This window comes from Rhizobium sp. LARHSG275, from assembly GCF_052871115.1.
Window position 1 is genome coordinate 169,014 of sequence record NZ_JBIXJN010000003.1, and the last position, 109,108, is coordinate 278,121.

The window sequence follows — 109,108 nt, forward strand, 5'->3', positions numbered from 1 at the left end:
CGGACATGGTGCCCGGCGTTCTGGCAAAAGGCGGCCCTTGCGATCGTCCTGTCGAGACCGCGCCGCTCTTCGTGGTCGGCGAGACGGTGAAGACCAAGAATTTCAATCCGGTCACACATACGCGCCTGCCGCGTTATGCACGCGCCAGGACCGGAATGGTCGAGGCGGTGCAAGGCTCTTTCGTCTTTCCCGACGATAATGCCCATGGCAAAGGCGAGAACCCGCAATGGCTTTACACGGTGGTCTTCAGCGGCGGCGAGCTCTGGGGCGAGGGTGCCGATCCATCACTGACGGTATCGATCGATGCCTGGGAGAGCTATCTTGAGCCGGCATGAGATATCGCAGCTCTCGCAATCACCCGGGCTGCCGAGGTCGCCGGAGGGCGAGCCGGTTTTTCCCGAGCCATGGGCTGCCGAAGCTTTTGCCATGACCGTGCACCTGCATGCAAACGGCCTGTTCAGCTGGAGCGAATGGGCTGAGGTGCTTTCCGCGCAATTGCACAAGCCTGGCCGGGCCGAAGATGGCAGCGACTATTTTGATTGCTGGGTGGCGGCACTCTCCAAACTCATCGTCGACAACGGCATCGCCGATACGGAAACGATCCTGGCCCTGCAGCAGAGCTGGCAGCGGGCGGCAGAAGCGACGCCGCACGGCCGGCCGATCGAGCTCAGCAACGATCCCTCGCGCTGATCCTCACGACGGGAATTGTCGGTAGCACTCCTCAGCTACCTCCCGCAGCGTCTCGCGGGAGATTTCGCCGGTGACGGCGTAGCCGAGTTCGCCGTCGATCCAGTAGAAGGTCTCGAGATTGTCGGATGAGGCGAAGCGGAAACTGGTCGTGCGATTTTCCGTGTTGCGGCCGACCAGGACGGTCAGTCGCTCGCCGGCTTGGTTTTCATACATGAACATGGCGCCCGGCCTGCCATCGACCGGCAACAAGCGGCCGCCGACCAGCTTGAAGCCGAGCGACTGCAAATTCGGGATCTTGAGATTCTCTATCGCCAGGCGTTTGCCGAGCCAAGTGGCGAGATGGGCCTCCTCGTTGGCGAAGACTTCGACGGGGTGGCGAACCTCGGTGGCATAGACCATGAAGGCGGTCTCAGCCTGTTTCGGCAGGGTTTCGGAGGCGGCAAGCTGCAACTCCGGTTTTTCCAGAAGGGCCGGACCATAATGACCGCTGACGGCGCCGAGCGCGAAGACGAGGAGGGCGGCTGCGGCGATCGCCGCGCGTTTCCGCCCGGAAGAGATGCCACGCGGCGGCGAAACCAAGAGAGCGTCGGTTTCCTTTGTTTTTTCATAACCTGCAAATAGCGATCGGATGCCTGTATTCTGCGCCTGCCATTCGGCGACCATCGCCGCCTCGTCGGGATTGTCGGCCAGGAAGGCCTCGATGCGGGCGCGCGCCGTTTCCGGCAACTGGCCGTCGGCATAGGCGTGAAGGTCGGCTTCGGTGACGCTCGGATTGGTCTCGTTCATTTCGGTCTCCGAAGCGTAATGATGTTGTCGGCCTTCAATCGCTCGGCGACGCGCCGGCGGGCGCGCGACAGGCGGGACATGACGGTGCCGATGGGGATATCGAGCGCGTCTGCGACCTCGCCATACGTGTATCCCTCAATAACGACAAGCATCAGCACGGCGCGGTGTTCCTCCGAAAGGCTGTTCAGCGCATCGTCCAGCCGGGCGCGCTCCTGCGGATCGGCCGACACTTCAGGCGCGGCCAACTCAACTGCGGCGTCGAGTTCGACGAGGCTGTCGCGCGCCTTGCCGCGCCGGCCGTTGCGATAGAGATTGGTCATGATGGTCAGGACCCAGCCGCGCAGGTTGAGGCCGCGCCACTGGCCGCGGCGCGTGAGAACCTTCTCGACGCAATCCTGGAGCAGATCCTCGCCATCGGCATCCGAGCGCGTCAGGCTGCGCGAATAGCGCCTGAGCGAGGGCAGAAGGGCCAGGATCTGGCCCTCGAAGGTTTCGGGTACGGGTGTTTTCACGCCGGCAACTCGCTTGAGATCGAGATCTTGGCGATCAAGGCTTGGCGAGATCCCAGTTGCCGCCGACGCCATCGCCGGTGATGTCGCCCATCTTCTTGTCTTTGACCCAGAAATAGAGCGGCATGCCGTCCTTGGCCCATTGCTTCTTGCCATCCTTGCGCTCGATGATCGAATATGCACCATCTGCCTTGGCATCGGAAGCCGCCATCAGCGGAGGCCAGTTCTTGGCGCAATCGCCGTTGCAATTGGAAACGCCCTTCACGTCCTTCTTGAAGGTGTAGAGCGTCATGCCGTTTTCGCCTGCAAGCACCTTGCCCTTTTCGGATTCGACGGTCTTGACAGGAGGGGCGGCGAAAGCAGCGGTCGCGGCAAAGGCGGCGGCAGCCACGACGGACAGGAATTTCACGGATTTCATGATATCTCTCCTCAGATTGGGCACGCAATCTTGCGATACCTGAGATGAGACACGAGGCGCGGTGGTTTTATTCCAGACGCAGCAAAAGTTTTCACGGCGGGCGAGGTGGGCCGAAGCCGTTTCACCCGCGTATGTCCGGTCGGCGTTCGACACGGAGCCGATGGCGATCCTGGGCGGGCCTTCCGGCTGTCGAACCTGGTGCGTCCCAGTATCGAGGCGACACTTGCGATTTTGGCCTCGACCGCGGCGAATTCGACGTGATCGCAACGCTTGCCGTTCCGGACCGCCTTACCTGATGACCCCGACGGAGATGTATTCGGCGCTGATGATCTCGTCGAGTGTCATCGTTCAAGCAGCAAGACGCTGCTTTTGCAGGTCATTTACATCGGGCCGGTTTTCGGATATGATATGTCCTTAATTCTATTGGCAGAGCCAGCCATCACACGAGTTGCTGAATGATCCTGAAAAGCCAGGTCGAGTGGGCGCTTCACTGCTGCGCCATTCTCGCGGGCCTGCCAGAGGGCAGGTATCTTTCCACCAAGGCGCTCGCCGAGCTTCATGGCCTGCCGAAGGAATATCTCTCCAAGGCGCTGCAGAGCCTTTCGCAGGCGTCGCTGGTCGAGACCACGCTCGGGCCGAGCGGCGGCTACCGGCTTGCCCAGGCTTCGTCGGAGATCAATTTTCTTGAGATCGTTGAGGCGGTCGAGGGGAAGGCGCGCAGCTTCACCTGCACGAACATCCGGGAAAACAATCCCTGCCGGCCGGCCGGTTATTGCGACAGCAAGCCCTGCGCGGTCGCCCGCATCATGTGGGAAGCCGACGAAGCCTGGCGCGATACTCTGAGGCGCGTGCGGCTTTCCGATCTGGTCGGCACCTTGTCCGAGGAAGTGCCGGCCGACATTTGGCGGAGCACGTTCGAATGGGTGCTCAAGCGCGCCGGCTGAGCGGGGTACCGGTCTCTATGCCTTGAAGATAGTTCTGATGGCTTTCAGGATGGCATGGGCCCTGCGGGCATGTTCCGGGGGCAAGGAGGCGCTATTGCGGAATCGCTCGGCGCGGCTGGCGAGGTGGTCGGCGATTTCTTCCGCCAGCGCCGGACGTTCGCTTAGTAGCGGCGCGAAGGCCTCCTGATTGATCTCATAGGCGGTAACGGGGATCAGAGCCTCCAGGGTGCACACTTCCTGCATGCCGGCGAGCAGTCCGGTCTCGCCAAAAAAGTCGCCCGGCGCGAGCCGTCCGCGTTCCTCGCCTGCGTTCCTCGCCGCGATGATGCCGGCGCGCACCATCATCAGTGAGGGCAGCATTTCGCCCTCGCGCACGATGACGTCACCCTTGCGGAACTGTCGGACAGCCGTGATATCGGCGAGTTTTGCCTTTTCATCCGATGTCAGCATCGTAAAGACCGGAATGGCCTCGATCAGTTCGCGTGGTGTCACGCTGGGTGGGCGCGCGTCCTCTTCCGTCGGCAGGCCGGTCGTCACGATTGCGGCGCTGGCCGGAGCGGCGAGCAGCAGGCCGGCGGATTTGCAATGGCGGTAAACGAGATCGAGCACCTCGCTTCGCGCAATGGCGCGCCGGTTCGGGCTCGTCACCCTGAAATAGAGATCGATTTCCAGCGCAGCGGCATCAAGTCCCTTGAGCGCGACCACCGGCGGCGGCTCGCGCAAGATCGAATTGCAGCTTGCCAACGCCGCTTCCATAACGCGCTGGATCGCTTCGGGCATGCGCGTCGGTGCAACGCGGACGGTGAGAGTCAGCAGATGGGTTTCGTCTGGCCGGCTGATGTTGGTCAGTCCGAGCTTCGCCAAAAAACTGTTCGGCAGAACGACGACATTGTTGGCGCCGGTCAGGATGTGTGTGGCACGCCAATTGCTTTCGACGACGCGTCCCTCCGTGCCGTCGCTGAGAAGGATCCAGTCGCCGATGACATATGGCCGGCCGAGTGTCAGGGCGATGCCGGAGAACACGTCGGCGAGCGTATTCTGAAGCGCCAGACCGAGAATGATGGCGACCACGCCCGAGGTGGCAACGAGGGTTCCGATCGGCACGCCAAAGACGAAGGCCAGAACCGACAGAGCCATGCCGATATAGACGACGCCGATGACGAGATCCTGGAGCAGGCGGGCCTCCCGCGGATTGCCCTCCAGCACCAGATACAGCCTGATGAAACCGATGACGGCCCATGCCAGATGGATCCACCAGAGCGATTTTGCAATAATGACGAGCAAAGCCTGCGGATCTTCGGACTCATATCCTTGAAACCGGTGGGGTTCGATGCCGCTGACGACGAGGATCAGCGTCATCACCGCAAAGAAGAGGATCTGCACCACCAGCCGGGTCGTCGGCCGTTGGCGGGAAAGGAAGTACCAGACGGCGATACCGGCAAAGCCGACTGTTATCAGGGATATCAAAGGCTTGCCGAAGAGCACGTCGTGAATCATCTCTCAGTCTCCGGAATGGCGGGCGGCACATGATTCAGTATGTCGGCCGCCCGCGCAAGCATCGGCCGGCGCGAATGACCAGCGCATCGGCCCGAAAATCGGAATCAATTTTCGGGCCGATGCGGGGATTGAAAGTGTTACAGCCTTCTTTGCTCGTCTGGTAAGAGGCGCGGCGCTGCAAGACGGATCGTCAGTTCTTCAGCGGGTAGGTCAGCTCTTTCTGGCTGGTGTCGACGACGAAGACGGCGAGCAGGCGGGCGGGCTTGGTGTCGCTGCCGTTGGCGCTGACACCATGGCGGTCGCCCGGCATTTCGGAGAAGCTCTCTCCGGCCTGATAGACCTTGACCGGCCCATCATTGACCTGGCTGCGGATCGAGCCTTCGAGCACGGTGGCGTAGATGAAGGCCGTATCGGGATGGGTGTGGCCTTCGGAGAAGCCGCCCGGGCCATATTCGACCAACACACCCTTGATGCTTTTACCCGGTACGTTCGGAAGTTCGTGCTCATAGACGAGCGTGACCTTGGCAGCCTTGTTACCGTCCTCGGCGGCAGCGCCGGTGAACGCCAGGCAAGCAAGAGCGGCGGCGAGGAAATGTGATCTGATCATTGGAATCTCCACGGTTGATAGGGTTGAGCCGGGCGCAGCCGCGTGGCCGCGTCCTCAGGGCAAGTCGGATCACTTCGGCTGGGCGGACTTCGCAAACCACTGCTCGAAGGTGATCGAGCCGAGCCGCGGGTCGTTGTCGGAAACGAGCGACTGGTCGTTGAGTCTCGCGCCGAAATATTTCGCCTCGGCATCGGCCTCGACGGTGCGCGGGTCCTTCATGGCCTTCAAATACCGGGCGACGAGTTCGCTGAGGCGCGCCCGTTCCGGACCTGATATCTCGATCGTCGCATTAGCGGGCGATGCCAGAGCCACATCCGCCATGACGTCGGCGACGTCGTCGGAAACGATCGGCTGAATGTAGGCGGGCGACAGGCGGACAGTCTGGCCGACCGTGCCCGATTGCACGATGCCGGCAAGGAATTCCATGAACTGCGTCGAATGGACGATGGTGTAGGGAATTCCCGATGCCTTGATCAGTTTTTCCTGGGCGAGTTTGCCGCGGAAATAGCCGCTTTCCTGCAGACGCTCGGTGCCGACGACGGAGAGAGCGATATGATGCTTGACGCCGGCGAGTTTTTCGGCGGCGAGAAGATTGTGGCCCGAGGTCTCGAAGAATTCGAGCACGGCCTTGTCCTCGAAGGACGGCGAATTGGCGAGGTCGAGCACGACTTCGGCGCCTGAGAGCGCCTCCGCCAGTCCTTCTCCGGTGATCGTGTTGACGCCGGAGTTCGGTGAGGCGGCGATCACTTCGTGGCCGCGCTTGCGCAGGCGTTCGACAGTTTTCGAACCGATAAGGCCGGTTCCGCCGATGACAACGATTTTCATAACAGATCTCCGTTCGCTGCCGCGGCGCGGCAGCGTCAAAGGTGAATCTTCTCAATGAATTGCGCGGTTTAGTTCAGGCCGGCCTTATCGAGACCGTAGGCCTTGTCGGCCGAACCGGGTACGGTCTTGAAGCCGACATTGACGCGGTTCCAGGCGTTGATCGCCATGACGGCGAAAGTCAGGTCCGAGATTTCTTTCTCGGAAAGCTGGCCGCGCACCCGTTCGTAAATTTCGTCGGGAACGCCGCCTTCGGGCAGCTTGGTCAGTGCTTCGGTCCAGGCAAGGGCTGCGCGCTCGCGGGGGATGAACAGGTTCGATTCCCGCCAGATGGCGACGTGGTAGAGCCGCAGTTCCGTCTCGCCGTGGATCTTGGCCTGCTTCACATGCATGTCGAGGCAAAAGCCGCATCCATTGATCTGCGAGGCGCGGATCTCGACGAGGGCCTGCAGCTTCTCGTCGATCACGCTGCCCTTCAGCGCCATGCTGAATTCCATGAATTTCTTGAAAAGCTCGGGGGACTGCTGGGCGTAGTTCAGTCGCTGGGTCATGTAACTTCTCCTCTAATTAAGGATATTAAATATCCTTATGGATAGAGGATATCCTTAATTGCTGGACTGTAAAGCCATTCTCGCTTAGTCTGGCTGCATAAAGCCTATGCGCAAAAGTATGAGGGGCAGGGGATGGATATCGTTTCGGCATTGCGGACCTTTCAGCGCGTCGTGGAGACGGGGTCGTTCTCGGCGGCGGCGCACGATCTCGACGTGACGCAGCCGGCGGTCTCGCGACAGGTCGCAGCCCTCGAAGGCCATTTCGCCACCCGCCTCCTGCATCGCACGACGAGCGGCCTGTCGCTGACGGCAGAGGGGGAGCGGATGTTGCCGATGGCGCTGCGGATTCTCGAAGCGATTGAGGAGCTTGGCGATGCGGCCGGATCGGACGGCGCCATGGCCTCGGGAAAGGTCAGGCTCAGCGTTCCAGCACCACTCGGCCTCTATCTCAGCGAGCGGCTCGGCGATCTTCTCGCCGCCTATCCGAAGCTCTCGGTCGAACTCATCTTCAGGGAGCAGGGCTCGGATATGATCGAGGAGCGCCTGGATCTCGAAGTGCGCTTGGGCCAGGTCGCCGACAGCAGCCTCGTCTGCCGGCGGATCGGCTGGACGACCGCTTTCCTCGTTGCAGCTCCCGCCTATCTCGCGCGCAGGGCGGCTCCCCGCGCACCGAAGGAGATCAAGGACCATGAATGCCTGTGTTACAACAGGGCAGGCGAGGCCAATAGCTGGTCCTTCTCGAATGGCTCGGAAGACATATCGGTGCGGATCTCACCGCGGCTGACCGCCTGCAATGCCGTCGCCATTCACCGGGCAGCCCTTGCTGGAGCGGGTCTTGCGGTACTTTCGCACATCATCGCTATGCCCGATATCGCTGCCGGCCGGCTGGTCCCCGTAATGAAGGATTTCCAGCCGAGCCGGCTGCCGGTTACCGTCGTTTTTCCCTCGCGGCGCAACATGCCGCTGCGCGTCAAGACGGTTCTGAATTTTCTCACCGAGGCTATGGGGCAGGACCCGTCGATGTGCGCCAGTGGCGCGGACCGGCAGTGGAACTGATGATCGTCCGGCCGGGCGATTTGCCGTTTTCCGCCTTGCCTAAAGCCTGCGAATCCTGCCAAGTCCTGCGATCATGCAATTTGCGCCGCAACAAGATGAAGCCCTGAAGGCTGTTTCGAAATGGCTGAAGGAAGGGCGCTCGCCGCTCTTTCGCCTGTTCGGCTATGCCGGCACGGGAAAGACGACGCTTGCCAAGCATTTTGCCGAAAATGTCGATGGCGACGTGCTGTTTGCCGCCTTCACCGGCAAGGCGGCGCAGGTGCTGCGCTCGCGCGGCGCCTCGAACGCCCGGACGATCCATTCGCTGATCTACCGGCCGCGCGGCGAGGAGGCGGTGGAAGACGAGGAAACAGGCAAGACCTCGATCGCGCCGATGTTTTCGATCAACCGGCAAAGCCCGGTCGCCAAGGCGGCGCTGATCATCGTCGACGAATGCTCGATGGTGGACGAGGCGCTCGGCAAGGATCTGATGAGCTTCGGCACGCCAATCCTGGTGCTCGGCGATCCTGGCCAGCTGCCGCCGGTCACAGGCGGCGGCTACTTTACCAATCAGGAGCCGGACTACCTGCTCACCGATATCCACCGGCAGGCGCGCGACAATCCGATCATCAAGCTCGCCATGCAGGTGCGCGAAGGCAATGAAGTGATGTACGGCGATTACGGTACGGCCAAGGTGATCTCGAAAAACGAGGTGACGCAGCAACTGGTCCTCGATGCTGATCAGGTGCTCGTCGGCACCAATCGCACGCGGCGGCGCTACAATCAGCGCCTGCGCGAACTGAAAGGCTTCAATGCCGATTATCCCCAGACCGGCGACAAGCTCGTCTGCCTGCGGAACGATCCGGCCAAGGGCCTGCTCAACGGCTCGCTCTGGCAGGTGATGACCTCATCCAAGGAAACGACGAAGCCCGGCATCAATCTGCTTGTCCGTCCTGAAGACGATGACATGGACCGGGGGGCTGCCAAGATCAAGCTGCTGAAACAGGCCTTCGAGGATGTCGAGGGTGAGATCCCCTGGAACACTCGCAAGCGCTATGACGAGTTCGACTACGGCTATGCGCTGACCGTTCACAAGGCGCAGGGTTCGCAATGGAATGATGTCGTGCTCTTCGACGAGAGCTGGGCGTTTCGCGATACCCGGGAACGCTGGCTTTACACTGCGATCACGCGCGCGGCGGAGACGCTGACGATCGTTCGCTGACCCGATCTCGCCCGTGATCTCGATCACATCCGTGATCCCGGTCGCACCCGCGACCAGATCGCATCTGCTGATCGGACAGAGGAAAGAGGAGACGGTGGCGGCCGTCGGGGCGTGATTCAGGCCTGCACGATGCCGAGCAGAACTGCCTTGGCGATGGCCTGGAAGCGGTTGTTGGCGCGGAATTTCAGGATGATTCCGGCTTCCAGGTCACGGGTTTCGTCATGTTTCAGGTCGAGCGCCCGGGCGATGCGCTGGGTGGAGTAGCCTTCTGCCATCAGTTCCAGGCAACGCCGCTCCTGCGCGGTCAGGCTTGCGCTGTCCTGGTTGTCGTTCAGCGGCGGATCCTCGATGCTGCCGTCGAAATCAAGGAGGTCACCGACCTGCTGGAGCTGGCGGTGCAGCGTCGACATCTCGGCCGTCAGCTCGCGCTTGCGCACCTGCAGGGCCTCGCGGAACATCGCTTCGGCCGTTTCCTGCGAATCGGCGTTGCGGAGTTCGTCCATCAGTTCCTGGATGACGGCGATCGGCATGCCGGTTTCGCGGCAGACTGTAATGACGGCCATGCGCATCACGTCGTCCTGGCCGTAGACCCGCATCAGGCCGATGCGATTGGCTGAAATCAACCCTTTCTCTTCATAGAAATGCAGTGTCCTGTGTGTGACGCCGAATGCGTTTGCCATGTCGGCAATGGGCACGGGACCGTCCGGTAGATCCGGCGGTAGCGCGGCCGAAGGCAGGAACCGGTATTTCGACCGGGCCTCCGAAGCGATACCGGCGGTGGCAAACAGGCGTTTGGAACCGTCTGGCATGAACCCTCCTGGGGCATGTTGTTGCACCTCATGCGGCTTTGCCAGTTGCTTCCCATGCGCGGCGAGTGGGGTTTCCTCTAGGCGTTCTTCTCAGTGGGAAAGAAGCAGTACGCGGCGTACTCTACGCGATACGATGTCCACGTTATGCGTGAACGATCTCTTTTATAAGTGCTAAAAATAATCTCTTTTAAATGGGATAGCAACTTTACCGGCATATTTTGCCGGGTTCTTGGGTGTGTTGCACAAAAACATGTGCTGCGCTGCGGGATCTCGCCATCCTCTTCAAAGGTGACGGGATTTACTGTCTGCGGTAAGCGTGCGGCAAATGCTCAGCGTAATTTCGATGCCCATCAGCGATCGGCATCGCATCCATTTGTGAATCTCGTTGGCCATCGCGGAGCACTTGGCTTAAAAGCAGGTCTCCCATTTCCGTGACCGATGGATCTCGCCATGCCCGCCAAGCTCTCCGTGAACCTCAACGCCGTCGCCATGCTGCGCAACCGGCGCGATCTGCCCTGGCCGAGCGTCGAAGCGCTCGGGCGCATCGCACTCGCGTCCGGCGCCAGCGGCCTGACGGTGCATCCGCGCCCCGACCAGCGGCACGTCCGCTTCTCCGACCTGCCTGTCATCCGCAACCTGATAGACGACGAATTCCCCAAGGCCGAGTTCAATATCGAGGGTTATCCCACAGAGGATTTTTTCGAACTCTGCGCAGGCGCGGCACCCGAGCAGGTGACGCTGGTGCCTGACGATCCCGCGCAGGCGACCTCCGATCACGGCTGGGATTTCCGCAAGCACCGGGCGTTCCTGACCGATGCCGTCGCGCGGCTGAAGACGATGGGATGCCGGGTGTCGTTGTTTGCCGACGGTGACGGGGACGCACAGGCGGTTGAGATCGCCAAGGCCGTCGGCGCCGATCGGATCGAACTCTATACCGGCCCCTACGGCGGTTGCTTCGACGCGCCGGAGCGGGCGGCCCCGATCCTGGAAGCGCTTGGACGGACGGCGGATGCAGCCCTCACAATCGGCCTTGCCGTCAATGCTGGTCACGATCTGACGGTCGAAAACCTGCCGGCGCTGGTCAGGCGCATTCCCCGGCTTGCCGAGGTCTCGATCGGCCATGGTCTGACCGCCGATGCGCTGGAATATGGCATGGCGGAAACGGTACGGCGCTTCTGCCGGGCCTGCGGGCAGGCGGTTTGAGAGAGGCGAAGAGTCTCCAGGCTCAACAACTTAGGTGTGGTAGATTCCTATGACAGGTGCAGAAGAAAGCGGTCACTCACCTGGTTCAATCTCTCCGCGTCCGACCCAAGAGATGGCAAGGCGCCGCTACACGTCTCTTCTCCCCGGCGGGGAGAAGGTGCTGGCAGGCGGTTGAGGGGGTGAGCGGCGAAGGCCGCGAATGCGCTGAGCGCCAGCGAAGGGCGATAGATAGGGCGTGCCGTGCGGCCCCCTCATCCGACCCTTCGGGCCACCTTCTCCCCGCTGGGGAGAAGAGGGAGCCAAGCAAGGACTTCAATCATTCTATAGGATAGCCCCTCTCAAGTCTGCCCGCTTTGACGCAAGTGGCACGGCGCGTCTGCTCTAAACGACTCATCTGAAATGAAGAAGTTTTCGAGTCCAAAGTTCGGTCGCTCTGCGTCCCTGCGCCAAGCGCAGGGACGCAGCAGACTCAATGCGCGCTTGAAGCCGTCAGCGCCGCCTTGTGTTCCACGAAGAAATCTTTCAGCGGCTGCGGCTGTTTGCCGGTCAGCTTGGTGAAGTCTTCGGTGACGATGTCGAAATTGCCGGCGCGGGTGTTGGCGTCGGCAGAAACCAGCATGTCGGCGACAAAACCGGGGAGGCCGGCGCCGCGCATGCCCTGGCCGAGTTGTTCGTCATTGACGTCGATCACTTCGAGCGGCTTGCCGGCGACGTCGGAAACGATGGCGGCGATCTGCCGGCTGTCCAGCGACTGCGTGCCGGTCACCGTATAGGTGGCGCTCTCGGATGTGCCGGAGGCAAGGGCCGCGGCGATCGCCAGGGCGCAGTCGTCACGCGAGATGGTCGAGATCTTGCCGTCGCCCGTGGCGCTGTACCATTTGCCGCCCTGCAGGTTGTGCGGCATGCCGTGCAGGTAGTTGTCGTGATACCAGGCGTCGCGGATGATCGTATGGGCGACACCGCTTGCCTTGATGGCGTTTTCGCTGCCGAGATGATCGGGCGCGAAGGTGACGAGCGAATTGTCCGGCGCCGGCATCGAGGTATAGGCGATGTGCTTGACGCCTGATTTGACTGCTGCCGCGACGGCACCCTTGTGCTGGGCGAGACGCTTGCCGGGGGTGTCGAGCGCATCGGTGCTGATAATCAACAGTCGATCGACGCCGGCGAAAGCCGTCTCCAGGCTTGCCGCATCGTCGAAATCGGCCTTGCGGATAACGACGCCCTTGTTTTCCAGATCGGAAAGCTTTTCCGGCTGGCGCGTTGCCGCGACGATGTTGCCTGGAGCGACCTTGTAGGTCTCGATGAGGTGATGGATGACACGCTGGCCGAGCTGTCCGGCGGCGCCGGTGACCAGGATGGTTTCGCTCATACGTCGGGTTCCTTCTATGTTTCAGAGGCGGTCTCAAAAAGAGAGTAACACTAGAATAGGAATTGACTTCGCGGTGTAAAGGAGGCAGTTTTTCGGCTGTACGTTACTAAAAGGGAACCAGCAGATGAGTGGCGCAGTCCTCAGTCTGAAGAACAGGATGCCGGGGACGCGGCGCGAGATCGATCTTGCCGGTCTTGATTTCGGCAATTGCCCGGTCAGGGACATGATGCAGCAGATCGGCGGCAAATGGTCGACTCTGCTGCTCGATGTGCTGGCGGATCGGCCTTATCGATTCGGCGAGTTGCGGCGGATGATACCCGATATTTCGCAACGCATGCTGACGCAGACGCTGCGCGACCTGCAGAGAGACGGTTACATCCACCGCGAGGTTTTCCCGACCAAGCCGCCGAGTGTGGAATATTCGATGACCGAACTCGGCCGCTCGCTGTACCAGACGCTGGCGCAACTGTTGAACTGGGCGGAAGCGAACCATGATGCCGTTCGCGCCGCCCGTTCTCAGTTCGATTCCGTCGACAAATAGGCCGGCTTCTTACTCGCCGCGTCCTTCCGTCAGGAACAGCAGGAAGGCCAGCGCCGGGAAGCAGAAGCCGATCCAGGCCGTCATCGTCCAGCCGCCGGTCGCATAGGCCCAGCCGCCGAGTGCTGAGCCCAGGGCGCCGCCGGCAAAGAAGGTCGCCATGAACAAGCCGTTGAGCCGGCTGCGGTGTTCCGGGTTCAGCGCATAGATGGCGCGCTGGCCGCAGACGAGATTGGTGGTCACGCCGAAATCGAGGAGGATCGCCGCTGCCGTCAAAAGCAGCAGAGCGGTGAGCGAGCCGTCTGCGGCGAAATGGCTGATCAGGAAGGCGGCCATGCCGAGCAGCATGGCGAGCGTCGAGGCGATCTTTGTCATGCCGCGGTCGGCAAGCCTGCCGGCGATCGGCGAGGCGACGGCGCCGGCAGCACCTGCGAGGGCGAAGAGGGCAATGCCGTTCTGCGTCAGGCCGAAGGCCGGGCTTGCAAGCAGCAGCGGCGTCGTCGTCCAGAACAGGCTGAAGGCACCGAACATGCCGGCCTGATAGAGCGCCCGGCGCTGCAGCACGCGCGAGGTGAGCGCCAGATGGCCCATAGAAGCGAGCAACTCGCCATAACGCAGCTTCGTCTTCGGCACGCGAACCGGCAGGTTGATGCGCAAGACGACGGCGAGCACGAGCATGAGCGCTGCGGTGACGTAGTAGACCATGTGCCAGGAGGAGGCCTCGGCGACGAAGCTTGCGAAGGGGCGGGCGAGCATGATGCCGCAGAGCAGGCCGCTCATGACATTGCCGACGACCTGGCCGCGCGTGGCATCCGGCGCCATGTTGGCAGCGAAAGGAACCAGGACCTGAACTGCGACAGATGAAAGACCGATAGAGAGCGAAGCGACGAGGAAGGCCGCGGGCGTCGACGACAGCGCCGCGCCGATGAGCGCGACAGCGGAGACGGCGATCAGCATCAACACCAGACGGCGGTTTTCGGTGAGATCGCCGAGCGGCACGATCAGCAGCAGGCCGAGGCCGTAGCCGATCTGCGTTAACGTGACGATCAGGCCGGTGGCGGCAGGCGTGAAGCCGAGATCGGCACTGATCGGGCCGGCCAGCGGCTGGCCGTAATAGAGATTGGCGGCCACCAGCCCGCAGGCGGCGGCGAAAAGGAAGGTTAGCCAAGGGGATAGCGCCCTGGGAATGGCCCTATCCGGCGTGGTGGCTGAAATGCTCATCAGAAACTCCGGTATTCAAAGATTGAAAGGATTGAATGCAAAAATGCTGGCTGCGGCCACCCGATCCTTGACCGAATACCGGTATTTCTCTCGTCCACGATGTGGACTGTTCAGGTCACGAGCTTCATCGCGGCCTCGGCCGCGGACAGCATCTCTTCCCTGCTGCGTCCTGTTTTGCCGATGACGCGCAGGCCCTTGGTAAAGCAGAGGAAGGCGAGGGCGGCGGCATCGGGGTCTACCGTCTTCGGAATGCTGCCGTCTGTCTGGCCGATGCGGATGAGATCGGCCATCAGCTTTTCGTCCGCGGTAAAGGCAGTCACGACGTGGGCAGCGGCTTCCTCGTCAAGCAGGGCGAAGTCGTTGGCGCCGCCGACAACGAGACAGCCTTTGCGGCCGGCCTCGCCATAGGAGACCTCGGCATAATACATCACCATCTGGAAGACCTTCTCGCGACCGGTCTTCGCAGACGCGATCATCGCTTCCAGGCGCCGTCGGCCAAGTTTTCGATAATGGGCGAAAGCAGCCAGAAAGATGCCGCGCTTATCCTTGAATGCCTTGTAGATGCTCCCCGAAGCAAGGCCCATTGCTTCGGTCAACTCGCTGATGGAGGCGGCGTGATAGCCGCGTTCGGAAAAGACGCGGAGCGCCGCATCCAGTGCTGCGTCCATATCGAACTCGCGCGGACGGCCACGGCTGCGGGTCTTTGCTTCTGGTGTGAGATTGGCAACGGTCATGGCGCCTAATTAGGGAATGAACATTTCCAAATCAAGTGAAATTTCTGCGACGCAGCAAATTCAGAGATCGAGCACCCAGTTCTGGCCGTTCGCTTCAGGGCCGAACATGCGATGTCTCTCCTCGGAGACAAGACGGAATCCCGCCTTGACGTAGATGGCGCGGGCGGTCTCCAGCATATCGTTGGTCCAGAGCGAAAGCTCGCGGTAGCCCTTCTGTTTTGAGAAGCGGATGCATTCGTCGACCAGCAGCTTGCCGAGACCGAGGCCGCGGGCTGATTTGTCGACGTAGAGCAGGCGGAGCTTGGCGACGCCGTCGCCGCCATTGGTGACGAGGACCGAACCGGCATTGACGCCGCCGCGCTCGGCGATCCAGCAATATTCTTTGACCGGATCGAAATTGGCGAGGAATTTGCCGGCGACCTCGGCGACCAGCGCCTCGAAGCGCAGATCCCAGCCATATTCCTCGGCATAGAAGCGGCCCTGGCTCTGGACGATCCAGCCGATATCGCCGGACCGGTGAGCGCGGATGATTGCCGGCGCAGGTTTTGCCGCCGGGTCGAGCAGGGCGCGAATCGTGCACATGGCGGAGACGGCCGCCTCCGGCTCGCCGCTCGCCAGGCGGTCGAAACGGGCGGCGATCTGCGCATTGGAGCGCCGGCCGAGTTCCTCGAACGTCTCGCGTCCCTGGTCGGTGACAATGATGACCTGGCTGCGAAGATCGGCCGGATCGGGGCTGGTCTCGATCAACCCCTCGGCGCGGAAACGCTTGAGAATGCGGCTGAGATAGGCCGGGTCGAGCTGCAGGTCGCGGACAAGTGCGGCGGCGCTGACGCCATCATGCGAGCCGAGCTCGAAGAGGATGCGGGCATCGGTCAGCGTGAAGGGGGTGTCGAGATAGGCCTTGTTCAAGAGGCCGAGGAAGTTCGTATAGAACCGGTTGAAATCGCGAGCGGTTTCGATGAGCGATAGGCTAGACATGATGATCTCCAAATGGAGATCCTGGTCAGACTGCTGACGAACCGTGTGCTCTTCACTCGGCGTCATCCTCGGCCTTGTGCCGAGGATCTGCTGCACCGGCTGCAGATGCTCGGGACAAGCCCGAGCATGACGAAAGAGCAGTTGGTCGACTTTGTCAGCGGCCCGGCAAAGATCTCCAGACGAAGATCTTGTCTGACATTTATTGGACTGAGTCAACTAATTTGACGATATCAGGCGGCTTCCTCTTCTGTTGTCTCGTCCATTCCCAGCGCGAAATCGACAGCCGCCCGCGCATGGATCGCTGTGGTGTCGAAGCCCGGCAGCGGCAAATGGTCGGGGTCGAGGATCAGGCAGATCTCGGTGCAGCCGAGGATGATGCTGTCGGCGCCGTTATCAACGGCGCGAGCGATGACATCGAACAGTTTTTGACGCGAACTGTCGAGCACCTTGCCGGCGCAGAGTTCGTTGAAGATAATATCGTGCACGGTCGTACGGTCGCTGGCATCAGGCACCATGATATCAACACCAAGGCTCTTCATGCGATCGCTGTAGAAGCCGTGCTCCATCGTGTAGCGGGTGGCAAGCAGCAGCGGGCGCTTGCGGCCGCTCGCATGCAGCGATTTTGCCGTCTCGTCGATGATGTGGATCAGCGGCACGGAGATCTTGGCTGCGACCTTGTCGGCGATCAGGTGCATGGTGTTGGTGCAGATGAGGATGCAGCGGGCCCCAGCGATCTGCAGGCGCAACGCCACGTCGCCGAGGCGCGAGGAGGCCATATCCCAGTCGCCGGCCTTCTGGAGCGCGACGATCTCTTCGAAATTGACCGAATGCAGGATGAGTTCAGCCGAGGCGAGGCCACCCTTGCGGTCGCGCACCATCTCGTTGACGAGGCGGTAATAGACCGCCGAACTTTCGAAACTCATGCCACCGATCAGTCCGATCATTTCCATTTCTTCACGCTCCCATGCTTCTCAACTGTCGGGAATGATGCCGCGATTCCGGCGCGACGTGTTTGCGTTGTTTGTCATCTCAGTGAAATACGTGATACCATTTTGCGTGGATTTACGAGTTTATGCAAAAATTCGGCGAGAGGTTCAGTCTAGACACATGCTTGACGATCGCGATAGGCGCATTCTCGACATGCTGCAGAAGGATGCAGGCATATCCGTGACCGATCTTGCCGAGCGTGTGGCGCTTTCGGTTTCGGCCTGCTCCCGGCGCATCCAGCGGCTGGAGGAGAGCGGCCATATCGCCCGGCGCATCGTCGTGCTCGATCGGGAAAAGATGGGCGTGCCGACGACGCTCTTCGCACTGGTCAAGACGGCGCACCATTCCGATGAATGGACGGAGACCTTCCGCCGGATCATCGGCGACATCCCCGAAATCGTCGAAGCGCACCGCCTGACCGGCAACCATGATTACATCCTGAAGATCGTGCTGCCGCGCGTCGAGCATTACGACGTGATCTATAAGCAGATCGTGCGTAAGCTCGAACTCTTCGATGTCTCGGCGTCGATCTCGATGGAAGAATTGAAACATGGAATGGCGATACCCGTAGGGTATGCCGATTGAGTCGGCTCCACCGACCGGGATGCAGGGCAGGCATGCCGAAACGGCAGTTGCAACCATCGCGGCGAAGGCCACATTGGCTTTGAGCGAAAATGGCGCAAAGGGGTAGGTCATGAGCGATCATCATGTCGTCGTTGTCGGCGGTGGTTTCGGCGGGTTGCAGCTCGTCAACGGGTTGAAGAGTGCCGGCGTCAAGATTACGCTGGTCGACCGGCGCAATCACCATCTCTTCCAGCCGCTGCTCTATCAGGTGGCGACCACCATTCTCTCCACCTCGGAGATCGCCTGGCCGATCCGCCGCCTCTATGCCGACCGGCCTGACGTGACGGTGCTGCTCGGAGAGGTCACCGACGTGGACAGCGGTGCGAAGACGGTTTCCTTACGCAACGGCATAACTCTTGGTTACGATACGCTGGTGCTGGCGACCGGGGCGACGCATGCCTATTTCGGCCATGACGAATGGGAGCCGGTGGCGCCCGGCCTGAAGACGCTGGAGGATGCGACGACGATCCGCCGGCGCGTGCTGCTCGCCTTCGAGCGAGCGGAGATGGAGAGCGATCCCGCTGCACGCGACGCGCTGCTGACCTTCACCATCGTCGGGGCCGGGCCGACCGGCGTCGAGTTGGCCGGCATCATTGCCGAGCTCGCGCATTTCACGTTGCCCAAGGAGTTCCGCAACATCGACACGCGCAAGACCCGCGTCGTGCTGGTCGAGGCCGGCCCGCGGGTGCTGCCGACCTTCGCCGAGGAGCTTTCGGCCTATGCGCAGAAGGCGCTGGAAAAACTCGGGGTCGAGATCCATCTCGGCAAGCCGGTGACCGAATGCAACGCCCACGGCGTGAAGATCAGCGAGACCTTCGTTGCCAGCCGGACGATCGTCTGGGCAGCCGGCGTCACCGCCTCGCCGGCGGCAAGGTGGCTCGACGTTGCGGCCGACCGGGCGGGCCGCGTCGTGGTCGAGAAGGATCTGAGCGCGCCGGGGCTGCCCGACGTCTTCGTCGTCGGCGATACCGCATCGGTCATGCGCGAGGACGGCAAACCGGTGCCGGGCATTGCGCCGGCCGCCAAACAGCAGGGCGGATACGTCGCCAAGGTGATCCGCGCCCGCATATCCGGCAAACCGGCGCCGGCGCCCTTCCGCTACTGGCATCAGGGCAGCCTGGCGACGATCGGCAAGAGTGCTGCGATCATCGATTTCGGCCGGATCAAGCTGAAGGGCTGGCTCGCCTGGTGGATCTGGGGCCTTGCCCATATCTACTTCCTGATTGGCACTCGCTCGCGCTTCTCCGTCGCCTGGAGCTGGCTGTGGATCTATCTGAGCGGCCAGCACAGCGCCCGGCTGATCACCCAGCGGGAGACGATGCGGGAGGAGGGATAAAGCCCTTCTTCGGGTCATGTTCGGGACAGCAGGAGAAGGCGTGCCGCGGGGCACCCCCCTCTGCCCTGCCGGGCATCTCCCCCACAAGTGGGGAGATCACAAGTGGCGAAACCGTCCCGTCTCTCTAACGTTTCACCCAGCTTTGACGTCAGTTGTTTGGGGAAGCCGGCGACCCTAGCTAATCTCCCCACCTGTGGGGAGATGCCCGGCAGGGCAGAGGGGGGCGGTCACGGCACGCCGTTCCATGAAACCAGCCACGAGCGCGCCCACGCGTGAACGTGATACGCCCAAGCTTGACATATCTCCGCACACGCCCTTAGCATTCCGCCCGCGTCTCCCCACCGCTGGGGGTTACGCATCCAGCCGTCGCCATCAGCAGGTAGAGGTTCCAATGCGCCGATTCACTTCTCACGAAAATCACATTCGAAATTCTGAGAAGTTGGTGGTTCATGCGCACTTTGAATCTGGGCATCCTCGCCCACGTGGATGCAGGCAAGACTAGCCTTACCGAAAGACTGCTTTTTGACGCCGGCGTCATCGACAAGCTTGGCAGCGTTGATGCCGGCAATACACAGACGGACACTCTCGAGCTCGAACGGCAACGCGGCATCACGATCAGGGCCGCGGTGGTGTCGTTCACGGTCGGCGACAGAATCGTCAATCTCATCGACACGCCCGGTCACCCGGATTTCGTCGCCGAGGTCGAGCGGGTGCTCGGGTTGCTGGATGCCGCGGTCGTCGTTGTTTCGGCGGTCGAAGGCGTGCAGGCCCAGACGCGGGTGCTGGTGCGGGCGTTGCGGCGGCTTGGCGTTCCCTTCATCTTCTTCGTCAACAAGGTCGATCGTCTCGGCGCGCGATATCAAGAGGTTGTCGAGGCCCTTGCCGTGCAGCTGGCGGTCCGCCCCATCGCCATGTCTTCGGTCATCGATGCGGGAGCCAAGCTTGTCCGGGTGGAGACGCTTGCTCTGGCAGACGAGCCACTCCTTTCGGTGCTCTGCGAGACCCTCGGGGACAACGACGAGGCGCTGCTCGATGACTATGTACTCGCTGCCGATTGGCTGACGGAGGAAAGGCTCGGGCGCGGCTTAGCCGATCAGGTGGCGAGCGGCCTAGTGCATCCCGTCTTCGCGGGAGCCGCGATGACCGGCGTCGGCATCCCCGCCCTGGCATCGGCCATTGCGACGATCCTGCCCGGGCGTCGCCCCAATCCGGATGGTCCGGTTGCGGGCAAGATCTTCAAGATCGAACGCGGCTGGGGCGGGGAAAAGCTCTCCTACATCTACCTGGCCTCAGGCACGGTGCGGCTACGGCAATATCTGGACCTGCCCAGAGGCCCGGAACGGGTGACCGCGATCGAGGTTTTCGAGGCCGGCCGGGTTCATGGCGCCGAGAGCCTCCGCGCCGGGCAGATCGCGCGCATCAGCGGCCTTGCCGGTGCCCGCATCGGGGATGCGGTGGGCGGAGATCTCACGGGCGGGCGGGCTCATTTCGCGTCGCCTACGCTCGAAACCCGGGTTCTGGCCCGCCGGCCTTCCGCCAAGGCGGCGCTCTGGCTGGCGCTGAACCAGATGGCCGAACAGGATCCCTTGATCAATCTGCGCCGGAACGAAGAGACCGACGAAGTCTTCGTGTCGCTCTACGGCGAGGTGCAGAAGGAGGTTATCCAATCGACCCTGCTGACGGATTTCGGCCTTGAGGCAAGGTTCGAGGAAAGCACTGTCATCCTGGTCGAGAGGCCAGTCGGCACCGGGGCCGGCCTGCAGGTCCTCTTCAAGGAGCCCAATCCCTTCCTGGCAACCGTCGGCCTGCGCGTCGAGCCGCGCCTCGCGGGGCGGGCAACAGCTTTGCGCTCGAAGTGGATGTCGGCCAGATGCCTGTAGCCTTCTATCGAGCGGTCGAGGAGACCGTGTTCGAAACCCTGAAACAGGGAATTTTCGGCTGGCAGGTCATCGATTGCCACGTGGCGATGACGGCAGCTCGGCACAGCTCGCCTGCAAGCACTGCCGCCGATTTCCGGCAGCTCACGCCTTGGGTGCTGGCAGATGCACTGTCGGCTGCGCAAACTGTCCTCTGCGAGCCGATCGACCGCTTTCATCTTGAAGCGCCCGCGGAGAGCTTGAGCGGTGTGCTCACTTTGCTTGCGAAATCGGCAGCGGCGATGATGGATTCGGCGATCGCCGATGGCGTCGCCCGGCTCGAGGGCACCGTGGCGTCTCAGGTGATCCAAAGCGTTCAGCAGCAATTGCCGGGCCTGACGAGCGGGGCGGGGATAATGGAAACCTCTTTTGATCACTACGCTCCGGTTACCGGCCAGCCTCGTTTACGTGTGCGCTCCGGCCCCGATCCGTTTAACGGTGCCGAATATCTGCTGCGTCTGCGGGGTGTCCCCATTTGAGTACAGCCCTGATCTGGAGGTGGTTCGGCAGTGTATAGTGAGCGTTGATGCAGGGTTATTCCCTCGCCAAATGTCTTCGTATCGAATAATGGTAGCTCGCTGGCTTCGAATAGAGCGTGAGATTTTTGCATGACAAGTGACGTAGCAGCTGAGGGAAAGCATCGTTTCTGGATGCTCGATCTGTTGCGTGGGGCATCTGCAATACTCGTACTCGTTTATCATTCCAGCAATGCGTTTCCCGTTGCTTATGCTGCTGTCGATCTTTTCTTCATGTTAAGCGGATTCGTTTTGTCGGAAAAGTACGGCGAGAGCCTGTTACAGACGGGCGGCCGCCGAGATTTCATCAGTCACCGCATTGCCCGGCTGTATCCCGTCTACCTCGCCTGCACATTGCTGGGCGCTGTTTCGGTTTTCCCATTGATTGGCCATCTCGAAAACTGGAGCATCAACGCTTTTGCCGTTTCCTCCGTTACCAGCCTGCTCATGCTTCCGGCGCCGTCTGACACCGTCCTCGGCATCCTGCCCTTAAACGGACCGGCATGGTCGTTGTTTTTTGAAGTCGTGGCCAACGTGGTCTTTCTTTTTACTGCGGCGCGTCTCCGAGTGGCTGTTTTCATCGTCGCGATGTCAGCGCCAGCCTTCGTCGTTGCTTTATGGCACTTTCGGTACCCGCCGGGCTCCGTCTGGGGCGATATTCTCGGAGGCTTTCCACGGGTGCTGGTATCTTTTTACGGCGGCGTACTTATCAGTCATCTTTGGCGACGAGGCTTCCGCATCAGGCTTGCCGCCTCGGCCAGTTTGATTCTGGTGGCCGCGCTCACGGCGCTTTATTCGGGGTTCATCCTCACCGAGAGGAAATACTATCTGCTCCTGGTATTTATCGCTCACCCCATGATCATCTGGTTCGGCTTGGGGCTGGCGAGAAACGCGCGGCTCGAACGCTTCGCCACCTGGATGGGTGAAATTTCCTACCCGCTCTACCTCGCGCACGTACCGCTACTGATCTTGCTCGCAACGTTCGGAGTGGATGATTGTTTTGCGCTGCGCAATTATCTCGGGCTCGGAAATACCTCGTGGGGTGGCGAATGCAGCCGAGACGCTATTTCCTTGGCCGTGTTCCTCTTGCCGCTGTCATTATTGACGGCGCACCTCATCGCCATCTCGATCCAGTCGCCCGGCCGCAAGTTTTGGCTTCGCTGGAGGCCGATCTAGTCGCCTGTCCGGCGGCGGCTCCCGAAGGAGCCGCCGCCCATTCTTCAGGCCGCCAGCGAGGCGATGTCGATGACGAAGCGGTAGCGGACGTCGCTTTTCAGGACGCGTTCATAGGCTTCGTTGACCTGCTGGATGTTGATCTTCTCGATCTCGGAGACAATGTTGTGCTCGCCGCAGAAGTCGAGCATTTCCTGGGTTTCCTTGATCGAACCGATCATCGAGCCTGATATGCTCTTGCGGCCGGGGATGATCGAGAAGGCATGCACGGGGATCGGGTTTTCCGGGGCGCCGACCACCACGAAGGAACCATCCACCTTCAGCAGGCCGAGATAGGCATTCCAGTCGATCTCGGCGCTGACGGTGCAGATGATCAAGTCGAAAGTCCCGGCGAGCTTCGTGAATGTTTCCGGGTCGTTGGTGGCGTAATATTCCTTGGCGCCGAGCTTCAGCCCATCTTCCTTCTTGGAAAGGCTCTGGGAGAGAACGGTGATATCAGCGCCCATGGCGGCGCCGAGCTTGACGCCCATGTGGCCGAGGCCGCCCATGCCGACGATCGCAACCTTCTTGCCGGGGCCGGCATTCCAGTGGCGCAACGGCGAGTAGAGCGTGATGCCGGCGCAGAGCAGGGGCGCGGAGGCATCGAGGGGCAGATTGTCCGGAATGGACATGACATAGCCTTCCCGAACGACGATCGAGTCGGAATAGCCGCCCTGGGTGCGTGTCTTCCGGTCGGCTTCGAAGTCATTGTAGGTGCCGGCGAGCCCCGGCATATACTGTTCCCGATCAAGGTCGCGCTCGGCGCAGCCGATGCAGGAATCAACGAAGCAGCCGACGCCGACGCGATCGCCGACCTTGAATTTGGTCACATCGGAACCGACGGCCGAGACGATGCCGGCGATCTCATGGCCCGGCACGATCGGATAGACGGCGTTCTTCCATTCGTTGCGGACAGTGTGGATGTCCGAGTGGCAGATGCCGGCAAACTTGATGTCGATAACGACGTCGTCGGGGTTCGGGTTGCGGCGTTCGAAGGTGAAAGGGGTCAGCGGCTTGGAAGCGTCGGTCGCGGCGTAGCCTCTTGCAATAGGCATGGGAACCATCCTTTTCGATTGTGGTGGGGGTTGAAAGAGATGGTGGACTATTGCCCGGAACGGCGGCAGAGAGTTAGAGCGATCCTCTCAGCTTTTTGCACGATCCTGCAAAAGTGAGGCGCCGGCCTGTTTGTGAAATGGCGAAGGCACTCTAGATAAGAGCGGTATCGCCGGCGTCAGACAATTGACAGAAAGAGTTGCCGCATGACTTTGCCCTTCAGCCCCTATCAGGAAATTGTCGATATCGCGATGCGCTTCGCGGCTGGTGACGGCGAGTTTGCGACTGATATCGGCAATCTTCACATCAGCCGTCGGTCCAAGCCCAGCGATCCGCTGCACAGCAGCTACCGGCCCTGTTTTGCCTTTGTCCTGCAGGGCGCCAAGAGCTTGCGCCTCGGCACGGAACTTATCAGCTACGGGACTGGTGACTATCTGCTGACCTCGCTCGACCTGCCGGTCGCCTGGCGCGTCACGGAGGCAAGCCCTGAGGTTCCGCATCTCTGCCTGGGACTGGCAATCGACTCGGAAAAACTGCTGGAATTGCTCAGCCGGATCGATATTCCGCGCCCAGCCGCCGATACTGACGGACAGCGCGGGATGGCGGTGAACGTCGCTCCACCGGAGCTCCTGGATGCTGCCGTCCGCTTGCTGCGCTTGCTCGATCGTCCAGGCGACATTCCTGCCATGGCGCCGCTGATCGAGCAGGAAATCCTCTACCGGGTGCTGACCGGGCCGGATGGCGCGCGGCTGATCAATATTGCCACTGCAGACAGCCACAGCAACAGGGTCGCGCGCGCCGTCGCATGGCTGAAGGAGAATTTCGCGCGGCCACTGCGCATCGAAGACCTTGCCGACCGCGTCAGCATGAGCGTGTCGTCCTTCCATCATCACTTTAAATCGGTCACGGCGATGACGCCGGTGCAGTATCAGAAGCAGCTTCGCCTGCACGAGGCACGCCGGCTGATGCTGGTGGAGCGCCTCGATGCGGGCACGGCCGGCCACCGCGTCGGTTATCAAAGCCCGTCGCAGTTCAGCCGCGAATACAGCCGCCTCTACGGCGCCTCGCCGGCCCGCGATGTCGACGGCGCCCGCGAGGTCATGGCGGCGGAATAGCGCGCCGCGCGGCCGACAGCGTCCGGTCGGGAGAACCGACGGCCCGCTGGCTGCGGGGAGGTCGGCCTGTGACTTGGCATCGTTAAAAGATGTTTGACCTTTCCACGCTAGTCTGGCGCCAAACATCCAGCAGGCCCCGATGTCCGCATGACGCCAGTACCATTTCTTTCCATCGTCGCGCCTTGTTATAACGAGGAAGAGGGCCTGCGTGAATTCTGCCGCCGCGCCGCCGCCGCGGCTTATAGCGTTGCCGGCGATGCCTTCGAGCTCATTCTCGTCGATGACGGCTCGTCCGACCGCACCTGGGAGATCATTTCCGACCTGGCGGCTGATGTGCCGCAGGTGCTCGGTATTCGTCTTCTGCGCAATCATGGCCACCAGCTGGCATCGACGGCGGGTCTTGCCGTGTCGCGGGGCGAGCGCGTGCTTTTGATCGATGCCGATCTTCAGGATCCGCCAGAGCTGCTTTTGATGATGATGCCGATCATGGAGCGCGGCGCCGACGTTGTTTACGGCCAGCGTACGCGCCGCCAGGGCGAAAGCTGGTTCAAACTCGCCTCCGCTTCGCTTTTCTATCGCGCCCTTTCCAGGCTCGCTTCCGTGACTATCCCACGCGATACCGGTGATTTCCGGCTGATGCGCCGGCGTGTCGTCGATATCCTGCTGGCGATGCCGGAGCGCGATCGCTTTATCCGTGGCATGGTTAGCTGGATCGGCGGCAAGCAGGTCGCGCTCCCCTACGAGCGTGACGCCCGTTTTGCCGGCACGACGAAATATCCGTTGCGCAAGATGATCAATTTTGCCCTGGATGCGATCACCAGCTTTTCAACGACACCACTGCGCATCAGCACATGGCTTGGCATGATCAGCGCCGGCGTCGCGATCGCGTTGCTCGTCTACACCTTCATTCGCTGGCTGCAGGGCGAGACGGTGACCGGCTGGTCGTCGATCATGGCCGCGGTCAGCGCGTTCAGCGCTATCCAGCTGATCTGTATCGGCATCATCGGCGAGTATCTCGGCCGACTGGTTCAGGAGAGCAAGAAGCGGCCGATGTTCATGGTCGAGACGATCGTGCGCGGCGGTGAACATGCAGAACTGTCGGTCGCTTTCTCGGAGATGAGCGCCAGCGACAGGCGCACGGCGCTGGATGCGGCCTTTGCATCCGAAGAGCCGCCGCGCTCGCAAAAGAACAGCCGGATCGGATAATGGACCGGATTGCCGCTCCTGCCTTGGCCGCAGCCGGGCCTGAGAAATTGATTGCCAGACAGGACTCCACCGTTGCGATCGTCGCTTTCGTCGGACTTGCCGCGGCTTTGGTTCTCCTTTTTCCCTTTCCGCCAATTCTCGATTACCCCAATCATTACGCCCGTATCTGGCTCTTTTCGGGCGGGATCGGCGAGCAGCCGTTTCCTGAGATCTATGCGGTCGACTGGAACCGCACCTTCACCAATGTCGGGATCGATCTTTTGGCCACTTGGCTGGGGCCGCTTGTCGGTGCCGACAGGCTTGCGCGGGCTTTGCTTTTCCTGGCGATCGTGCTGCCGCCACTGGGCGCGATCTGTCTGCACCGCACGCTTTTCGGCGGCCGGCACCACTGGCAGACCGCCATGCTATCGCTTAGCTGGTGCGCCACCATGATCGGCGGCTTCATCAATTTCCAGGTCGGCCTCGGCATGGCGCTCGCCTTCGCATGCGTCGACCTCCGGCTGCAGGGCAAAAATCCCGCCCTGGTCCTTGCCTGGCGGCTCGCCGCCGCACTGCTGCTCACGGTGATGCACCTCTTCTCGCTCGGCTTCTATATGGCGATCGTCTGCGGCCTCGAATTTTCCTGGCGCATAGACATAGTGCGATCGAAGGCGGGTCTGCTCAGGCTCGCCAGCCGGTTGGCGCTGGCGCTTGGCGCCTGCGTCCTGCCGCTGCTGGCGCTCTATCTCCGTGCACCAGCCTTGCCCAACGCCGGTGGCAATGGCCTTGCCCTTGCCTGGAACGACGGCGTCGTCCTGATCGTCATGAATCTGCTCTCCGCCATTACCACCTATGTCCCGACGGTGGATGTCGTGCTGGTTCTGCCGCTGATGCTGATCTGCACGCGTGCCGCACGCGCGGGCGACATTCGCATGCATGCCGGGCTTGCCGTCGCCGCCGGCGGCCTGCTGCTTCTGTCCTGTGTTTCGCCTCGCCACATGCTCGGCACCGGGTGGATCAGTTGGCGCTTTCCGATCATGACGGCGCTCGTCGCCATGGCGATGGTGTGCCCCTTCGCCAATCTCGAGCGCCGGCAGGCACTGTTACTGGCGCTCATCATCAATCTCGCGGTCTTCGGCCGTACCGGCTGGATCGGCTGGAACTGGTGGCTGGCACAGAAGGACGTCGCTGCCGTCGAGACTGTGCTGAAAAAGCTGCCGGCCGGTGCAGCCGTTCTGCCTCTGGAGCATGACTCCGAGACGGTGAGCGGCTTTGCCTACTCCAGCCGGTATTTTTTCATGAGAGAGGAAACTTTCTGGCACCTGCCGACGCTTGCTGTGCCCTTCTCGCATGCCTTCGTGCCGACGCTCTTCACCGCAAAAGGCAAGCAGCCGCTATCGGTTCTGCCGCCATGGTCTGAGATCGCGGTTCCCGAGGGTAATCTGCTGTCGATCGGCGTGCTTTCATGCCCGGCAATGATGCAGGAATACAAGGGTTTTACGCCCTATCTGTCGGATTGGCGCAGTCGTTTCGATTTCATCCTCGTCGCCAATGCCGATCTCTCCGACCGCTACGTCGGCACCTTCATGCCTGCGGGCCTGACGCTGATCGAGGATGCGGGTTTCGCGAAGCTTTACGCGATCGACAAGGCGATTCCGGCAGAGCCTCCCTCGATTCCCACCGGTTGCGCCGGGGCTTCATAGGTCGGGGCTCTTCGGGGACCGATTGCCTCCGGCGATTGGCGCATGATCGCGGCCGCCATCTGGTCTTCGGGTGATGGGATTGGTCAGCCGGGGAATTTCAGGGCCCTGTCGGCACGGCATTTGGCGAGCTTTAGCTGGCGGAAGGAGAGGATGCGCGTGATGCGGTCCTTGCCATCCGTTTCCACACTCACGCAGGCGCAGGCATAGCCGTAAGTACCGTTGGTTCTGATATAATCATGTTCGGAGATGTCGGGGATCAGCTCCATGCCTTCGACCTCGCCGGCATCGTCGCCCTGGGTCATGATCGTCCAGGTGTTTTCCGCGTCCTCCAGCCACCAGTTGGCGGGCGTCGGATTCTCGATCCAGCCGCAGCGGGTCTCGGCGGCCCGCGCATTGGCTGCGACGACAAGAGCTGCAATCATGACCGCGGCGGCTATTTGGTATTTCATCGGCTTTTCCTCATCGCCGGATTTTAATTGTTGATCGCGATGATCGCCCAATGGCTCGCCTCGCAGCTGTTGTCCTCACAGACCGCGCCCATCCAGACGGCGCCGCCGGCCAGCATGACGCCGTCGCTATTGACGAAGAGATCCTCGTATTGCTGGCGCCCGACGGCGCGGCGCGTTCCCGGCGTCACGAGATCGTCGAAATTGTCGATGAAATCCTCAGCGTTCTCGACATCGTAGGTCTCGCCGTTGGCCTTGACCGTCAGCGGGTATTCGGCAAGGCCGGCGATGGTCTCGGCGTCGCCTGAGCGCATCGCCTTGACAAGCTGGCGCAGCGGCCGGTCGAAGCCCGCGGCATCGCCGTGCAGTTCCTCGATGCGGTTATAGACGTCGCTGTCGGACTGCGCGAAAGCGCCTGAGCCGCCAAGGAGAATTGCTCCGAGTAGGAGAAGAGCTGCAGACAGGCGTGACATCGAAGGCTCCGGGCAAATGGTATAGCGCGACATTATGCGATCGCCGAGGATTCGCGCCTATCCAATTCTGGTGTTTCATCGCGGTTTCCCCTATTAAAAAATCCATCAGGACTTCTTGACGAGCTGATCGGTTTATCGCATAAGTCTCACGAACCGTACCGTACGGTACGTATATGGGAGCCATGATCGTGTCCGTCGATACCGCAGAGCCGAGCGAATTTTCGCCGCGCCAGAACGCCGTTCTGGAGCAGGCGTTGCAGTTGCTCGTCGATGGCGGCGAGAAGGCGCTGACGACTTCGGGTGTGGCGCGCGCCGCCAATTGTTCGAAGGAAAGCCTCTATAAATGGTTCGGTGATCGCGACGGGCTGCTGTCTGCGATGATCGCCTACCAGGCGAGCAAGGTGCGCACCTTCGAGCGCAACGGCGAGCGGCTGACGGCGGCGAGCCTGCACGACCATGTCGTCATTTTTGCGCGTGACTTGCTGGAAGTGCTCGCCGGCGACGTCTCGCTGGCGCTGAACCGGCTGGCGATCGGCCAGTCGAACCGCGACGGCTCGAAACTCGGCAAGCTGCTGCTCGAGCGCGGCCGCCGCCAGATCGACCGGCGCGCCATGGCGCTGATCGATGCCGGGAAGCGGGCAGGGCTCCTGCGTTTTTCCGATGCCGACGAGGCTTATCACACGCTTTACGGCCTTGTTGTTTCCGACCTGCATGTGCGCATGCTGCTCGGCGAACCGGGCCTCAAGGATACCGCACGCCAGGCGGAGAGGGCGGTCACCGCCTTCCTCAGGCTCTATGGCACGGACAAGGTTCTGGCGGAGATGCCGGTTCTCGGCTGATTCCGCTTTAATGACAGTCAACAAGACAAGCAAAGGGAAGGAACTTCAAATGCGCGTCTATTACGATCGTGATGCCGATCTCAACCTCATCAAGGCCAAGAAGGTCGCCATCATCGGCTACGGTTCGCAGGGCCGTGCCCATGCGCTGAACCTCAAGGACAGCGGCGCCCAGAACGTCGTTATCGCACTCAAGGCCGGTTCGCCCACAGTCAAGAAGGCCGAAGCCGACGGCTTCAAGGTCATGACGGTTGCCGAAGCTGCCGCCTGGGCAGACCTGATGATGATGGCCACCCCGGACGAACTGCAGGCCGACATCTATAAGGCTGACATCGCCGGCAACATCCGTGACGGTGCGGCAATCGCCTTCGCTCACGGCCTCAACGTTCATTTCGGCCTCATCGAGCCGAAGGCTTCGGTCGACGTCGTCATGATCGCACCGAAGGGCCCGGGCCACACGGTCCGCGGCGAATACCAGAAGGGCGGCGGCGTTCCTTGCCTCGTTGCCGTTCACCAGAACGCGTCCGGCAATGCGCTTGAACTGGCGCTCTCCTACGCCTGCGGTGTCGGCGGCGGCCGTTCCGGCATCATCGAAACCAACTTCCGCGAAGAGTGCGAAACCGACCTCTTCGGCGAACAGGTCGTTCTCTGCGGCGGTCTGGTCGAGCTCATCCGCGCTGGTTTCGAAACGCTAGTTGAAGCCGGTTACGCGCCTGAGATGGCCTATTTCGAGTGCCTGCACGAAGTGAAGCTCATCGTCGACCTGATCTATGAAGGCGGCATCGCCAACATGAACTACTCGATCTCCAACACGGCCGAATGGGGCGAATACGTCTCCGGTCCGCGCATCATCACCGCCGAGACCAAGGCCGAGATGAAGCGTGTCCTCAAGGACATCCAGACCGGCAAGTTCACGTCCGATTGGATGCAGGAATACCGCGCCGGCGGCTCGCGCTTCAAGGGCATCCGCCGCCTGAACGACAGCCACCAGATCGAGGAAGTCGGCGCCAAGCTGCGCGGCATGATGCCTTGGATCGGTAAGAACAAACTGGTCGACAAGTCGGTCAACTAAGCGGTCCTGTGACATAAAATAGGAAGGTCGGAGTGAAAGCTCCGGCCTCCAGACTGCTGATAACCCACGGCTGAGCTGGGGGTTATCTACTTCATCGCGACATGCAGAAGAAACGGCTCCCGAACAGGCGGCAATCGCGCACCGGCTGGTCACGTCACGCCGCGAGAGGTTCCGCTGACGGTTCGATGCGAATTGGCGCTCTCAGGAGAACTTCTCGTCGCGGACCAAGAGGCGAGCGTCGGTTTGTTGGGAACGGAACTGGAACTGAACGGTTATCGGAGGGTATTCGATCTGCTTCAGGGACCAAATGCTTAAGGTCGGGATTCTTACCTTTCATCGCTGCATAAACTACGGCTCCTATTGGCAGGCACGCTGTCTAGCCGAAGGCCTCGCGTCCATGGGAGTCGAAGCCGTTCTCCTGGAACACATGTCCGATCGCGTGAACCGCGCCGAATGGCAATGCGCGCTGCAACCGCTGCTTCCTGTTGCAACGCCGAAGGAAGACCACCCGCTCTACAAAGCGAAGATCCGGAAATTCTTTCACTCCTTTGCCAGCTTACCTCTTTCATCGCCTTTTCCCTTGGAGAATCCGGCCGCAATGGACGAGTTTTCGCTCGTCGTCGTCGGCAGCGACGAGGTGTGGAACCTTCGCCATCCCTGGTATGGCGGGTATGCAGTGTTTTATGGTGAGGGCCTGCGATGCGGGCGCACTATCTCCTATGCCGCGACATTTGGAAGTCTGGCATCGTCGGAGCGGCTGGAGGGTTGGGCGGAAAAGTTGCGAAAGTTTTCTCATATTTCAGTCCGGGATCTCCATTCGGAGCGGATCATCCGCGAGACGTTGGGACGGGAGCCAGAACTCGTTCTCGACCCGTGTCTGCAATTTCCGCAGATGAAGACTGCGAGCAGAGATGACGGGGATGCGGCATCTTATATAGCCGTTTACGGGCACAGTTTTCCAACCTGGTTCCAAAATGCGGTGCGCCGGTGGGCAGGAGATCGGGGCTATCCGCTCGTCAGCATCGGCTATCGGAACGATTGGGCCGACGAGCAATGGATCGATGCCGGGCCGGAGGACTTCGCCAGGTTCATATCCGACGCTAAGGCTGTCGTGACGAACTTCTTTCATGGGTGCGTGTTTTCGCTTGTCAACGAAAAGCCGTTTGCATGCGTCCTCTCCGATTATCGCTCCAACAAGATTCGCGATCTGATGCAGCTTGTCCGCGCCGAGCATCATGTCCTCACCGAGGATACGATTCCATCGCATCTAGATGTTATTCTTGATAACCCACTTCCCGTGGCTATCTCGCAACAAATAACTTCCTTGCGTGATAGATCCACCGCCTATCTCAGCCATGCCTTGCAATAGCTCCCAGCAGCAGGATCATCTCACTGCGGGCATCGGCCCCGGGGATATTGCGGCCTCCGGCCTCTGCATCGGCTGCGGCTCCTGCGTCGCAAAGTCAGCGCGGCCTGATGTGCGCATGGGACTCGACCGATACGGGCAGATGAAGCCCACAGCCCCACGGACTTGGTTGCAGGGCGGTGATGAAGAGTTTGCCCGAATTTGCCCGTTTTCGCCAATGGCTCGCGACGAGGACGAATTGGCGGCCGAATATTTTCCCCGCGCGGAAAACCAAGACCCTCTACTGGGTCGTTTCGAGGCTGCTTTTGTCGGCCATGTCGAGGAAGGGGAATACCGTTCGAAGGGCAGTTCCGGGGGCATGGTCACCTGGGTGGCTGCGGAGCTGCTGCGCCTGGGGCTGGTTGACGGTGTGGCTCACGTCAAGGAGAGCGATGATCCGCAGTTGGAAGGGCGCCTGTTTCATTATTCGCTGTCACGCAATCTGCAGGAACTTCAGGCCGGCGCCAAATCTCGATATTATCCAGTCGAACTTTCCGGAGTGCTTCAGTCCATTCGCGAGGCGCCCGGCCGGTATGCCGTGGTTGGTATTCCCTGTTTCATCAAGGCGGTGCGACTAGCCTGTGCCGATGACCCAATATTGAAGGAGCGCATTGCCTTCACGCTTGGGCTGTTTTGCGGCCATATGAAAAGCGCGCGCATGGCTGAAAGCTTCGCGTGGCAGATGGGTGAGGATATCAGAAAGGTTAAACGGCTCGACTACAGGATAAAGTCCCCGGATCGACCTGCGAATTGGTATCGGACGCAACTGACACTCGAAAACGGAGATACGCGTGCCCAAGACTGGTGGCATCTGGCCGATGGGGACTGGGGGGCGGGCTTTTTTCAGAATTCCGCCTGCAATTTCTGCGACGACGTCGTCGCAGAAACGGCGGATATCGCTTTCGGGGATGCCTGGAAGGAGCCCTATTCCTCGGATGGACGAGGGACGAATGTGGTTATCGTCCGCTCAAAAGCACTTCTGGATGCGATCCTTGCGGGGATAGATGACAAGAGGATCGCACTGTCTCACGTCGACGCCGATTTTGTTGTAGCGACGCAAGCTGCGGGATTCCGTCAGCGTCGCGAGGGCCTCTCATTCCGTTTGACCTGGCCACGTAAGGGTATGCGCCCGCGCAAACGTGTCCGTGCCGGCAGCCATAGTCTGTCTTCGCAGCGCAAGGCGGTCTACATCATGCGCTACTGGATCAGCTTTTGGAGTCACCGGGTGTTTTCAATCGCCCGTTTCCTGCACAGCCCCAGACTTTACATCCTGTGGGCTCGTGCGGCCTTGGCATGCTATCAGGGGGTGGCTTATTCCCGAGGGCCGATCGGCAGGATAGCCCGGAGCCTGGGTTTAGCCGGCTCCGAGGGACGCACGTGATTCGAGGCCCAGCAATCGGGCAGCTGACTTGGCAACACGTGACATATGTCCGCTTTCCTGGCGCGGTGCGTAGCGCTCAACCATTTCCTCGCAGAACCCGGCAAATTCTTCGGGCACCAGAGGCGGACTCGTATGGTGCGGCGCGATACCTCTATGCTCGGGCGTGAAGCAGAATGTCGCCGTTACGTCGAAGTCTTCGAGGGCACGCATCTGCCGGTCGAACCAATCGAGGGCATTGGGCCGGAATCGGTCAGCCCAGGAAAGCCCGGTGCGCACAGATTTTACTCCCAAGCGCTTCATCCAGGCGGCGGCTTCATCCAGCCGCGGGTCTTCGAAGTGGAACCATTGCACCAGCCCGAAATCCGGCGTGTGTTTGGCAAACTCCTCAAGCGCCGGTTTGGGCGTTCCGTCTTCACGCAGAATGCCCATATAGTAGTGCCGGTAATAGGAGGAGCCTTCGGCTTCGCGATGACGGGTGGTTGCCTCCCATGATCGGGGGAGGTCGTAGAGGCTGTACCATTGCAAGCGCTCGACTTTACCCTTGAGCAACTCGGCAGTTCGTTGCAAACCCCACAACTGCACTTCCTCGGCGCCGAATGTCGAGACACCCACTTCGCTGACCCAGATCGGCAGATCGGTGACAGCGCGAATTTCGTTGATCTTCTCCGGCCACTCATGGATCTGCCAGAGGTTCCAGTCGAGCGGGAATCCATGCAGCGCGACGGCATCGAGGTGATCGAGTACGCCGTAATTTTTCATGCGGCTGATGAAGAGGGGGTCGATTGGAGATATCCCGCCGAGTACCTTCGTCAGTTCCGGATTCTTGGCTCCGATGGCATCGGCGGCGAGGATTGCCATTTGCGCAAATAGGCTCCATTCAGGATCGATTTCCGGATCCCAGTGCGATTTGTTGTTCGGCTCGTTCCAGATCATTGCAGCTTCGATCATTTGACTTCCCCGGGCAGGATTTAACGAACGGGTTATAAGGTCACTTCGTTGAGCGTCATCACTTTTGCACCCCAGTCACCGATCACAACTGTCGTGACGGAGGCGGGCGCAATATCAAATCTGGGCCAAGCATCGATCGGCAATCCTAGGACGTGACTCACACCCGCCTTGATGACATCGGCATGAGAGACCAAAGCTATTCGGTTTTTGTCACCGCCGCTGGCCAAAGTCTCCATTAGGCCGAAGATCCGAGTTTGAACGTCCAGCATCGTCTCGCCTCCTGGCGTGCGGGTGAGGCTACGTGTGGTATTCCAGCGCCGCCACAGAGGATCGTCATTAAGGACTTCGAACGTCTTTCCGGACCAGTCGCCGAAATTCACCTCGTCCAAAGCATTATCTGTTTGCGGTAGAGACAGACCACAGGCCGATGCGATACCTTCTGCCGTCTCCCGTGTACGTTCGCGCGGGCTGGTGTAGATCTCAGTGATGTCCTCGCGGCGCAGCCTCTGCCCGAGACGCTGAACTTGCGAGCGGCCGGCTTCGCCAAGCGAAATCCCGGCCGTACAGCCGGCCAGGAAATTCCCGACATTGTCGTGGGCGGCGTGGCGGACCAGGAAGAACGTTACCGTCATTCCGCGGCCCCGCGCAAAACATCCTCCAGGTCATCGATGAAATCCTGCGTTCGCCGGCGGGCCTCGTAATCAGTGAACTGCTGCGGCGGCGATTTCATGAAATAGCTCGACGGCCCTGTCAGGGCTCCGCCAACGCCTCGGTCGAGGGCCAATTTCGCGCAGCGTATCGCATCGATGACCACGCCAGCGGAATTGGGGGAGTCCCACACCTCAAGCTTGAGCTCTGCGTTGAGCGGCACGCCGCCGAAAGTGGTGCCTTCAAGCCTGATATAAGCCCATTTCCGATCGGTGAGCCAAGGGACATGGTCGCTCGGTCCGACATGTACATCGTCTGCTGGAAGCGGAATATCCAATTGGCTGGTGACCGACTGGGTTTTGGAGATCTTCTTCGATTCCAGCCGCTCGCGCTCCAGCATATTGAGAAAATCGGTGTTTCCGCCGAAATTGAGCTGATAGGTGCGGTCCACACGGACGCCCCGCTCGCGGAAGAGATTGACGAGCATTCTGTGGACGATCGTTGCTCCCACCTGGCTCTTGATATCGTCGCCGATGATCGGCAGCTTTCGGGCAGCGAACTTCTGCTGCCATTCCGGTTTGGAGGCTATGAATACCGGAATGCAATTGATAAAGGCGCAACCTCCCGCCAGCGCCTGTTCGGCGTACCACTTCGTTGCCTCTTCCGAGCCAACGGGAAGATAGGAAATTAGCACTTCCGTCTGGCTTTGCCTGAGGATTTCCGCCACGTTCGTTGAAGGCTCGGTCGATTCCTCGATCCGATCCTGAAGATACTTCCCTATCCCGTCCATCGTCCTCCCGCGTCTCACCTCCACGCCAATCGGAGCGACATCTGCAAAACGGTGAGTGTTGTTCGGCTCGGCGTAGATCGCTTCCGCGACATCCCGCCCTACCTTTGAAGCGGCAACATCGAAGGCGCAGGATATCTCAATATCGTGCACGTGATAGCCGCCGAGATCAGTATGCATGAGGCCTGGAACCGGCTCGTTTTCCCGGGCGTTATCATAGTATGTAAGTCCTTGAACCAATGACGAGGCGCAATTGCCAACTCCCACCAATCCAACGCGAATGGATTTCGAACGCATGGTTCCCTCCAGGGGCTGCTTTCTGAGGCATCTACAAAGCTAACAAGCGGGAGCCGCAACGGTTCCCGGTTCTTCCGATTTTTTCAATTGCGACTAACGATCATCCAGCCAGTTCGGGCAGGCAACGTGGCAAAGAGGAGGACCGGATGCTGGTCTATGGCGATGTCGAGCACATCGAGAGCGCAGCAGCAGTGCGCGCATCGATCAGAGGATTGATGATGGCGTGTATCGAAATGCAGCCAAGCCGTCAGCGCCACGAAACTCTAGTCCAGGCGTTCATCCTGACCGGAGAATTGGTCCAGGCACTGGCCGATCTAGAATTTGGGAAAAAAGGCGCCGACGATGTGTCCGAGCTTCAGGACGCCGGCGCGAAACTTTTGCTCATGCAGGCGCGGGAGGTCATGCAGTCGTGGCGAGACGGATTTGGCGGGATTTTGTCCTTTCCAAAAGATTGGACAGCCAAACTCGAATCTTTGGACAGCACCGATCCGGTAAGGATGAAGCGGGCAGAGGGCTACGCCTTTTATGCTTTGTATCCCGAGAGCTATATCGAAGCGGCTTCGATCTCGAAACTAACGCCTCAGACGGTCGTCATCGGGATACGGAGCATCGGGACCGGACTGGCGGCCATGGTTTCCGCAGCCTTGGGTGCCGAGCCTGCCTATTCGCTGCGGCCGACGGGCCACCCGTTCGAGCGGCAGGTAAATGCTACGCCCGATTTTTCCAAGCGCATCCTTGCCCATCCCGATACCGATTTTGCTATCGTCGATGAGGGGCCGGGGCTATCGGGGAGTTCGTTCGGCTGTGTCGGGGACTGGTTGCAGGCGAATGGCGTGGCGTCCGGTCGGCTTCACTTTTTCCCAAGTCACGCCGGTGAGCCGGGTCCGCATGCGAGCAAGACGCATCTGACCCGTTGGCGAGACCGGCCACGCCATGTCGTCAGCTTCGATGATCTTACTCTGAAGGCCCAAGACCCAAAACATCGGCTGCACACATGGGCGGCCGATGTCGTCGGAGTTGCGAGATCGTCGTGGCGGGATCTGTCCGGTGGCGCATGGCGCGGCGTTCGGTATCGCGATCCTTCGCATTGGCCGCCGAGCCACATGCAGATGGAAAAACGCAAGTTCCTGATGGAAGCCGAAGGAGAAGCCTGGCACGTCAAGTTTGCCGGGCTTTGCGGGAGCGACGTGGACAAGGCGCGCAGAGGCTCTTTGCTGAGCGAAGCCGGCTTTATTCCGAGGATTGCCGGCACCTGTTACGGATTCATCATCGAAGAATGGATAGATGGAACGCCCCTCGACAATAGCGGTGTAGGCAGGCGCCACATGGTGGATCACCTCGGACGTTATCTTGGTTTTCGGGCCCGTCACCTCCCGGCACGAAACGGCGGCGCGCCGATCCAGAAACTTTGCGAAATGGCAATTTTCAATATCGCGGAAGCGGCAGGATCGAACACAGCAGAAATATTGAGGCGCGCAATAGGCATGCCCGAGCGGCTAGCCGGACGATTGCGACGGGTCGATACGGACAACCGGCTTCACCCATGGGAATGGCTGACGAGCACCACCGGGCGGATCATAAAGACGGATGCGCTCGACCACAATGCGGCCCATGATCTGATTGGGTGCCAGGACATCGCCTGGGACGTCGTGGGTGCTTGCGTGGAGTTCGAACTGTCGAGCAAGGAGCGCGAACGTCTTGCCGATCTCGTCGCTCGGCAAGCGGATTGCGACTTGCGCGACGATGTACTCAGGTTTTTTGAGGCTTGTTATCTCGGTTTTCAGATAGGACTGTGGTCGCAGGCTAGGGGCAGCGTCGACTGCGCCGAGACAGCGCGAATTGAACGCACCATCAAACGTTACCTGGACCGCCTGCCCCAATTGATCGATATTTGACTGCAGAAGCGGTTTGGACCTGAATTTCTTCAGCAAAGTGCCGGAGGCGGTTCCGCCATGGGATGGCGCGTCCCATGTTCCACCAGATAAACTTCCCGTTCCGGATTTGCACGAATGACAAACCCAGTGCTTCTCAGCATCGCTTCGACCGCCGCCTTGTTCGGAATGAACCAATTGGTGGGGTCGCCGGCGTAACGTTCTTCCACGAAATAAAGCTTCGGAAAGCCGCGCTGCTCAAATATTGTCGCGTCGGAGAAGTCGTAATTTTCCTCGAGTGCCGCGACTTCCTCTTCACCCCGCTGCATGCATTGAAACAGCATCTTTCCGCCGACAACATGCTCATGCAGAAGGTCGAGTGCCAGTAGCGGATGCCGCAGGTGATAAAGGACACCCATGAAAAGGACCAGGTCAAATCTCTCCCTGAGTTTTTCCACCTCGTACACCGACATCAGCTTGAACTCGATATCCTCACCTGTCTCTCTGGCTGCGAACTCAGCTTGCCTGAGATAATGCGGGTCGGAATCGATTCCGACGACCCGCCCGGCATTTCTTCTTTTCATTTCAAGCGAGTAGAACCCGGCGTTGCAGCCGATGTCCAGAACGCTGCATCCGTTGAGATCTTCAGGCACAACCTGCTGAAAGTGTGCCCATTTGAAGGACGGATAGTCACCGAGGAAATGATCCGGCGCGGTTTGAACGCCGTTAATTCGCAGATTGTGAAACCATGGCCTCAGGGCTGCGATGTCGCTTTCCAGTCGAGCTTTCTCATTCATTCCTTACTCCAATCCGCAGCGTCGATCATTCCTTAGAATGCGCCGCCGAGATGTGTGTTCGGTTGCGCTTGAATTTTCTAACAGCCGACCGTATCTGCTCAACGGACCGAGGGCCGATCCCCGAGAGTTTGAGAAGTTCGGCGTTCTTCATGTCTGCCAATTGGCTCATTCGGTGAATTCCGCTTCTGGCGAGCGAACGGGCAATCCATCCTGGGAGACAGGTGGTCAACAAGAGATCTTTGGTATCTCCCCGTCCAATCCTCGTCCGCTTTTGAGATACCTGCGGCATGTTCAGCTATAGCCGGCTTCGTCAGATTGTGATCGAACCCCCTTGATGGTTTTCGGTTCCCGCTGAAGAAGAAAAATCCGACGATCGTGCGCGAGTTTCTCGATGTCTCAGCCGACACGAAACGACTGGGAGCCAACACACTCAAGGAGAAGGGTTTGTTCTCTATTGACGGAGGGGGAGCGGCGTTTTCACCTGAAATCGCGACGGCGCCAAGAACTGCGTGCCGAACGTAGGGCGGAAGCTCTGGCCTTTATCGTTGCGCGCCCACCACGAGCCAGCGGGTCGGCTTGCCGTCATAGCCGCCGCCGTCGCTTTCGCTGATGGCGATATTCCGCCAGCCGCCCTTCGTCAAAAGCTCCGACAGCCATTCGGCTGAGGGGTAGTTGTAATAACGACCGAAGCCGTCATGGCCTTCCGCATCGCCTGCCTTGAATGTCGCGTGAATGATGCCGCCCGTCCTCAGGGCACGCCGGATGCGGGCGAAGACGGCGGGCAGCTCGGGCCTCGGGACGTGGAGAAGGCTTGCCTGTGCCCAGACTCCGTCGAAGGCGCTATCGGCGTCGAGCTCTTGGAACAACATGACCCTGATCGGCCTGCCGATCAGCACTTCGGCCTTTCTTGCAAGCTCGGCCGAGCCATCCGTCGGCGTCACGTCGAAACCGTGCGCCAGCATGTAGGCGCTGTCCTGCCCGCCGCCGCAGCCGAGTTCGAGGATGGCCGCACCCGGCGCAAGCCCAGCGAGAAAGGCATCGAGCTGCTGCTTTGGCAGGCCGCGCGCCCGGTTGGCGTAGGTCTCGGCATTTTCCTCATAGAAGTAAAAAGGTGCGCTCAAGAGGCATGCTGTTCGGCCGATCGCGGGCGTTGGTTGGATTGAAGATGTCTTTCGGGAAGCCGGTCCGCGTCGATGATGTCAATGACGACAATCCCTGCCGATGTCACCCGGTAGAAGGCGACGTGGCGCATGTGGAGGAGGCGGCGAAGGCCGACGCCGAGTTCGTCGCACTCTTCTCCCATGGAGGGAGCATGGGAAAGAAGCACGAAAATCCTGTCCCAGTCGAGAAGATAGGCGTCTGCCTGCGCCTCGCCGAAGTTGAGGCAAGCATATTCGTCGATGCCTGATAGCACCGCGTCCGCCTTTCGGGTCAGCCTATAGGCTATTGTCACGCAGCTTCGCCTTCGTTTCCGACAGGATGTCGGGAATGCGTCGATCGCTCGGGCCGCTTTCCTCAGCCTGTCTCAGGATGTTGCGCAGTTCGTCGTCGTCAAGCTTGTGATGGAGCTGGTCCTTCAGAATGAGCTCTGCCAGGAATGCGTCAGCACTGCTGTATCTGCCGCTTGCGACACGGTTTTCGACGTATTCCGCCAGATTATCCGGAAGCGAGATCGTCATTTTCGCCATTGGATTCGGTGCCGCCTGCACATGCCGGTTTTCAGCCATTCCAGATGCCAGATTATCATTTCCCGGTTTGTGATAGAAGCGTTGTGCCCAGCCGTCGAGGGCTTGGGTCACATGCGGATCAGTCTTTTTTATCGATATAGATGACGCGTTCGAGATCCTTGAAATGGGCATCGCAGGTCAGGATATCGGCATCGTGGCGCTCCGAGGTTGCATAAATGATCGCATCGGCGGTGGCGAGTTTATGGGCTGCCGATATTTCGGCAGCACGGCGAGCAAGCGTCGTGTCGAGAGAAACAACCATGCATGTTGCGGTATAAGCGATGAAGCTTTCGACGGCTTCCTCGTCCTTTTCGCGTGCCAGCCATTTGGAAAGCTCGAGCTGCACGATCGTCGGAACGATGCATTGATCGCGTTCCGGGATTTCGGCCTGCAGCTGGATTCCAGCAGCACTTTTCGTCAGCCATTCTATCCATGCGGAGCTGTCGATCACGCGCATCAGAAACGGTCGTTCCGGTCGCGGTAGTTTGTCTTGTCTGCACCTTCGGCGATGCCGCGAAGATCGGCAAGCGTCGGGACCGGCATCAGCAATACGCCTTTGCCTTTGGGAATGAACACGAATTCCTGTCCCGCCGACCAGTGTTGTTGTTCGCGCACTTCCTTGGGAATGGAGATCTGGAATTTTGTAGAGAGGGTTGCGGTGGCCATTCTTACCTTTCCTCTATCGATTAATAGATCGTAAGAAATCACTTGGCATCGGTCAATGGCGAACCGTTTTGGCGTCGGTACTATTTCTGTCGCCAAATGGGAAGTTGACGATGGTTTTTCCCGGCTGACTCGGCCCCAAAAAACCGGGCGGCGTCCGTTTCGAAAGCGATCCGCGGATTGCTTAATTGCTGTCGGCTCGAAGAACATACGTAATGTATCGTGCAGATCGAAGCGAACTCCGACGAGGGCGGAATAGATCGCCAGCCCGACGGCTTTTCCGGGCGAGGCGGAAAGCGGCGTCCACCATGTCGGTGCTGACGCCGCCGTTGGTGTGGAACGTCCGGATTTCAGGCCGGGATGAGGCGCGTCCAGCCGTGCTCATCGTTCGTTACGCCCTTCTGCAGACTGACGAGCTGCTGGCGCAGTTCGCTGGTCAATTTGCCGGTCTGTCCGTCTCCGACTGGAAATTCGCCGCCTGCATGTCGAACGAGGCCGATGCCCGCCAGGACTGCGGCAGTGCCGCAAGCGAAGGCTTCGACGAGCCTGCCACTGGCAGCGTCGTCTTGCCATTCCGCGAACGAGTAGGGGCGCTGCTCGACGCGCAAGCCCCTTTCTTCGGCGAGTACGATCACGGAGGCCCGGGTGATGCCCGGCAGAATCGTGCCGCCAAGGGGCGGGGTCACCACTGATCCATCGTTCATCACGAAGAAGATGTTCATGCCGCCGAGTTCTTCGACCCAGCGATGCTCTGCGGCGTCCAGGAAGACGACCTGATCGCAACCCTTCTTCGACGCCTCGGCTTGCGCCACGAGGCTGGCTGCGTAGTTTCCGCCGCATTTTGCGGCGCCCGTGCCGCCGCTGGCTGCACGGGTGTATTCGGTCTCGACCCAAAGGGAGACGGCCTTCGCGCCGCCCTTGAAGTAGGCGCCGACCGGAGAGGCGATGATGCAGAAGACATATTCCTGAGCCGGACGAACGCCGAGAAACGCCTCGTTGGCGAACATGAAGGGGCGAAGGTACAGGCTGGCGTCGCCGGACGGAATCCAGGCCTTGTCAACGCGGACCAGTTCCTCGACCGCCTTAAGGAAGAGTTCTTCCGGCACGGGAGGCATCGCCATGCGGTTTGCCGACTGCGTGAAGCGGCGGGCGTTCTCTTCGGGCCGAAAGAGCAGAATCCGGCCATCGTCTGCCTTGTAAGCTTTCATGCCTTCAAAAATTTCCTGAGCATAGTGCAGCACGGCGCTTGCAGGATCGAGCTCCAGAGGACGCCTCGGCGTAACCTTCGCATCATGCCAGCCCTTGTCGGCAGTCCATCGTGCCAGGACCATATGATCCGTGAAGACCTTGCCGAAGCCGGGCGTCGCCAGTGCCTGGATGCGGTCGGCGTCGGAGACGGGGGACTTGTGGAGTTCGATTTTGATTTCAGGAGAGGCCGACGTCACGGTCATTGCTGGCACCTTGATAGTACATTGAATAGTGGCGGCGACACTAGCGCCGCCGAGGCGGTCTTGGAAAGGTCTGAATCAGCCGGTTCGGCTTTGATCAGCGGAATAATCGCTTGATGGGGCTGACATCGAGCAGCAGATTCTGGATCGAGCGCCTTGATATCGGATGGCGTCTACACTTGTCACCATGACAAGAAAATAGGTCAGTATTGTTGACATAATTTCCGCGGCATGATTTGTCGGCGGTATAGAAAAAACGAGGAAACTCCATGCTGAACTGGGACACCATGTTTGCGTCGCGCTCGTCGCGCATGCGCGCATCCGAAATCCGCGAGCTCCTGAAGCTTCTCGACCGGCCCGACATCATCTCCTTTGCCGGCGGCATTCCTGATCCGGCGCTGTTTCCGGATCGAGAGTTCAAGCAGGCCTATGCCGATATCTTCGACGGCGCGGCCGTCAATTCGGCGCTGCAATATTCGGTCAGCGAGGGCTACAAGCCGCTGCGCGAATGGCTGGTCGGGCAGATGGCGGCTCTCGGCATCCCTTGCGAGCTCGACAATGTCTTCATCGTGTCCGGTTCGCAGCAGGGTCTCGATTATCTCGGCAAGCTCTTCCTATCGCCTGATGACACCGCACTCGTGACATGGCCGACCTATCTCGGCGCGCTGCAGGCCTTCAACGCCTATGAACCAGCCTACGACCAGCTGACGCCGAACGGTAATCGGACGCCCGAGTCCTACCGCGCGGCCGCTTCCGCTGCCGGCGGCAAGGTGAAGTTCGCCTATCTTTCCGCCGACTTCTCCAACCCGACTGGCGAGACCGTCGATCTCGACGGCCGCAAAAAGGTCCTGGCACTGGCAGAAGATCTCGACATCGCCGTCATCGAGGATGCGGCCTACCAGTCGCTGCGTTACGACGGCGATCCGATCCCGCCGATCCTGGCGCTCGAGATCGCCGAGAAGGGCCATATCAACGATACGCGCACGATCTATTGCGGCAGCTTCTCGAAGACGCTGGCACCCGGTCTTCGCGTCGGCTTCATCGTCGCCAACGCGCCCGTCATCCGCAAGCTGGTGCTGATGAAGCAGGCGGCCGACCTGCATTCTTCGACGATCAACCAGATGGCGATATCAGATGTCGCCGAGCGCGGCTTCGATGCGCAGGTCGCCAAGATCAAGGCCGCTTACAGCAAGCGCCGCGACTGCATGCTGGCCGCACTTGACAAATACATGCCGGAAGGCACCAGTTGGACGAAGCCGGAGGGCGGCATGTTCATCTGGATCACGCTGCCCGAGGGCATGGACGGCGCCAAGCTGCTGGCGAAATCACTCGAAACCGCCAAGGTCGCCTTCGTGCCCGGCAAGGCGTTCTTCGCCGATGGTTCGGGCGCCAACACCTTCCGCGTCAGCTTCTCCTGCGCCAACGAGCAGATGATCGAAGACGGCATTGGCCGCCTGAGCGCGCTGATCTCGGCCGAAATCGGCGGCTGACGTGAGAGGTTGAGTAGAGGGCGTGCCGTGCGGCCCCCTCATCCGACCCTTCGGGCCACCTTCTCCCCGCTGGGGAGAAGAGGAAGCAAGCCGTAAGCTTTCGCTTCCATAACGAACGCTTTCGAGGAGGCGAGGCGTTGCCGCGAATGTCTTCTCCCCAGCGGGGAGAAGGTGGCGGCAGCCGGTTGAGGGGGTGAGCGGCAGAGAGCCGCGAATGCAATCAGCGCAGGCGAAGAGCAACATGTGGCACAAGCCATACAGCTCCCTAGGCTCCCCCGTTATGCAAACCAGCCAGCCAGAACGCCGATCAGAAGATCGTCGTCCAGCCTTCGTTCGCCGTCTCGCTCTTGCCGTAGCCAACTCGGTCGGCCACGGCGCCGTCGGCATTGCGCAGGATGATGTCGCCGCCCCTGTTGGCAAGCTGCGGGCCACCGGCTGCGGCATCGAGCGCTATGGTCCGCAGTTCGCCGGCGCTAAGCGATCCCGACAGCGTCTGGGTCCTGCCGTTTTCGTCCTCCAGCTTCCAGCCGTCGAGCGATGCCTCCATGTCGGAACGGTTGACGATCGTCACCGTTTCGGCCTCGGTGCCGCCTTCATCGTTCACCGGGTTGATCAGCGCGGCGACGATGCGCAGCGACGAGGCGACGATCGGCTGCGGCCGGCGTGTGCCTTCGCCGCGGCCCTGGCCGCCGCGGCTGTCCGAAACCGGATGACCGGTCGTCGCATCGGTGTTCCAGTTCTGCGACTGGAAGCAGAGGAAGATCGCCGCCCATTCGTCGGTATCGTTGAAATGGACGAGCAGGGCGCCGTCCTGGTTCGGCCCGTTGGTGGCCTTGAAGCTGCCGCCGTCGCCCTGGTTCATGTGGATGTCGTGGATGCCGTTGCCCGGTTCGAAGTCGAAATATTGGTCCGGCTTGTCGTTCTCGGGCCCCCAGGCCTCGCCGAAGGCGTAGAAGTGCACGTCGGAATCGACAATGCCTTCCTGGACGATCGGCTCGATGAAGTCACGCAGGTCGTTCTTCGGGCCGGTGAGCTGAAAGGGCGCGACATTCATGTCCTCGCGCTCGATCAGCCCGCCGCGGACATAGTCGATGGCAAGCTCCGGACGGTCCTTGCGGATGTCGGTCAGGCCCATTGGCAGGGCTTCGAGCACCTCGGTCAGCGCCGGGTGCTTGAAATCGACGATATTGGCGTAGAGCAAGTCGTGCGGCGATTCCTTGGAGCGGACGTTGAGCGCGATGCGGTAGCTGACGCCGTTCGCCTCAATGCGGATCTCGATGTGCGGATCGTTGTCGTCGTCAAGAGCGAGTGCGCTCGCCGTACCCTTCAGGACCTTGTAATTCTTCAGCATGGAGAACCTCGCGGGAGCGGCGGGGTCTTACGATAACACGGCGAAAGCGCATCTTTTGTGACGGCTAAAGTATGGCGCGATCTTTCAGGTTCGCCTGCCACACTTTAGGTCTTTGATTGAGCATGTCGTGGTCGCGAAACCGCTGCACACTTTCGCGCGACATGCTTTGTCTTCCGCCGTGCAATGCCGGATCCGCTATCGCCTATTGCTGGAGATGCGGGCCGAAAAGCTCCAGGTCGGCTTCACCAAGCCTGTCGCTAACCGTGTTCAGCTGATGCCAATAGGGATAGATCACCGGCGGCAAGCTGACCGCGTCGAGGCGCTTGCGTTCGTCGTCCGTGAGTTTCAGCTCGGCAGCGGCGATGTTGTCGCGGAACTGGGCTTCGGTGCGGCCGCCGATGATGACCGAGGTCACGGCCTTGCGGCCGATCAGCCAGGCGAGCGCCACCTGTGCCGCCGAAACGCCGCGCTCTTCGCCGATCGCGACCAACGTCTCGACGATATTCCAAAGGCGGTTCTCGTCGCGGATCGGCGGTTCGGTCCAGCCGGCGAACTGGCGCGTGCCTTCGGGGGCTGCCTGGTTGCGGCGATGCTTGCCGGAGAGCAGGCCGCCGGCGAGCGGGCTCCAGACCAGCACGCCGAGACCCTGGTCGATCGAGATCGGCAGCAGCTCGTATTCGGCGTCGCGCGCTTCCAGCGTATAGTGGATCTGCTGGCTGACGAAGCGCTGGTACCGGTGCTCGTTGGCGATGCCAAGCGCCTTCATGATGTGCCAGCCGGAATAATTCGAGCAGCCGACGTAACGCACCTTGCCCTGCCTGATCAGGGTGTCGAGCGCTTCCATCGTCTCTTCCAGCGGCGTCTGGCCGTCCCATTCATGGACCTGGTAGAGGTCGATGACATCGGTCTTCAGGCGCTTGAGGCTCGCCTCGCATTCGCGGATCAGGTGGTAGCGCGACAGGCCTTGATCGTTCGGGCCGTCGCCCATGCTGAAGCGGGCCTTGGTAGCGAGCAACACGCCCTGCGGTCGCTTGCCGCCGAGCACATCGCCGATGATGTTTTCGCATTCGCCTGATGAATAGGCATTGGCAGTGTCGATCAGGTTGATGCCGGCATCGATGCACATGTCGATCATCTTGCGCGCCTCGGCGACGCCGAGGTCGCCGACGGTCTTTGCCCAGCCGACGCCACCGAAGGTCATCGTGCCCATGGTCAAAGTCGAGATCTTCAGGCCGGAACGGCCGAGCAGACGATATTCCATTGAAATTCCTCCCTCATCGAAATGTGAGTGACGTAGCGCAAAGCACGGCAATGGCAAATTGCCGCGCGTTCACGCCTGCGTGAACTCTCACACGCGGGTTCACTGGCGGGCGAGGATGATCAGGCGATCGGCTTCGGCAAAGGCCAGAAGATCCGATTTCCCGGGATTGACGACGACGCCGGAAAGATTGCGGGCGTCGGCTTCTCCCTGCCGCTGCCGTTGATAGCCGATCGCGACCTCGCCGCGGCGTAGCGCCGCAAGGCAGATCGTATAGAAGGTCAGCGGCTTGTCGATCGAAACATAGTCGGTGACGGGGCGCATGTAGATTTCCGAGCCGTCCTCGTCGAGCAGTTCGTCGAAGATCGCCGCCATCTGGCCGTTCTCGGAGGCCTGCGCCAGCATCAGGCTGACGAGCTTGTTGCTGACGACGAAATCGTCGGCGCGGGTGACGGCGGCAAGCTCACGGTTGCGCACGTCGATCATCTCGCTGACGATGCCGATGTGGCGGCCGGTCTTCTCGGCGATCCGGCGTAGCTGCAAAAGGGTGACGAGCGTGCGGGTGTCGGCGGGCTGTGCGGCCATGTGGTCGGAGTAGCCGAGCACAAGCACGTGGTCGTAGGCGGGAATATCGAGGTCGTCGAGTTCGGCGCGGCTGCTGGTGTCGGTGAGGCGGCAGGTGACCGCCATGTTGTCGCTCGCAAGCGTCAGGCCACGAACCTCCTGTTCGATATCGGGCGTGTCGGCGGCGATGGTGAGTTGCGAACCCGGGGCGACATAACGCGACAGCTCGCGGGCGATGATCGGGCCGCGGCGATTCCAGCCGAGCATCAGCGTGCGCTCCGCCTTTGTCTCGCGTGTCACTGGAGCCCGGATCACCTCCTTGTCGACACGCATCTCGGCGGCGGCGCTTTTGATGGCGGCATCGTCTTCGGCGATGATGATGGCGCGCTCGCCGGGCAGGAAGATGCGGCTTGCCGGCGGGTTGAGATGGACCGCACCCTCGTTGTCGCAGAAGCCGATCAGCGTCGAGGTCTCGTACATCATCACCGCGGCGCCGAAGCTTTTACCGGAGAGTTCGGGCTGCTCGAGCGTATAGATCTCGCAGCCTTCGAAATCGAGCAGTTCGGAATAGACGCCTGACAGTCCCGACTGGCGGCTGGAATGGGCGACAATGCGCGAGATCAGGTCGTCGGCAAGCACCAGTTGCAATTCCTTGCCGCCGACGATGCGCGCCACCTCGGCATTCCTGGTGTCGCGGATTTCGGCGGCGATCTGGTAGGGCTCCTTGCGGCGGCCGGGATCGTTGACGAGGGCGAGCACCGTCTTGATGACTTCGGAATCGGCATGGTCGCCTTCCGGCGACAGCACGATGATCGAGCGCGAGGTGTGCGGGTTGACGATGTTGATGTCGTAAAGATCAGTCGGATCGCCGCTGCGGCAGATGATACGGGTGTTCCTGAGACTTTCGATCTTGTCGGCAAGCTCGTCCTCCATCTCCACCTTGTCCTTGGCGGCCATGATGACAATGCGCGGGCGGCGCCGGCTGGTGTTGGCAATGACAAGTTCGGAGATGACGTCGAAGATTGAAGGCGACCAGTTGAAGATGATCGTATGGTCGTTTTCGAGCACCTGCGAGCGGCCCTTGCGCAGGTCATCCAGCTTTTCCTCGATGCCGGAACTCAGCACGCCGATCAGGGCCGAGAAGACGAAGATGCCCGATATGGTGACGACAAGGGAGACGCCGCGGAAGGGCCAGCCGATATCACCGCCCATCGTGCCGGCGTCCATGGTGCGCATCAGCGATTCCCAGGCACCCTCGACGAAGCTCATATGCTCGCCGCCGTCGGGCGCAATGCCCGTCAGCGCCAGCAGCAGACCGGCAGCGATGATGACGACCAGCGATATCACCGCCAGCCAGCCGATCAGGGCGATCGGGCCGGCGGCCATGCTCTTGTCGAACTGGTAGCGCAGGCGCGCGCGCCAGGGTGTCCGTCTCATTCTTGCCATCCCCTCGAATCGGCCCGGATCGGGCCGCGTTCACAGGCGATTCCAGAAATCGGGGGGGCGATCAACTATATTGTCGGCAGGGCAGGCGAACCACCAAGGAAGGTTGTGGGAATGGCGCCGCGGCGGCTGCGGCGCCCTGTCACATCTCTGTCAACGACCCCCAATAAGGGAGGGGTATCGAAATCGAGGATCTTCCCCATGAAAACCATCGTTTCCGCCGCAGCGCTTCTCGCCGCGAGCCTCTTTGCCATTCCGGCGTCCGCCGCAAACCTCGTTCTCTACACCAGCCAGCCGAACGAAGACGCACAAGCGACGGTCGACGGCTTCATGGCTGCCAATCCCGATATCAAGGTCGACTGGGTTCGCGACGGCACGCCGAAGATCATGGCCAAGCTGCAGGCCGAGATCCAGGCCGGTAACCCGGTTGCCGATGTTCTGCTGATTGCCGATGTGGTGACGCTGGAGCGCCTCAAGGAAGACGGCAAGCTCATGGCCTACAAGTCGCCGGAAGCTGCCCAGTATGATGCAGCCCTTTATGACGCCGAAGGTTACTACTATTCCACCAAGCTGATCACCACCGGCATCATGTACAATACCTCGGCTGCCATGAAGCCGGCGAGCTGGAAGGACTTGACCAAGTCGGAAGCCAAGGGCCTCGTCACCATGCCGAGCCCGCTCGCCTCGGGTGCGGCCCTGATCCACGCCCAGACGCTCACCGCCGTTCCCGGCCTCGGCTGGGATTTCTACTAGTCGCTCGCGGAAAACGGCGCAATCGCGGCCGGCGGCAACGGCGCCGTGCTGAAGTCCGTCGCCTCGGGTGAGAAGGCTTACGGCATGGTCGTCGATTACCTGCCGATCCGCGAGAAGGCGAAGGGCGCTCCCGTCGAGTTCGTCTTCCCGAGCGAAGGCGTTTCGGCCGTCACCGAGCCGGTCGGTATCCTTGCCAGCACCAAGAACGCCGATGCCGCTAAGACGTTCGTCGATTACGTGCTCTCCGAAAAGGGCCAGGAAGGCTTCCTGAAGCTCGGCTACATCCCGGCCCGCAACGGCATGAAGCTGCCGGAAGGCTTTCCGGCGCGAGACACCATCAAGATCCTGCCGATCAAGGCGGCCGAAGCGTTGAAGAATACCGATCAGGATCTCAAGACCTTCTCGGGCATCTACCGCTCGAACTGATCCTTTCATGCACGGATACATCAAAACCGGAAACAGCCAGCCCGCCTGGCTGTTTCCTTTTGTCGTCATCATCGTCCTGATGCTCAGCGTGCTGCCGCTCGCCCGTCTTGCCATGGTCGGGATCGCGGCTTTCGCCAATGGCGGCGTGATGACGGTTCTGAGCGAACCGTCACTCTGGTCGGCGACCTATTACACTGTCGTCACCGCTATTCTCGGCACGATCATCTCGCTCGTCATCGGCTGCCTCTTTGCCTTCCTGCTGACGCTGACCGATATCCGCGCCAAGGGGCTGCTCAGCTTCTTCTTCGTGCTGCCGATGATGATCCCCCCGCAAGTGACGGCGCTTGCCTGGGTACAGATGTCCGGTCCCTCCAGCCCGCTGTTGAAGGCGCTGCATATCGCCCCGCCGCTCGGCTCGCCGCAGCCGCTTTATTCGGTAGGAGGCATCGCACTGCTCTATGGCGTGCAGCATGCGCCGCTAGTCTATCTGGCGCTCCGGGCCGGGCTGATGACGCTGCCGCGCGACGGGGTCGAAGCCGCACGGCTTTCCGGCGCTTCCAGGCTGCGGGTGTTCCGCGACATCATTCTGCCCCTGTCGCTGCCCGGCATCATAGCGGGCGCGGCAATCTCCTTCGTCTCCTGCACCGGCAATTTCGGCATTCCCGCCATTCTCGGCATTCCGGCCTCGATCTTCACGCTGCCAACGCTTGTTTTCACCAAATTTTCCGCTTTCACCAGCCGCACCTTCGGCGACGTCGCCGTGCTCTCCGCAATCATCGCCAGCATCTCGGTCGTCGGGTTGATGATCCAGGACCGGGCGCTGCGCGGCCGCGACTACCGCGTCATCGGGTTATCCGGGGCGAGTGCGGCCTTCGAACTCGGTGCCTGGCGCCTTGTTTTCACACCGCTCGTATGGGCGATCCTGTTCTTCATGCTGGCAGCACCCTTCTTCGCGCTTGTCGCCGGCGCGCTGGTGCCGGCCTATGGCGTGCCGCTCACCTTTAAAACCATGTCGCTGCATGCTTTTGAGGAGATCCTGTTTCGGCAGGCGGTGACGCGCACCGCCTTCATCAACTCGCTGTCACTTGCCGGCGCGACCGCGCTTTGTCTCCTCGTGGTGACGATGCTTGCGGCCTATGCGCTGGCACGACGCAGGGATCTGGCTTCCCGCATCGTCTCGAGCCTGATCGAGATACCCTATTCATTGCCCGGTATCGTCATCGCGGTCTGCTTCATCCTGGTGTTCGCAGCACCGATTCCAATCCTGCACGTCTCGCTCTACGGCACGATCTGGATCATCCTGATCGCCTATTTCTCCTCCTTCTTTGCCGTCAGCCTGAAGCCGGTGGTCAGCGCCTTCCACCAGCTCGATCCGGCGCTGGAAGAGGCGGCGCGGCTTTCCGGGGCCGGCTTCTTCCGCCGGCTTTTCGATATCATCGTGCCGCTGATTGCGCCCGCCGCCGGCGCGTCGGTCATCCTCGTCTTCCTGATCGCCTGCAACGAGCTGACGATTTCCGCGCTGCTCTGGTCGGCCGGCACGCAGACGCTCGGCGTCGCCATCTATAATCTTGACGACAGCGGCAGCTCCGACCTTGCCTCGGCGCTTTCGGTGCTCGTCGTCCTCATGGTCATCGTGCTGATGTTGTTGCTCGAAATTCTGGCGAAACGGCTGCCGAAAGGAGTGGTCCCATGGCGAGGCTGACCCTCAACCAGCTCGGCAAGGATTTTGGTACAGGCCGGGCCGCCGTCAGCGGTTTTTCGCTCGAGGTGCGCGAGGGCGGCTTCCTGGCGCTGCTCGGGCCTTCCGGCTGCGGCAAGACGACGGTACTGCGCATGATCGCCGGTTTCGAGACGCCGAGCGACGGCTCCATCCATCTCGGCGAGCAATTGCTTGCCGATGCCGCGCAGTCGCTGCCGCCGGAAAAGCGCAACATGGCGATGGTCTTCCAGTCTTATGCGCTTTGGCCGCATATGAGTGTCGCCGACAATGTCGGCTATCCCCTCAAGGTGCGCGGCATTTCGGGCGAGGCCTACCGGACGAAGGTGCGCGACGCGCTCGGCATCGTGCGGCTTGCCGACTATGCCGAACGGCCTCCAGACGATCTCTCCGGCGGCCAGCGCCAGCGCGTCGCGCTCGCCCGCTGCCTGGTGACATCACCCGACGTGGTGCTGCTCGACGAGCCGCTCGCCAATCTCGACCGGCATCTGAAACAGGAGATGGAGGAGACTTTTCGCGAGTTCCACCAGCGCTCGGGCGCAACGATGATCTACGTCACCCACGACCAGAGCGAGGCGATGGCGCTCGCGACCGACGTCGCCGTCATGTCGGAAGGGCGGCTGCTGCAGGTGGCGGCTCCCGTCGAGATCTACGCGCGGCCGGAAGGACGCATCGTCGGCGGGCTGATCGGGCGAGGCGCGATCGTGTCGCTGCCGCGTGCTGCTGGTGACAACAGGGCGCTGGATTGGCAGGCGCTGGAGCCGATGTTTGCTGGCACTGTTACCAGGGCAGCCAACGGCGACAGGATTGATGTCCTCGTCCGGCCGGAAGATGTTATGGTCTCCGGCGAGAATACCGCCGGCGAGGGGATCGCGGCGATGGTCGAGTCCGTGCTCTTCGAGGGCGAGCGTTATGCGCTGAAGCTCGTCCTCACCGACAATCAGGTGCTGCGGGCCTATGCCCGTTTTCCCGTCCGGACGGGTGACAGCCTCAGGCTATCGGTACGCGCGGCGTGGCGGCTTTGAGACGCCGTGCCCCGCCAAAATCATTCGCTGCCGGAACATTGCCAGCGGATGACGCGGCAGCCGCCGGTTTGCCGGTTGCAGCTGCCGATCGCCTGGCGCTGGGCCTCGCGGCCATCATAACCCCAGCCGGAGCCCCAGCCGCTGCGACGGCCGACGGCTACCGCGCCGCAGCCGTTTCGGAACCAAATACCGATGCGACAATCGTTGGCGCTGCTGTCGCAATTGCGTCGGGCAACGGTTTCGGCGTCGCCGCGAGTGTCATAAGCATAGGACCAGCCGGTGGCGCTCGTCGAGGGCGAGTAGGCGATGGCGCCGTAGGTATCGGCAAGGGCCGCGCCGGCGAGGGACGTCAGAACCGCAAACGATGCAAGAACCCGCCTCATGAAATGCCCCGCGCCGGAATGATGATTGCCCTCTGCGGAGACTATGTCAGCAGCCTAAGTCACAGGCAATCGCCTTCGGGGCTGTAAGCGGGGTGGTTGTCCGCATATTTCTTGGCTCCGCCATCTTTTCCTGCGGCTTCTGCTGGTTAAGTTACTCCCCGCAACCGGATCCTTCCCATGTCGCTTCGCCTGGCCACCTTCAATGTCGAAAATCTCCTCACCCGTTTCGATTTCACCGGCTTCCGCAACCAGCTGCGCCAGGACCGTGTCATCAAGCTTTTCCAGGTTTCGAGCGAGGGCGTCTATCAGCAGCTCGAGCAGGCCCGGGTGATTGCCGCCGCCGACGATACCCGGCAGATGACGGCGCTCGCGATCGCCGATGCTGACGCCGATATCCTCTGCCTGCAGGAAATTGACAACATGGCTGCCCTTCAGGCCTTCGAATACGGCTATCTCTTCCGCATGGTCGGAAACGGCTACCGCCAAAAATATCTGGTCGAGGGCAATGACAGCCGCGGCATCGATGTTGCCGTCTTGATGCGTGAGGAAACGCGCGACGGCCAGAAGATCGAGCTCAGGGATATCAGAAGCCATGCGATGACGACCTATCGCGACTTTGATCTCTTCGACGAGGACGTGGCGCTCACCAACCGTATTGACGACAAGATCTTCAAACGCGATTGCCTGGAGCTCGATCTTCTGATCGGCGGCCGGCCGTTTTCGCTCTACGTCGTGCATTTCAAGTCGATGGGCAATCCGCGCGACGGGCTGGACGGGCGGCAATCGACCATGCCGATCCGTCGCGCCGAGGCGCGCGCCGTGCGCCGCATCATCGAGGATCGCTTCGGTGCGGATCAAGCCGGCACGAAGAGCTTCGCCATCTGTGGAGACATGAATGACTATCAGGAGCGTGTCGACGTCATCGGCCGCCGGGGCACCGGCTATCGCTTCGAACATCACGACGAGTCCGAAAGCGCGCTCGACGTTTTCAGTAGCGACGGCTTTGCCGAAAATGTGGTGCGCCGCCGGGAACCTCTCGACCGCTGGACGCTCTATCACGCTCGCGGGCCACAGGAGCAGTGGCTTTGCCAACTCGACTATCTCTGGCTTTCGCCAGCACTTGCCGCCCATAATGCCGGCCGCCTGCCCGAAATCATCCGCAGCGGCCAGCCTTACCGCACCATCTTCCCGCCGGGGCAGGAGGTGGAGCGTTATCCGCGCACCGGCTGGGACAGGCCGAAGGCGTCCGATCACTGCCCTGTCGTCATGACACTGGATCTCCCATGAAAACGAATTTGAACATGAATTTTCCGAATGCCGATTTTTCCGATTTCGCCGGCTGGCCCCCGGAAGCCACGGTCTTCCCGATCGCCGGCGTGGATCTGCGCATCCTGCCCGGTCCCCATCCCTTCGCGGTCGCCGAACAAGCGGCGATCCGGGAGAACTGGGCCAGGGAGACGGCCGCCAATCCGGCGCTGTTCGATGGGCGCATGGTGTTTCAGCAGCGGCTCTCGCTCAGTGAAAACGGGATTGCGGGCGAGGGCCACGTCATTCCCTTTTCCGCCTTCATGTGGTGGCGCCGGCAGCCGCAGCGTCAGGGCGGCATTCACATCTTCGCCTATCCGGTGCTGGAAACCTCGGACGGTGCGCTTGTGGCGATCCGTATGGGCGCCCATACAGCCAATCCCGGCCAGGTCTATTTCGCCGCCGGCTCGCTGGAGCCGGAGGATATCGTCGACGGGCGCTGCGACATCGAGGCAAACATGCGCCGCGAGGTCCATGAAGAAACCGGATTGGATCTTAGGCGTTCGGTGGCGGGGCACGGGCTCTTCGCCAGCCATTCCAACCGGACGGTGACACTGTTGCGGCTCTTCCGCTTCGATATGACGGCGGACGAGATGGTCGAACGGATCGAGAGTCACATGCTCGTCGCCGAGGACAAGGAGATCGCGGGTGCAGCGGCGATCCGCTCGGCCGATCACTCGGCGCACCCCTATAATATCGCCATGCTGCCGGTGATCGACTGGTATTTCGGCAAGGCCGAGCGGAGTTGATGTATCCCCCCAAAGCCATGTAGCGTTTCGGGATAACGACATGCATCACCTAAAGATCGAAAGCGCGTCATGTGATTCCGGTTGACGTGACGCGTTTTAGCGCCTTGCACTCGTTCGCCCGGTCGGGCAGGTTGGCGGCGCGATGACGATTCAAGGAGGCCGATGTGGCGCGAAGCTACAGCGTCTATGACGTGTTCACCGATCGAAAGCTTGCGGGCAACCCGCTGGCGGTGATCTTCGACGGAGACAATCTCAGCGACGAGGCGATGCAGGCAATCACCCGCGAGATCAATCTCTCGGAGACGGTCTTCGTGCAACCTTCGACCAACCCTGCCTATGCGGCGCGTCTGAGGATATTCACGCCTGGGCGCGAGCTGCCCTTTGCCGGCCATCCGACGGTCGGCACGGCGGTTGCGCTGGCCGAACGGGTGCACGGTGCTGCGACGCGCGATCTCGTCACGGTGCTTGAGGAAAATGTCGGGCCGGTGCGTTGCGCGGTGCGGCTGAGAGAGGGTGAGGCGAGCTTTGCCGAATTCGACCTGCCGCGCAAATCGCAGCCCGCCATCATGCCGCTCGACAAGCTCGGGATCGCCGATGCGCTATCGCTGAAGGTGACTGAGATCGGCTTCGAAAATCACGTCCCGTCGGTCTGGAGCGCCGGCGTTCCCTTCCTGCTCATTCCGGTGCACGATGTCGGAGCCACGCAGCGAGTGGAATTCGATCCGCAACTCTGGGAAAAGATCGTGCCCTTCGTCGATGGCGCGCTTGCCTCGGCCTATGCCTATTGCCGCGGCGGCGTCAACCACGTGGCGAAGTTCCATGCGCGCATGTTCGCCAGCGGCATGGGTATCGTCGAAGACCCGGCCACCGGTTCGGCGGCGGCCGCACTCTCCGGCGCCATCCACCATTTCGACCGACTGACGGACGGGCATCACCCGATCATGATCGAGCAGGGCGTCGAGATGGGCCGGCCGTCCTTCATCCACCTGCATATCGATGTCGACGCGGGAGCGATCTCCAACGCGCGGATCGGCGGCCAGGCGGTACGGCTGGCCAGCGGCACGCTCGACCTTTGATTTCACTGGCGCTGAGGACGCTCTATCACTTTGAATCGGCGCATAATCCTTCCCAAAAATCGATTCCGATTTTCGGGCTTCTGCGCTGTATTTCAGCCATGCCGAAAAATCTTCGCGATTAACCAAAGAAATTTCGCCTATGCGCTGGACAAGCCTGCCGATCCTGTTTATACGCCCCGTCACACCGCGCAGCCAAGCGCGAACGGGTGATTAGCTCAGTTGGTAGAGCAGCTGACTCTTAATCAGCGGGTCGTAGGTTCGAGCCCTACATCACCCACCAAATCTCTTGAAAAGATTGATATATTTGAAATCAGGCCGGATTTTCCGGCCTGCTGGAAGCGGGCGACATTGCTAGCCTTGCCCAAATGACTGGTCGCAGTGATCTGTGCGCGCTAGTTTCCCTCACACACTGGGAGGGTCCCATGAGAAGCGTCATTCTAGTCGTTGCCTTGTCTCTGCCGTTACCGGCCTTTGGCGCAGGCGTCATGAACGTCAAAGCGAGCGAGCATAGCTGCAGCGAGCTTGCTCAGATCATTCGCCAGAACAAAAAGGTCTTTGTTCGCATCGGTTTCGGCGGCCGCAGTTTCCGTTATCCGCCCGCCCAGTGCAGTATGGGTGACAAGCGCACCACGACCAGTTTGCGCGATGGCGAGGGAAAGCAATGCATCCTTGATTATTCCTGCGTCTTCGACCCCGCGTCGCCCTATAACTTTCCCTAGAACGGGATGATTTTAGGCCGGGTCGGCCTGAAATCCGGATCCTTTTCTAGATTAAAGAGTTAAAGCAGGATGTCGTCCGAAAACTGCTCACCCTTTTCGGCATCATGCTCTGGACGCTTCCGTTGTGAGAGGGAGCGAGCGGGAAGTGCGGGCGGCGGTCAACTTCAGACGGCGCCAACCGAGGTTACGTCAATCGCTGCCGCTCAGTTTCATGCCGGCGAGCCAGAGAGCGGCGACGATGAAAAACGACAGTACCGCCATCATTGCTATGGGCGGTGCGTATTCCTGGAAGGAATGCGAGGCGTTTAGTCTGGTGACGTAAATAATCACAACCACAAGTTTGATCGCGATCAGCAGGGCCAAGGTCGCGTTTTTGGCGTAACGCCTGATTTTCGGCCAATCGAAGCTTCTGGCGGGTGGCGCATCGACCTTCTGTGCTGGAACGGTCCTTGTCCGCTCCGGCTCTGCAAGGTGTCTACGCCCAAACGTCGGTTTCATGGCCGGCAGCATAGACCAAACATCTTGATGGATGGGGATGCGGCAACATCCTTGCGGAGTAGCGAAGGAGTGTCCCGTCCACCTGGATTCGCTGTCTCAAAGAGCCCGCGCGGTTGGTCGCTCATCCGACAATTTCTGTTTCGACACACGCCGTTATCGAGCGTCCCGGGAGGCAAAGGGGCAGGGCTGCTCAGATGTATAATTCGGAAGGTTTGCGGACTGGCGGCATCGGGTGCGATGCCTTAACTTCGCTCTATCACATTCAGGAGTTTCCATGAAAAGCGTTGTTCTGGCCGTCGCACTGCTGTTTCCGTCCGTCGCTCTTGCCGTCGAGGCGGTGGAGGTCAATGCCAGGGATCACAGTTGCGAAGAGCTTGCGCAGATCATCCGCAAGGACAAGGCGGTTTTTGTGCGGATGGGCTTTGGCGGTCGCAGCTTCCGCTATCCGCCGGCCAGGTGCAATCTCGGCGACAAGTATGACACCGCAAGGGTGAGGGATGCCAATGGCAAGCTTTGCCTCCTCGACTACGAGTGCGTGTACGATCCGCAGTCTTTCTATAACAGGATTCCCAGATAATCCCGATCAGGCGTTGCCAGTACGGCTGTTCGGCATGGATGACGAGGTCAAGAAAAAAGGCCGGGCGAAATTCGCACCGACCTTCCTCGATCAGTCTCGATAACGGCTGCCAGTGCCTCCGTGGTCAGCGGTCAGAGACAGATTCAGCATCCCGTAAATAGGGTTCGCTTAAATATCTTCAAGCGCTCGCGGCAGAAAAGAAGCCGGCACTGGGCCGGCTTCTGCTGGCCGGGCAGCGATTACTGCTGTGCCGGGGCAGCCGGCGGCGGAGTGGCCGGTGCTGGTGCCGGTGCGGGCGTTGCTGGTGCCGGTGCGGGCGTTGCGCTGTTATTGGTCGGAGCGATCGGCTTGGCCGGCGCCGGCTCGGATTGGGTCGTGGAGGCTGTCGTGTCCGGCGATGTGCCGGGGGTGCCCCACTGCGAATAGGCGAATGCAGCGACAGCGATCACGGCCAATGCAGCGACCCAGACAATCCACGTATTACTGCTGCGCGCGCTCGGCGTGGTGCGCAGATCCAAATTTGGGTTCAGCGGGCGGTTCGGGTCGTTGGCATTATTGGGGTCGTACGTCATGGTACTTTCTCCTCTTTCGGTCAGAGAAGAATGCCGAAGCGGGCTTTTTGTTCCGTTCTGGGCCGAAGCGCTTGTACTGATTGGGTTTTCGTACCTTCATTCGCGCTCTTCACTGGCACTTCGTGCATTCGCGGCTTTGCCACTCACCTCTCATCTGCCCGCCGGCTCGCCTGGAGGCGACCGGCAGAGACCGGGTGGAAGACCTGCCGGCTGATCGGGTGCCGTGGTGGATGGCAGGCCGCTGCCGCGGACGGCAAGCCGCCATGGCGCAATGCGCTTGACACGATGGGGTCTGTTTGCGCATGGTTCAGACATGGGGTCGCGATCACCCCACGAGGCGTCATGCTGAAGAATCGCGTCCAGTAAAACCGATCAACGGAGGGACGCGTCATGCCGTCATTTCTAGAAATCTCACCTGAAAAGCTCAGCCGCCTCATCGGGACGCCTGGGGCTCCCGTCATTATCGACGTGCGCACGGAGGAGGACTTCGCGCTCGATCCACGCCTGGTGCCGGGCTCGATCCGGCGCGCCTATGCCGATGTCGCGTCCTGGGTTGGCGGCCTCGATGCCGAAGCCGTCGTGGTGGTATGCCAGAGAGGCGGCAAGCTCAGTCATGGTGTTGCCGCCTATCTCCGCCATGTCGGGATCGACGCGGAAAGCCTCGAAGGTGGCTTCGAGGCGTGGATCGCGGGCGGACCGGCCGTGCCAGAGGAAAAGCTGCCGCGTTGCGACGTGGAGGGGCGCACCGTCTGGGTGACGCGGGCGCGGCCGAAGATCGATCGCATCGCCTGTCCCTGGCTGATCCGGCGCTTCATAGATCCGAATGCCGTGTTCCTGTTCGTGCCGGCGCCCGAGGTTTTGGCCGTCGGCGAGCGTTTCGCGGCGACGCCCTTCGATATCGAGGATGTGTTCTGGAGCCATCGCGGCGAGCTCTGTACCTTCGACGTGATGATCGAGGAGTTCGGGCTGGCGTCGGAACCGCTTCTGCGCCTGGCGCGTATCGTTAGGGCGGCGGATACCGCCAGGCTCGACCTCGCCCCTGAGGCGGCGGGCCTGCTTGCGGCATCGCTCGGCCTCTCCAGGATGTATGCCGACGATCTGGAGCAACTCGAGGCCGGGATGCTTCTCTACGACGCTTTTTTCCGCTGGTGCCGCGATGCGACCGAGGAAACCCACAATTGGCCGGCGCCAAAGAAGAGGGCATGAGATGGTTGAGATGACGGATAGTGCTCCCGGCGGCAAAATGGCGGAGGACGATGCGCAAGAAGAGCACCATCACGGCGTCTCGTTTGGCGAGGCCTTCAGGGTGTGGCTGCGCGTCGCCGCCCTGAGTTTTGGCGGCCCCGCCGGCCAGATCGCCGTCATGCACCGGATCATCGTCGACGAGAAGCGATGGATCGGTGAGCACCGTTTTCTGCATGCGCTGAACTATTGCATGCTCCTTCCCGGACCCGAGGCGCAGCAGCTCGCCATCTATATCGGCTGGCTGATGCATCGGACAGTGGGCGGTCTCGTCGCCGGCCTGCTGTTCGTACTGCCTGGGTTCCTGTCGATCCTCTGTCTCAGCTATATCTACGCGGCTTACGGCAACGTCGGCATCGTCGCCGGCCTGTTCTTTGGGCTGAAGGCAGCGGTGCTCGCGGTCGTCGTGCAGGCCGTGATCCGCATCGGCGGCCGGGCGCTCAAAAATCGCGTCATGGTCGGTATCGCGGCCGCGGCCTTCATCGCCATCTTCTTTCTGCATGTCCCGTTCCCCCTGATCGTGCTCGCCGCCGGCATTGCCGGCTTCCTCGGCGGCAGGTTCGGGCTTGCCGCCTTCCGGACGGGCGGCGGCCATAAGGCCGGAAGCGGCCCGGTGCTGTCGGACGCCGAGTCGGCGCTTGGCGAGGGCATACCGGCGCATGCGCGCCCGAATCTTGCATGGTCGCTGCGCATCTCGGCCGTGCTGCTTGCCCTCTGGCTCGCTCCGCTCGCAGCGCTTTACGCCACCTTCGGTGCTGACAACGTCTTTACCGAGATCGGCCTGTTCTTCAGCAAGATGGCGGTCGTCACTTTCGGCGGGGCCTATGCCGTGCTTGCCTATGTCGCGCAGGAAGCCGTGCAGCATTTCGGCTGGCTGAAACCCGGCGAGATGCTCGATGGTCTCGGCATGGCCGAGACGACGCCGGGGCCATTGATCATGGTCGTCCAGTTCGTCGGCTTCATGGGCGCCTACCGCGATCCGGGAGCTTTGAATCCGATGCTTGCTGCAACGCTTGCGGCGGTCCTGACGAGCTGGGTCACCTTCGTGCCGTGTTTCCTCTGGATCTTCCTCGGCGCGCCATTCATCGAAAAACTGCGCGGCAACATCGCGCTCGCCGGCGCGATGTCGGCCATAACAGCGGCGGTGGTCGGGGTCATCCTCAACCTCGCTATCTGGTTTGCTTTGCACACGTTGTTTGGCGAGGTTGCGATCGTCCACCTTGGCGGCTTGCGGCTCGATATCCCCGAGCTGCAATCGGCCGTGCCGGCGGCAATGGCGCTGTCTGCCGCCGCCGCTATCGCGATCTTCCGTTTCAAGGCTTCCGTGATCGCGACGCTGCTAGCCTGCGCGGCCGCAGGGATGCTCTGGACGCTGGCGGTGAATTAGAGCGCCGTGCGTCCTTTCGGACGCACAAAGGACGCTCTAACACTTTGAATCTACGCATCGTGCTTTCCGAAAATCGATTCCGATTTTCGGGCCGATGCGCTAGGCCTCCACCCGATCCGCGGGGATGCGCGTCGCCAGCATCTTGTCGATACGCATGCCGTCCATGTCGAGAACCTCGAAGCGCCAGTTGTCGAAGACGAAGGTTTCGCCGGCTTCGGGAATGTGCTGGAGTTGATGCAGGGCGAAACCCGCCAGCGTATGGAAATCGGCATCCGGACGATCGCGCAGGCCGAGCCGTTCGAAGGCGTCGAAGGCCGGCATCATCGCATCGATCAAGAGCGACCCGTCTTCCCTGACGACGATGTCGGGCTCTTCGTTGGATCCCGGCAGGTCGCCGGCGATGGCTTCGAGCAGATCGGTCTGGGTGACGATGCCTTCGAGGCTGCCATATTCGTCGATGACGATGGCGAGGCGAACGGGTGAGGCCTTGAAACTGTCGAGCACGCGGACGACCGAGGTGCCCTCATGCAGCACCAGCGGCTGCTTGATCACCTCCATTGGCCGGATCTTGCCGCCGTCGAGAACCTGGTCGAGAAGGTCCTTCTTCAACACCATGCCGATCGGCTCGTCGATCGAGCCGCGGGCGACCAGCAATTGTTCGTGACTGCATTCGCGGATGGTCTTCAGGATCTCGGCCTCGCTGTCGTCGGCGTCGAACCATTCGATATCGAGGCGCGGCGTCATGATGTCGGAGATCGGCCTGTCGCCGATGTTGAACACCCGCTCGACGAGCTGCTGCTGCACCTGGTTGAGAAGGCCGGCCTCCTGGCTCTCGGCAACCAAAAGCTTGAGCTCCTGCGGCGAATGGAACGACGATTCGCCGGTTCCGGCGCGAAGACCCACACCCCGCAGCACGAGGTTGCCCATGCCGTTCAGAACAAAGATCGCCGGCTTGAATAGCACCAGGAACAGACCGAGCGGACGCACAACGGTAAGCGAAGTGGCTTCGCTGCGTTGAAGCGCCAGGCTCTTCGGTGCGAGCTCGCCGAGCACGATATGAAGTGCTGTGATGATGACGAAGGCGACGACGACGGCAACAGTATGCGCGCCCGCCGTCGCCCATTGCCCAGGCAGCCATGATAGCAGCGGCTCGATCAGATGGGCAAGCGCCGGTTCGCCAACCCAGCCGAGGGCGAGCGACGAGATGGTGATGCCGAGCTGGGTGGCCGCAAGATTCGAGTCGAGATTATCGACGGCGCGCTGAAGTGCCGAGGCGTTCATGCGGCCTGCCGCAGCGAGTTCGGCGACGCGGCTACGCCTGACCGACACCAGGGCGAATTCGGCGGCAACGAAGAAGCCATTGGCGGCGACGAGAAGAAACACGGCTAGTATCCCGATATAGTCGGAGAGCCCGCCGGCGGAATCGGACATGTTTTCCCTGCCTTCGAGTTGATGGGAGTCCGAAACTACACGCTCGCACACTGGTGGCAAGGCGTTCCGGCCAGCCTCGCGGCGAGAGACCGTGATCGAAATACTGCGTCGGTTTGCGGATGACCGCAAATGCGTGGCAACCGAATGACCGGCGTCGCGCCATTCACCGCTTGGGTGGTTCGAAGAGCTCGATCGGGTTTCCGGCCGGATCATCGACCAGGATCTGTTTGCCGCCTATGCCCTGCACGATCTCGTTGCGGAAACGCGCGCCGGCCTGACGCAGCGCGGCGACTTCTGCTTCCAGGTCCTTGACCTCGATCTGGATGCGATTCCAACCGCCGGGCTCCGGCTTTCGCCCATCTGGCATTGCTTGAGATGCTCCGCCAGGTCCCGTCATGCCGCTGACGAACAGACGAAAACCGTCTCTGGTCAGGATGGCGAAACTCGGCGCGGGGCGAAGTGCGACGGAGAAGCCGAGATGTCTCGTGTAGAATTCCACCGCGGCGTCGACGTCGTCGACGATGTAGCGCATGCTGATACCAGGCATGTTTTCCTCCATTGTGGTCTTCGTTGTCTTGATCTGATCGTCCCCTCGCGGGAACATCCAGAACTCTCCTGTTCCTAGGATGCGTCGGTTCGAAACTCGATTATGCGCCCGTTTCAAGTTTTTTTATGCATCTCGTTGTGCCAAATCGCCGAGCGCCTTTGGGCGAGACCAGATCGAATCGAGAGCATGCCGCCCGCCGCCAGCAGCGGGACAACTCTCCACGGCCGCGCCTTCTAGGGATGAGCAGCAAAAGCCGAAGGGCTTCACTGGACGAAGCCAGCCTGCCGCGCCAGATCATCGTGTATAAGTCTAATCTAAAGTATAAGCTTCGACATGTAGCTACTGGATTCCATTACAGAAGTTTAATTTCTATTTCAGTTTCGGTTCATCTTCTCGGCCCTAGTTTGCCCCGGTGTCCAACACGAGGAACCCCCACATGAAAAAGATTTTTGCAGCCCTTCTTTCCGCCTCCTTCCTTCTTTCCCCGATGATTGTTTCCCAGGCTAGCGCCGACGATCATCGCCGTCCTCCCGTCGTCGTGCAGAAGAAGGTAGTCGTCCGGTCGCACTGGAAAAAGGGATACCGCGTCAATACCAGCGAGCGTCGACGGTTCTCCGATGTCAACGACTATCGCCGCTACCGGCTGGCGCCACCGCCACGCGGTTATCGCTGGGTCAGGGCCGATCACGACTACCTGCTGATCGGCGTCACCAGCGGTATTATCTCCAGCGTTATTGCCAGTCGCTGATCGGCAGATGAACGAGAAGAGGGCGGCTTCGACCGCCCTTTTCCTCTGCCGGCAGGCAAATCTCTCGTCAGAAGGGCTTCCTGAAGGGAACGATGTGCTCGGCGAGGCTTCGGAACAGGCTGCCGGATCGTCGTTGCCGATCGGGCCGTTCACCTGCTGCCTCGACGGTGTCGGGATGAAGCCCTTCGATCGGCGGTAGCGGCTCGCATTCGGTGCAGACGCAGAGAGTGCGTTGGATTGCCTTCGCCTTCATGCAGCCTGCCTGTTCCAGTTGGCGAAAGGATCGGGCAGGTCGCGCCAGCGCTCGGGCACGAAGGCATCTGTCCTGATAAGACAGGCGTCGAGTTCCTTCCTGATCCAGGCTTCGTCCATCGGATCGGCACCGATGAAGACGATTTCCTGGCGGCGGTCGCCCCAGACGGGGTCGAGATAGGGGCCGATGGCGTTCATGAAGGTCGGCCCCTCGGGCCACTGCTCGGACGGTACGGAGGCCCACCAGAGGCCCATCTTGCCGGTGCGGACGATCGCGCCCGCCTGGCTGATCTCGCCGACGTGATGCGGGCGGGTCGCCAGCCAGAAGAAGCCTTTGGCGCGCACCACGCCCGGCCATGCCGTGTCGAGAAAGGCCTGCAGCTTGGCCGGATGGAAAGGGCGTTTTTCGCGGTAGACGAAGGAGCGGATGCCGTATTCCTCTGTCTCGGGCATATGATCCTTGAAACCGTGCAGTTCCTTGTACCAGAGCGGATGGGTTTCGGCCCTGTCGATGTCGAAGCGGCCGGTGCCGAGCACCTCCCGCAACGCCACTTGGCCGAAGTCCGCCTCGATCAGCCGCGCATCGGGATTGAGGCCGATGATGATCTTGCGGGCGGCGTCGCGCTCCTTTTCGCTTGCCGTGCCGATCTTGTTCAGCACCACGACGTCGGCGAATTCGATCTGCTCGACCAGCAGGTCGACGATGTTTCTGTTGTCGCCGTCACCGGCCGTTTCTCCGCGGTCGGCGAGGAAATCGGCCGAGGCATAATCGGCAAGCAGATTGACGGCGTCGACGACGGTCACTATGGTGTCGAGCCTTGCGACGTCGGAAAGGCTTTGGCCATTCTCGTCGCGAAATTCGAAGGTGGTGGCGACGGGCAGGGCTCGGCGATGCCGGTCGATTCGATCAAGAGGTAATCGAAGCGGCCCTGATCGGCGAGCTGGCGCACCTCTTTCAGCAGATCGTCGCGCAGCGTGCAGCAGATGCAGCCATTGGTCATCTCGACCAGCTCTTCCTCGGTGCGGGAGAGATTGGCGCCGCCGTCGCGCACCAGGGCAGCATCGATATTCACCTCGCTCATATCGTTGACGATGACGGCGACGCGTAAGCCCTCGCGATTGCTCAGCACGTGGTGAGCAGCGTCGTCTTGCCGGCGCCGAGGAAGCCTGAAAGCACCGTGACGGGAAGTCTGTTGTCCATAAGAACCTCATAGGGTTTGTCTTTATGTTATATCATTACGTTCGGTGCGCCGAAAAAAGGCGGAACGGGGTTGTCCGCCTTTTCCGCCTCAGCTCTCTCCGGAGCGTCGCGTGTCCGATAGGACGCGCGGAGCGGCGCATGAAGGTTCATGCGCTGGAGAGACAATCCTTCATGCTGTTGGCGATGCCGCGCATGAGGGTGAAGTAGAGATCGGGGCCGGCCTTCAGTGTTGCCGCTTCGGGATCGAGCACGCCTGACTTGGCGCGCGTGCCTTCAATGACGACATTGACGAGGCGCGGCTCGAACTGCGGTTCGGCAAAGACGCAGGTGGCGCCGAGTTCACCGACCTTGCGGTGGATTTCCGAAACACGCTCGGCGCCGGGAATAGTTTCCGGGCTGACGGTGATCGAGCCGGCGACGCGGATGCCATAGCGGTGCTCGAAATACTGGTAGGCGTCGTGGAAGACGATGAAGGGCTTGCCCTTGACCGGGGCGACGGTGGCGGTGAGTTCCTTGTCCAGCGCCGTCAGCCTGTCGTCCAGCGCCTTGGCGTTTGCCTGATAGGTCAGCGCATTGGCGGGATCGGCGGCAACCAGCGTCGTGGTGATCTCGCTGGCCATCGCCTTGGCGTTCATCGGATCGAGCCAGAGATGCGTGTCGAATGTGCCGTGCTCGTGATCGTCGTGGTCAGCGTCGGGGCCATGCGCTGCTTCGGCTTCATGGTGCTCGTCACCATCATCATGCGCTTCGAAGGCGCCGCCCTCACGGAAAGGCAGCTTGACGAGGCCGGGGGCGTTGTCGAGTTCGGCGATGCTGGCATCCCGGCCCAGCGCCTGCAGCGGCTTTTCGAGAAAGGCCTCGAGGCCGGGGCCGACCCAGAAGATCACCTTGGCATCCTGCAAAGCGCGAGCATTCGACGGCTTCAGATTGTAGGTATGCGGGGAGGCGGCGCCATCGACGATCAGCTCCGGTTCGCCGACACCCTGCATGATCGCCGACACCAGCGAATGGATCGGTTTGATCGAGGTGACGACGACAGGCGCGTCAGCTGCGCGCATAGTGCCGGCGAAGAGAAGGGCGGGGATCGCCAGGACCGGGATTGCGAGGGCCGGTATTCTGAGGGCCAAGATTTTAAGGGCAGGCCCCAGGGCGCGTTTCATCAATATGCTCCGCTTGAATTGCAGTTGTTATGTTATTACATCAATTGCGTTATGCTATAACGTGTGCAATAGCAGGACGCAACAGCACTTTCGGAAAATTTGATGCTCTCTCCCGCAAAGACCCCCGCTGGTATCCGGGCCGAACCGCTGGTTTCGCTTGAAAATGTCGGCATCCTGCGTAATGGCCGCTGGCTGGTGCGTGGCGTCGATTTTTCCGTCTCGCGCGGCGAGATCGTCACGCTGATCGGGCCAAACGGCTCGGGCAAGTCGACCAGCGCCAAGGCAGCGATCGGCGTGTTGAAGCCCGACGAGGGCAGGGTGGAGCGCAACGCCGGCCTCAAGGTCGGTTATGTCCCGCAGAAGCTCACGATCGACTGGACGCTGCCGCTTTCGGTGCGCCGGCTGATGACGCTGACCGGGCCGCTGCCGGAGCGCGACATTCTTTCGGCACTCGAATCCGCTGGCATCGCCCATATGCTCGATGCCGAGGTGCAGCATCTCTCCGGCGGCGAATTCCAGCGGGCGCTGATGGCGCGCGCTATTGCCCGCAAACCCGATCTGCTGGTGCTCGATGAGCCGGTGCAGGGGGTCGATTTTTCCGGCGAGATCGCGCTCTACGACCTGATCAAGTCGATCCGCAACGCCACCGACTGCGGCATCCTCTTGATCTCGCACGATCTCCACGTCGTCATGGCCGAGACCGACACCGTCATCTGTCTCAACGGCCATGTCTGCTGCCGCGGCACGCCTGAATCCGTCAGCCGCAGCCCGGAATATGTGCGCCTGTTCGGCAGCCGGGCGGCGCAGACGCTTGCCGTCTACAGCCATCACCACGATCATACGCATCTGCCAGATGGGCGCGTGCAGCATGCCGACGGCACGGTGACGGATCATTGCTTCCCCGATGACGGTCATCACCATGAACATGGCCATACCGGTCATGAGCGCGATCACGGCCATCCCGGGCATGACCATAGCCATGACCCCGGGCATGACCATAGCCATGACCCCGGGCATGCCGAACATGACCACGCCCATCCGCACACGCATGCGGAGGGAGAGCGCCATGCTTGACGATTTCTTCGTGCGCGCCATCCTTGCCGGCGTCGGCCTGGCGCTGACGACAGGGCCGCTCGGCTGCTTCATCATCTGGCGGCGTATGGCTTATTTCGGCGATACAATCGCCCATTCGGCGCTGCTCGGCGTCGCACTGTCGCTGCTCTTCGAACTCAACCTGACACTTGCCGTCTTTGCCGTTGCCGCGCTCGTGTCGGTGCTGCTGCTCTTCCTGCAGAAACGCCAGGCGCTGTCGGCCGATGCGCTGCTCGGCATTCTCTCGCATGCCACACTGGCGATCGGCCTCGTCATGGTCGCCTTCATGAGCTGGGTGCGGATCGATCTCATCGCCTTCCTGTTCGGCGATATCCTTGCCGTTTCCACCACCGACATCACGCTGATCTGGGGCGGCGGGCTGTTCGTGCTCGTGGCAATGGCCTGGCTCTGGCGGCCACTCTTGGCGGCAACGGTCAATGCTGAGCTCGCCGAGGCCGAGGGGCTGAAGCCGGAGCGGGCGCGGCTGTTTTTCATGCTGCTGATGGCCGTCGTCATCGCCATTGCCATGAAGATCGTCGGCATCATGCTGATTACCTCGCTGCTGATCATTCCGGCGGCTGCGGCGCGGCGCTTCTCGGCGACGCCGGAGATCATGGCGGTATTCGCCTCATTGATCGGGGCCGCCGCCGTCGTCGGCGGGCTGTTCGGCTCGCTCACCTACGACACGCCTTCCGGCCCCTCGATCGTGGTCGCGGCGCTGATCCTCTTCATGTTCAGCCTGCTTCCCGTCAGGCGCCACCGCGCGGTCATGCAAGGAAAAGGCTCATGACGACACCGCAATTGACCAAGAACCAGTCGCTGGTCTTCGACGTGCTTGAAAAGGCCGAAGGGCCGCTCAGCGCCTACACCATCCTCGACAAGCTGCGCGACCACGGTTTTCGTGCACCCCTGCAGGTCTACCGGGCGCTGGAGAAGCTGCTCGAATACGGCGTCGTGCACCGGCTCGAAAGCATCAACTCCTTCGTTGCCTGCGCCCATCCGGGCGACGACTGCCACAGCCACGGCATCGTCGCCTTCGCCATCTGCGAAAGCTGCGGTCAGGTGATGGAGTTCCACGATCACGAGGTCGACCACCGGCTGATGGGCTGGGTGCGGGGGCAGAAGTTCAAACCAGCGAAGACGACGATCGAGATTCGCGGTTTGTGCAAGGCTTGTGCGGCGTAAGCGGCCACTCTATCCGTCGGCGCCCTACCCTAACTCACCGACGGGACTTTGACGGGGCGCCATCATCTCCACCCTCATTGCTGTGACATCCCTCGGGTCGAAGCCCGAGGACAGGAATGAGCGAGGGCGGGGAGGCGGCGTGCCCGAAGGTGACCATCCACGCGTTGGTTTCCTCGCTTTCTTTGCTGCCGATCGATACACAAATCAATGATTCAAAAAGGTGAGGCCGCGAGAACGGCCTCACCTTTTGCATTTCTGTGCGGATAAGCTTAATCCGGCTTGGATTCAGAGCCGCTCTTGCCGGAGCCACCATTGTCGCTCTTGCCGGAGCCACCGTTGTCGCTCTTGCCGGAGCCACCATTGTCGCTCTTGCCGGAGCCACCGTTGTCGCTCTTGCCGGAGCCGCCATTGTCGCTCTTTCCGGAGCCGCCGTTATCGCTCTTTCCGGAGCCGCCGTTATCGCTCTTTCCGGAGCCGCCGTTATCGCTCTTTCCGGAGCCGCCGTTATCGCTCTTGCCGGAGCCGCCGTTATCGCTCTTTCCGGAGCCGCCATTATCGCTCTTTCCGGAGCCGCCATTGTCGCTCTTTCCGGAGCTATCATTATCGCTTTTGCCGGAGCCGCCGTTGTCGCTCTTGCCGGAGCCGCCATTGTCGCCCTTGCCGGAGCCGCCATTGTCGCCCTTGCCGGAGCCGCCGTTGTCGCTCTTGCCGGAGCCGCCATTATCGCTCTTTCCGGAGCTATCATTATCGCTCTTGCCGGCGCCGTCATTGTCGCCCTTGCCGGGGCCGTCATTGCCGCCTTTGCCGGGACCGTCGTTGCCGCCCTTGCCGGGACCATCGTCGTTGCCACCCTTGCCCGGGCCGTCATTGCCACCCTTGCCGTGCCCGTGATCTTTTCCGCCCCCGTCGTGGCCGTGATGATCGCGGTCCTTGCCGTCGTGATTGTCTTTCCCACCGTCGCCACGGCCGTCCTTGCCGTGCCCGTGATCTTTCCCGCCCTTGCCGCCGCCGTGATGATCATGGCCCTTGCCGTGATCGTCCTTTCCGCCATTGTCGCCGCTGCCGCTGCCGCTGCCGCTGCCGCTGCCGTCGCCATTGCCATTGCCGCTGCCGTCGCCATTGCCGCTGCCGGCATCGTCGCCGTTCCCGTTCCCGTTGCCGTTGCCATCGCCATTGTCACTATCGCCAGCATTCCCATTGCTGGCGAGTGAACCGCTGCTGGATGTCTTCTTGCCGCCGCCAATGTTTTGGTTGCCGCGATCGTTATCGTTCGGATTGAACCTGCTATCGGACCGAATTGCACTGGTCGGCATGCACAGCCTGTATTCGAGTGTACCGCGAACTGCGGCCTTGCAATTAACGACTGCCGGGGCTGCCGTTGCCAAGCTGCTGCTTGCCAGAAGGGAAGCAACGGCGATGCTGAATTTCGCTGCTCTGCTGATCATTTCAATCCATCTCCGAAGGTTAACCGAATGTTAATAGGGAGAACTCCTACACTAACAATCAATTAACACGAAGAATAGATAATGGTTAATCTGTCTCAATCGTTTAATACAGTTAAATTGGCAAGTATAAAATTTTACTAAATTTTTATTCTGCCTATGTTATCGTCTCACGACAAATAAAAGGAATCGGCTATGAAGCGCCTCTTTTCGCTCGCTGGCTTTTTATTCATTCTTCTGCATTTTCAAGCCCTTGCGGGATCATCGCTTCCCGTAGCGCGAAGCATCGGCGCACCCGTGGGATTCGCCGCAGCCTGCGCCAAGTACAAGTGGCTGTGCGGCAGGATGGCGACGCAACAGCTGAACGATCAGGCAGGCATGGCGCTTCTGCAAAAGGTCAATCGCGCCGTAAATGGACGTATCATTCCCGCGGAAGATAGCCCGTCTTCCCGAAATAGGGATGTCTGGTCTCTGCCGGTTGCCGGCCATGGCGATTGTGAGGACTACGCTCTCCAGAAGATGAAGGACCTGATCGAAGCTGGTTTTCCATCGAACAGGTTGGCGCTTTCCGTGGTGATTGGACCGCAGGATCAAAACCATGTCGTTCTCATTGCCCGGACGGACGGCGGCGATTATGTGCTCGACAATCTGACCGGCGCCGTGAGGCTCTGGCGCACGACAGGCTATACGTTTCTGGCCACTCAGGATTTCCAATCGCGAACGGGCTGGCGCGTGACGCTTGCTGGTCCCCGTGCAGGCGAGTTCTCTTGAACTGAGAGTATCGAGGCGACGCGTTCGCCGCTGGCAGGCGCAGATCCCGGCGCTATCTTTGCCGGAGTAACCAAGCCAGGGACGATCGCGTGACGAAGACCGAACTCGCGGAGATATACCGGGGCTACATCGCCTGCCTGAACAGGCAGGACTGGCCAAATCTCGGGCAGTTCGTCGGCGACGATGCAGTTCATAACGGCCGGCGCCTCGGGCTGCCGGGTTACGTCGCCATGCTCGAGCGGGACTTCGAAGAGATTCCCGATCTCTATTTCAAGGTGCTGATGCTGCTTTGCGATCCGCCATACATCGCCTGCCGGCTCGGCTTCGATTGCAGGCCGAAGGCAAAATTCCTCGGCCTCGATGTAAACGGCAGGCGCCTTTCCTTCACCGAAAATGTCATCTACGAATTTCGCGGCGGCAAGATCGTCGAAGTCTGGTCGGTCATCGATAAGACGGCGATCGAGTCCCAGCTTGCGGGCTCGAATTGATCGCGCGGATGGTTTCCGGTCTGTGTTTCGATCAGATGATGGCGACGCGTTCGCCGAAGGGCGTGTCGTCGTCGAAATTGCGGGTGCCGATCCGATCGCTTTCGCCTGACAACACCGGCTGTTCCGCCTGTTCGCCGGCCTCTCCTCCTTCTTCCGATGCCGCATGCCCGTCCCGCTTTTGCGGATGCTGCTCATAATCGACGATCAGATCCGCGTGCGGGATGATATCGCTTGCGGCTTCCTTTTCTGTGGACTTCTTCGCTGCCAGCTGATCGGCCGTGATCTGCGACTGGCGGGCAGCGACCCAGGCATTGTCGGGTTCGGAGCCGATCGAGGTGCTGGTGCCGACCTTGGTAGCTTCGGACCGGGCGGTGGCGGAGATGGGATTGATCGCGTCGACCATGATGCTCTCCTCTCGGAACAGGATGATTTAGGCTTGGTCGGCCCAAAAATCTGAATCCTATTCTAAATTAAACAGTTAGAGGATGATATTGTCCGAAGACGGCTTACGCTTTTCGGCATCATGCTCCATGGCGAACCGGCGAAACAGCCAGCCGTTTCCCGGAATGAAAACGGCGCAGTCTTCGGGCCTGTCAGAGAGACATATCGGGGCCGCGCCGAAAAACACAAGGGGACATCGACGTGACTGCCATTTCGGACAATGACGAAATCGGTAGCAGAGTACGAGAAATTCGACAAAGAATTGTGCGCGCAGGGGGTGCGCGGTGCGTGGTTAATGTAAGAATCGGAAACACTTTGTGACTAAGTGTCTCCAAAAGCTGCGTTTTTTGACTTGCTGCGCGCGAAGACATGACGGATATTGTTTAAACGTTGAGGAAGCCGTCATGATTAGAATGATTGAAAACCCCGCCGAACTGGCTGGCGAAGATATCACCGGCAAATATATTCTCCGGAGGCTGAACTACCACTGGTTCGCTTACGGCAAGGCGGCTATCGTGACCGCCTGCAAGGGAACGATCCTGCAGCTCGAGCGGGAAGAGACGGTCTATTCCGAGCGTTGGGGCCGTCGCGCCTATACCGGCACCGGCAGACGTTACCCCGGCGGCATCTGTCCTATTTCTGCGGTCGCCTGCGTTTGCGATACGCCTGATGACGTCAATGCCGTCATTCAACTGGATGTCGAAGCACAGGACGAATTCTATCAACTGATCGCAAAGGCCGAAGCCAGGGTTCAGGCGCTTGCCTCTTCCTCACGAAACAGCCAGTTTCTCGAAGCTGCCGAGTAGGCGGCTCTTTACCGAAATCCGCCTTCAACCATCATTGCGGCGACGGCAGAATTTTTCCGACATCTCCGAATGCTGGATGCAAAAGCGTCGCTACGATCAAGCGCGGCTTTCGTTCGCTACGCTGCCATCGGGTGCTTTCCGTCTCCTCAATCCGGTGCGGTTGTGTTAGACTTAGGCGGCAGCCGTTGGGATGCAGACAGCTCGTTCCCGGTTGAACGGAAGCGGTCATGACAGAGCAGAACACTCGGCCCAATCACTCATTCGCAGCGACGGCGCCATCGCTCGGCTCGCTCGCCATCACCATTGCCGTGATGTTTGCCGCGCTATTCTGGCCAGCCGGCACGCTCGACTGGCCGCGTGGCTGGATCTTTCTCGGTCTCTTCCTTGCACTGACATGTGTCGCGATCATCTGGATCTGGCGGACAAATCCGGAGCTGTTTGCGGCGCGCAGCCGATATCAGAAAGGCACCAAGCCCTGGGATGCGGTGGTGGCGACGCTGACAATCATTCTCTTTGTCGCCATTCTTCCGGTCGGCGCGTTCGACGACGGGCGTTTCCACTGGGCGCCGCAGTCAGATTGGGTGGTCCTCATCGGCTATCTGCTGATGACAGTAGGCTATCTCGGCCTGACCTGGGCGCAATCGGTCAACCGGCATTTCGAGCCGACAGTGCGCATTCAGACCGACCGCGACCACAAGGTAATCGATACCGGACCCTATGCCGCCATCCGCCATCCCGGATACGCAACCGCTGTCGTGCTCAGCGTCGGCATGGCGCTGTCGCTTGGATCGCTCTACGCGCTGATCCCCGCCGGCCTGCTCATCATTGTACTCTTCGGCCGCACGCTGGGAGAGGAGGCAGAATTGCGCAAGGGGCTCGAAGGCTATGCTGAGTACATGGAGCGTGTGCGCTGGCGGTGGATTCCGGGAATTTGGTAAGCGGCTCGCGTGTCCGGAGTACGTCCAGTTATTTGCCCTTTCGCTTGCGCTCAGTGCATTCGCGGCTTCGCCGCTCATCCCCCTCATCTGCCTGCCGGCATCTTCTCCCCGCCGGGGAGAAGCGGAATCGTGGCGGCGTCTTGCCCTTCCTGACTGCGCCGTTTGCGGAAACGAGCGAAAGCGACTTGCTCTCCCTCTTCTCCCCAGCGGGGAGAAGGTGGCCCGAAGGGTCGGATGAGGGGATGAGCGGCAAAGCCGCGAATGCAGTGAGCGCAAGCGAGGGGCAAAATATAGGGCATACCACTCTCGTCAACCCTTGCCCGCGTCAGAGAACAAGCCACCGGTCGCGTTGCCTGGTTCACCCGATCTGCCTGAGATCCCGCGCAAACCGCTGCCAATTCGCCACGTAGTTTTCCGCCGAGCGACGGATGCTCTCGACAGCCTGCTCATCCAGCACCCGCACGACCCGGGCGGGTGCTCCGACGATCAGCGAATTGTCGGGGAATTCCTTGCCTTCGGTCACCAGCGTATTAGCGCCGACGAGGCAGTTGTTGCCGATTTTCGCACCATTCAGGATGGTTGCGCCCATGCCGATCAGCGTGTTGTTGCCGATGGTGCAGCCGTGAAGGATGGCGTGGTGGCCGATGGTGCAGCCTTTGCCTGTTGTCAGCGGGAAGCCCATGTCGGTATGGGCCATCACACCTTCCTGGATGTTGGTGCCTTCGCCGACGGTGATCTTCTCGTTGTCACCGCGCAGCACGGCGCCGAACCAGATGCCAACATTCTCGCCGAGTTCGATCTGGCCGATGATATTGGCATCCGGTGCGATCCAATAGAGGCCGGCAGCGGGCAGTTTCGGCGTCGATCCGCCAAGCGCATAGACGGGCATGGCTCTCTCCTCAGACGACTTCGACCGATAGGGTGGCGACTCCGTCGATGCCGCAATTGATGCGATCGCCCCTGGCCACCGCGCCGACGCCGGCGGGCGTGCCGGTCATGATGATATCGCCAGGCGCGAGAGTGAAGAGCTTCGACAGTTCGGCGATGATCTCCGGCACCTTCCAGATCATCTGGTTGAGATCGCCGTCCTGCACGCGCTTGCCGTTCTGCTCCAGCCAGATCTTACCTTCAGCGGGGTGGCCGAGACGCACTGCCGGAACGATCGACGAGACAGGGGCAGAATGTTCGAAGGCCTTGCCGACCTCCCAGGGACGACCGAGCTTCTTTGCCTCACCCTGTAGATCGCGGCGGGTGAAATCGATACCGACGGCATAGCCGTAGATGCAGTCGAGCGCGTCCGCGGCCCCGATGTTCGCGCCACCCGATTTCAGCGCCAGCACGCACTCGACCTCGTAATGCACGTCTGATGACAGCGGCGGATAGGGAAAGGCCTTGCCTGCCGGCAGCAGGTTGTCGGCGTTCTTCTGGAAGAAGAAGGGCGGCTCGCGGCTGGGATCGTGACCCATCTCGATCGCATGGTCGGCATAGTTGCGCCCAACGCAATAGACGCGGCGCACCGGAAAACGCTCGACGCTGCCCTCGACCGGCAGCAGCACCGGTTGCGGAAGCGGGATGACGGTGACGGGATCGAACATTGGTGGGCTGTTCCTGTTTACGAGTCTTTGCGCCATCTTAGACGGAAAACATCGCGCCGGGGAAGCGTCCTTGGCGTCCGGCTTCGGTGCATTGACGCTGTGACTATCCAGCGGTATCGTTACTGCCATGAACAGGAGTTTTGCAGTTTCGACGACGTCTACGACCACCGCGCCGCGGTGGGTGGTAGACGCGTGAACTGAATTCCGTTCATTGCTGCTAAGACCAACCCGCCGGTGACGAGCGGGTTTTTTGTTCCCGCCCGTGCTCGCATTCGAGGACGAGATCCGTGGACGATATCCAGAAAAATATTCTTGCGGAGCGAGCGCTGGCCTCTGCCCGCCGCTGTGTCGCCAGCCGCTATGTTGGGGCTGCTTTCGCCTACGCGGCGGGTTCCATCATGCGCGGCGAAGGCGCCACCTTTTCGGATATCGATCTGGTCGTCGTGTTCCCGTCGCTTAAAAGAGCCTGGCGGGAATCGTTCACTGAGGACGGCTTCCCGGTTGAGGCCTTCGTCCACGATCCGCAGACGCTGGCGCATTATCTCCATCAGGATGCAGACAGCGGTTATCCCATCATGGTCAACATGGTTGTCACGGGCAGCATACTGGGGCCGGATATCGACAACGCCCGCGTCATGCAGGCATGGGCGGCAAGGATGCTGGCGGCGGGGCCGAAACCTCTTGCCGGGGCAGACTACGACTTGCTGCGCTATCAGGTCACCGATCTGGCCGACGATCTGCGCGGAACGCGCCCGCCCGAAGAGATCGCTGCCATTGCGGCGCTGCTCTATCAGAAGCTCGCCGACCTGATGCTTCTCGGACGTGGCGCGTGGGCTGGCCGGGGAAAGTGGGCGCCCCGTCTGATCAGGGAGCTCGACGCGCAATTGGCGGCCGAATTCGACGCGGCGTTCAGTCTGGCGGCTGCGGGTGACGGCGCCCGATTCCTGGCTTTGGCCGACCGGGAGCTTGCCTTGCATGGCGGCCGCTATTTCGACGGATACAGGCAGGAGGCGCCGCTGGAAGCGCGCCGACCGGAATAATTTGATATCAGTCACATTACCGAATTTTCCAAATTGGATGGAAGATGCTTGAGAACGAATTCAAGAGTGCCTTGCCGTCGGCGGTAAGGCGTACCGCCAGATTGCGCCTCAGAATTCCCATGGAAAGGGATATCGATTTCCTGACCCGACTTTTTTCGCGGCCGGAATTGGTCGCACACCGACCGGCGCCCCGGCCTGACACGCCGGCGGAAAGCGCAGAGCGGCTTGCGCGCGATATCGGGCATTGGAAAGATCACGGGTTTGGGCGTTGGGCCGTCGAGGCGAACGGTGTGCTGATCGGGTTCGGCGGTGTGACCGTTTCCAAGGAATTCGACGACCTCAATCTTTCTTATCATCTGCAACCCGAAAGCTGGGGGCAGGGATATGCCACGGAATTGGTCCGGGAAACGCTGACCTTCGCCTTCGATAATCTGCATGCGGACCGAGTGATCGGCTTGGTTCGCCCCGTCAATGCCGCCTCGAAGCGCATTCTCGAGAAATGCGGCTTCACTTTCGAGCGCGAGGTGATACTGCATGGCGCGCCGACAAACATGTATGCCTTTGGCAAAACGAGCGGCTCATAAAACAACATCCATGCGCAATTATCAGGCGTGACAAGACGTCGTCGCCGGTCATTCCTCGCCGGATTCGGCCAGCGCATCGCGGACCATCGCGTAGTAGGGGGTAAGTTCCGGGATATCGGTGGCCAGCCTGTCAAAGGCGGGGTCGGATGGCGCAAGTGTGCCGGCGTATTTCGCTTGCGTGAAGGCCCGATGGGCGGCAAGGGCTTCGGCGTCGGCCTTGTGCACGACGGTATAGACAGGCGAGGGCACGGTGCGGCCCTTGACGATGATGCGGTCGAGCTCGACGACGGTATAGGTGCCGGCGACAAGTCTTGCAGTCTCCTCGCCGAGCAGCAGCGCCACGCCATAATTCTTCGAGGCGCCTTCGAGGCGGGAGGCGAGATTGACGCTGTCGCCGAGGCAGGAATAGTCGAAGCGGCGGGTCGAGCCCATATTGCCGACGATGCATTCGCCGGTGTTGATGCCGACGCCCATCTTTAGCACGTGCGGCCTGCCGCCGCGCATCGCCGCCTCCCGCTCCAGCTCTTGGTTGAGACTCGATATCGCCGCCTGCATGGCAAGGGAGGCTTTGACGGCGTGCAGTGCATGATCGGGATCGTCGAGCGGGGCGTTCCAGAAGGCCATGATGCAGTCGCCCATATATTTGTCGATCGTGCCGCCGTGATCCATCACCACGTCGGAGAGCGGCGTCAGCAGCCGGTTGATCAGGCCGGTCAGTTGCTCCGGATCATCTTTCAACGTCTCGGCGATGGTGGTGAACCCACGCACATCGGAAAACAGCACGGAGAGCGTGCGCCGCTCGCCGCCAAGCTTCAACTGCGAGGGGTCGTGCGACAGGCGCCTGACCAGATCGGGCGAGATATATTGGGCGAAGGCGCGGATGATCTGGCGCTTGTTGCGACGTTCTTCGGCATAATCGAAGGCGGCTTGGCCGAAGGCGACCGAGACATAGGCAACGACTGGCCCGAGCGGCGGGACGAAGATATGGGCAAAGCGGATGCCGGCAAAACTCGCAGCAGCGAAGGCGAATACGGTCACGACGCTGGCGACGATCGTCAGCCATCCAGTCGAACGCCAGACGGTGGCAGCGGCGAGCAGCACGGAGATCAGGATGCAGGCGGCGACCAGCGGAAGGCTGGCTTCCGCGATCGACAGGCCACGGCGGATATTGTCGTAGATCGTTGCCTGGATCTCGACGCCGGAGGTCAGCGTGCCGGTGTGGACGGTATAAGGTGTCGCGAAGGCATCGACGCCGCCCTTGTCGATGGCAGGGGCATTCTGCAGGCTGAGACCGACGAGCACGACGCGGCCCTTGAAATAATCCGGCGGCAGCAGGTTCTCAGGGTCGAGCGCCTGGTAGTAGGAGACTGTGGGATAGCTGCGGGCCGCGCCGAAGGATTGGATGAGCCGGCCAGCAGGCAAGGCTTTGGGTGCTGCTCCCGACGCCTTCATCAGCATGGCGGCAAAGCCGTCCTCATAACCTGGAATGCGCCGGAACGCACCGTCGCCGCTGAGATCGACGGAGGCGATGCCGGTCACAGCACCCGCTTCAGTCAGTTGCGGCAGCGGCGTGGCGCGGATCAGTTGCGAGGACTGGGGCGTCTCGATCAGCGTTTCGTCGCCGGCGAGCACGACATCCGGGCCGACAGCCCTAGTGATCGCGTCGTCGTTATCGGGGTTCGAGGGTTCGGCCATGATGATATCGAGGCCGATGACACGGGCACCGGCCGTGCGCAGCTGCCTGACAAGCCGGGCATGCAGGCTGCGCGGCCAGGGCCACTGCGCATTGATATCGGCAAGCGAAGGCTCGTCGATCGCGACGATGACGGGTCCGCCGGGTGGCGGACGGGGATCGTCGACGGTCGAGAGATAGTCGAAGCTTCTCAGCTCCAGCAGCGACCAGGCGGGCAGGCGCGACAGCAGTGAGATGGCGACGAGTGTCGAAAGCGCCAGCACCAGCAGCCTGAGATGGCGGCTTTCGGCTTGCCGGCCGGCCGGCCGAGGCTTGCCTCGTACCCGCATCAGAAACGAACTTTGAGCGTGCCCTTGAAGGCGCGGCCCCAGCCCGGCACGCCGGGCGTCAGCTCGAAATCCTCGTCGAGCAGGTTATAGGCGGCCGCTTCCAGCGCGATGCGTTTGTCCAGCGGTTCCCAGATCAGGTGGGCATCGAGGCTCCAATAGTCGTCGAGCTTGGTGCCGAGATCGTCGCCGTCGCGCTCGCCAACATAATTGGCCGCCACCGTTGCCTTGACCTTGGCCTCGTTGACCCAGGTCAGGGCAATCTGGCCGGAATTCTTCGGAATGTAGGGCAGCGAGCCGCCATAGTTCGGCTCCAGCGGATCCTTGTTCTCCGATTCCATATAGGCATAGGTGGCGGAGAGGCCCAAACCATAGCCGAGCGCGACGTTGGCGGTCACGGCGGCGCGGTCGATGCTGCCGCTCGACAGCGGCAGGCTGTCGGCTGCCGGAAGCGAGATCAGCGGAAAGTCGATCGAGAAATCATGCAATTCCTGGTGCTGGTATTCGACCGAGGTAAAGAAACGATCGGTCCACTCGGCATCCCATTGCAGCGCGACCGTATCGCTATAACCTTCGATGCCGACCGAGAACTGGTTTGGCTGCAGTCCGAGGATGCCGACCGGAGCGAGAGTGGGAACGCCGGTATCGACGCTCTGACGCATGAATGCGGCGCGCAGCCAGTGGTTCTGGACAGGCGACCAGGCGAGACCGAAGCGCGGTTCCAGCCGGCTGACATCGACGCCATCGCCTGACATGCGCGTGCCGAACAGCGCATATTCGCCCTTCAGATCAGGCGTGATCTCGTGCAGCACGTCGACATAGGCGCGGGCGATGTCGACGCGGTTGTCGGTCTCCGTGGGGCCAAGTGTCACACTTGGCAAGAAGACTGGAAAGACTTCCTCAATGTTGAGGAAGCTGCTGTTATGGGCGTCGATCCAACCACCTTCGACGCCGTAGCGGAAGGTAAGCGGTCCCGCCCCGATATCGTGGTTGAGGGCGGCGACATAGGTCTTCGAACTCTGGTCCTGACTGATCTGCCCGAACGGGCGGATATCGGTGCCGGGACCACCAAGGAACGGCACCGTCTCCCAATCGAACGCCAGTTCGTCGGTAGTCTTCGTTCGCGTGCCGGAATAGAGCAGTGCTGTATTCAGCACGTTTTCGTAACCGAATGTGTGGCTCCAACCGATGCCGGCATTGGTGGTCGTGATGATGTCGCGCCGGGTCTGATAGAGCGGTAATTCGTCGGGTGCCAAAGGAAAGCCGAGCAAGGGAATGAACAGCCCGTCGTTCAAAATGGTCGACAGCTGGGAATTACTGCTCAAGGTATCGAGGTCGAAATCGCGTTTGGCGCCATTGAAATAAGCGACGATACGATCCTCAGGCGTGATCGTCGCTGTGAGATAACCGTTGCCGCTGAGGATCTTGTTCTCGGTGGAGAAGCCGCCAAAATCCGTATAATTGCCGTCGCGGGCGATCTCCTCCCAGTTCAGGTTGCCGTAGAAGCTGAGCGGGATCGTCTCGTTGGAGAAGCCCTGGATTTCGGCCTCACCGATGCGCCTCGTATGGCCGTCGACGCTGTTGATGCCGCCGCCGAGCGAGCCTTCGATAAAGGGGGTGCGCAGCAGCGTTGCCGAGCGCGAACGGCCGGACAGCATATGCGGATCAAGCAGCAGGCCCTGGAAGAGCGAGGAAAAACTCGACGTGTTGACGCGGTACTGGCTGATATTATCGTCGCCGAAATCAGTCGCGTTGACGAAGGGGAAGATGCTGCCCTTGATCGATTGATCGATATAGCCGCTGCCTTCGAAGGGGCTGAAGACGGCATCGCCGTAATACCGGCCCCAGGCATCCAGGCCCTGAAGGCGGTAAGCGTTGTTCAGCGTCGAGCCGGCATCCTTGTTGGCGCCGAGCGCGCTGTAGTCGCCGCCGCGCGCCCTGGAGCGGCGGAGAAACTCCTGGGCGTTGCGGATCGCGCCGTCGGCGTCGTAGTCATCGATGTCGACAGCGGTTCGGAAGGAGGAGATGACGGGGTCGTTCTTGTCGAGCCTGTCGGCATTGTCGACCGCCTGCGCGGAGGGGATGCGGTCACCCTTTTCGTAATGGGCGGCGGCGAGCATCAGTTGTGACTGCGAATGCGCCGGATTAGCGGTGCTGGCCGCCAGCAGATCCGCCAGCGCCTTGTCGCGTTCGCCAGTCTGCAGATAGTAGCGGCCGCGGGCGAGAAGCGCGATGTCGAAGGACGGATCGACGGTAAGCGCCGTATCGATTTCGCGCTTGGCTTCCTTCATGCGCGACTGATCGAGATAGAGGATGGCGAGATTGGCGTGCGGCACGGGATCCTGCGGATCGAGCGCGATTGCCTTCAGGAAGGCGGCCTCGGCCTCGCCATTGGCGTCGCGGGCGCTCTGCAGCAGGCCCAACGAGTTCAATGATCCCGACGCCCCCGGCGCAAGCTCGATGGCGCGGTTCAAATCGGCTAAAGCGCCGTCGATGTCGCTTTCGTAGCTTGCCTTGTAGGAGGCGCGCGCGGCAAGGGCGATCGGATGGTTGGGATCAAGCGAGAGGGCGCGGTTCACGGCCTCCTGCATCTGGGCGCGGTCGTCGATCAGCTGCGCCAGCTGGGCGCGGATCGCGGGCAGGGTGGGATCGTTCGGAAAGCGCTTTTCGGCTTGGCTGATCACATCGAGGGCAGTGCGCGGGTTTTGCAAAAAGCCGGCGGTATAGGCCTGCATGATCGCGCCATAGGGGCCGACAGCAGCCGAAGGCGGCTTTTCGACATGGGCGGGATCAGCAAGCGAACGGGCGAAATAGCCGCCATATTGGGCCATGTTCCGGCGGCTGGCGTCGAGATGCGGCAGTGCTGCCGCAAACAATCTTGCCGCTTCGTCGTAGCGTTTTTCGGAGCCGGCGATCGTGGCATCGATCAGGTCGAGGCGGGCCTTCTGGGTGGTCGTCAGCTTGCGGCGGCGAATCTCGTGAAGCGTGGCGGCTGTAACCTGCCGGCCATCGAAGGCGCTCTGCACTTCGGCAAGCTCCAGCCAGTCCTCGGTGGTGCGCCGTTCCGGCGGCAAAGCCAGCAGTCGGCGGCGCTCGTCGGCCATGCGGCCTGCCGGAAGCGGCGAGGTCGGCATCAGCCCGAAGCCGTCGCGCAGGTTCAGGTAGAACAGCATCTGCTCGCGATCGTCGGGTGTGACGATGACGAGCTTGCGCGGCGCCTGGCCGATCGTGGCGACCGCTCCCTCGCCCTCATTTACCTCGACGCTGCCCTGCGGGTTGGTGAGCGCGACGCGGCCTTCGAGCACGATCATCGAGGTCTTGGCGCCCTCGACCGTCATGGTCCAGTCGGTGCCGCGGATGGCGGCTGCGGCCGCCGGCGTTTCCACAGTCAGTCCCTGGCCACCGCGCTCGGCGCGCGCCCAGATCGTTCCCGATTGCAGCTCCAGCGTCGTGTCGCCGCTCGCGGCCATCTTCTTGACCTGCAGCGAGGAATTGCGGCCAAGGCGAACCTGCGTGTGATCGGAAAAGACAATGGCGAGCTGGCCGTTGGCGTTGGTGCGCAGCACGTCGCCGGTCAGTAGGTCTTGATTGATGTCGACGACGCGCCAGTTCGACACGTCGATGAAGCGGACCTCCTCGCCGGTCTTGCGGGCGATGACGGAACCGGCGACCGGTGTTGCACGCTGCACGGGGTCAGCCGCCGCCGGCGAAAAGCCCGGCACGACAAGCGCAAGCGCCACCCCGGCGCGACAGATGTTTTTCCAGCGACCCAGCATGACCCCAACCCCCGCTTCCCCTTTGTCCAAGTAGAAAAGAAAAGTCAAGCATATTGCACACGTGTTCTTGAATTCCGTGTGAAGTGTAATATCAGGGAAACACTTATGGGATGGAGTATTCGGGTGAGCGAATTCGAGAGTGCAACTGAACTTATGCCAAGCGAACCGTCGACGGGTGACATCGGCGCCGGGTATTTCGATCATATCAAGAAAATCAATGACATATTTTATGATCAGATCAAGATCTCTGACCAGAAAGCCGCTTATATTTTCACTTTCATGCTGGCATTCCTGGTGAGTTCCAGCGATGTCAGGGCCGTCTTCAGCCTGGCGCGCTACGTGAGCGGCACGCCCGGCAGTATGCTGTTCTCCGGCCTGCTTGCCGCAGCTTCGGTCTTTTCGATGCTGTCGGCGATCCTCGTCGTACTGCCGCGCCATTTGAACAACTCGACGTCATTGTTCTGGGGCGCCTGGCACGGTCATCGCGACCGGTTCTTTGATGCGGCGCTGCGGCGCGACGAGCGCTACCTTTTCGAACAGTACCTCGAAAACGCCGACATCCTCTCCACCATCGCCCGCAACAAATACCGCTGCGTCACTTTTGCGTTCCGCGGGCTGATGGTGAGTGTGATCGCCTATGTGCTGCTGTTGGTGGCGGTGTGAGCGTAGCGCGCCCCAGCGGCGTCGAAGAGCGAGATGCGCTCCACCGGGCGCGCCGAAACGCGCCCGGCCGTTTTCATCCCTCGACCTCAAGAACAAGTTCGAGTTCGATCGGCACGCCTAAAGGCAGGCTGGCGACGCCGAGCACGACGCGGCCTGAGAGCTTTTCCTCGCCGAAGACCGAAAGCAGCATTTCGGATGCTCCGTCCGCAACCTTCGGATGGTCGCGGAAATCGCCTTCGGTCGCGATATAAACGCCAAGCTTGACGATCCTGACGGCCCTGTCCAGCGAGCCGAGATAGTCCTTGGCGGCTGCGAGCGCGCTCAGCGTTGCGGTTTCGGCCGCCTTCCTGCCGTCCTCGGCCGTCAGTGCACCGCCGACGCGGCCGATATAGCGCGGCTCATGGCCGACGACCGGCAGCATCCCGCTGAAGAAGACCAGGTTGCCGGTCCTTATCGCTTCGACATAGGCCCCGAAGGGTGTCGGCGGCGGGGGAAGCGTGATGCCGAGTTCCTGCAGCCGTCGTTCCGCGCCGGCTGCCTTAGCTTTCGCATGGTCTACCATCTGCCCAGATGTGCGCCGCCGTCGACGTGCAGCACCTCCCCGGTTACGCGCGGCGCTTCGGTGAGGAAGATGACGGCGTCAACGATCTCCTCGACGTTCGATATGCCTGCCATCGGCGACAGCGTCTTCAGGAAATCCTTCGGATTGTCCTTGTGCAGGGGCGTGTCCACCACACCGGGAGCGACGATATTGAAGCGAATGGCCTCGTTCGCATATTCCATCGCCAGGTTCTTGGAGATGGCGTTGATGCCGCCCTTTGTCATCATCGAGACTGAGGCGGAGAAGCCGGCGATCGGATGATCGGTCAATGGCGTGGTGATGCTGACGACGCTACCGCCGGTTTTCTGCGCGAGCATCTGTCGGACGACCAGCTGGGTCAGATGGATGAAGCCCTCGAGATTGGTCGAGGACATTTTGTGGAAGTCGGCCATCGTGAACTCGACGAACGGCTTGGCCAAGAAAATGCCAGCATTGTTCACGAGCGCGTCGATCGAGCCGAAGCGATCGATTGCGGTCCTTGCCACCCGCGCGGCGGTTTCGGCATTGCCGATGTCACCGTCGACGAGCACCAGCCTGTCGGAGGCTTGGAAAGCGTTCGAAGTGCTGACCTGGCGCGAGGTGGCGACGACATTATAGCCGCGCTGGATGAAGGCGTTGACGAGGCCGGCTCCGATACCCTGGGAGGCGCCGGTGACGATGACTGTTTTTCTCGTAGTCATGCTGATTTCCATAATCTGGTTCGGGCAACGCGGACCTTGCGGTTGCAAAGGCGGGGTCGCTCGAGATGGGGCTGCTGCGAATGCGCCTCCATCCGGTTGTCTTGTTTTCGCAAGGTGAATATGGCGAAAACTCCATTACGCGATTAGATGGAAATATCTGGATTCTCTTTTGCATCCATGCAAAAATCAGAACATGGCTGATCTGAACGATATCGCCGTTTTCGTGAAGGTGGCGCAGTACGGCAGCTTCAGCCGCGCTGCCCATTCCCTCGGCATGCCTGTATCGACGGTCAGCCGGAAGGTCAAATCGCTGGAAGAGCAGCTCGGTGTGATGCTGCTGCAGCGGACGACCCGCAAACTGAGCCTGACCGTGCAGGGCCAGGCCTATTACAACAGGTGCAGCGAACCGCTCGCCCATCTGCTTGATGCCGAGCAGGCGCTTACCGAGACACAGAGAAAGCCGGAAGGTCTGCTGAAAATCTCCGTGCCAGTCATCTTCGGACAGGAAGTCTTCTACGAATTCGTCTCGGCTTTCCTGAAAACCTATCCAAAGATCCAGGTCGATCTCTTCGTCACCAACCTGTTCCTCGATCTGATCGCGGAGAACATCGATCTCGGCATCCGTTTCGGCGAACTTAAGGATTCCTCCATCGTGGCGCAGCGGCTCGGCAAGAGCGTGCGCTATCTGGTCGCCGCACCGGACTATCTGAAGGGGAGGGTGCTTCCCTTGAAGCCCGAAGATCTGAAGGACCATCAATGCGTGCTCTTGAACGGCCGCAACGGCGAGGCGGAATGGCATCTGGTGAGCGGTCGCAAATCGGTTCGCCTGCATGTGTCGGGGCCGGTATCGAGCCGGGATTTCGATGCGGTAAGCGCCTTCACCTATCGCGGACACGGTATCGGCTTGCTGCCTTCGACCTATTGCGACGAACAGATCAGAAAAGGTGAACTCGTCCGCCTGCTGCCGGGCTGGTCGTCCGAGGAAATTTTCGTGCACGCCGTCTATCCCACGCGCCGCTTTCTGCCTTCCCGATTGCAGGTCTTTCTCGAGGCGCTGAAAGCATGGAAGACCCCCTTGTGGCTTCCCTTGCATTGAAGGCCTTCCGATCCATCACCGAAAATTGAAGCCGTACGCGGGGCCGAGCGATCTGCGTCGGCCAAGCTGTGTTAGAGTTCGCTGGCTTGGATGGCGCAGGGATTGGATTGCCAATGCTGACGACACTTGCGGTGCTTATGGGTCTTTCCGGCCTCGTCTCCGTCGCCCAGGCGGGGGGAAGCGAGGTCGATGTGACCCTCGTGCTTGCCGTCGACACCTCGCGGTCGATGGATTTCGAGGAGATCGGCATCCAGCGCGAAGGTTATGTCGAAGCGCTGAAGCACAAGGAGTTCATCGACGCGGTCAAGGGCGGGCTGACCGGCCGCATCGCCATCAGCTATTTCGAATGGGCTGGCTATGTCGTCCAGGATTCCGTGATCGACTGGCAGGTGATCGAGACGGAAGAGGATGCGATCGCTTTTGCCGGCAAACTCGAAGCCCGGCCGATTGCCACGCAACGGCGCACATCGATCTCTACCGCGATCGCCCAGGGCGCCAGCATGATCGTTTCCAGTCCCTTTCAGTCCAGGCGACAGGTGATCGATGTCTCCGGCGACGGTCCCAACAATTCCGGCGATCCCGTCACCCCCACTCGGGACAAGGCGGTGGAAGCCGGCATGGTCATCAACGGCCTTGCCATCATGCTGCGGCCCTCCGATGCGCCCAACGGGCTCGACAAATATTATGCGGATTGCGTGATCGGCGGCCCCGGCGCCTTCGTGCTGCCGGTCCGCAAGATCGAGGATTTCGCCGTTGCCGTGCGCCGCAAGCTGGTGCTGGAGATCAGCGACCTATCCCCGCCGGCGATGGTGCAGAAAATCGCCGGCGCTGAGGCGGGCACTGACTGCCTGATTGGTGAGAAGCAATGGCGGGATATCTTCGACCGCTGATGCCCGGATTAACGCGCCGTAGTTATATCAGTCAGTATCTGGTATGCGGCAGAGACACGGTCCTCGTTGGGATAGTTTTTGTTGGCCAGAATGACGATACCAACTCGCTCTTTCGGGATGAACGCCACATATGCGCCGAAACCATTCGTGGAGCCGGTTTTGTTGATCCACACATCGTCGCGCGGTTCCATCGCCGGCTTCAGCTGCTTGACGGGAATAGTCTTGAGCATCGCGCTGGAATTGTTGTCCATTAAGGTCGTCAACGTCGCGGGATAGGAATACTGCTCCCAAATAAGGTCTTGCGTCATCGCGCCGACATGGAAGTATCCAGTGTGCGTATTGGTGATCGCCTGCTGGAGTTTTCCGTCCAACTTGACCAGTCCCATGTTTGCGTCGATGAACCGGATCATGTCGCTTGCTGTGGATTTCACTCCATAGGCCTCGGACGAAAGAGTGGCGGGTGTCATCCGAGCCGGCTCACCGCTTCGCTTGTAGCCTTGGGCATAGTCGGCCATTCTCGATTTCGGCACATTGATATACGTGCTCGTCAACCCGAGAGAAGGAAACAATTGGTCTTCCATAAGAGCTGTGAAATCTTTGCCCATGCTTTTCGCCGTTATGTATCCGAGCACGCCGATGCTCGGATTGGCGTATGTTCGGTGCGTTCCGGCGGCGTATGAAGGTTTCCAACTTGCGAAATACTCCATCAGCTGTTTTTCGGTTTTGACTTCATCGGGAACTTGCAGCGGAAATCCGCCAGCCGTGTGCGTGCCAAAATTCATCAACTCGACATTGCCGAAGGGTCTTCCGTTCATCGACGGAAGATATTTTCCTGCCTTGTCCGACAGCGAAAGTCGGCCGGTCACGTCCGCGTGGGAGGCGAGGGTGACTGTAAAGGTTTTGCTGATCGATCCCAGTTCGAACATGGTCGCCGGAGTGACGGGCCTGTTAGTGTCCTTCGACACGACGCCGTAGTTGAAGATGTGGTTCTGCCCGTCAACGGCGATGGCAACGGCCATGCCCGGAATGCCGTATTTATCCATAATTGATCTTATCGCGGCGTCCGAGATGGCTTTCAGTTTCACTTCGTCGGCCGCAAAGCCACTCGTGGAAATACATGTCGAGACCAACGTAGCCGATAGAGTTTTTATCCAATTGCGATTCATTTTCATCCTCCGCAGGCAGCTTTCAATCAACGCAAAGGCGCATGAGGACGGCATTTAACGGCACTGTTTTGCGGCAGCAAACGATGATATCTCGGAGGAGATCCAAGAAAATCTAGGGCTAAGATGGTTCGGCAATTCCTCCCTTTAAATGGCTTGAGGGCCTTCGAAGCATCGGCAAGACATCTCAGCTTTACCCGTGCCGCGATTGAGCTTTGCGTTACCCAGGCCGCTGTAAGCCAACAGGTCAAAAGCCTGGAGAGGCGATTGGGGGCTGCGCTTTTTCAGCGCCTCCCAAGAGGCTTGAAAATCACTGCAGAAGGCGAAGCTCTTTTGCCGACCTTGACCAATTCCTTCGATCAGATGGCGATCACGTTGGACCGGATTGAAGCCGGGCAGGTGCGGGAATTGCTGTTCCTTGGCGTGGTCGGGACGTTTGCCGTCGGCTGGTTGTTGCCAAGGCTTTCGGATTTTCAACGGCAGCACCCGTTCATCGATGTGCGCATTTCGACAAACAATAATCGCGTCGATATGGCGGCCGAGGGACTGGACTTTGCCATTCGCTTCGGCAGCGGTTCCTGGCATGGCACAGAAGCGCTGCGTCTGTTCGACGCTCCGCTCTCTCCTCTGTGCACGCCCAAATTGGCCGAGCGTTTGAGGCGGCCTGCAGACCTGGTCGAGGCGACGCTTTTGCGGAGCTATAGGGCGGACGAATGGAGCACCTGGTTTGTCGCAGCGAACGTTCCTCCGGCGCCCCAGATAAACGCAGGCATCGTCTTCGACTCTTCCCTGGCGATGATGGAGGCGGCCCTGCAAGGACTGGGGATCGCTCTGGCCCCGCCTTCGATGTTTTCCAGACACCTATCCTCGGGGGCTATCAGACAACCTTTTGCTACCACCATATCGTTGGGGAGCTATTGGCTAACCCGACTTCAATCGAGGCCGCCAACAGCGGCCATGCTCGCATTTTCCGGTTGGGTAACGTCGCAGATGTCTCCCGCGTCCCAATGACGGCTTCTGGCGGATCCCGGTACTCGATCTGACGCCGGCAAGGAGATCGGTAATGTTAGGCTAAGACACGATAGAGCATTTCGGCATGGGCGCGCCATACCGAAATGCCGTTGCTTCTCAGAGGATGTCGCCGCCATTGCCTATAAGGGCAGTTGCTTGCCGGCTTGTTCGCTGACCATGTATTCGGCGTACCAGTCCGGCCAGTTCTCGTCGTGTTTGCCGCCGTTCCGTTTCTCGTGTTCACCGTGAGCGGTCGCCGCGCGGCGCAGCGCTGACGCAAGGTCTGTCGACGTCGTGAATTTCGTCTCGTCGGCATCGATGCGTCCCGGCAACCGCGTGGTGACCTCCTGGAACAGCCAGCCGTTGCCGTCGGGATCCTTGAAAGATGCAAAGGAGCGATAGCTGCGGTGATCGGGATCGCGGCCGGCGATCCGCAGCCGCCCGAACAGATAGGGCTCGTCCTTGCCGGCATAGATGCCGGCCGCGTCATGGAACACTTGGCTCACCTCGACGCCGCGGGCGATGAGATCGCGGCGGGCGGCCTCGATGTCGGAGACGATAAGATAAAGCCCCTGGGCTGAGCCGGGGGCTGCGGCGGTGACGTTCTTGCCGAAGATGATCGCGCAGCCGGAGCCGGGCGGGGTAAACTGGATCACCCGGAAATCGGCATCATTGGCGAAGTCGGCGTCGAGCCGCCAACCCAGCCCGTCGTAAAAACGTTTGGCGCGGTCGACGTCGGAAACGGGGATGACGACCACCTCGAGCTTGGTGTCGACGGGCTGAGTTCTCGGGGTCTCGATGGGGGTTTCGCTGCGCAGTGCATTGCTCATCTTAAGCTCCTTGGGTTCTGGATGTCTTGAGAATTGCGGACACGTGACGGGCCAAGTTGACCACGGCGCGGTGGGGTCGTCGAATCAATTATTCTGTCTGATTTGGCCGGTATTAGCGGATTCCGCTGCGACACACGGCGCGTCGCTTTCATTCCTGCGGTTGGTGAGGTCATGTCGATCCGATGAGGCGGCGGGGTCGGTCCCCCGCCACTTCGTCTGTCGTCCTGCGGCTCGTCGAGCCGGCGTGCAGGAAGTTCCTACGCAGCAAGGGCGGCGCGGGTTTTGCCGATCGTCAGAGCCGCCTTTGCTGCCTCGCGCCCTTTCTCGACGAAATGTGCGCGGTAGATCTGCTTGTGATGCTCGGTTTCCTGATACTGATGCGGCGTCAGCGACACCGACAGCACCGGCACGCCGGTATCCATGCCGGCGCGCATCAGCCCATCGACGACGGCCTGGGCGACGAATTCGTGGCGGTAGATTCCGCCATCGACGACGAAGGCGGCGGCAACGACAGCGGCATAGCGTCCAGTTGCCGCAAGATCGCGCGACAGCAGCGGCATCTCGAATGCGCCGGGAACATCGAACACATCGATCTGCTCGGGCGGAATAAGCTGATGAAAGCCATCAAGGGCGCGGTCGACGATGTCGGCGTGCCAGCTGGCTTTGATGAAGGCATAGCGGGTGGGTGTCATGGTAATCTCCTTTGGCGAAAAGACACATCACCCAAGGCGATCACGAACGTCCCCGACAGCCGCAAGGGCGGCAGGAACGCACGTTCTCTTTCATCCGGACTATGACCGTCGGCTCAGGCATCTCACCTGATCTGCTGACCCTTCCTGAGAAGGCGCTCGCGGGCTCGCAATCTGATTACATACCGCCGGTAGGGACTTGCACCCCGCCCTGAGAACGGCGCGAACAATAGGGGGAAGGCGACGGGCTGGCAATAGGTCGAAATGCTTCGCGGCCAATGTAGGATCAGGGCTCCGAAGCGGCGATTTCGCTTGTTGGTTGATCGCGACGGGCAAGCCCTCTTGCTGAGGATGCGCTTGCGCCTACATGCATCCAATGAGGACATTCACGTCAGAATAGCACGGCAAGAAAGGATGCGCCGTCTCCACCGGAGGCGGGCAGGGCCGTGGCAACCACGGGAGAGAGAGAGATGCAAGACCCCTTCGTCGTCCACCGCGAGGCGCATATCGCGGCGCCGCCGGCCGCAGTGTTCGCGCTGATGACCGACCCGGAAAAGATCCTGCGCTGGATGGGAACGGAGGCGCAGGTCGAGCCGCAGCCTGGCGGGCTCTATCTTGTCAACGTCACCGGCGCCCGCTTTGCGCGCGGCTCGTTTCGAGAAGTGGTTCCGGTTCATCGCCTTGCCTATAGCTTTGGCTGGGATGGCAGCGAAGTGGTGCCGCCAGGGTCGAGCCTGGTCGAGATCGACCTGATCGAGCAGGGGGGCGGAACGCTGCTGCGGCTCACCCATAGCGGCCTGCCGAGCGCCGAGCAATGTGCCGGCCATGCGGAAGGCTGGGCGCATTACCTGGGGCGGCTGACCGAGGTCGCCGCCGGGCGTGATCCGGGTCCCGACGCTTTTTACGGCAGAACTTGAGCGGTTTCCTCGCGGGCCAACCACGCTCTCCGCGCGCGTCAAACATGAACGCGCAATTCATCTCCAGTTCAATTTAGCGGCCATAAGCTCGGGGTGGCTGGATTGAAAATGGAGTTCTCGATGAAGGCACTTTCTATCGCGGCTGCCTTGCTTGCCGGCAGCCTCTCGTTCGGCACCGCGGAGGCGATGCCGCTTGGGACAATCAATGTGCAGAGCAATGTCACAAAGGTCGACTACGCCTGCGGTCGCGGCTGGCATCTGACGCGCTGGGGCGAATGCCGGCCAAACTGGAGACGCCCGCCGCCGGTAGCTTTCTACGGTGGTCCGCCCCGCTGGGGCTGGGAGCGGCGTCACCGGGATTGGGATGGTCCGCGCTGGCGCCATGAGCGGCGCTGGGATCGCGATCGGCGTTGGCGGGATGATGATGACTAAGGGTCTCGCTTAGGTGAAAATGGACGAAGGCCGGAGCGATTTCGCCCGGCCTTTTCTGATGAGATAGGTTCGTCGACGCTGACCGGCAGCGTCCTCCCGATTTGTCTACGGTCAGATCCTGCTGACGAGCCAGTGCTTGTCGTCGATCAATTCCTCGAGCTCGACGGGATCCTTGACGCCGAATTCGAACCATTCGACAAGTTCCTTCGCCTTGCGGCTGCTCTCCTCCGCCGTCAGTTCGACCTGATATCTTTCGCACCATCGCCGAAGGATCGACGTCAGCAGCGTCATGTCGTTCCCATCCAGCGGATCTTTCGGCCAGAATGTCGTACCCATCGCACCCCTCAATCACACGATGATGAACGACCTTATAATGGAATCAAACTCGCGCAAGTTTAAAGTGTTTATTTTTCGTTTTCCACCGCGGTGGTTTTCGACAGGGGATGCGGTCGTCCTTTTGGGGGCCACAGGTTGAGTCGATGGGAACATCCTCATGGACATTCGGAGTGGCTGCCTGCGCTCACCCGGGGGACATCCTTGCGGCCGCCCCGGTCAGCGTGCGATGTTAAGCCATGGATCTGCCGTCTCCCCTTGCCTGGCTGGTTGACGAGGCCGGTGCCTCACCCAGTCCCGAATGGTTTCTGGCCGAACTCGGACGCCGGCTGCTGGCCGATGGCTTGCCGCTTTTGGGCGGCGCGCTGACGCTGTCGGTGCCGCATCCGATCATCGCGCGGCGCACCTGGCTGTGGCGGGCGGAGACCGGCGCTGTCATTGAGGCTTTGGCCTTTGCCGCGGCTCCGCGGAGCGAAGCCGGGCGCGAGTGGCTGGCCGGGCTCGGGCCGGTATGGGAGGACCGGATCGGGCCTGCGCAGGATAATCGGTCGGACAGCCCGCTGCTCGGCTGGGCGAGGGTTTCCAGCGGGGAAGGGGCAGGTGCATTCGGCCCGGCCGAGGCTGGCCTGCTGCGCGAGGTCGCGCGTTTTGCCGCAGCGCCGCTCGCCGCTTTGGCGGCGCGCGAGGCGCGGGCAGCGCTGCTTGAAGCCTATCTCGGCCGCCGTAGCGCCGCGCGAGTGCAGGCCGGCGCGCTTGCCCGCGGATCCGGCGAGACCATCCGCGCCGCCCTTCTTTGCGCCGATCTGCGCGACTTCACCGCCCTCTCCGAGGTGACCGAACCTCACGTGATGATATCAGCACTGGACGCCTGGTTTGACCGCGTCGCCGGCGCAGTGCATGCCTTCGGCGGCGAGGTGCTGAAATTCATCGGCGACGGCGTGCTGGCGATCTTTCCGGTCACGGCTACGTCAGGCGAGCGCGACGCAGGCCGAGCGGATCGCGAGGCCTGCGAGGCCGCACTTCGGGCGGTCGCCGCCAGCCGTGCCGGCATGGCCCATCTCGACCAGCTGCGCCAGGCGCAGGGGCTGGCACCGCTGCCCTTCGGCGCAGCATTGCATTTCGGCGAAATCCTGTGGGGCAATATCGGCGCGGCCGACCGGCTGGATTTTACAGCCATCGGCCCCGCCGTCAATCTGGTCAGCCGGCTGGAAGGGTTGTGTAAGCCGCTCGGTCGAAGCGTGCTGATCTCGGGCACTGTGGCAGCGAATACGGCGACGGCGCTGACGCCGCTCGGAGAGCACAGCTTGCGCGGCATCGCCGCCCCCTGCGCTATCTTCGCCCTGCCGACGGACTGACCTGCGGGCGGGGATGGTTTTGCAAAGAAAGATTTGCAAAGATATATTTGCAATAGTAGGCTTACGGCATGAAAAATCCGCGCCCGCAGCCTGCTCGATCAGTCACCGCACCCCGCACCGTCAATCGCGTCGTGCCCGATCCGACCGCGCTGAAGGCGCTGACGCATCCTGTCCGGCTGCGCATGCTCGGCATGCTCAGGATCGATGGACCCGCCACGGCAACGCAGCTGGCGGTGCGGCTCGGCTTGAACAGCGGCGCCACCAGCTATCACCTGCGTCAGCTCGCCCAATACGGCTTCATCGAGGAAGCGCCGCATGCTTCGCGGCGCGACCGCTGGTGGCGCGCCAGCCACGAACTCACCTCGGTGCCGGCGAGCGAGGCTGAGGGCGAAGCGCTGGATCTCGATCTCGCCTTCAACCAGGCGATACTCTCGCTGCAGGTCGGCCAGATGCAGCAAGCGCTGGAGGAATATGCCGAGCTGCCGGCAGAATGGCGCAAGGCGAGTACGGCCAGCGACATCATCATTCCGATGACGGCGGAACAGGCCGAAGCCCTGACCAAGCGGCTGACCGATATCATTCTCGAAGCGATGCGGGTGGCTCCGCCTTTGGGAGAGCTGGCACCCCCGGACATGGTTCCGTTCTCGATCATGCTGCACGCCTTTCCCTATCCGGGCCGGCTTCCGCACCGCGAGGGGGATGACGAGCCATGAGAAGGGGTGGGCCATTCCTGGCGCTTGCCGCAGCCGAGACGCTTTCGCTTTCCGGCACGCGGCTGTCGACCATCGCTATTCCCTGGCTGGTGCTGAGCACGACGGGCAGCCCGATTCTGACCGGGCTGACGGCGATGATGGAAATGCTGCCCTATGTCGCCGCCAAGGCGCTCAGTGGGCCGCTGATCGACCGCGTCGGCCCGAAGCGCATCGCCGTCGTCTGCGATACCGCCTCGGTGGCCGTGGTGGGGCTGGTGCCGCTGCTCGATCTCTTTGGCCTGCTTGATATGCGGCTGCTCCTGCCCGTCGTCTTTGCCATGGGCGTGCTGCGCGGCCCTTCCGATGCCGCCAAGCAGGCGATGGTTCCCGAAATCGCCACGTTGGCGGCCATGCCGCTCGAACGGGTCACCGGCGTCGTCGGTGCTATCGAGCGGCTGGCCTCGACGGCGGGGGTAGCCGGCGCCGGCGCGCTGATCGGCCTGATCGGCTCGGGGCAGGCGCTCGTCGTCAATGCCGTCACCTTCGCCGCCGCTGCGCTGATTGTGGGAGTCGGCATCCCCGGGCCGACGCGCGGCATGCCATCGGGCGGCGCGCCTGAGGCTCGGCCGAGCGGGATGTCCTCCTATTTCAGCGATCTCAGGGAAGGCTGGCGCTTTCTGCGCGGCGATGTGGTGCTTGTCAGCATTGCCACCATGGTGGCGACCACCAACCTACTGGACCAGGCTTATCACGCCGTGCTGCTGCCCGTCTGGACACAGAGGTCGGGCCATGGCCCGGAATTGCTGGGGGCGATGTTTTCGGCCTTCACCGGCGCCTCGATCGCCGGTGCTGCAATTGCCGCTGCGATCAGCGAGCGGATGCCGCGCCTGATGGTTTATACCGTGGCGTTCCTGCTGACCGGATTTCCGCGTTTTCTCGTTGTTGCGCTGGATGCGCCGCTCGCCCTCATCTTCATCACCCTGGCAGTCGCAGGATTTGCCTCGGGTTTCTTCAATCCGATCCTGTCTGCGGTGATCTTCGAGCGCATCCCCAAGCCGTTGACCGGCCGCGTTACCGCGATGAACGCCGCCCTCTGCTTTGTTCTCATCCCCTTTGGCGGTCTCGTCGGTGGCGCGCTGATCAGCATGATCGGCCTTGCCGCGGCGCTTTCGCTCACCGGCTTCGCCTATTTCGCCGCTACCCTCTTTCCCCTGGCGCTGAAAAGCTTTCGCGGGTTCGACAAGGCTATCACCCAGAGCTAGCGTCGCGGTTGCGTGCCTGGCCCTGGTCTCCAAGCTCCTCGACCATCAGATCGATGAAGCGGCGGACACGCGGCTCCAGCAGGCGCTTGTCGGGATAGAGAGCGACGATCTTTGCGTCGGCAGTTTCGAGGCTGGGCAGGACCTGCTGGAGGCGCCCGGCGACGAGATCGTCGGCGACGAGAAAATCGGGAAGGAGGGCAATCCCCAGTCCCGCCAGGGCGGCGTCGCGGATCGCCTGCACGCTATCGAGCCTCAGACGGCTGCGCCCTTGCGCTTTGACCCAGGGACCGCCTTCACCGCGAAAGCGCCAGCCCTGCCTTTGATTGCGGCTGGCAAAGATGAGGCAGTCGTGGGCCATGATATCGTCGATATCGCCCGGCTCGCCGCGCTCGGCAAGGTAGGACGGCGAGGCGCAGAGCCGCGCCTTGTAGCTGGCGATGACGCGCGAGACCAGGCGGGTGTCCAACGTCGTCGTCGCGCTGATCCGGATCGCCAGATCGAAGCCTTCCTCGATAATGTCGGCCAGGCGATCGGTGAAGTTCACTTCGACCTGGATATCGGCCCAGGCCCGAAGATATTTTTCAAGCAAAGGCAGGACGACGAGCCGCCCGAAGGCATCGGGAACGGTGAGCCTGAGAACACCTCGCGGCGTGCTGTTCTGCCCTGCCACACTCGCCTCCGCCTCGTCGACCGATGCAAGGATCTGCAGCCCGCGCTCGTAGAACATCCGGCCTTCGTCGGTCAGGCTCAGCGTTCTCGTCGTGCGGTTGAGCAGACGCGCGCCGAGCCGGTCCTCCAGACGGATGACCGCCTTGCCTGCCGCGGAACGGGACAGGCCCATCGCCTGGCCGCCGGCGATAAAGCTCCCCGCATCGACGACGGCCATGAAAACCAGGATATCGTTCAGGTTCGTACGCGGCATGAGGCAACTCGAGCGGTTCGGCTACGTCAATAAGTCGGGCAATCATGGGATCGTTCAAGGCCCGGACCATCAACGCCGATCGCGGCAGTAAGGTCCCCACGCTTTGCTCTATGTGGACGTCCCTTCGCCAATCAACCTGCTACAGCAGCCATCGCCCCGGATCGCAGGTCAAAGATGGGCACTGGAAAGTCGGGCTACAGCATGTCGCCGAGGCTCCAGTGGTTGTTCCAGCGGACGTCGATCTCGTCGTCGACATTCTGATATCTTATGTCGGTGGAGAGGCGCAGCCGCCGGCTGCGGTCCTGATTGATGGTCGAGGCGTGGATCATGTAGGGCGAGTGGAGCACCACGTCGCCGGCCTCGTAATCGGCGGCGAGCCAGCGGGTGTCGAAACGCTCTGCCATATCGGTAAGATCCTTCGAGACCCAGCCGCCTTCGCTCATGTGGCTGTTATAGGCACTGATCTGCTCTTCCGGAGAAAGATCGCCGCTTGCCGCCCTGAATTCGGCCTCCAACTTGGTGCCCAGAGCATGCGAACCTTCGAGATAGACCAGGCCGCCCATCTCGGCGGGGGTGTCGCCGATCGGTATCCAGGCCGTCACCAGGCGGCTGGTGCCGCCGCGGAGATAGACGAGATCGTAGTGGGCGGGCGTGGCTGTCAGCGATCCCGGTTGGACGAAGCGCATGATCTTGCGCTTGTGCAGATAGGAGATGCCCTGCAGGAAATCGTCCATGAAGCCGGCGAGCAGTGGTTGCGCACAGAAGCCTTCATAGGCGGCGGAGCGGACGAGCGACATAAGGCGCCGGTCCGCCAGGCTTCTGTCGAAGCCACCGGCAGACGCGATCCCCAGAGAAAAATCGCTGCCCGGCTCGACCAGTCCGGTTTCGGCAAGGCGTTCGAAGACCCAGTGGCGGAAATCGATGACATCGACCCGCGGCAGAAGGCCTTTTAGCCAGACATAGCCATCGTGCTGGTAGCGGCGCCGGATGGCGTCGACGCCGATGGCGGGATCGGTCGGCATCAGCCAGCCCGTCCGCTCCGCAGGCAAGGTTTTGCCATGGGCGGCAAGGGGAAATTCCGGCCTTCGGATCTGCACGGCCTCCGCAGCAATTGACATTTCACTCCTCCGTCGCTTGAGTTGGCTTGCCATCAATTACCTGATCCGGCGCGCCAACCGACATAGAGGAAATTCGTAGCTGGACTTTTCGCTCACCATGAGAGACCCAGAGGCCATCTATAGGACGCCCCTTGCCGCTGCCGGCGGACTTGCTGTTATCGGCAGCGGCAGGCAGCAGGCCCGCCGTGCGGTGACGGACCGAAAACTGCCGAGTTTTGCCATTGTGCTAGTAGAGCGCGGGCAGGGCTGGCTGGACACCGCGGCCAGCGGCCGCCTGAGCCTCACCGGGCCGATCCTTTTCTGGCTGTTTCCGAACCGCGTGCATTCCTATGGTCCCGATGAAGGCGGCTGGGACGAGCGCTGGGCGCTTTTCGAAGGGTCGTTCACGCGAGACTTCGTCCGGTTGAGGCTCATGACCGAGCGACAGCCCGTCGTGGCCTTGCATCACGTAGATGAGATGGTGCGGCTCTTCGGCAGCCTGCATGCCGACCTGCTCGACGATACCAACCTCGGGCAGGCATCGGCGGCCTTGATGCTGCATCGCATCGTCATATCGGCCGCAAGACAGGCAAGCGGCGCGGCCGATCAGCGCCGAGACAGGCCCGACATGGCCGAAATCGTCGAGACGCTGCGGCAACGCGCAATGCTACCGCTGGACCTTACAGCCTTCGCCGCCGAGCACGGCATGTCGCCGGCGACGCTGCGCAGGCGGTTTACGCTCGAAACCGGGCTGCCGCCCAAGGCATTCCAGCTTCGTGCGCGCATGGACCACGCCAAACAGCTCTTGGCAACCACCGACGAGAAGATAGAAACCATCGCCGCCATGGTCGGCCTGGATGATCCGTTTTATTTTTCGCGTGTCTTTCACGAACGCGAGGGCTGCAGTCCTCGCCAATTTCGCGCCAGGTACACCAGGGGTTGAGAGCCCGGCAGCAGCGGCCGTATCCCGTTTTCACGAAGTCGTGTATGATGATGGGGCGTTGGAGACGATCTTTCACGGCGTTGGCAAAATCTTCGCGGCGCAGGTCCGATACCGGGTGGGAAGGTTTCGTTGTCCGATGCGTGAACGTCCGGCTTCGCTCGTTGGCGGAGACCGGGCCGGGGGAGGGGAAAATGACGTCGAGCGCATCGAATGTGGATCTCGCGCCGCCGAGACCGTCCATCATCCATGCGGCGGTTCAATTGGGAGTCGTCGCGCTTCTGGTCTATGTCTGCGCCAGGATCATGTTGCCGTTCCTCGGCATTCTGCTTTGGTCAGTGATCCTGGCGGTCATGCTTCATCCGTTGCATCTGCGCCTGTCCGATCGGATCGGCAATCGCTGGTCGGCATCTCTCATCGGGATCGTCGGCGTTGCCGTCGTGCTAGTGCCGATGCTCGTCGTGATTACATCGCTTGGGTCTTCCATCTATTGGCTTGTGTCCAGTTTGCAGAACCATAGCCTGACAATTCCGCCGCCTCCAACGTGGCTTGCCGACCTGCCGGTGGTCGGAGCAAAGATCTCGGAAAGCTGGTCGCTCGCTGCCGCCAACCTGCCCTCGGCATTGCGTCAATACGGCGAGATGCTGAGCAAGCCTGCTGCGTGGCTCGCATCCTTCGCCGGTGGCCTGGCCTCTGGCGGCCTGTCCTTCGTTCTTTCCATCGCGATCGCCGCCGTGCTTGTCGCTTATGCCAAGAGTGCTGCAGCTTTTGCCCTCAGTCTGCTGGAACTCGTCACCAACAGCCGGGCGCGGGGTGCCCGGCTCGTCCACCTGACTGCCACAACGATCCGGGGAGTTGCGGTCGGCGTGGTCGGTGTGGCGGCAATCCAGTCGATGCTCGTTGGTATTGGCTTCTTCGCCATCGGGGTTCCGGCGGCCGGTGCCCTGACGGTCGTCACGTTTTTGCTGGCAGTCGTGCAGATACCGCCGCTGCTGCTGACGCTGCCTGTCATGGCCTATGTCTTTGTCACGGAAGCGACAACACCGGCAATCATCTTCGCCATATGGTCTTTCATCGCCGGGCTGAGCGACAATTTGCTCAAACCCTTGATGCTCGGCCGTGGATCTGATGTGCCGATGCCGGTCATCCTGGTCGGTGTCATCGGAGGGATGATCGCTGACGGCCTTCTCGGTATATTTGTCGGCCCCGTGCTGCTGGCCGTCGGCTTCGTGTTGCTGATGGAATGGCTGCATCAGCGCCCGGTCGAGGACGGCCCCCGGATCGAAGGTCCGGCCCCATGATCAAGGTCATTGGTCTCGGCCTGCTTGCGATGGCGATCTGCCTCGCACTCCAGGCGCTGGCTTCGGTGCTGGCCGCGCGTTATTTTGCTCACGCGCGCACGCAACCCGTGGGCCGAAAGCCCTGGCGGAGGGTCTTCCTGCAATTCTCGGTTCTGATGATCGTGCTCATGCTGGGCAATATCCTCCAGGTCGCTTTTTGGGCACTGTTATATCGCGTGCTCGGTGCCTTCGAGGACTTCGAAACGGCCATGTATTTTTCGGGCGTCACCTTCACGTCGCTTGGTTATGGCGACGTGGTGCTTGACGGCCGTATCCGGCTGCTCGCGCCGCTGCAGGCAGCCAACGGGCTGATGATGTTCGGGATCACGACGGCGCTGTTCTTCTCGGCCATCCAGCAGGCCATGGGGAAATTGGCTGCAAATCAAACAGTGCATGAGCCGTAGAGTGCTGGAGCAATTCAAAGTGTTACAGCGTCCTTTGCGCGTCCGAAAAGACGCGCGGCGCTGTAGCCGGCGAAGACAGCCTGTCGTGCCGCGGCGTCAGCGCCAACTCATCGCAGGTGCGACGTGGGTGAGGATCGCTTCAATGACATGGGCGTTGTAGTCGACGCCGAGCTGGTTGGGGACGGTCAGCAGCAGGGTGTCTGCCTCGGCGATGGCTTGGTCTTCAGCGAGCTGCTTGATCAAGGCGTCGGGTTCGGCGGCGTAGCTGCGGCCGAAGATCGCCCGGGTCTTCTCGTCGATGAAGCCGATCTTGTCTTCACCGTCGTTGCCATAGCCGAAATAGGCGCGGTCGCGGTCGTCGACCAGTGCGAAGATGCTGCGGCTGACCGAGACGCGCGGCTGGCGCGTGTGGCCGGCTTCTTTCCAGGCCTCGCGGTATGCGCGAATCTGGTCGGCCTGCTGGACGTGGAAGGGTTCGCCCGTCTCATCGTCCTTCAGCGTCGAACTCTGCAGGTTCATGCCGAGCTTGGCTGCCCAAACGGCGGTGGCATTCGAGCTTGCGCCCCACCAGATCCGCTCGCGCAGGCCCTCGGAATGCGGCTCTAGGCGCAGGAGGCCGGGCGGGTTTGGAAACATCGGCCGTGGGTTCGGTTTGGCAAATCCTTCGCCGCGCAGCACTTCGAGGAAGACTTCGGCGTGATGGCGGGCCATATCGGCCTCGCTCTGGCCCTCTGGCGGGGCATAACCGAAATGGCGCCAGCCATCGATCACCTGTTCGGGCGAACCGCGGCTGATGCCGAGCTGCAGGCGGCCGCCGGCGATGAGGTCGGCCGCACCGGCATCCTCGGCCATATAAAGCGGGTTCTCGTAGCGCATGTCGATGACGGCGGTGCCGATCTCGATCCGGTTGGTTCTCGCGCCGACGGCCGATAGCAGCGGGAAGGGTGCGGCCAGCTGTCGGGCGAAATGATGCACGCGAAAATACGCTCCGTCGGCGCCGAGCTCCTCGGCCGCGACGGCAAGGTCGATCGACTGCAGCAGCGCGTCGCCGGCCGAGCGCGTCTGCGATTGGGGCGAGGGCGTCCAGTGTCCGAACGAGAGGAAACCGATCTTCTTCATGCCGATGCCGCACCTTGGTCTGTTGCGTCTGGGGTTGATGCGTCATGGCACAGTTTGGGGCCGGAAGACAATCGGAACCGGATGGCTGGATCGATGAAAACCAATTGACATAAACGCGTGTTGCAGCCTCTGCTTATGCGGCGAGAGCATGGAGTTTTTGATGGATCAGCGCAGGGGCTCTTCCTTTTCGGAAACCGACGTTGTCGCAAATTACCGGTATCGGCCACCTTACCCCGATGCCGTATTTCGAAAGCTTCTGGCAATTGCGCCGCGATCACAGCATCTCCTGGATATTGGTTGCGGGCCTGGAAAAATCTCCCGCGCGCTGGCGGGTGCGTTTACAACAGTCACGGCGGTTGATCTCTCGGAGCAGATGATCGCTCTCGGCGGATCGCTGCCGGGCGGTAACGCGCTGAATATCCGGTGGGTAGAAAGTTTCGCCGAGGACTTCCCGACCGGCGGTGAATCTTTCGACCTGACGGTCGCAGCGGCAAGCATCCACTGGATGGATCATGGCAGGCTGTTTCCGCATCTTTTGGCAAACGCCACAGCAGGTCATGTCATGGCCGTGATTTCCGGAGATGACCCGTTCGAACCTCCATGGCAATCGGATTGGCATTCTTTCCTGCGGAAGTGGGTGCCGGAGGTGACGGGTCAGCCTTTCGATCACGACAAGAGGTCCGAGGGCATGCGAAGCTACCAGAGCTATCTCAACCTCTGCGGCAGCGAACAGTTCGTGTCAGAGCGTCCCTTTGAGCAGAGCGTCGCGGATTTCATCTCCTGCCAGCATTCGCGCGATACGTTTGCACCTTCGAAACTCGGCGACCAGATCGCAAGCTTTGACGCGGAACTCTCGGAGCTGTTGCGCTCTTATTCGACTGATGATCGGTTGAGCTTCATTGTCCGCACCGGGATTGTCTGGGGTGAAGTCAAGCCGATCTGACAAGAAACGATGTTCCTATGACGAGTACAGGAATAGTGTGCCTACGGCGGTGTAGCGCGCGAACGCGTCATGCACCGGCCGATGATAGTCTCATTCCGTGATCACGCGCCGCCGACATCCTCCAGTTGCTTGCGCACGCCATTGAAGACCTGCGCCGGCACGCGCAGTCCGGCATCGTACTGGTAGAGCGCCCGCAGCTCCCCGAAGCGTTCGTCCACGTCGGTCGTCAGGGCGGAGAGATGATCGAAATGCGCCAATCCATCCGGAGATATTTCTTCCTCGGGCTGCGGCATCGCTCCCCAATTGTCCCAGGGGAGCATCTCCATGTTGTTAAGGGCCGCAAAGTCACGCACGAGGTTCATGGCGATGAACCAGAAGCCAGACTCGTCGAAGATGCCGAATTTGTCTGGATCGGCTGCGCCGGCGCGGCAGCGCTGCCAGGTTTCGCCGGCGCTGAGGAATTTGCCCGGCGGCTGGTCGAGGGGATCGAAATCGAGCTGCAAGGCGGCGCGCTGACGATCGTCGATCTGGAAGTCCGCAGAGATCCAGCGCTCTCCGTCCCAATATTCGGCGATCCAGTGATCGATGCCCTTACCGACCTCGAAATACATGCCGAAGCCGCAGCGGGCACGCGCCGGGACGCTCTGGGCCTTGAGTGCCGCGCAGGCGAGAACGGTGAAATGGCGGCACACGCCGATGCTGCGCTTCTCCGGTGGGCGCGGGATGTCGAGCGGGGCGGGATCGATTTCCATGATCGTATCGAGTATCTCTCGCGCCGGCCGCGTGTGTGACTGCGCCCTTCGCGCCGGGGTGAGCGGCTGATTGTAGTGCGGAGCCCAGGCTTCATGCAGCAGCGCGCCTTGCACGGCCGCAGCAACGGTTTCGACGCCCTTTAGCGCAGCAAGGGCAGGGGCATGCGACCCGGCCGATGTCATCGGGCCGGGGCGCATGTAGAAATCGACAGGGCTCTCATATCCGCTCATGTCGGGCAGTATGATAAAACCGGCGTGGCAGGGCAAGGTCCCGCGGGCTCGCGAGCGGGTCACGGTAGGTCCTTATCGCGCAGCCTGAAATGCCACCTGGCCGTTGTTCAAGAAGCACATCTTGTCGAACAGTTTCAAGTCGAGCGGGTTCGGCAGCCTGATATCGGCGATATCAGGCAGGGGCCTTTGCGATCGCTCGTAGGATCGATCGATCTGGGAGATGAAGACCACGATCAAGCCGCGCTCGCGGGCGAAAGCCTTCAGAGTGCAGACCTGGACGGAGAGTTCGGGGTTCTCCCGCCTCTGGTCGAGCAGTTGTAGATAGTCGATGACGACGAGCGTGCCGCGCGGTGCGGCCGCCAGTCTCTCGGCGATGTAGGCGGAGCTGATAGCATCGGAGCCGTCGAATTCGAACAGACGCTCGAATCGTGCCCGGTCGACACCGATGGCGCGAAAGCGATCGACAATATCCTCTTCCGTATATTCCAGCGAGAAGAACACACCTGGACGGCCTGATTTCATCGCCTCGACGGCGAGTTCGAGCCCCATCAGGGTCTTGCCGTGGCCGGGCCGGGCGCCGACGAGCAGGAGATCGCCGGGCCGCAATTGCTGAAACAGCTTGCCGGCGGGTGCTTCCGCCGCTGCTTTTGCCGCAAGCAGGCTCCAGCCGCCGTAGCCTTCTTCCAGGGCTATGCGGTCGAGCGCCTGGTGCAAGGGCATGTCCTCGGCTCGGGAAAGCTTTCTGGCTTTACGCTTCAGGTGATAGATAGGCGCAGACATCTTCATTCATAAACCTCCTATTGCGAGCGGTTTTCGCAATCCCTCCTTATGCAAGATGCTCGAACAGTCGGCTCGGTTCAGGTGGCCCCGCATGACGTCTGCTTTCCCGACGGAGGGGGGAGGCGTGGGCTGCGCCAGAATCAGATCATAGCGCAGGACCGCGCGACCGAAAATCGCCTGCTTCGCGTTTCGAGGGAAAATGCGTGATTTCCTCAAGCGGAAGCAGAGAGAGTTGCCGTAAGAGGCCGAGAGGGAATCGATTTCTGCCGACGGCGGCGAAGTCGCTCGGATCAATAATAGGCCGATTTGAACGGGGCGATGGCGGCTCCCATAGCCGATGCGTCGCTTGCTATCTCGGAGATGATCAGCTTCGGGCGAGGGCGTGGCACGCCGTAACGGGGGCGGTCGAAGATCTCGGTGCGGTCGATCAAAAGCTGTGCCAGGGCGGAGGGAATTTGGCCGCCGAAGACGATCCCTTGCGGATCGAAGATCGCCCAGATCGCGTTGATGAGGCGGCTATAGGCAGGCGCCACCTCGTCCACCCATTCCACGACGCCTGGCCATTTCGGGTCGAAATGCTTGCGCATGTAGCTGATCGAGGGAACGTCGACGCCATTGCGGTTGAGGTTTTCGATCAGATATTGCAAAGCCGGCCGGCGCTTATTCTCCTCGGCGTCGTACATGCCCGAGAATTCGCCGGCATTGCCGATGCCGTTATGCAGCAGCTCGCCGTTGCTGACCAGGCCGCCGCCGAAGCCGTAGTTGAAGCTCAGATAAGCGAAGTGCCTGATATAGCGGCCGGCGCCGAACATGGATTCGGCGACCGTTCCCGCCTTGCCGCCATTGTGCACCCAGACCGGCTTGCCGAAAAATTCCGACAGTAGCGGCCCAAGTTCGATGAGCGACCACTCGTGCAGCGGCAGCGGGGCGTTGTAGCGGGTGCCGCTGACGTGGAAACCGGCGATGGCAAAGCCGATCCCGAAGAAAGTCTTCTCGGAGAGGTCGTTCTCTCTCTGGTGTTCGACCAGCTGCTCCAGGACGAGATCGAGCGACTGGGCCATCGAACGTTCCCGCAGGATGATGCTGCTTTCGGCCAGCACCTTGCCAGATATATCCATCAGGCAGATGCCGATCACGTCGGTATTGACCGAGATGCCGCAGGAATAGGCGTAGCGACCGTTAAGCCGGAGCGTTGGGCTCGGCTGGCCACGACCGGCGCCGGGTTTCGGCGAACCGAAGGAAATGATGCCGCGTTCCTCCAACTGGTCGATGATCCGGTAGACGGATTGCTGGGTGAGGTCGGTGTGGCCGGTGACTTCGGAGCGCGACAGGCCGGGGTGACGCCAGATCAACCTCAGCAGATCGCGTTCGTTCGAAGAGACGACGCCACCGCCTTCGCGAAGGAAGGGCTGGGCGATCAGCGGCTCCGGGAAATAGGTCATATCAGCACTTCCTTCGTCAATAATTACTATAGGCGTGTAGTAATTATTGCTGTTGTCTCCAGTACTTGCGTCCATGCGCTATAGCAGCAGCCCTGCTTTGCGACAAGCGGCTTGCGCCCGTCACCAAATTGTTACACGTGATGTGTAATAAAGTGCTGTCACGGCGTCGGCGCTGGAGGCCGGCCAATCAAATCAGGTGAGGGCAAGATGAAGATTTCCATTCTGGCGGCTGCGGCCGCGCTGATGGCGGGCGCATGTTCGGCGCAGGCCGCTAATATCGAATTCTGGTACGGCAATACGGGCGTCGTCGAAAAGGCGATCCAGGACCAGTGCAGCGCTTTCAATGCCGCACAATCGGAGCATCACATCACCTGCGTCGGCCAGGGCAGCTACGAAGTGTCGATGCAGAAGGCAATCGCCGCCTTCCGTGCCAACAACCATCCCGTCCTCATCCAGTTCTTCGACGCCGGCACGCTCGACCTGATGCTGTCAGATGCCGTCGTGCCGGTCCAGGCGGAGCTGCCCGAGGTCAAGTGGGGCAATTATATCGCTGGCGCGCGGGCCTACTACGAAACCTCCGGCGGCGCGCTTTTCGCGCAGCCCTACAATGCCTCGACGTTGCTGTTCTACACCAACAAGACCGAGCTTGAGAAAGCCGGCATCACCAAGACGCCTGCGACCTGGGAAGAGATCATCGAGGCCGCCCGCAAGCTTAAGGCTTCAGGTCATGCCTGCCCCTTCACCACCGATGGCGATACATGGCGCGTGCTCGAACAGTTTTCCGCCCGCCATGGCCTGCCGATCGCCTCAAAGCATAACGGCTATGACGGTCTCGACGCCGAATATGTGTTCAACACGACCTTCGCCGCCAAGCATCTCCAGAATCTGATCGACTGGCGCAAGGAAGGCCTCGTCAAGCTCAATGCCGATACCAAGGCCGGCAACTTCACCGCCGCCTTCAACACCGGCGAATGCGCCATGATGGAGAATTCCTCGGGTTCCTATACCGCCTCGGCGAAGGCGTTCGAAGGCAAATACGAGCTCAGCATCGGCATGGCGCCGATGTATGATGGCTACGAACGACACAACACCTTTGTCGGCGGCGCCTCGATCTACATCATGAAGGGTCACGACAAAGCCGAGATCGAAGGTGCCAAGGCCTTCCTCGACTTCCTGCGCCGTCCCGAACAGCAGATGTTCCTGACCGCCGCCACCGGCTACGTCCCCGTCACCAACGACGTGATGGATGCGATCGCCAAGAGCGGCGAGGCGAACTCGCCGAAATATGCGACGGCGGCCGTCGGCATCGAATCGATGAACCAGCCGCGCACGCCGGATACCCGCGGCATCCGTCTGGGCTTCTACGTACAGTTCCGCCAGGTGTTCATGGAAGAGACCCAGAAGGCATTTGCCGGCCAGGAGACCATGCAGGTGGCGCTCGACAACGCCAAGAGGCGTGGCGACGAGCTGCTGCGTCGCTTCGAGCAGACCTACAAGGGCGTGAAGATGCAGTGATCCCGACATCTCACGCGCGGGACGTTTGGACGTCCCGCGCACGGGCGCGCGTGCTCCCGTGTCCGGCATGTGACCCATACACCCATGCCGGTCCTCCCAATGCAGGGCTTCTCCATGATGTCGGAATCTTCTCTCTTCAGCCATCGCTGGCTGCCGCTTTTGCTGGTGGCGCCGCTCATGCTGCTGATCGCATTTTTCTTCTACGTGCCTGTTTTTCAGGCCTTCTACTGGTCATTCTTCCTCGAACGCCCCTTCGGTGGCGGTTCGATGTTCGTCGGCTGGGACAATTTCGCCCGGGTGTTCTCCGATCCGGAGTTCTGGGAGGGCTGTTGGCGCACCATCGTCTTCATGGTCACCGCCTCCTCACTCGCGGTGGTGGTCCCGCTGATCCTTGCGGTCGCGGCCGACCGGAAGATCCGCCTGTCGTTGCCGGCGCGCAATGTGCTGGTCTGGCCGAAGGGGGTTGCCGGCGCTTCGATCGGTGTCGTCTTCGCTTTCATCTTCAATCCGTTCGTCGGCGTGCTCGCGCCACTCAACTCAGCCTTTCCGGGCATCTGGGCGCCCGGCATCGACGGCACGGATGCCTTCATCACGCTGATCGCAGCGCATGTCTGGGGCGGCATCCCGTTCAATTTCGTCATTCTGCTCGCTGGACTGCAGTCGATCCCGAAGACCATGCACCAGGCAGCCGCAATGGATGGGGCGGGGCCGTGGCGGCGGATTTTCGACGTGCAACTGCCGCTCATCATGCCGCAGCTCTTCCTGACGCTGGTGCTCGAGTTCACCGAAAGCGTCACCTCGGCCTTCGCGCTGATCGATACGATCACCCGTGGTGGTCCGGGCGGGGCCACCACGTTGCTCGTCTACAAAATCTACACCGACGGTTTCAGCGGCTACGACCTCTCCGGCGCCTCGACCCAGACGGCGATCCTGATGGTCTTCGTCGTCCTCCTCACCGCCGCCCAATTCCTCTTCCTCGGCCGGCGCATCAACTACGAGCGGTGACCTCATGATCGAAAACGCACGTTCCCTCAATATCGCAGCCAGCCTCGTCCTCATCGTCGGCATCGTCTATATCCTCGGGCCGCTCTACCTGACTCTGACGACAGCCTCGCAATCCTATGAATTCATGTTGCGCAACGGGCTCGCCTGGTATCCCGGCGACCAGTTTTTCGCCAATGCGGCGCACATCTTCACCGAGACGCATATCCCGATCCAGATGCTGAACAGTCTGGTGGTCGCCTTCGGCGACGCATTCGCGACCTGCGTCCTGTCGCTTCTGTCGGCCTATGCCATCGTCTATTTCCGTGTTCGCTGGGCAGGTGTGGTCTTCGCGCTGATTCTGGCGACCATCATGCTGCCGATCGAGATCCGCGTCATCACCACCTACCAGGTCGCGTCGAACGTGTTTTCGCCGGTCAACGCGCTGCTCGATATCACCGGTTTGAACGGGCTGATCGCCCAAGTCTTCGGCGCGCCGGTAAAGCTTGAATGGAGCGTGCTGAACACGCATTTCGGACTGATCGCGCCGCTTGTGGCGCATGGCACCGGCACCTTCCTGTTCCGCCAGTTCTTCCTCACCTTGCCCAAGGATCTGCTCAAAGCGGCGCGCATGGATGGGGCGGGGCCGATCCGCTTCCTTTTCGATATCCTGCTGCCCTTGTCGCGTACCAGTTTCGGCGCGCTTTTCGTGCTGACCTTCCTCAGCGGCTGGACGCAATATCTCTGGCCGCTGGTCGCCGCCTCGACGTCAGACATGCAGACCGCCGTCGTCGGGCTGGCGCGGCTCGTGCCGGATTCGGACGGAGAGATTCCCGACTTTCCGATGATCATGGCCGGCGCCGTCATCGTTTCCATATTTCCGCTCGCGATGATCGCGCTGCTGCAGCGCTATCTCGTCCAGGGCCTTACTCTCACGGAGAAATAGCCATGAACGCCATCGACATAGCCATTCGCGCTGCTGCCGCCAACATCACGCTGTCAGGCGTCACCAAGGCCTATGACGCGGAGACCGTCATCATTCCGCCGATGGATGTCGAGCTCAGGGCCGGTGAATTCAGCGTCGTGCTCGGTCCCTCCGGTTGCGGCAAGTCCACGCTGCTGCAGATGATCGCGGGGCTGGAGCGGGTAAGCGGCGGCACGATCGTCATCGGCGGCCGGCAGGTGCAGGATCTGGAGCCGAAACACCGCGGCTGCGCCATGGTGTTCCAGAACTATGCGCTCTATCCGCATATGAGCGTCTTCGACAACATCGCCTACAGCCTCAAGGTCGCCGGTATGCAAAAGGCCGAGCGCATCGAGCGGGTCGGCGCGGTGGCGAAGATGCTCGGGCTGTCGGACTTCCTCGGCCGCAAGCCGGGGCAGCTTTCCGGCGGCCAGCGCCAGCGCGTCGCGATTGGCCGCGCCATCATACGCGAGCCCGGCGTGCTTCTATTCGACGAGCCGCTCTCCAACCTCGACGCGCAGCTCAGGCACGACATGCGTGTCGAACTTGCCGAACTGCACCGGCGCATCGGCGCCACCACCATCTTCGTCACCCACGATCAGGTGGAGGCGATGACGCTGGCCGACCGCATCCTC

112 protein-coding genes, 1 tRNA gene, 3 pseudogenes and 1 riboswitch (2 of these 117 only partly in view) are annotated in these 109,108 nt (G+C 61.2%); of the genes and pseudogenes, 60 read left to right on the forward strand and 56 right to left on the reverse strand.

Annotation, left to right across the window (positions count from 1 at the left end):
- Together nthB and ACIPSK_RS04640 are read left to right on the forward strand one after the other, a co-directional pair.
- A protein-coding gene (nthB, locus tag ACIPSK_RS04635) for a nitrile hydratase subunit beta (RefSeq protein WP_162116013.1) crosses the window boundary here: on the forward strand, positions 1-335 show its 3' portion. Its footprint begins 325 nt before the window's first position; 335 of the gene's 660 nt are visible here — the last part of the coding sequence; the start codon falls outside the window, past its left edge; the stop codon is at positions 333-335.
- The gene (locus tag ACIPSK_RS04640; RefSeq protein WP_162116014.1) at positions 322-690 is read left to right on the forward strand and encodes a nitrile hydratase accessory protein; all 369 of its coding nucleotides are present in this window, start codon (positions 322-324) and stop codon (positions 688-690) included. The genes nthB and ACIPSK_RS04640 overlap by 14 nt, the downstream gene beginning before the upstream one ends.
- Before the next feature lie 3 nt (positions 691-693).
- Here the strand turns inward: ACIPSK_RS04640 and ACIPSK_RS04645 are convergent, their stop codons facing one another.
- Genes ACIPSK_RS04645 through ACIPSK_RS04655 form a run of 3 tightly spaced genes read right to left on the reverse strand, consistent with a single transcriptional unit; the run spans position 694 to position 2,403 of the window.
- The gene (locus ACIPSK_RS04645; RefSeq protein WP_162116015.1) at positions 694-1,476 is read right to left on the reverse strand and encodes an anti-sigma factor family protein; all 783 of its coding nucleotides are present in this window, start codon (positions 1,474-1,476) and stop codon (positions 694-696) included.
- The gene (locus ACIPSK_RS04650) at positions 1,473-1,988 is read right to left on the reverse strand and encodes a sigma-70 family RNA polymerase sigma factor (protein ID WP_162116016.1); all 516 of its coding nucleotides are present in this window, start codon (positions 1,986-1,988) and stop codon (positions 1,473-1,475) included. Before ACIPSK_RS04650 ends, ACIPSK_RS04645 begins: the two co-directional genes overlap by 4 nt.
- A gap of 34 nt (positions 1,989-2,022) precedes the next feature.
- Positions 2,023-2,403, reverse strand: a complete 381-nt coding sequence (locus tag ACIPSK_RS04655) for a COG4315 family predicted lipoprotein (RefSeq protein ID WP_162116017.1) — start codon at positions 2,401-2,403, stop codon at positions 2,023-2,025.
- A 61-nt stretch (positions 2,404-2,464) separates the two neighbouring features.
- On the opposite strand from ACIPSK_RS04655, the pseudogene ACIPSK_RS04660 reads away from it, so the two are divergent.
- Both ACIPSK_RS04660 and ACIPSK_RS04665 read left to right on the forward strand, forming a co-directional pair.
- Positions 2,465-2,740: pseudogene (locus ACIPSK_RS04660) on the forward strand (hypothetical protein); the annotation flags it as partial.
- A 118-nt stretch (positions 2,741-2,858) separates the two neighbouring features.
- On the forward strand, positions 2,859-3,347 hold the full coding sequence (locus ACIPSK_RS04665) for an RrF2 family transcriptional regulator (protein WP_162116018.1): 489 nt from the start codon (positions 2,859-2,861) through the stop codon (positions 3,345-3,347).
- A gap of 15 nt (positions 3,348-3,362) precedes the next feature.
- On the opposite strand, the gene ACIPSK_RS04670 is transcribed toward ACIPSK_RS04665, so the two are convergent.
- The 4 genes from ACIPSK_RS04670 to ACIPSK_RS04685 all read right to left on the reverse strand — a co-directional run bounded on the left by ACIPSK_RS04670 (position 3,363) and on the right by ACIPSK_RS04685 (position 6,824).
- On the reverse strand, positions 3,363-4,844 hold the full coding sequence (locus ACIPSK_RS04670) for a cyclic nucleotide-binding domain-containing protein (RefSeq protein ID WP_162116019.1): 1,482 nt from the start codon (positions 4,842-4,844) through the stop codon (positions 3,363-3,365).
- 190 nt (positions 4,845-5,034) lie between these two features.
- Positions 5,035-5,451, reverse strand: coding sequence for a cupin domain-containing protein (locus ACIPSK_RS04675; protein WP_162116020.1), 417 nt, complete (start codon positions 5,449-5,451; stop codon positions 5,035-5,037).
- A 69-nt stretch (positions 5,452-5,520) separates the two neighbouring features.
- The gene (locus ACIPSK_RS04680; protein WP_162116021.1) at positions 5,521-6,276 is read right to left on the reverse strand and encodes an SDR family oxidoreductase; all 756 of its coding nucleotides are present in this window, start codon (positions 6,274-6,276) and stop codon (positions 5,521-5,523) included.
- Positions 6,277-6,344: 68 nt separating this feature from the next.
- Complete coding sequence (locus tag ACIPSK_RS04685; protein WP_162116022.1) at positions 6,345-6,824, reverse strand: carboxymuconolactone decarboxylase family protein; 480 nt, start codon at positions 6,822-6,824, stop codon at positions 6,345-6,347.
- A 132-nt stretch (positions 6,825-6,956) separates the two neighbouring features.
- On the opposite strand from ACIPSK_RS04685, the gene ACIPSK_RS04690 reads away from it, so the two are divergent.
- Positions 6,957-7,880: a LysR family transcriptional regulator gene (locus ACIPSK_RS04690; protein ID WP_162116023.1), complete on the forward strand. Its 924-nt coding sequence runs from the start codon at positions 6,957-6,959 to the stop codon at positions 7,878-7,880.
- Between the two features lie 73 nt (positions 7,881-7,953).
- Positions 7,954-9,081, forward strand: coding sequence for an ATP-dependent DNA helicase (locus ACIPSK_RS04695; RefSeq protein ID WP_018074216.1), 1,128 nt, complete (start codon positions 7,954-7,956; stop codon positions 9,079-9,081).
- A 116-nt stretch (positions 9,082-9,197) separates the two neighbouring features.
- Here ACIPSK_RS04695 and ACIPSK_RS04700 read toward each other — a convergent pair whose 3' ends face one another.
- On the reverse strand, positions 9,198-9,890 hold the full coding sequence (locus ACIPSK_RS04700; RefSeq protein WP_162116024.1) for a MerR family transcriptional regulator: 693 nt from the start codon (positions 9,888-9,890) through the stop codon (positions 9,198-9,200).
- 450 nt (positions 9,891-10,340) lie between these two features.
- On the opposite strand from ACIPSK_RS04700, the gene ACIPSK_RS04705 reads away from it, so the two are divergent.
- Positions 10,341-11,093, forward strand: coding sequence for a pyridoxine 5'-phosphate synthase (locus ACIPSK_RS04705; RefSeq protein ID WP_162116025.1), 753 nt, complete (start codon positions 10,341-10,343; stop codon positions 11,091-11,093).
- Positions 11,094-11,562: 469 nt separating this feature from the next.
- Here ACIPSK_RS04705 and ACIPSK_RS04710 read toward each other — a convergent pair whose 3' ends face one another.
- The gene (locus ACIPSK_RS04710; RefSeq protein ID WP_162116026.1) at positions 11,563-12,462 is read right to left on the reverse strand and encodes an SDR family oxidoreductase; all 900 of its coding nucleotides are present in this window, start codon (positions 12,460-12,462) and stop codon (positions 11,563-11,565) included.
- Positions 12,463-12,586: 124 nt separating this feature from the next.
- Between ACIPSK_RS04710 and ACIPSK_RS04715 the strand changes: the two genes are divergently transcribed.
- Positions 12,587-13,003: a winged helix-turn-helix transcriptional regulator gene (locus tag ACIPSK_RS04715; protein WP_162116027.1), complete on the forward strand. Its 417-nt coding sequence runs from the start codon at positions 12,587-12,589 to the stop codon at positions 13,001-13,003.
- Between the two features lie 9 nt (positions 13,004-13,012).
- On the opposite strand, the gene ACIPSK_RS04720 is transcribed toward ACIPSK_RS04715, so the two are convergent.
- From ACIPSK_RS04720 to ACIPSK_RS04735, 4 genes are all read right to left on the reverse strand, one after another.
- Positions 13,013-14,221, reverse strand: coding sequence for an MFS transporter (locus ACIPSK_RS04720; protein WP_162116028.1), 1,209 nt, complete (start codon positions 14,219-14,221; stop codon positions 13,013-13,015).
- A gap of 110 nt (positions 14,222-14,331) precedes the next feature.
- Positions 14,332-14,955 carry a TetR/AcrR family transcriptional regulator gene (locus ACIPSK_RS04725; RefSeq protein ID WP_162116029.1) on the reverse strand — a complete coding sequence of 208 codons (624 nt, stop codon included), beginning with the start codon at positions 14,953-14,955 and terminating at the stop codon, positions 14,332-14,334.
- 60 nt (positions 14,956-15,015) lie between these two features.
- Positions 15,016-15,933: a bifunctional helix-turn-helix transcriptional regulator/GNAT family N-acetyltransferase gene (locus tag ACIPSK_RS04730; protein ID WP_162116030.1), complete on the reverse strand. Its 918-nt coding sequence runs from the start codon at positions 15,931-15,933 to the stop codon at positions 15,016-15,018.
- Between the two features lie 230 nt (positions 15,934-16,163).
- The gene (locus tag ACIPSK_RS04735) at positions 16,164-16,883 is read right to left on the reverse strand and encodes an aspartate/glutamate racemase family protein (protein ID WP_162116031.1); all 720 of its coding nucleotides are present in this window, start codon (positions 16,881-16,883) and stop codon (positions 16,164-16,166) included.
- A 157-nt stretch (positions 16,884-17,040) separates the two neighbouring features.
- Between ACIPSK_RS04735 and ACIPSK_RS04740 the strand changes: the two genes are divergently transcribed.
- The 5 genes from ACIPSK_RS04740 to ACIPSK_RS04760 all read left to right on the forward strand — a co-directional run bounded on the left by ACIPSK_RS04740 (position 17,041) and on the right by ACIPSK_RS04760 (position 22,487).
- Positions 17,041-17,505 (forward strand): Lrp/AsnC family transcriptional regulator, encoded by a 465-nt coding sequence (locus tag ACIPSK_RS04740; RefSeq protein ID WP_162116032.1) that lies wholly within the window; start codon positions 17,041-17,043, stop codon positions 17,503-17,505.
- Positions 17,506-17,614: 109 nt separating this feature from the next.
- Positions 17,615-18,880 carry an NAD(P)/FAD-dependent oxidoreductase gene (locus ACIPSK_RS04745; protein ID WP_162116033.1) on the forward strand — a complete coding sequence of 422 codons (1,266 nt, stop codon included), beginning with the start codon at positions 17,615-17,617 and terminating at the stop codon, positions 18,878-18,880.
- Between the two features lie 449 nt (positions 18,881-19,329).
- A complete protein-coding gene (locus ACIPSK_RS04750; protein WP_432653289.1) occupies positions 19,330-20,760 on the forward strand; it encodes a GTP-binding protein in 1,431 nt (476 codons plus the stop codon).
- The gene (locus tag ACIPSK_RS04755) at positions 20,751-21,275 is read left to right on the forward strand and encodes a hypothetical protein (RefSeq protein ID WP_432653290.1); all 525 of its coding nucleotides are present in this window, start codon (positions 20,751-20,753) and stop codon (positions 21,273-21,275) included. Before ACIPSK_RS04750 ends, ACIPSK_RS04755 begins: the two co-directional genes overlap by 10 nt.
- A gap of 129 nt (positions 21,276-21,404) precedes the next feature.
- The gene (locus ACIPSK_RS04760) at positions 21,405-22,487 is read left to right on the forward strand and encodes an acyltransferase family protein (RefSeq protein ID WP_162116034.1); all 1,083 of its coding nucleotides are present in this window, start codon (positions 21,405-21,407) and stop codon (positions 22,485-22,487) included.
- 44 nt (positions 22,488-22,531) lie between these two features.
- Here ACIPSK_RS04760 and ACIPSK_RS04765 read toward each other — a convergent pair whose 3' ends face one another.
- The gene (locus ACIPSK_RS04765; RefSeq protein ID WP_011652713.1) at positions 22,532-23,578 is read right to left on the reverse strand and encodes an NAD(P)-dependent alcohol dehydrogenase; all 1,047 of its coding nucleotides are present in this window, start codon (positions 23,576-23,578) and stop codon (positions 22,532-22,534) included.
- Between the two features lie 204 nt (positions 23,579-23,782).
- Here ACIPSK_RS04765 and ACIPSK_RS04770 point away from each other — a divergent pair, with 204 nt between their 5' ends.
- From ACIPSK_RS04770 to ACIPSK_RS04780, 3 genes are all read left to right on the forward strand, one after another.
- Positions 23,783-24,691, forward strand: a complete 909-nt coding sequence (locus ACIPSK_RS04770; RefSeq protein ID WP_017965006.1) for an AraC family transcriptional regulator — start codon at positions 23,783-23,785, stop codon at positions 24,689-24,691.
- A gap of 147 nt (positions 24,692-24,838) precedes the next feature.
- Positions 24,839-25,897 carry a glycosyltransferase family 2 protein gene (locus tag ACIPSK_RS04775; RefSeq protein WP_162116035.1) on the forward strand — a complete coding sequence of 353 codons (1,059 nt, stop codon included), beginning with the start codon at positions 24,839-24,841 and terminating at the stop codon, positions 25,895-25,897.
- Entirely contained in the window at positions 25,897-27,579 is a 1,683-nt protein-coding gene (locus ACIPSK_RS04780) for a hypothetical protein (RefSeq protein WP_162116036.1), read from the forward strand. The genes ACIPSK_RS04775 and ACIPSK_RS04780 overlap by 1 nt, the downstream gene beginning before the upstream one ends.
- Positions 27,580-27,662: 83 nt before the next feature.
- On the opposite strand, the gene ACIPSK_RS04785 is transcribed toward ACIPSK_RS04780, so the two are convergent.
- Together ACIPSK_RS04785 and ACIPSK_RS04790 are read right to left on the reverse strand one after the other, a co-directional pair.
- Positions 27,663-28,028 carry a DUF4087 domain-containing protein gene (locus ACIPSK_RS04785; protein ID WP_162116037.1) on the reverse strand — a complete coding sequence of 122 codons (366 nt, stop codon included), beginning with the start codon at positions 28,026-28,028 and terminating at the stop codon, positions 27,663-27,665.
- Positions 28,029-28,051: 23 nt separating this feature from the next.
- On the reverse strand, positions 28,052-28,531 hold the full coding sequence (locus ACIPSK_RS04790) for a hypothetical protein (protein WP_210254162.1): 480 nt from the start codon (positions 28,529-28,531) through the stop codon (positions 28,052-28,054).
- Positions 28,532-28,671: 140 nt separating this feature from the next.
- On the opposite strand from ACIPSK_RS04790, the gene ACIPSK_RS04795 reads away from it, so the two are divergent.
- From ACIPSK_RS04795 to ACIPSK_RS04810, 4 genes are all read left to right on the forward strand, one after another.
- Positions 28,672-29,337, forward strand: coding sequence for a TetR/AcrR family transcriptional regulator (locus tag ACIPSK_RS04795; RefSeq protein ID WP_018074237.1), 666 nt, complete (start codon positions 28,672-28,674; stop codon positions 29,335-29,337).
- A gap of 49 nt (positions 29,338-29,386) precedes the next feature.
- Complete coding sequence (gene ilvC / locus ACIPSK_RS04800; RefSeq protein ID WP_026154226.1) at positions 29,387-30,406, forward strand: ketol-acid reductoisomerase; 1,020 nt, start codon at positions 29,387-29,389, stop codon at positions 30,404-30,406.
- 307 nt (positions 30,407-30,713) lie between these two features.
- Positions 30,714-31,775: a polysaccharide pyruvyl transferase family protein gene (locus ACIPSK_RS04805; RefSeq protein WP_162116039.1), complete on the forward strand. Its 1,062-nt coding sequence runs from the start codon at positions 30,714-30,716 to the stop codon at positions 31,773-31,775.
- Positions 31,776-31,890: 115 nt separating this feature from the next.
- Complete coding sequence (locus ACIPSK_RS04810; RefSeq protein WP_162116040.1) at positions 31,891-33,192, forward strand: Coenzyme F420 hydrogenase/dehydrogenase, beta subunit C-terminal domain; 1,302 nt, start codon at positions 31,891-31,893, stop codon at positions 33,190-33,192.
- On the opposite strand, the gene ACIPSK_RS04815 is transcribed toward ACIPSK_RS04810, so the two are convergent.
- From ACIPSK_RS04815 to ACIPSK_RS04825, 3 genes are read right to left on the reverse strand one after another with little or no spacing between them, the layout of a single operon-like run.
- A complete protein-coding gene (locus tag ACIPSK_RS04815; protein ID WP_017964997.1) occupies positions 33,166-34,140 on the reverse strand; it encodes a beta-xylosidase in 975 nt (324 codons plus the stop codon). The genes ACIPSK_RS04810 and ACIPSK_RS04815 overlap by 27 nt on opposite strands.
- A gap of 32 nt (positions 34,141-34,172) precedes the next feature.
- Positions 34,173-34,772 carry a histidine phosphatase family protein gene (locus tag ACIPSK_RS04820; protein WP_162116041.1) on the reverse strand — a complete coding sequence of 200 codons (600 nt, stop codon included), beginning with the start codon at positions 34,770-34,772 and terminating at the stop codon, positions 34,173-34,175.
- Entirely contained in the window at positions 34,769-35,872 is a 1,104-nt protein-coding gene (locus tag ACIPSK_RS04825; protein ID WP_162116042.1) for an inositol-3-phosphate synthase, read from the reverse strand. Before ACIPSK_RS04825 ends, ACIPSK_RS04820 begins: the two co-directional genes overlap by 4 nt.
- 146 nt (positions 35,873-36,018) lie before the next feature.
- Here ACIPSK_RS04825 and ACIPSK_RS04830 point away from each other — a divergent pair, with 146 nt between their 5' ends.
- Entirely contained in the window at positions 36,019-37,767 is a 1,749-nt protein-coding gene (locus ACIPSK_RS04830; protein WP_162116043.1) for a hypothetical protein, read from the forward strand.
- A 29-nt stretch (positions 37,768-37,796) separates the two neighbouring features.
- Here ACIPSK_RS04830 and ACIPSK_RS04835 read toward each other — a convergent pair whose 3' ends face one another.
- The 8 genes from ACIPSK_RS04835 to ACIPSK_RS04870 form a co-directional block, all read right to left on the reverse strand.
- Positions 37,797-38,540: a TIGR04290 family methyltransferase gene (locus ACIPSK_RS04835; protein ID WP_162116044.1), complete on the reverse strand. Its 744-nt coding sequence runs from the start codon at positions 38,538-38,540 to the stop codon at positions 37,797-37,799.
- Between the two features lie 25 nt (positions 38,541-38,565).
- On the reverse strand, positions 38,566-38,829 hold the full coding sequence (locus tag ACIPSK_RS04840) for a DNA-directed RNA polymerase subunit alpha C-terminal domain-containing protein (protein ID WP_407751652.1): 264 nt from the start codon (positions 38,827-38,829) through the stop codon (positions 38,566-38,568).
- Between the two features lie 250 nt (positions 38,830-39,079).
- Positions 39,080-39,661 carry a class I SAM-dependent methyltransferase gene (locus ACIPSK_RS04845; protein ID WP_162116045.1) on the reverse strand — a complete coding sequence of 194 codons (582 nt, stop codon included), beginning with the start codon at positions 39,659-39,661 and terminating at the stop codon, positions 39,080-39,082.
- A complete protein-coding gene (locus ACIPSK_RS04850) occupies positions 39,658-39,993 on the reverse strand; it encodes a type II toxin-antitoxin system RelE/ParE family toxin (RefSeq protein ID WP_162116046.1) in 336 nt (111 codons plus the stop codon). The genes ACIPSK_RS04845 and ACIPSK_RS04850 overlap by 4 nt, the downstream gene beginning before the upstream one ends.
- The gene (locus ACIPSK_RS04855) at positions 39,977-40,228 is read right to left on the reverse strand and encodes a ribbon-helix-helix domain-containing protein (protein ID WP_162116161.1); all 252 of its coding nucleotides are present in this window, start codon (positions 40,226-40,228) and stop codon (positions 39,977-39,979) included. The genes ACIPSK_RS04850 and ACIPSK_RS04855 overlap by 17 nt, the downstream gene beginning before the upstream one ends.
- A 118-nt stretch (positions 40,229-40,346) precedes the next feature.
- Entirely contained in the window at positions 40,347-40,724 is a 378-nt protein-coding gene (locus ACIPSK_RS04860) for a type II toxin-antitoxin system VapC family toxin (RefSeq protein ID WP_162116047.1), read from the reverse strand.
- Positions 40,724-40,933, reverse strand: a complete 210-nt coding sequence (locus tag ACIPSK_RS04865) for an AbrB/MazE/SpoVT family DNA-binding domain-containing protein (RefSeq protein WP_017964988.1) — start codon at positions 40,931-40,933, stop codon at positions 40,724-40,726. Before ACIPSK_RS04865 ends, ACIPSK_RS04860 begins: the two co-directional genes overlap by 1 nt.
- A gap of 347 nt (positions 40,934-41,280) precedes the next feature.
- Positions 41,281-42,381: a branched-chain amino acid aminotransferase gene (locus ACIPSK_RS04870; RefSeq protein ID WP_162116048.1), complete on the reverse strand. Its 1,101-nt coding sequence runs from the start codon at positions 42,379-42,381 to the stop codon at positions 41,281-41,283.
- 266 nt (positions 42,382-42,647) lie between these two features.
- On the opposite strand from ACIPSK_RS04870, the gene ACIPSK_RS04875 reads away from it, so the two are divergent.
- Positions 42,648-43,868: an aminotransferase-like domain-containing protein gene (locus ACIPSK_RS04875; protein WP_162116049.1), complete on the forward strand. Its 1,221-nt coding sequence runs from the start codon at positions 42,648-42,650 to the stop codon at positions 43,866-43,868.
- Between the two features lie 307 nt (positions 43,869-44,175).
- On the opposite strand, the gene ACIPSK_RS04880 is transcribed toward ACIPSK_RS04875, so the two are convergent.
- The 3 genes from ACIPSK_RS04880 to ACIPSK_RS04890 form a co-directional block, all read right to left on the reverse strand.
- The gene (locus ACIPSK_RS04880) at positions 44,176-45,219 is read right to left on the reverse strand and encodes a DUF2278 family protein (protein WP_162116050.1); all 1,044 of its coding nucleotides are present in this window, start codon (positions 45,217-45,219) and stop codon (positions 44,176-44,178) included.
- 202 nt (positions 45,220-45,421) lie between these two features.
- On the reverse strand, positions 45,422-46,480 hold the full coding sequence (locus tag ACIPSK_RS04885; RefSeq protein WP_018074245.1) for an aldo/keto reductase: 1,059 nt from the start codon (positions 46,478-46,480) through the stop codon (positions 45,422-45,424).
- Between the two features lie 99 nt (positions 46,481-46,579).
- Positions 46,580-48,478 (reverse strand): CASTOR/POLLUX-related putative ion channel, encoded by a 1,899-nt coding sequence (locus ACIPSK_RS04890; RefSeq protein ID WP_162116051.1) that lies wholly within the window; start codon positions 48,476-48,478, stop codon positions 46,580-46,582.
- A gap of 207 nt (positions 48,479-48,685) precedes the next feature.
- On the opposite strand from ACIPSK_RS04890, the pseudogene ACIPSK_RS04895 reads away from it, so the two are divergent.
- From ACIPSK_RS04895 to ACIPSK_RS04905, 3 genes and pseudogenes are all read left to right on the forward strand, one after another.
- Positions 48,686-49,663 (forward strand): annotated as a pseudogene (locus ACIPSK_RS04895) (ABC transporter substrate-binding protein).
- Between the two features lie 7 nt (positions 49,664-49,670).
- Entirely contained in the window at positions 49,671-51,365 is a 1,695-nt protein-coding gene (locus tag ACIPSK_RS04900; protein ID WP_162116052.1) for an ABC transporter permease, read from the forward strand.
- Positions 51,353-52,405 (forward strand): ABC transporter ATP-binding protein, encoded by a 1,053-nt coding sequence (locus tag ACIPSK_RS04905; protein ID WP_162116053.1) that lies wholly within the window; start codon positions 51,353-51,355, stop codon positions 52,403-52,405. The genes ACIPSK_RS04900 and ACIPSK_RS04905 overlap by 13 nt, the downstream gene beginning before the upstream one ends.
- 20 nt (positions 52,406-52,425) lie before the next feature.
- Here ACIPSK_RS04905 and ACIPSK_RS04910 read toward each other — a convergent pair whose 3' ends face one another.
- Complete coding sequence (locus ACIPSK_RS04910; RefSeq protein WP_162116054.1) at positions 52,426-52,788, reverse strand: DUF4189 domain-containing protein; 363 nt, start codon at positions 52,786-52,788, stop codon at positions 52,426-52,428.
- A 177-nt stretch (positions 52,789-52,965) separates the two neighbouring features.
- Between ACIPSK_RS04910 and ACIPSK_RS04915 the strand changes: the two genes are divergently transcribed.
- From ACIPSK_RS04915 to ACIPSK_RS04935, 5 genes are all read left to right on the forward strand, one after another.
- Positions 52,966-54,075, forward strand: coding sequence for an endonuclease/exonuclease/phosphatase family protein (locus tag ACIPSK_RS04915; protein ID WP_162116055.1), 1,110 nt, complete (start codon positions 52,966-52,968; stop codon positions 54,073-54,075).
- Complete coding sequence (locus ACIPSK_RS04920) at positions 54,072-54,842, forward strand: NUDIX hydrolase (protein WP_162116056.1); 771 nt, start codon at positions 54,072-54,074, stop codon at positions 54,840-54,842. The genes ACIPSK_RS04915 and ACIPSK_RS04920 overlap by 4 nt, the downstream gene beginning before the upstream one ends.
- A 164-nt stretch (positions 54,843-55,006) precedes the next feature.
- Positions 55,007-55,918 (forward strand): PhzF family phenazine biosynthesis protein, encoded by a 912-nt coding sequence (locus ACIPSK_RS04925; protein ID WP_017964976.1) that lies wholly within the window; start codon positions 55,007-55,009, stop codon positions 55,916-55,918.
- A gap of 204 nt (positions 55,919-56,122) precedes the next feature.
- A tRNA-Lys gene (locus tag ACIPSK_RS04930) sits at positions 56,123-56,198 on the forward strand.
- A gap of 142 nt (positions 56,199-56,340) precedes the next feature.
- A complete protein-coding gene (locus tag ACIPSK_RS04935) occupies positions 56,341-56,637 on the forward strand; it encodes a hypothetical protein (RefSeq protein ID WP_162116057.1) in 297 nt (98 codons plus the stop codon).
- Positions 56,638-56,826: 189 nt separating this feature from the next.
- Here the strand turns inward: ACIPSK_RS04935 and ACIPSK_RS04940 are convergent, their stop codons facing one another.
- The gene (locus ACIPSK_RS04940; protein ID WP_162116058.1) at positions 56,827-57,147 is read right to left on the reverse strand and encodes a hypothetical protein; all 321 of its coding nucleotides are present in this window, start codon (positions 57,145-57,147) and stop codon (positions 56,827-56,829) included.
- Between the two features lie 262 nt (positions 57,148-57,409).
- Here ACIPSK_RS04940 and ACIPSK_RS04945 point away from each other — a divergent pair, with 262 nt between their 5' ends.
- Positions 57,410-57,712, forward strand: coding sequence for a hypothetical protein (locus tag ACIPSK_RS04945; protein ID WP_162116059.1), 303 nt, complete (start codon positions 57,410-57,412; stop codon positions 57,710-57,712).
- Positions 57,713-57,951: 239 nt separating this feature from the next.
- On the opposite strand, the gene ACIPSK_RS04950 is transcribed toward ACIPSK_RS04945, so the two are convergent.
- Positions 57,952-58,284 (reverse strand): hypothetical protein, encoded by a 333-nt coding sequence (locus ACIPSK_RS04950; protein ID WP_162116060.1) that lies wholly within the window; start codon positions 58,282-58,284, stop codon positions 57,952-57,954.
- 390 nt (positions 58,285-58,674) lie between these two features.
- Here ACIPSK_RS04950 and ACIPSK_RS04955 point away from each other — a divergent pair, with 390 nt between their 5' ends.
- Positions 58,675-59,490, forward strand: a complete 816-nt coding sequence (locus ACIPSK_RS04955; RefSeq protein ID WP_162116061.1) for a chromate resistance protein ChrB domain-containing protein — start codon at positions 58,675-58,677, stop codon at positions 59,488-59,490.
- A gap of 1 nt (position 59,491) precedes the next feature.
- Entirely contained in the window at positions 59,492-60,913 is a 1,422-nt protein-coding gene (gene chrA / locus ACIPSK_RS04960) for a chromate efflux transporter (protein WP_162116062.1), read from the forward strand.
- A gap of 99 nt (positions 60,914-61,012) precedes the next feature.
- Here chrA and ACIPSK_RS04965 read toward each other — a convergent pair whose 3' ends face one another.
- Together ACIPSK_RS04965 and ACIPSK_RS04970 are read right to left on the reverse strand one after the other, a co-directional pair.
- Positions 61,013-62,344: a hemolysin family protein gene (locus tag ACIPSK_RS04965; protein WP_162116063.1), complete on the reverse strand. Its 1,332-nt coding sequence runs from the start codon at positions 62,342-62,344 to the stop codon at positions 61,013-61,015.
- A 163-nt stretch (positions 62,345-62,507) separates the two neighbouring features.
- Complete coding sequence (locus tag ACIPSK_RS04970; protein WP_162116162.1) at positions 62,508-62,891, reverse strand: VOC family protein; 384 nt, start codon at positions 62,889-62,891, stop codon at positions 62,508-62,510.
- 436 nt (positions 62,892-63,327) lie between these two features.
- Between ACIPSK_RS04970 and ACIPSK_RS04975 the strand changes: the two genes are divergently transcribed.
- Entirely contained in the window at positions 63,328-63,639 is a 312-nt protein-coding gene (locus tag ACIPSK_RS04975; protein ID WP_162116064.1) for an RcnB family protein, read from the forward strand.
- Between the two features lie 67 nt (positions 63,640-63,706).
- On the opposite strand, the gene ACIPSK_RS04980 is transcribed toward ACIPSK_RS04975, so the two are convergent.
- From ACIPSK_RS04980 to ACIPSK_RS04990, 3 genes and pseudogenes are all read right to left on the reverse strand, one after another.
- Positions 63,707-63,892 carry a hypothetical protein gene (locus ACIPSK_RS04980; RefSeq protein ID WP_162116065.1) on the reverse strand — a complete coding sequence of 62 codons (186 nt, stop codon included), beginning with the start codon at positions 63,890-63,892 and terminating at the stop codon, positions 63,707-63,709.
- Positions 63,889-65,092 (reverse strand): annotated as a pseudogene (locus ACIPSK_RS04985) (GTP-binding protein). Before ACIPSK_RS04985 ends, ACIPSK_RS04980 begins: the two are co-directional and overlap by 4 nt.
- A gap of 146 nt (positions 65,093-65,238) precedes the next feature.
- Positions 65,239-66,252 (reverse strand): zinc ABC transporter substrate-binding protein, encoded by a 1,014-nt coding sequence (locus ACIPSK_RS04990; RefSeq protein ID WP_162116066.1) that lies wholly within the window; start codon positions 66,250-66,252, stop codon positions 65,239-65,241.
- Between the two features lie 102 nt (positions 66,253-66,354).
- Between ACIPSK_RS04990 and znuC the strand changes: the two genes are divergently transcribed.
- Genes znuC through ACIPSK_RS05005 form a run of 3 tightly spaced genes read left to right on the forward strand, consistent with a single transcriptional unit; the run spans position 66,355 to position 68,529 of the window.
- Entirely contained in the window at positions 66,355-67,326 is a 972-nt protein-coding gene (gene znuC / locus ACIPSK_RS04995; protein WP_162116067.1) for a zinc ABC transporter ATP-binding protein ZnuC, read from the forward strand.
- Positions 67,319-68,134 carry a zinc ABC transporter permease subunit ZnuB gene (gene znuB / locus ACIPSK_RS05000; RefSeq protein WP_162116068.1) on the forward strand — a complete coding sequence of 272 codons (816 nt, stop codon included), beginning with the start codon at positions 67,319-67,321 and terminating at the stop codon, positions 68,132-68,134. The genes znuC and znuB overlap by 8 nt, the downstream gene beginning before the upstream one ends.
- Positions 68,131-68,529: a Fur family transcriptional regulator gene (locus ACIPSK_RS05005; protein ID WP_017964964.1), complete on the forward strand. Its 399-nt coding sequence runs from the start codon at positions 68,131-68,133 to the stop codon at positions 68,527-68,529. The genes znuB and ACIPSK_RS05005 overlap by 4 nt, the downstream gene beginning before the upstream one ends.
- Positions 68,530-68,798: 269 nt before the next feature.
- On the opposite strand, the gene ACIPSK_RS05010 is transcribed toward ACIPSK_RS05005, so the two are convergent.
- The gene (locus tag ACIPSK_RS05010; RefSeq protein WP_446532632.1) at positions 68,799-69,974 is read right to left on the reverse strand and encodes a hypothetical protein; all 1,176 of its coding nucleotides are present in this window, start codon (positions 69,972-69,974) and stop codon (positions 68,799-68,801) included.
- A 192-nt stretch (positions 69,975-70,166) separates the two neighbouring features.
- Here ACIPSK_RS05010 and ACIPSK_RS05015 point away from each other — a divergent pair, with 192 nt between their 5' ends.
- Positions 70,167-70,742 (forward strand): transglutaminase-like cysteine peptidase, encoded by a 576-nt coding sequence (locus tag ACIPSK_RS05015; protein WP_162116071.1) that lies wholly within the window; start codon positions 70,167-70,169, stop codon positions 70,740-70,742.
- 89 nt (positions 70,743-70,831) lie between these two features.
- On the forward strand, positions 70,832-71,230 hold the full coding sequence (locus ACIPSK_RS05020; RefSeq protein WP_162116072.1) for an ester cyclase: 399 nt from the start codon (positions 70,832-70,834) through the stop codon (positions 71,228-71,230).
- 31 nt (positions 71,231-71,261) lie between these two features.
- Here ACIPSK_RS05020 and ACIPSK_RS05025 read toward each other — a convergent pair whose 3' ends face one another.
- A complete protein-coding gene (locus tag ACIPSK_RS05025) occupies positions 71,262-71,633 on the reverse strand; it encodes a hypothetical protein (RefSeq protein ID WP_162116073.1) in 372 nt (123 codons plus the stop codon).
- A gap of 442 nt (positions 71,634-72,075) precedes the next feature.
- Here ACIPSK_RS05025 and ACIPSK_RS05030 point away from each other — a divergent pair, with 442 nt between their 5' ends.
- Positions 72,076-72,477, forward strand: a complete 402-nt coding sequence (locus ACIPSK_RS05030) for a hypothetical protein (RefSeq protein WP_032992435.1) — start codon at positions 72,076-72,078, stop codon at positions 72,475-72,477.
- A gap of 227 nt (positions 72,478-72,704) precedes the next feature.
- A complete protein-coding gene (locus ACIPSK_RS05035) occupies positions 72,705-73,415 on the forward strand; it encodes a methyltransferase family protein (RefSeq protein ID WP_162116074.1) in 711 nt (236 codons plus the stop codon).
- Between the two features lie 358 nt (positions 73,416-73,773).
- Here ACIPSK_RS05035 and ACIPSK_RS05040 read toward each other — a convergent pair whose 3' ends face one another.
- Together ACIPSK_RS05040 and ACIPSK_RS05045 are read right to left on the reverse strand one after the other, a co-directional pair.
- Positions 73,774-74,304 carry a gamma carbonic anhydrase family protein gene (locus ACIPSK_RS05040; protein WP_017964956.1) on the reverse strand — a complete coding sequence of 177 codons (531 nt, stop codon included), beginning with the start codon at positions 74,302-74,304 and terminating at the stop codon, positions 73,774-73,776.
- 10 nt (positions 74,305-74,314) lie between these two features.
- The gene (locus tag ACIPSK_RS05045) at positions 74,315-75,010 is read right to left on the reverse strand and encodes a fumarylacetoacetate hydrolase family protein (protein WP_162116075.1); all 696 of its coding nucleotides are present in this window, start codon (positions 75,008-75,010) and stop codon (positions 74,315-74,317) included.
- 287 nt (positions 75,011-75,297) lie between these two features.
- Here ACIPSK_RS05045 and ACIPSK_RS05050 point away from each other — a divergent pair, with 287 nt between their 5' ends.
- Both ACIPSK_RS05050 and ACIPSK_RS05055 read left to right on the forward strand, forming a co-directional pair.
- Complete coding sequence (locus ACIPSK_RS05050; protein ID WP_162116076.1) at positions 75,298-76,050, forward strand: nucleotidyltransferase domain-containing protein; 753 nt, start codon at positions 75,298-75,300, stop codon at positions 76,048-76,050.
- 44 nt (positions 76,051-76,094) lie between these two features.
- Positions 76,095-76,634, forward strand: a complete 540-nt coding sequence (locus tag ACIPSK_RS05055; protein WP_162116077.1) for a GNAT family N-acetyltransferase — start codon at positions 76,095-76,097, stop codon at positions 76,632-76,634.
- Between the two features lie 48 nt (positions 76,635-76,682).
- Here ACIPSK_RS05055 and ACIPSK_RS05060 read toward each other — a convergent pair whose 3' ends face one another.
- The gene (locus ACIPSK_RS05060; RefSeq protein WP_162116078.1) at positions 76,683-78,656 is read right to left on the reverse strand and encodes a CHASE2 domain-containing protein; all 1,974 of its coding nucleotides are present in this window, start codon (positions 78,654-78,656) and stop codon (positions 76,683-76,685) included.
- Positions 78,656-82,429, reverse strand: a complete 3,774-nt coding sequence (locus tag ACIPSK_RS05065; protein ID WP_162116079.1) for a FecR domain-containing protein — start codon at positions 82,427-82,429, stop codon at positions 78,656-78,658. Before ACIPSK_RS05065 ends, ACIPSK_RS05060 begins: the two co-directional genes overlap by 1 nt.
- Positions 82,430-82,552: 123 nt before the next feature.
- Between ACIPSK_RS05065 and ACIPSK_RS05070 the strand changes: the two genes are divergently transcribed.
- Positions 82,553-83,092 carry a Pycsar system effector family protein gene (locus tag ACIPSK_RS05070; RefSeq protein ID WP_017964951.1) on the forward strand — a complete coding sequence of 180 codons (540 nt, stop codon included), beginning with the start codon at positions 82,553-82,555 and terminating at the stop codon, positions 83,090-83,092.
- Positions 83,093-83,165: 73 nt separating this feature from the next.
- On the opposite strand, the gene ACIPSK_RS05075 is transcribed toward ACIPSK_RS05070, so the two are convergent.
- Both ACIPSK_RS05075 and ACIPSK_RS05080 read right to left on the reverse strand, forming a co-directional pair.
- Positions 83,166-83,654, reverse strand: coding sequence for a RidA family protein (locus ACIPSK_RS05075; protein ID WP_162116080.1), 489 nt, complete (start codon positions 83,652-83,654; stop codon positions 83,166-83,168).
- Complete coding sequence (locus ACIPSK_RS05080; RefSeq protein WP_162116081.1) at positions 83,648-84,373, reverse strand: SDR family NAD(P)-dependent oxidoreductase; 726 nt, start codon at positions 84,371-84,373, stop codon at positions 83,648-83,650. The genes ACIPSK_RS05075 and ACIPSK_RS05080 overlap by 7 nt, the downstream gene beginning before the upstream one ends.
- 193 nt (positions 84,374-84,566) lie before the next feature.
- On the opposite strand from ACIPSK_RS05080, the gene ACIPSK_RS05085 reads away from it, so the two are divergent.
- Both ACIPSK_RS05085 and ACIPSK_RS05090 read left to right on the forward strand, forming a co-directional pair.
- Entirely contained in the window at positions 84,567-85,469 is a 903-nt protein-coding gene (locus ACIPSK_RS05085) for a LysR family transcriptional regulator (RefSeq protein ID WP_162116082.1), read from the forward strand.
- Positions 85,470-85,582: 113 nt separating this feature from the next.
- A complete protein-coding gene (locus ACIPSK_RS05090) occupies positions 85,583-86,359 on the forward strand; it encodes a DUF1194 domain-containing protein (RefSeq protein WP_162116083.1) in 777 nt (258 codons plus the stop codon).
- Positions 86,360-86,367: 8 nt separating this feature from the next.
- Here ACIPSK_RS05090 and ampC read toward each other — a convergent pair whose 3' ends face one another.
- Complete coding sequence (gene ampC, locus ACIPSK_RS05095) at positions 86,368-87,525, reverse strand: class C beta-lactamase (protein WP_162116084.1); 1,158 nt, start codon at positions 87,523-87,525, stop codon at positions 86,368-86,370.
- 123 nt (positions 87,526-87,648) lie between these two features.
- Between ampC and ACIPSK_RS05100 the strand changes: the two genes are divergently transcribed.
- Positions 87,649-88,533 carry a LysR family transcriptional regulator gene (locus ACIPSK_RS05100; RefSeq protein WP_162116085.1) on the forward strand — a complete coding sequence of 295 codons (885 nt, stop codon included), beginning with the start codon at positions 87,649-87,651 and terminating at the stop codon, positions 88,531-88,533.
- 140 nt (positions 88,534-88,673) lie between these two features.
- Here the strand turns inward: ACIPSK_RS05100 and ACIPSK_RS05105 are convergent, their stop codons facing one another.
- Positions 88,674-89,363: a VOC family protein gene (locus tag ACIPSK_RS05105; protein ID WP_162116086.1), complete on the reverse strand. Its 690-nt coding sequence runs from the start codon at positions 89,361-89,363 to the stop codon at positions 88,674-88,676.
- A 257-nt stretch (positions 89,364-89,620) separates the two neighbouring features.
- Positions 89,621-90,055, reverse strand: a complete 435-nt coding sequence (locus tag ACIPSK_RS05110) for a 6,7-dimethyl-8-ribityllumazine synthase (RefSeq protein WP_162116087.1) — start codon at positions 90,053-90,055, stop codon at positions 89,621-89,623.
- Positions 90,056-90,133: 78 nt separating this feature from the next.
- Positions 90,134-90,275, reverse strand: a riboswitch (FMN riboswitch).
- A 247-nt stretch (positions 90,276-90,522) separates the two neighbouring features.
- On the opposite strand from ACIPSK_RS05110, the gene ACIPSK_RS05115 reads away from it, so the two are divergent.
- Together ACIPSK_RS05115 and ACIPSK_RS05120 are read left to right on the forward strand one after the other, a co-directional pair.
- A complete protein-coding gene (locus ACIPSK_RS05115) occupies positions 90,523-90,969 on the forward strand; it encodes an SRPBCC family protein (protein ID WP_017964945.1) in 447 nt (148 codons plus the stop codon).
- Between the two features lie 120 nt (positions 90,970-91,089).
- The gene (locus tag ACIPSK_RS05120) at positions 91,090-91,401 is read left to right on the forward strand and encodes a GCG_CRPN prefix-to-repeats domain-containing protein (protein WP_162116088.1); all 312 of its coding nucleotides are present in this window, start codon (positions 91,090-91,092) and stop codon (positions 91,399-91,401) included.
- Between the two features lie 111 nt (positions 91,402-91,512).
- On the opposite strand, the gene ACIPSK_RS05125 is transcribed toward ACIPSK_RS05120, so the two are convergent.
- Positions 91,513-91,737 (reverse strand): hypothetical protein, encoded by a 225-nt coding sequence (locus ACIPSK_RS05125; protein ID WP_162116089.1) that lies wholly within the window; start codon positions 91,735-91,737, stop codon positions 91,513-91,515.
- Positions 91,738-91,973: 236 nt separating this feature from the next.
- On the opposite strand from ACIPSK_RS05125, the gene ACIPSK_RS05130 reads away from it, so the two are divergent.
- From ACIPSK_RS05130 to ACIPSK_RS05140, 3 genes are all read left to right on the forward strand, one after another.
- Positions 91,974-93,089 carry an adenylate/guanylate cyclase domain-containing protein gene (locus ACIPSK_RS05130; RefSeq protein WP_162116090.1) on the forward strand — a complete coding sequence of 372 codons (1,116 nt, stop codon included), beginning with the start codon at positions 91,974-91,976 and terminating at the stop codon, positions 93,087-93,089.
- Positions 93,090-93,157: 68 nt separating this feature from the next.
- Entirely contained in the window at positions 93,158-93,802 is a 645-nt protein-coding gene (locus tag ACIPSK_RS05135) for a winged helix-turn-helix domain-containing protein (RefSeq protein WP_162116091.1), read from the forward strand.
- Complete coding sequence (locus ACIPSK_RS05140; protein ID WP_446532633.1) at positions 93,799-95,043, forward strand: MFS transporter; 1,245 nt, start codon at positions 93,799-93,801, stop codon at positions 95,041-95,043. Before ACIPSK_RS05135 ends, ACIPSK_RS05140 begins: the two co-directional genes overlap by 4 nt.
- Here ACIPSK_RS05140 and ACIPSK_RS05145 read toward each other — a convergent pair.
- Complete coding sequence (locus ACIPSK_RS05145; RefSeq protein WP_162116093.1) at positions 95,030-95,965, reverse strand: LysR family transcriptional regulator; 936 nt, start codon at positions 95,963-95,965, stop codon at positions 95,030-95,032. The genes ACIPSK_RS05140 and ACIPSK_RS05145 overlap by 14 nt on opposite strands.
- 194 nt (positions 95,966-96,159) lie before the next feature.
- On the reverse strand, positions 96,160-97,083 hold the full coding sequence (locus ACIPSK_RS05150; RefSeq protein WP_162116094.1) for a phytanoyl-CoA dioxygenase family protein: 924 nt from the start codon (positions 97,081-97,083) through the stop codon (positions 96,160-96,162).
- A 97-nt stretch (positions 97,084-97,180) separates the two neighbouring features.
- On the opposite strand from ACIPSK_RS05150, the gene ACIPSK_RS05155 reads away from it, so the two are divergent.
- From ACIPSK_RS05155 to ACIPSK_RS05165, 3 genes are all read left to right on the forward strand, one after another.
- Positions 97,181-98,005 carry a helix-turn-helix transcriptional regulator gene (locus ACIPSK_RS05155; protein ID WP_162116095.1) on the forward strand — a complete coding sequence of 275 codons (825 nt, stop codon included), beginning with the start codon at positions 97,181-97,183 and terminating at the stop codon, positions 98,003-98,005.
- Between the two features lie 191 nt (positions 98,006-98,196).
- Complete coding sequence (locus ACIPSK_RS05160; protein WP_162116096.1) at positions 98,197-99,303, forward strand: AI-2E family transporter; 1,107 nt, start codon at positions 98,197-98,199, stop codon at positions 99,301-99,303.
- Positions 99,300-99,746 (forward strand): potassium channel family protein, encoded by a 447-nt coding sequence (locus tag ACIPSK_RS05165; protein WP_162116097.1) that lies wholly within the window; start codon positions 99,300-99,302, stop codon positions 99,744-99,746. The genes ACIPSK_RS05160 and ACIPSK_RS05165 overlap by 4 nt, the downstream gene beginning before the upstream one ends.
- 96 nt (positions 99,747-99,842) lie before the next feature.
- Here the strand turns inward: ACIPSK_RS05165 and ACIPSK_RS05170 are convergent, their stop codons facing one another.
- The gene (locus ACIPSK_RS05170) at positions 99,843-100,865 is read right to left on the reverse strand and encodes an LLM class flavin-dependent oxidoreductase (RefSeq protein ID WP_162116098.1); all 1,023 of its coding nucleotides are present in this window, start codon (positions 100,863-100,865) and stop codon (positions 99,843-99,845) included.
- Positions 100,866-101,025: 160 nt separating this feature from the next.
- On the opposite strand from ACIPSK_RS05170, the gene ACIPSK_RS05175 reads away from it, so the two are divergent.
- Entirely contained in the window at positions 101,026-101,808 is a 783-nt protein-coding gene (locus tag ACIPSK_RS05175; RefSeq protein WP_162116099.1) for a class I SAM-dependent methyltransferase, read from the forward strand.
- A 101-nt stretch (positions 101,809-101,909) separates the two neighbouring features.
- On the opposite strand, the gene ACIPSK_RS05180 is transcribed toward ACIPSK_RS05175, so the two are convergent.
- The 3 genes from ACIPSK_RS05180 to ACIPSK_RS05190 all read right to left on the reverse strand — a co-directional run bounded on the left by ACIPSK_RS05180 (position 101,910) and on the right by ACIPSK_RS05190 (position 105,013).
- A complete protein-coding gene (locus ACIPSK_RS05180; RefSeq protein ID WP_162116163.1) occupies positions 101,910-102,791 on the reverse strand; it encodes a transglutaminase-like domain-containing protein in 882 nt (293 codons plus the stop codon).
- A 72-nt stretch (positions 102,792-102,863) separates the two neighbouring features.
- Positions 102,864-103,577 carry a DNA helicase gene (locus ACIPSK_RS05185; RefSeq protein ID WP_162116100.1) on the reverse strand — a complete coding sequence of 238 codons (714 nt, stop codon included), beginning with the start codon at positions 103,575-103,577 and terminating at the stop codon, positions 102,864-102,866.
- A gap of 284 nt (positions 103,578-103,861) precedes the next feature.
- On the reverse strand, positions 103,862-105,013 hold the full coding sequence (locus ACIPSK_RS05190; RefSeq protein WP_162116101.1) for an ROK family transcriptional regulator: 1,152 nt from the start codon (positions 105,011-105,013) through the stop codon (positions 103,862-103,864).
- A gap of 207 nt (positions 105,014-105,220) precedes the next feature.
- Between ACIPSK_RS05190 and ACIPSK_RS05195 the strand changes: the two genes are divergently transcribed.
- The 4 genes from ACIPSK_RS05195 to ACIPSK_RS05210 form a co-directional block, all read left to right on the forward strand.
- Positions 105,221-106,528 (forward strand): extracellular solute-binding protein, encoded by a 1,308-nt coding sequence (locus tag ACIPSK_RS05195; RefSeq protein WP_162116102.1) that lies wholly within the window; start codon positions 105,221-105,223, stop codon positions 106,526-106,528.
- 114 nt (positions 106,529-106,642) lie between these two features.
- Complete coding sequence (locus ACIPSK_RS05200; protein WP_026154219.1) at positions 106,643-107,533, forward strand: carbohydrate ABC transporter permease; 891 nt, start codon at positions 106,643-106,645, stop codon at positions 107,531-107,533.
- A gap of 4 nt (positions 107,534-107,537) precedes the next feature.
- The gene (locus ACIPSK_RS05205; RefSeq protein WP_162116103.1) at positions 107,538-108,455 is read left to right on the forward strand and encodes an ABC transporter permease subunit; all 918 of its coding nucleotides are present in this window, start codon (positions 107,538-107,540) and stop codon (positions 108,453-108,455) included.
- Positions 108,456-108,457: 2 nt separating this feature from the next.
- Positions 108,458-109,108: the 5' portion of an ABC transporter ATP-binding protein gene (locus ACIPSK_RS05210; RefSeq protein ID WP_162116104.1), read on the forward strand. Its footprint extends 456 nt past the window's final position; 651 of the gene's 1,107 nt are visible here — the first part of the coding sequence; the start codon lies at positions 108,458-108,460; the stop codon falls past the right edge of the window.

Bases quoted from the DNA above. Each gene is read 5' to 3' on its own strand.
- ACIPSK_RS04905 (WP_162116053.1), top strand. From the start codon at position 51,353: ATGGCGAGGCTGACCCTCAACCAGCTCGGCAAGGATTTTGGTACAGGC.
- ACIPSK_RS04705 (WP_162116025.1), top strand. From the start codon at position 10,341: ATGCCCGCCAAGCTCTCCGTGAACCTCAACGCCGTCGCCATGCTGCGC.
- ACIPSK_RS04915 (WP_162116055.1), top strand. From the start codon at position 52,966: ATGTCGCTTCGCCTGGCCACCTTCAATGTCGAAAATCTCCTCACCCGT.
- ACIPSK_RS05125 (WP_162116089.1), bottom strand. From the start codon at position 91,737: ATGGGTACGACATTCTGGCCGAAAGATCCGCTGGATGGGAACGACATG.
- ACIPSK_RS04875 (WP_162116049.1), top strand. From the start codon at position 42,648: ATGCTGAACTGGGACACCATGTTTGCGTCGCGCTCGTCGCGCATGCGC.
- ACIPSK_RS05055 (WP_162116077.1), top strand. From the start codon at position 76,095: ATGCTTGAGAACGAATTCAAGAGTGCCTTGCCGTCGGCGGTAAGGCGT.
- ACIPSK_RS04975 (WP_162116064.1), top strand. From the start codon at position 63,328: ATGAAAAAGATTTTTGCAGCCCTTCTTTCCGCCTCCTTCCTTCTTTCC.
- ACIPSK_RS04715 (WP_162116027.1), top strand. From the start codon at position 12,587: ATGAGTGGCGCAGTCCTCAGTCTGAAGAACAGGATGCCGGGGACGCGG.
- ACIPSK_RS04790 (WP_210254162.1), bottom strand. From the start codon at position 28,531: ATGTCGCGCTATACCATTTGCCCGGAGCCTTCGATGTCACGCCTGTCT.
- ACIPSK_RS04770 (WP_017965006.1), top strand. From the start codon at position 23,783: ATGACTTTGCCCTTCAGCCCCTATCAGGAAATTGTCGATATCGCGATG.
- ACIPSK_RS04825 (WP_162116042.1), bottom strand. From the start codon at position 35,872: ATGCGTTCGAAATCCATTCGCGTTGGATTGGTGGGAGTTGGCAATTGC.
- ACIPSK_RS04765 (WP_011652713.1), bottom strand. From the start codon at position 23,578: ATGCCTATTGCAAGAGGCTACGCCGCGACCGACGCTTCCAAGCCGCTG.
- ACIPSK_RS05060 (WP_162116078.1), bottom strand. From the start codon at position 78,656: ATGCGGGTACGAGGCAAGCCTCGGCCGGCCGGCCGGCAAGCCGAAAGC.
- ACIPSK_RS05090 (WP_162116083.1), top strand. From the start codon at position 85,583: ATGCTGACGACACTTGCGGTGCTTATGGGTCTTTCCGGCCTCGTCTCC.
- ACIPSK_RS04685 (WP_162116022.1), bottom strand. From the start codon at position 6,824: ATGACCCAGCGACTGAACTACGCCCAGCAGTCCCCCGAGCTTTTCAAG.
- ACIPSK_RS05085 (WP_162116082.1), top strand. From the start codon at position 84,567: ATGGCTGATCTGAACGATATCGCCGTTTTCGTGAAGGTGGCGCAGTAC.
- ACIPSK_RS04955 (WP_162116061.1), top strand. From the start codon at position 58,675: ATGCCGTCATTTCTAGAAATCTCACCTGAAAAGCTCAGCCGCCTCATC.
- ACIPSK_RS05155 (WP_162116095.1), top strand. From the start codon at position 97,181: ATGAGAGACCCAGAGGCCATCTATAGGACGCCCCTTGCCGCTGCCGGC.
- ACIPSK_RS04775 (WP_162116035.1), top strand. From the start codon at position 24,839: ATGACGCCAGTACCATTTCTTTCCATCGTCGCGCCTTGTTATAACGAG.
- ACIPSK_RS04720 (WP_162116028.1), bottom strand. From the start codon at position 14,221: ATGAGCATTTCAGCCACCACGCCGGATAGGGCCATTCCCAGGGCGCTA.
- ACIPSK_RS04690 (WP_162116023.1), top strand. From the start codon at position 6,957: ATGGATATCGTTTCGGCATTGCGGACCTTTCAGCGCGTCGTGGAGACG.
- ACIPSK_RS05015 (WP_162116071.1), top strand. From the start codon at position 70,167: ATGAAGCGCCTCTTTTCGCTCGCTGGCTTTTTATTCATTCTTCTGCAT.
- ACIPSK_RS04855 (WP_162116161.1), bottom strand. From the start codon at position 40,228: ATGGCGAAAATGACGATCTCGCTTCCGGATAATCTGGCGGAATACGTC.
- ACIPSK_RS05105 (WP_162116086.1), bottom strand. From the start codon at position 89,363: ATGAGCAATGCACTGCGCAGCGAAACCCCCATCGAGACCCCGAGAACT.
- ACIPSK_RS04700 (WP_162116024.1), bottom strand. From the start codon at position 9,890: ATGCCAGACGGTTCCAAACGCCTGTTTGCCACCGCCGGTATCGCTTCG.
- ACIPSK_RS04965 (WP_162116063.1), bottom strand. From the start codon at position 62,344: ATGTCCGATTCCGCCGGCGGGCTCTCCGACTATATCGGGATACTAGCC.
- ACIPSK_RS04725 (WP_162116029.1), bottom strand. From the start codon at position 14,955: ATGACCGTTGCCAATCTCACACCAGAAGCAAAGACCCGCAGCCGTGGC.
- ACIPSK_RS04810 (WP_162116040.1), top strand. From the start codon at position 31,891: ATGGGACTCGACCGATACGGGCAGATGAAGCCCACAGCCCCACGGACT.
- ACIPSK_RS05010 (WP_446532632.1), bottom strand. From the start codon at position 69,974: ATGATCAGCAGAGCAGCGAAATTCAGCATCGCCGTTGCTTCCCTTCTG.
- ACIPSK_RS05025 (WP_162116073.1), bottom strand. From the start codon at position 71,633: ATGGTCGACGCGATCAATCCCATCTCCGCCACCGCCCGGTCCGAAGCT.
- ACIPSK_RS05145 (WP_162116093.1), bottom strand. From the start codon at position 95,965: ATGCCGCGTACGAACCTGAACGATATCCTGGTTTTCATGGCCGTCGTC.
- ACIPSK_RS04740 (WP_162116032.1), top strand. From the start codon at position 17,041: ATGCTTGACGATCGCGATAGGCGCATTCTCGACATGCTGCAGAAGGAT.
- ACIPSK_RS04755 (WP_432653290.1), top strand. From the start codon at position 20,751: ATGCCTGTAGCCTTCTATCGAGCGGTCGAGGAGACCGTGTTCGAAACC.
- ACIPSK_RS04900 (WP_162116052.1), top strand. From the start codon at position 49,671: ATGCACGGATACATCAAAACCGGAAACAGCCAGCCCGCCTGGCTGTTT.
- ACIPSK_RS04945 (WP_162116059.1), top strand. From the start codon at position 57,410: ATGAAAAGCGTTGTTCTGGCCGTCGCACTGCTGTTTCCGTCCGTCGCT.
- chrA (WP_162116062.1), top strand. From the start codon at position 59,492: ATGGTTGAGATGACGGATAGTGCTCCCGGCGGCAAAATGGCGGAGGAC.
- ACIPSK_RS05075 (WP_162116080.1), bottom strand. From the start codon at position 83,654: ATGGTAGACCATGCGAAAGCTAAGGCAGCCGGCGCGGAACGACGGCTG.
- ACIPSK_RS04950 (WP_162116060.1), bottom strand. From the start codon at position 58,284: ATGACGTACGACCCCAATAATGCCAACGACCCGAACCGCCCGCTGAAC.
- ACIPSK_RS04840 (WP_407751652.1), bottom strand. From the start codon at position 38,829: ATGCCGCAGGTATCTCAAAAGCGGACGAGGATTGGACGGGGAGATACC.
- ACIPSK_RS05170 (WP_162116098.1), bottom strand. From the start codon at position 100,865: ATGAAGAAGATCGGTTTCCTCTCGTTCGGACACTGGACGCCCTCGCCC.
- ACIPSK_RS04935 (WP_162116057.1), top strand. From the start codon at position 56,341: ATGAGAAGCGTCATTCTAGTCGTTGCCTTGTCTCTGCCGTTACCGGCC.
- ACIPSK_RS04745 (WP_162116033.1), top strand. From the start codon at position 17,615: ATGAGCGATCATCATGTCGTCGTTGTCGGCGGTGGTTTCGGCGGGTTG.
- ACIPSK_RS05080 (WP_162116081.1), bottom strand. From the start codon at position 84,373: ATGACTACGAGAAAAACAGTCATCGTCACCGGCGCCTCCCAGGGTATC.
- ACIPSK_RS04665 (WP_162116018.1), top strand. From the start codon at position 2,859: ATGATCCTGAAAAGCCAGGTCGAGTGGGCGCTTCACTGCTGCGCCATT.
- ACIPSK_RS04735 (WP_162116031.1), bottom strand. From the start codon at position 16,883: ATGGAAATGATCGGACTGATCGGTGGCATGAGTTTCGAAAGTTCGGCG.
- ACIPSK_RS05190 (WP_162116101.1), bottom strand. From the start codon at position 105,013: ATGACCTATTTCCCGGAGCCGCTGATCGCCCAGCCCTTCCTTCGCGAA.
- ampC (WP_162116084.1), bottom strand. From the start codon at position 87,525: ATGAATCGCAATTGGATAAAAACTCTATCGGCTACGTTGGTCTCGACA.
- ACIPSK_RS04990 (WP_162116066.1), bottom strand. From the start codon at position 66,252: ATGAAACGCGCCCTGGGGCCTGCCCTTAAAATCTTGGCCCTCAGAATA.
- ACIPSK_RS05135 (WP_162116091.1), top strand. From the start codon at position 93,158: ATGAAAAATCCGCGCCCGCAGCCTGCTCGATCAGTCACCGCACCCCGC.
- ACIPSK_RS04760 (WP_162116034.1), top strand. From the start codon at position 21,405: ATGACAAGTGACGTAGCAGCTGAGGGAAAGCATCGTTTCTGGATGCTC.
- ACIPSK_RS04920 (WP_162116056.1), top strand. From the start codon at position 54,072: ATGAAAACGAATTTGAACATGAATTTTCCGAATGCCGATTTTTCCGAT.
- ACIPSK_RS05035 (WP_162116074.1), top strand. From the start codon at position 72,705: ATGACAGAGCAGAACACTCGGCCCAATCACTCATTCGCAGCGACGGCG.
- ACIPSK_RS05040 (WP_017964956.1), bottom strand. From the start codon at position 74,304: ATGCCCGTCTATGCGCTTGGCGGATCGACGCCGAAACTGCCCGCTGCC.
- ACIPSK_RS05205 (WP_162116103.1), top strand. From the start codon at position 107,538: ATGATCGAAAACGCACGTTCCCTCAATATCGCAGCCAGCCTCGTCCTC.
- ACIPSK_RS05200 (WP_026154219.1), top strand. From the start codon at position 106,643: ATGATGTCGGAATCTTCTCTCTTCAGCCATCGCTGGCTGCCGCTTTTG.
- ACIPSK_RS05065 (WP_162116079.1), bottom strand. From the start codon at position 82,429: ATGCTGGGTCGCTGGAAAAACATCTGTCGCGCCGGGGTGGCGCTTGCG.
- ACIPSK_RS04785 (WP_162116037.1), bottom strand. From the start codon at position 28,028: ATGAAATACCAAATAGCCGCCGCGGTCATGATTGCAGCTCTTGTCGTC.
- ACIPSK_RS05150 (WP_162116094.1), bottom strand. From the start codon at position 97,083: ATGTCAATTGCTGCGGAGGCCGTGCAGATCCGAAGGCCGGAATTTCCC.
- ACIPSK_RS04910 (WP_162116054.1), bottom strand. From the start codon at position 52,788: ATGAGGCGGGTTCTTGCATCGTTTGCGGTTCTGACGTCCCTCGCCGGC.
- ACIPSK_RS04710 (WP_162116026.1), bottom strand. From the start codon at position 12,462: ATGAGCGAAACCATCCTGGTCACCGGCGCCGCCGGACAGCTCGGCCAG.
- ACIPSK_RS04870 (WP_162116048.1), bottom strand. From the start codon at position 42,381: ATGACCGTGACGTCGGCCTCTCCTGAAATCAAAATCGAACTCCACAAG.
- ACIPSK_RS04835 (WP_162116044.1), bottom strand. From the start codon at position 38,540: ATGAATGAGAAAGCTCGACTGGAAAGCGACATCGCAGCCCTGAGGCCA.
- ACIPSK_RS05175 (WP_162116099.1), top strand. From the start codon at position 101,026: ATGGATCAGCGCAGGGGCTCTTCCTTTTCGGAAACCGACGTTGTCGCA.
- ACIPSK_RS05005 (WP_017964964.1), top strand. From the start codon at position 68,131: ATGACGACACCGCAATTGACCAAGAACCAGTCGCTGGTCTTCGACGTG.
- ACIPSK_RS04680 (WP_162116021.1), bottom strand. From the start codon at position 6,276: ATGAAAATCGTTGTCATCGGCGGAACCGGCCTTATCGGTTCGAAAACT.
- ACIPSK_RS04815 (WP_017964997.1), bottom strand. From the start codon at position 34,140: ATGATCGAAGCTGCAATGATCTGGAACGAGCCGAACAACAAATCGCAC.
- ACIPSK_RS05185 (WP_162116100.1), bottom strand. From the start codon at position 103,577: ATGAAGATGTCTGCGCCTATCTATCACCTGAAGCGTAAAGCCAGAAAG.
- ACIPSK_RS04820 (WP_162116041.1), bottom strand. From the start codon at position 34,772: ATGACGGTAACGTTCTTCCTGGTCCGCCACGCCGCCCACGACAATGTC.
- ACIPSK_RS05115 (WP_017964945.1), top strand. From the start codon at position 90,523: ATGCAAGACCCCTTCGTCGTCCACCGCGAGGCGCATATCGCGGCGCCG.
- ACIPSK_RS05110 (WP_162116087.1), bottom strand. From the start codon at position 90,055: ATGACACCCACCCGCTATGCCTTCATCAAAGCCAGCTGGCACGCCGAC.
- ACIPSK_RS04675 (WP_162116020.1), bottom strand. From the start codon at position 5,451: ATGATCAGATCACATTTCCTCGCCGCCGCTCTTGCTTGCCTGGCGTTC.
- ACIPSK_RS04655 (WP_162116017.1), bottom strand. From the start codon at position 2,403: ATGAAATCCGTGAAATTCCTGTCCGTCGTGGCTGCCGCCGCCTTTGCC.
- ACIPSK_RS04890 (WP_162116051.1), bottom strand. From the start codon at position 48,478: ATGAGACGGACACCCTGGCGCGCGCGCCTGCGCTACCAGTTCGACAAG.
- ilvC (WP_026154226.1), top strand. From the start codon at position 29,387: ATGCGCGTCTATTACGATCGTGATGCCGATCTCAACCTCATCAAGGCC.
- ACIPSK_RS05030 (WP_032992435.1), top strand. From the start codon at position 72,076: ATGATTAGAATGATTGAAAACCCCGCCGAACTGGCTGGCGAAGATATC.
- ACIPSK_RS04695 (WP_018074216.1), top strand. From the start codon at position 7,954: ATGCAATTTGCGCCGCAACAAGATGAAGCCCTGAAGGCTGTTTCGAAA.
- ACIPSK_RS04885 (WP_018074245.1), bottom strand. From the start codon at position 46,480: ATGGAATATCGTCTGCTCGGCCGTTCCGGCCTGAAGATCTCGACTTTG.
- ACIPSK_RS05195 (WP_162116102.1), top strand. From the start codon at position 105,221: ATGAAGATTTCCATTCTGGCGGCTGCGGCCGCGCTGATGGCGGGCGCA.
- ACIPSK_RS05160 (WP_162116096.1), top strand. From the start codon at position 98,197: ATGACGTCGAGCGCATCGAATGTGGATCTCGCGCCGCCGAGACCGTCC.
- ACIPSK_RS05100 (WP_162116085.1), top strand. From the start codon at position 87,649: ATGGTTCGGCAATTCCTCCCTTTAAATGGCTTGAGGGCCTTCGAAGCA.
- ACIPSK_RS04795 (WP_018074237.1), top strand. From the start codon at position 28,672: ATGGGAGCCATGATCGTGTCCGTCGATACCGCAGAGCCGAGCGAATTT.
- ACIPSK_RS04980 (WP_162116065.1), bottom strand. From the start codon at position 63,892: ATGAAGGCGAAGGCAATCCAACGCACTCTCTGCGTCTGCACCGAATGC.
- ACIPSK_RS04860 (WP_162116047.1), bottom strand. From the start codon at position 40,724: ATGCGCGTGATCGACAGCTCCGCATGGATAGAATGGCTGACGAAAAGT.
- ACIPSK_RS04880 (WP_162116050.1), bottom strand. From the start codon at position 45,219: ATGCTGAAGAATTACAAGGTCCTGAAGGGTACGGCGAGCGCACTCGCT.
- ACIPSK_RS05045 (WP_162116075.1), bottom strand. From the start codon at position 75,010: ATGTTCGATCCCGTCACCGTCATCCCGCTTCCGCAACCGGTGCTGCTG.
- ACIPSK_RS05180 (WP_162116163.1), bottom strand. From the start codon at position 102,791: ATGAGCGGATATGAGAGCCCTGTCGATTTCTACATGCGCCCCGGCCCG.
- ACIPSK_RS04830 (WP_162116043.1), top strand. From the start codon at position 36,019: ATGCTGGTCTATGGCGATGTCGAGCACATCGAGAGCGCAGCAGCAGTG.
- ACIPSK_RS04750 (WP_432653289.1), top strand. From the start codon at position 19,330: ATGCGCACTTTGAATCTGGGCATCCTCGCCCACGTGGATGCAGGCAAG.
- ACIPSK_RS04670 (WP_162116019.1), bottom strand. From the start codon at position 4,844: ATGATTCACGACGTGCTCTTCGGCAAGCCTTTGATATCCCTGATAACA.
- ACIPSK_RS05130 (WP_162116090.1), top strand. From the start codon at position 91,974: ATGGATCTGCCGTCTCCCCTTGCCTGGCTGGTTGACGAGGCCGGTGCC.
- ACIPSK_RS04865 (WP_017964988.1), bottom strand. From the start codon at position 40,933: ATGGCCACCGCAACCCTCTCTACAAAATTCCAGATCTCCATTCCCAAG.
- ACIPSK_RS04805 (WP_162116039.1), top strand. From the start codon at position 30,714: ATGCTTAAGGTCGGGATTCTTACCTTTCATCGCTGCATAAACTACGGC.
- ACIPSK_RS04645 (WP_162116015.1), bottom strand. From the start codon at position 1,476: ATGAACGAGACCAATCCGAGCGTCACCGAAGCCGACCTTCACGCCTAT.
- ACIPSK_RS04780 (WP_162116036.1), top strand. From the start codon at position 25,897: ATGGACCGGATTGCCGCTCCTGCCTTGGCCGCAGCCGGGCCTGAGAAA.
- ACIPSK_RS04730 (WP_162116030.1), bottom strand. From the start codon at position 15,933: ATGTCTAGCCTATCGCTCATCGAAACCGCTCGCGATTTCAACCGGTTC.
- ACIPSK_RS04940 (WP_162116058.1), bottom strand. From the start codon at position 57,147: ATGCTGCCGGCCATGAAACCGACGTTTGGGCGTAGACACCTTGCAGAG.
- znuC (WP_162116067.1), top strand. From the start codon at position 66,355: ATGCTCTCTCCCGCAAAGACCCCCGCTGGTATCCGGGCCGAACCGCTG.
- znuB (WP_162116068.1), top strand. From the start codon at position 67,319: ATGCTTGACGATTTCTTCGTGCGCGCCATCCTTGCCGGCGTCGGCCTG.
- ACIPSK_RS04970 (WP_162116162.1), bottom strand. From the start codon at position 62,891: ATGCCTGGTATCAGCATGCGCTACATCGTCGACGACGTCGACGCCGCG.
- ACIPSK_RS05120 (WP_162116088.1), top strand. From the start codon at position 91,090: ATGAAGGCACTTTCTATCGCGGCTGCCTTGCTTGCCGGCAGCCTCTCG.
- ACIPSK_RS05165 (WP_162116097.1), top strand. From the start codon at position 99,300: ATGATCAAGGTCATTGGTCTCGGCCTGCTTGCGATGGCGATCTGCCTC.
- ACIPSK_RS05140 (WP_446532633.1), top strand. From the start codon at position 93,799: ATGAGAAGGGGTGGGCCATTCCTGGCGCTTGCCGCAGCCGAGACGCTT.